Annotated in this window: 104 protein-coding genes and 2 pseudogenes (1 of these 106 running past the window's edge); 47 read left to right on the top strand and 59 right to left on the bottom strand. The window is 64.9% G+C overall.

The genetic code is table 11. The features are described 5' to 3' along the window. On the top strand, positions 1-1,037 hold the 3' portion of the coding sequence (locus J7024_RS08805; protein WP_124830378.1) for an aminotransferase-like domain-containing protein. 349 nt of this gene lie to the left of the window's left edge; the window shows 1,037 of its 1,386 coding nt (coding positions 350-1,386); the start codon falls outside the window, past its left edge; the stop codon is at positions 1,035-1,037. Between the two features lie 475 nt (positions 1,038-1,512). On the opposite strand, the gene J7024_RS08800 is transcribed toward J7024_RS08805, so the two are convergent. The 6 genes from J7024_RS08800 to J7024_RS08775 all read right to left on the bottom strand — a co-directional run bounded on the left by J7024_RS08800 (position 1,513) and on the right by J7024_RS08775 (position 6,671). Beyond that, positions 1,513-1,824 carry a (2Fe-2S) ferredoxin domain-containing protein gene (locus tag J7024_RS08800; protein WP_124830377.1) on the bottom strand — a complete coding sequence of 104 codons (312 nt, stop codon included), beginning with the start codon at positions 1,822-1,824 and terminating at the stop codon, positions 1,513-1,515. Between the two features lie 56 nt (positions 1,825-1,880). Then, the gene (locus J7024_RS08795) at positions 1,881-2,771 is read right to left on the bottom strand and encodes a DMT family transporter (RefSeq protein WP_233410075.1); all 891 of its coding nucleotides are present in this window, start codon (positions 2,769-2,771) and stop codon (positions 1,881-1,883) included. A 127-nt stretch (positions 2,772-2,898) separates the two neighbouring features. Continuing rightward, positions 2,899-3,330, bottom strand: coding sequence for a DUF2000 domain-containing protein (locus tag J7024_RS08790; RefSeq protein WP_124830375.1), 432 nt, complete (start codon positions 3,328-3,330; stop codon positions 2,899-2,901). 68 nt (positions 3,331-3,398) lie between these two features. Further along, positions 3,399-4,613 (bottom strand): stearoyl-CoA 9-desaturase, encoded by a 1,215-nt coding sequence (locus J7024_RS08785; protein WP_234744982.1) that lies wholly within the window; start codon positions 4,611-4,613, stop codon positions 3,399-3,401. Positions 4,614-4,761: 148 nt separating this feature from the next. Beyond that, positions 4,762-5,625, bottom strand: a complete 864-nt coding sequence (locus J7024_RS08780) for a phytanoyl-CoA dioxygenase family protein (RefSeq protein ID WP_175751931.1) — start codon at positions 5,623-5,625, stop codon at positions 4,762-4,764. A 173-nt stretch (positions 5,626-5,798) separates the two neighbouring features. Next, a complete protein-coding gene (locus J7024_RS08775; protein WP_124830372.1) occupies positions 5,799-6,671 on the bottom strand; it encodes a DUF6202 family protein in 873 nt (290 codons plus the stop codon). A 420-nt stretch (positions 6,672-7,091) separates the two neighbouring features. On the opposite strand from J7024_RS08775, the gene J7024_RS08770 reads away from it, so the two are divergent. Then, positions 7,092-7,700, top strand: a complete 609-nt coding sequence (locus J7024_RS08770) for a TetR/AcrR family transcriptional regulator (protein ID WP_124830371.1) — start codon at positions 7,092-7,094, stop codon at positions 7,698-7,700. A gap of 547 nt (positions 7,701-8,247) precedes the next feature. On the opposite strand, the pseudogene J7024_RS08765 reads toward J7024_RS08770, so the two are convergent. Then, positions 8,248-8,709, bottom strand: a pseudogene (locus J7024_RS08765) (pyridoxamine 5'-phosphate oxidase family protein); the annotation flags it as partial. A gap of 52 nt (positions 8,710-8,761) precedes the next feature. Between J7024_RS08765 and J7024_RS08760 the strand changes: the two are divergent. Continuing rightward, a protein-coding gene (locus J7024_RS08760) for an IS3 family transposase (protein WP_175752763.1) occupies positions 8,762-9,861 on the top strand; the annotation gives its coding sequence in 2 pieces (ribosomal slippage) (positions 8,762-9,014 and positions 9,014-9,861; 1,101 coding nt in all). Positions 9,862-9,968: 107 nt separating this feature from the next. On the opposite strand, the gene J7024_RS08755 is transcribed toward J7024_RS08760, so the two are convergent. The 3 genes from J7024_RS08755 to J7024_RS08745 all read right to left on the bottom strand — a co-directional run bounded on the left by J7024_RS08755 (position 9,969) and on the right by J7024_RS08745 (position 12,042). Then, the gene (locus tag J7024_RS08755; protein WP_175751933.1) at positions 9,969-10,157 is read right to left on the bottom strand and encodes a hypothetical protein; all 189 of its coding nucleotides are present in this window, start codon (positions 10,155-10,157) and stop codon (positions 9,969-9,971) included. A gap of 10 nt (positions 10,158-10,167) precedes the next feature. Then, positions 10,168-11,367 (bottom strand): aminotransferase-like domain-containing protein, encoded by a 1,200-nt coding sequence (locus J7024_RS08750; protein WP_124830368.1) that lies wholly within the window; start codon positions 11,365-11,367, stop codon positions 10,168-10,170. 261 nt (positions 11,368-11,628) lie between these two features. Continuing rightward, on the bottom strand, positions 11,629-12,042 hold the full coding sequence (locus tag J7024_RS08745; RefSeq protein ID WP_124830367.1) for a hypothetical protein: 414 nt from the start codon (positions 12,040-12,042) through the stop codon (positions 11,629-11,631). 152 nt (positions 12,043-12,194) lie between these two features. Between J7024_RS08745 and J7024_RS08740 the strand changes: the two genes are divergently transcribed. From J7024_RS08740 to J7024_RS08730, 3 genes are all read left to right on the top strand, one after another. Beyond that, the gene (locus J7024_RS08740) at positions 12,195-12,941 is read left to right on the top strand and encodes a glucose 1-dehydrogenase (RefSeq protein ID WP_124830366.1); all 747 of its coding nucleotides are present in this window, start codon (positions 12,195-12,197) and stop codon (positions 12,939-12,941) included. 156 nt (positions 12,942-13,097) lie between these two features. Beyond that, positions 13,098-13,952, top strand: coding sequence for a DJ-1/PfpI family protein (locus tag J7024_RS08735; protein ID WP_124830365.1), 855 nt, complete (start codon positions 13,098-13,100; stop codon positions 13,950-13,952). 127 nt (positions 13,953-14,079) lie between these two features. Continuing rightward, complete coding sequence (locus J7024_RS08730) at positions 14,080-14,562, top strand: YybH family protein (RefSeq protein WP_124830364.1); 483 nt, start codon at positions 14,080-14,082, stop codon at positions 14,560-14,562. 95 nt (positions 14,563-14,657) lie between these two features. On the opposite strand, the gene J7024_RS08725 is transcribed toward J7024_RS08730, so the two are convergent. The 3 genes from J7024_RS08725 to J7024_RS08715 all read right to left on the bottom strand — a co-directional run bounded on the left by J7024_RS08725 (position 14,658) and on the right by J7024_RS08715 (position 16,975). Beyond that, positions 14,658-15,605: a GlxA family transcriptional regulator gene (locus tag J7024_RS08725; RefSeq protein WP_124830363.1), complete on the bottom strand. Its 948-nt coding sequence runs from the start codon at positions 15,603-15,605 to the stop codon at positions 14,658-14,660. Between the two features lie 249 nt (positions 15,606-15,854). After that, positions 15,855-16,496: an alanyl-tRNA editing protein gene (locus tag J7024_RS08720; protein ID WP_234744981.1), complete on the bottom strand. Its 642-nt coding sequence runs from the start codon at positions 16,494-16,496 to the stop codon at positions 15,855-15,857. Positions 16,497-16,765: 269 nt separating this feature from the next. Next, entirely contained in the window at positions 16,766-16,975 is a 210-nt protein-coding gene (locus J7024_RS08715; protein WP_234744980.1) for a hypothetical protein, read from the bottom strand. A 358-nt stretch (positions 16,976-17,333) separates the two neighbouring features. Between J7024_RS08715 and J7024_RS08710 the strand changes: the two genes are divergently transcribed. Beyond that, a complete protein-coding gene (locus tag J7024_RS08710) occupies positions 17,334-18,515 on the top strand; it encodes a serine hydrolase domain-containing protein (protein ID WP_124830360.1) in 1,182 nt (393 codons plus the stop codon). Between the two features lie 95 nt (positions 18,516-18,610). Here J7024_RS08710 and J7024_RS08705 read toward each other — a convergent pair whose 3' ends face one another. Then, entirely contained in the window at positions 18,611-19,618 is a 1,008-nt protein-coding gene (locus tag J7024_RS08705; protein WP_234744979.1) for a hypothetical protein, read from the bottom strand. A 514-nt stretch (positions 19,619-20,132) separates the two neighbouring features. Between J7024_RS08705 and J7024_RS08700 the strand changes: the two genes are divergently transcribed. The 5 genes from J7024_RS08700 to J7024_RS08680 all read left to right on the top strand — a co-directional run bounded on the left by J7024_RS08700 (position 20,133) and on the right by J7024_RS08680 (position 25,094). Continuing rightward, positions 20,133-21,479: an MFS transporter gene (locus tag J7024_RS08700; protein ID WP_124830359.1), complete on the top strand. Its 1,347-nt coding sequence runs from the start codon at positions 20,133-20,135 to the stop codon at positions 21,477-21,479. 55 nt (positions 21,480-21,534) lie between these two features. Next, the gene (locus J7024_RS08695; protein WP_124830358.1) at positions 21,535-22,506 is read left to right on the top strand and encodes a dipeptidase; all 972 of its coding nucleotides are present in this window, start codon (positions 21,535-21,537) and stop codon (positions 22,504-22,506) included. A 25-nt stretch (positions 22,507-22,531) separates the two neighbouring features. Then, positions 22,532-23,104 carry a DUF5943 domain-containing protein gene (locus J7024_RS08690; RefSeq protein ID WP_124830357.1) on the top strand — a complete coding sequence of 191 codons (573 nt, stop codon included), beginning with the start codon at positions 22,532-22,534 and terminating at the stop codon, positions 23,102-23,104. 35 nt (positions 23,105-23,139) lie between these two features. Then, complete coding sequence (locus J7024_RS08685; protein WP_124830356.1) at positions 23,140-23,712, top strand: PAS and helix-turn-helix domain-containing protein; 573 nt, start codon at positions 23,140-23,142, stop codon at positions 23,710-23,712. A 461-nt stretch (positions 23,713-24,173) separates the two neighbouring features. Beyond that, on the top strand, positions 24,174-25,094 hold the full coding sequence (locus J7024_RS08680) for a hypothetical protein (protein ID WP_124830355.1): 921 nt from the start codon (positions 24,174-24,176) through the stop codon (positions 25,092-25,094). A 215-nt stretch (positions 25,095-25,309) separates the two neighbouring features. Here the strand turns inward: J7024_RS08680 and J7024_RS08675 are convergent, their stop codons facing one another. The 4 genes from J7024_RS08675 to J7024_RS08660 form a co-directional block, all read right to left on the bottom strand. Then, on the bottom strand, positions 25,310-26,482 hold the full coding sequence (locus J7024_RS08675; RefSeq protein ID WP_124830354.1) for an NAD(P)/FAD-dependent oxidoreductase: 1,173 nt from the start codon (positions 26,480-26,482) through the stop codon (positions 25,310-25,312). A 194-nt stretch (positions 26,483-26,676) separates the two neighbouring features. Next, positions 26,677-27,828, bottom strand: coding sequence for a branched-chain amino acid ABC transporter substrate-binding protein (locus tag J7024_RS08670; protein WP_124830353.1), 1,152 nt, complete (start codon positions 27,826-27,828; stop codon positions 26,677-26,679). A 382-nt stretch (positions 27,829-28,210) separates the two neighbouring features. Beyond that, on the bottom strand, positions 28,211-28,414 hold the full coding sequence (locus J7024_RS08665; RefSeq protein ID WP_234744978.1) for a CsbD family protein: 204 nt from the start codon (positions 28,412-28,414) through the stop codon (positions 28,211-28,213). Positions 28,415-28,586: 172 nt separating this feature from the next. Beyond that, entirely contained in the window at positions 28,587-30,119 is a 1,533-nt protein-coding gene (locus J7024_RS08660; protein ID WP_124830351.1) for a helix-turn-helix transcriptional regulator, read from the bottom strand. Between the two features lie 384 nt (positions 30,120-30,503). On the opposite strand from J7024_RS08660, the gene J7024_RS08655 reads away from it, so the two are divergent. The 4 genes from J7024_RS08655 (at position 30,504) to J7024_RS08640 (ending at position 33,080) form a co-directional block, all read left to right on the top strand. Beyond that, the gene (locus J7024_RS08655; protein ID WP_175751945.1) at positions 30,504-30,668 is read left to right on the top strand and encodes a hypothetical protein; all 165 of its coding nucleotides are present in this window, start codon (positions 30,504-30,506) and stop codon (positions 30,666-30,668) included. A gap of 73 nt (positions 30,669-30,741) precedes the next feature. Then, on the top strand, positions 30,742-31,092 hold the full coding sequence (locus J7024_RS08650) for a BON domain-containing protein (protein WP_124830350.1): 351 nt from the start codon (positions 30,742-30,744) through the stop codon (positions 31,090-31,092). Positions 31,093-31,148: 56 nt separating this feature from the next. Beyond that, a complete protein-coding gene (locus J7024_RS08645; protein ID WP_124830349.1) occupies positions 31,149-31,346 on the top strand; it encodes a CsbD family protein in 198 nt (65 codons plus the stop codon). A gap of 225 nt (positions 31,347-31,571) precedes the next feature. After that, positions 31,572-33,080: a DKNYY domain-containing protein gene (locus J7024_RS08640; protein WP_124830348.1), complete on the top strand. Its 1,509-nt coding sequence runs from the start codon at positions 31,572-31,574 to the stop codon at positions 33,078-33,080. A gap of 132 nt (positions 33,081-33,212) precedes the next feature. On the opposite strand, the gene J7024_RS08635 is transcribed toward J7024_RS08640, so the two are convergent. Continuing rightward, complete coding sequence (locus tag J7024_RS08635; protein ID WP_124830347.1) at positions 33,213-34,238, bottom strand: DUF1338 domain-containing protein; 1,026 nt, start codon at positions 34,236-34,238, stop codon at positions 33,213-33,215. 221 nt (positions 34,239-34,459) lie between these two features. Between J7024_RS08635 and J7024_RS08630 the strand changes: the two genes are divergently transcribed. Continuing rightward, on the top strand, positions 34,460-35,410 hold the full coding sequence (locus J7024_RS08630) for a LysR family transcriptional regulator (RefSeq protein WP_124830346.1): 951 nt from the start codon (positions 34,460-34,462) through the stop codon (positions 35,408-35,410). Positions 35,411-35,958: 548 nt separating this feature from the next. Then, entirely contained in the window at positions 35,959-37,587 is a 1,629-nt protein-coding gene (locus J7024_RS08625; RefSeq protein WP_124830345.1) for an NADP-dependent glyceraldehyde-3-phosphate dehydrogenase, read from the top strand. 75 nt (positions 37,588-37,662) lie between these two features. Here the strand turns inward: J7024_RS08625 and J7024_RS08620 are convergent, their stop codons facing one another. Then, on the bottom strand, positions 37,663-38,295 hold the full coding sequence (locus J7024_RS08620) for a LysE family translocator (protein WP_124830344.1): 633 nt from the start codon (positions 38,293-38,295) through the stop codon (positions 37,663-37,665). Positions 38,296-38,871: 576 nt separating this feature from the next. Here J7024_RS08620 and J7024_RS08615 point away from each other — a divergent pair. From J7024_RS08615 to J7024_RS08595, 5 genes are all read left to right on the top strand, one after another. Beyond that, positions 38,872-39,195 carry a DNA-binding protein gene (locus J7024_RS08615; RefSeq protein WP_124830343.1) on the top strand — a complete coding sequence of 108 codons (324 nt, stop codon included), beginning with the start codon at positions 38,872-38,874 and terminating at the stop codon, positions 39,193-39,195. Positions 39,196-39,265: 70 nt separating this feature from the next. Continuing rightward, positions 39,266-39,448: a hypothetical protein gene (locus J7024_RS08610; RefSeq protein ID WP_124830342.1), complete on the top strand. Its 183-nt coding sequence runs from the start codon at positions 39,266-39,268 to the stop codon at positions 39,446-39,448. An 84-nt stretch (positions 39,449-39,532) separates the two neighbouring features. After that, positions 39,533-40,021: a hypothetical protein gene (locus J7024_RS08605; protein WP_175751948.1), complete on the top strand. Its 489-nt coding sequence runs from the start codon at positions 39,533-39,535 to the stop codon at positions 40,019-40,021. Between the two features lie 248 nt (positions 40,022-40,269). Then, positions 40,270-41,748 (top strand): PepSY-associated TM helix domain-containing protein, encoded by a 1,479-nt coding sequence (locus tag J7024_RS08600; RefSeq protein ID WP_124830340.1) that lies wholly within the window; start codon positions 40,270-40,272, stop codon positions 41,746-41,748. Between the two features lie 35 nt (positions 41,749-41,783). Further along, positions 41,784-43,904, top strand: a complete 2,121-nt coding sequence (locus J7024_RS08595; RefSeq protein WP_124830339.1) for a TonB-dependent receptor — start codon at positions 41,784-41,786, stop codon at positions 43,902-43,904. 233 nt (positions 43,905-44,137) lie between these two features. Here J7024_RS08595 and J7024_RS08590 read toward each other — a convergent pair whose 3' ends face one another. Beyond that, positions 44,138-45,382, bottom strand: a complete 1,245-nt coding sequence (locus J7024_RS08590; RefSeq protein ID WP_124830338.1) for an NADH:flavin oxidoreductase/NADH oxidase family protein — start codon at positions 45,380-45,382, stop codon at positions 44,138-44,140. Between the two features lie 77 nt (positions 45,383-45,459). On the opposite strand from J7024_RS08590, the gene J7024_RS08585 reads away from it, so the two are divergent. Continuing rightward, positions 45,460-45,927, top strand: coding sequence for a MerR family transcriptional regulator (locus J7024_RS08585; protein WP_124830337.1), 468 nt, complete (start codon positions 45,460-45,462; stop codon positions 45,925-45,927). Between the two features lie 259 nt (positions 45,928-46,186). On the opposite strand, the gene J7024_RS08580 is transcribed toward J7024_RS08585, so the two are convergent. The 3 genes from J7024_RS08580 to J7024_RS08570 all read right to left on the bottom strand — a co-directional run bounded on the left by J7024_RS08580 (position 46,187) and on the right by J7024_RS08570 (position 50,347). After that, positions 46,187-47,629 (bottom strand): hypothetical protein, encoded by a 1,443-nt coding sequence (locus J7024_RS08580; RefSeq protein ID WP_124830336.1) that lies wholly within the window; start codon positions 47,627-47,629, stop codon positions 46,187-46,189. 337 nt (positions 47,630-47,966) lie between these two features. Beyond that, positions 47,967-48,617, bottom strand: coding sequence for a response regulator (locus J7024_RS08575; RefSeq protein WP_124830335.1), 651 nt, complete (start codon positions 48,615-48,617; stop codon positions 47,967-47,969). A 2-nt stretch (positions 48,618-48,619) separates the two neighbouring features. After that, complete coding sequence (locus tag J7024_RS08570; protein WP_124830334.1) at positions 48,620-50,347, bottom strand: sensor histidine kinase; 1,728 nt, start codon at positions 50,345-50,347, stop codon at positions 48,620-48,622. A 290-nt stretch (positions 50,348-50,637) separates the two neighbouring features. On the opposite strand from J7024_RS08570, the gene J7024_RS08565 reads away from it, so the two are divergent. Next, positions 50,638-50,958, top strand: a complete 321-nt coding sequence (locus J7024_RS08565; protein ID WP_124830333.1) for a DUF1330 domain-containing protein — start codon at positions 50,638-50,640, stop codon at positions 50,956-50,958. Between the two features lie 27 nt (positions 50,959-50,985). On the opposite strand, the gene J7024_RS08560 is transcribed toward J7024_RS08565, so the two are convergent. Beyond that, the gene (locus tag J7024_RS08560) at positions 50,986-51,822 is read right to left on the bottom strand and encodes an NAD-dependent epimerase/dehydratase family protein (protein ID WP_124830332.1); all 837 of its coding nucleotides are present in this window, start codon (positions 51,820-51,822) and stop codon (positions 50,986-50,988) included. Positions 51,823-51,909: 87 nt separating this feature from the next. Between J7024_RS08560 and J7024_RS08555 the strand changes: the two genes are divergently transcribed. Next, positions 51,910-53,013 (top strand): LacI family DNA-binding transcriptional regulator, encoded by a 1,104-nt coding sequence (locus J7024_RS08555; RefSeq protein WP_124830331.1) that lies wholly within the window; start codon positions 51,910-51,912, stop codon positions 53,011-53,013. A gap of 95 nt (positions 53,014-53,108) precedes the next feature. On the opposite strand, the gene J7024_RS08550 is transcribed toward J7024_RS08555, so the two are convergent. Continuing rightward, positions 53,109-54,401 (bottom strand): MFS transporter, encoded by a 1,293-nt coding sequence (locus J7024_RS08550; protein ID WP_124830330.1) that lies wholly within the window; start codon positions 54,399-54,401, stop codon positions 53,109-53,111. Positions 54,402-54,753: 352 nt separating this feature from the next. On the opposite strand from J7024_RS08550, the pseudogene J7024_RS08545 reads away from it, so the two are divergent. Together J7024_RS08545 and J7024_RS08540 are read left to right on the top strand one after the other, a co-directional pair. Further along, positions 54,754-56,218, top strand: a pseudogene (locus J7024_RS08545) (Ada metal-binding domain-containing protein). Further along, positions 56,215-56,754 (top strand): methylated-DNA--[protein]-cysteine S-methyltransferase, encoded by a 540-nt coding sequence (locus J7024_RS08540; RefSeq protein WP_124830328.1) that lies wholly within the window; start codon positions 56,215-56,217, stop codon positions 56,752-56,754. Before J7024_RS08545 ends, J7024_RS08540 begins: the two are co-directional and overlap by 4 nt. Positions 56,755-56,787: 33 nt before the next feature. On the opposite strand, the gene J7024_RS08535 is transcribed toward J7024_RS08540, so the two are convergent. Then, a complete protein-coding gene (locus J7024_RS08535) occupies positions 56,788-57,606 on the bottom strand; it encodes an AraC family transcriptional regulator (RefSeq protein WP_124830327.1) in 819 nt (272 codons plus the stop codon). 77 nt (positions 57,607-57,683) lie between these two features. Here J7024_RS08535 and panB point away from each other — a divergent pair, with 77 nt between their 5' ends. Then, a complete protein-coding gene (gene panB / locus J7024_RS08530) occupies positions 57,684-58,529 on the top strand; it encodes a 3-methyl-2-oxobutanoate hydroxymethyltransferase (RefSeq protein WP_124830326.1) in 846 nt (281 codons plus the stop codon). Between the two features lie 17 nt (positions 58,530-58,546). Here the strand turns inward: panB and J7024_RS08525 are convergent, their stop codons facing one another. Further along, positions 58,547-59,038, bottom strand: coding sequence for an Lrp/AsnC family transcriptional regulator (locus J7024_RS08525; RefSeq protein WP_175751957.1), 492 nt, complete (start codon positions 59,036-59,038; stop codon positions 58,547-58,549). A 156-nt stretch (positions 59,039-59,194) separates the two neighbouring features. Between J7024_RS08525 and glmS the strand changes: the two genes are divergently transcribed. Then, complete coding sequence (gene glmS / locus J7024_RS08520; RefSeq protein WP_124830324.1) at positions 59,195-61,024, top strand: glutamine--fructose-6-phosphate transaminase (isomerizing); 1,830 nt, start codon at positions 59,195-59,197, stop codon at positions 61,022-61,024. A 69-nt stretch (positions 61,025-61,093) separates the two neighbouring features. On the opposite strand, the gene J7024_RS08515 is transcribed toward glmS, so the two are convergent. The 4 genes from J7024_RS08515 to J7024_RS08500 all read right to left on the bottom strand — a co-directional run bounded on the left by J7024_RS08515 (position 61,094) and on the right by J7024_RS08500 (position 65,759). Continuing rightward, complete coding sequence (locus J7024_RS08515) at positions 61,094-62,353, bottom strand: IS256 family transposase (RefSeq protein WP_175762639.1); 1,260 nt, start codon at positions 62,351-62,353, stop codon at positions 61,094-61,096. Between the two features lie 528 nt (positions 62,354-62,881). After that, positions 62,882-63,643, bottom strand: coding sequence for an H-NS family nucleoid-associated regulatory protein (locus J7024_RS08510; RefSeq protein WP_124830951.1), 762 nt, complete (start codon positions 63,641-63,643; stop codon positions 62,882-62,884). 333 nt (positions 63,644-63,976) lie between these two features. Continuing rightward, positions 63,977-64,783, bottom strand: a complete 807-nt coding sequence (locus J7024_RS08505; RefSeq protein WP_175762541.1) for a hypothetical protein — start codon at positions 64,781-64,783, stop codon at positions 63,977-63,979. A 160-nt stretch (positions 64,784-64,943) separates the two neighbouring features. Continuing rightward, a complete protein-coding gene (locus tag J7024_RS08500) occupies positions 64,944-65,759 on the bottom strand; it encodes an AraC family transcriptional regulator (RefSeq protein ID WP_124830952.1) in 816 nt (271 codons plus the stop codon). A 122-nt stretch (positions 65,760-65,881) separates the two neighbouring features. On the opposite strand from J7024_RS08500, the gene J7024_RS08495 reads away from it, so the two are divergent. After that, entirely contained in the window at positions 65,882-66,544 is a 663-nt protein-coding gene (locus J7024_RS08495; protein ID WP_175796676.1) for a glutathione S-transferase family protein, read from the top strand. A gap of 27 nt (positions 66,545-66,571) precedes the next feature. Here the strand turns inward: J7024_RS08495 and J7024_RS08490 are convergent, their stop codons facing one another. From J7024_RS08490 to J7024_RS08445, 10 genes are all read right to left on the bottom strand, one after another. Next, positions 66,572-67,660 carry a porin gene (locus J7024_RS08490; RefSeq protein WP_124830954.1) on the bottom strand — a complete coding sequence of 363 codons (1,089 nt, stop codon included), beginning with the start codon at positions 67,658-67,660 and terminating at the stop codon, positions 66,572-66,574. Between the two features lie 214 nt (positions 67,661-67,874). Continuing rightward, on the bottom strand, positions 67,875-68,210 hold the full coding sequence (locus tag J7024_RS08485) for a Rieske (2Fe-2S) protein (RefSeq protein WP_124830955.1): 336 nt from the start codon (positions 68,208-68,210) through the stop codon (positions 67,875-67,877). Between the two features lie 3 nt (positions 68,211-68,213). Then, positions 68,214-68,525 (bottom strand): YciI family protein, encoded by a 312-nt coding sequence (locus J7024_RS08480; protein WP_124830956.1) that lies wholly within the window; start codon positions 68,523-68,525, stop codon positions 68,214-68,216. Positions 68,526-68,530: 5 nt separating this feature from the next. Next, on the bottom strand, positions 68,531-69,403 hold the full coding sequence (locus tag J7024_RS08475; protein WP_175751961.1) for an intradiol ring-cleavage dioxygenase: 873 nt from the start codon (positions 69,401-69,403) through the stop codon (positions 68,531-68,533). A gap of 28 nt (positions 69,404-69,431) precedes the next feature. Beyond that, a complete protein-coding gene (locus J7024_RS08470; protein WP_175751963.1) occupies positions 69,432-70,499 on the bottom strand; it encodes a maleylacetate reductase in 1,068 nt (355 codons plus the stop codon). Positions 70,500-70,506: 7 nt separating this feature from the next. Beyond that, positions 70,507-71,973, bottom strand: a complete 1,467-nt coding sequence (locus tag J7024_RS08465) for an aldehyde dehydrogenase family protein (protein ID WP_124830959.1) — start codon at positions 71,971-71,973, stop codon at positions 70,507-70,509. A 32-nt stretch (positions 71,974-72,005) separates the two neighbouring features. After that, on the bottom strand, positions 72,006-73,025 hold the full coding sequence (locus tag J7024_RS08460; RefSeq protein WP_124830960.1) for a hydroxyquinol 1,2-dioxygenase: 1,020 nt from the start codon (positions 73,023-73,025) through the stop codon (positions 72,006-72,008). Positions 73,026-73,066: 41 nt separating this feature from the next. Beyond that, entirely contained in the window at positions 73,067-73,561 is a 495-nt protein-coding gene (locus J7024_RS08455; protein ID WP_124830961.1) for a hydroxyquinol 1,2-dioxygenase, read from the bottom strand. Positions 73,562-73,675: 114 nt separating this feature from the next. After that, positions 73,676-74,605, bottom strand: a complete 930-nt coding sequence (locus J7024_RS08450) for a LysR family transcriptional regulator (RefSeq protein ID WP_124830962.1) — start codon at positions 74,603-74,605, stop codon at positions 73,676-73,678. A 143-nt stretch (positions 74,606-74,748) separates the two neighbouring features. After that, positions 74,749-75,999, bottom strand: a complete 1,251-nt coding sequence (locus J7024_RS08445) for an MFS transporter (RefSeq protein ID WP_124830963.1) — start codon at positions 75,997-75,999, stop codon at positions 74,749-74,751. Positions 76,000-76,977: 978 nt separating this feature from the next. On the opposite strand from J7024_RS08445, the gene J7024_RS08440 reads away from it, so the two are divergent. From J7024_RS08440 to J7024_RS08420, 5 genes are all read left to right on the top strand, one after another. After that, complete coding sequence (locus J7024_RS08440) at positions 76,978-79,155, top strand: T6SS effector phospholipase Tle3 domain-containing protein (RefSeq protein WP_442861899.1); 2,178 nt, start codon at positions 76,978-76,980, stop codon at positions 79,153-79,155. Positions 79,156-79,289: 134 nt separating this feature from the next. Next, positions 79,290-80,633 (top strand): virulence factor, encoded by a 1,344-nt coding sequence (locus tag J7024_RS08435; protein ID WP_199569068.1) that lies wholly within the window; start codon positions 79,290-79,292, stop codon positions 80,631-80,633. Positions 80,634-80,704: 71 nt separating this feature from the next. Continuing rightward, positions 80,705-80,962, top strand: coding sequence for a PAAR domain-containing protein (locus tag J7024_RS08430; protein WP_175752696.1), 258 nt, complete (start codon positions 80,705-80,707; stop codon positions 80,960-80,962). Positions 80,963-80,980: 18 nt separating this feature from the next. Then, positions 80,981-81,337, top strand: a complete 357-nt coding sequence (locus J7024_RS08425; RefSeq protein WP_124830992.1) for a TrfB-related DNA-binding protein — start codon at positions 80,981-80,983, stop codon at positions 81,335-81,337. Between the two features lie 172 nt (positions 81,338-81,509). Further along, positions 81,510-82,994, top strand: a complete 1,485-nt coding sequence (locus J7024_RS08420) for an aminotransferase class V-fold PLP-dependent enzyme (RefSeq protein ID WP_234744976.1) — start codon at positions 81,510-81,512, stop codon at positions 82,992-82,994. A 274-nt stretch (positions 82,995-83,268) separates the two neighbouring features. Here J7024_RS08420 and J7024_RS08415 read toward each other — a convergent pair whose 3' ends face one another. Further along, the gene (locus tag J7024_RS08415; protein ID WP_175752695.1) at positions 83,269-84,384 is read right to left on the bottom strand and encodes a DJ-1/PfpI family protein; all 1,116 of its coding nucleotides are present in this window, start codon (positions 84,382-84,384) and stop codon (positions 83,269-83,271) included. Positions 84,385-84,472: 88 nt separating this feature from the next. Between J7024_RS08415 and J7024_RS08410 the strand changes: the two genes are divergently transcribed. Next, positions 84,473-85,483 (top strand): GlxA family transcriptional regulator, encoded by a 1,011-nt coding sequence (locus J7024_RS08410; RefSeq protein ID WP_124830995.1) that lies wholly within the window; start codon positions 84,473-84,475, stop codon positions 85,481-85,483. A gap of 125 nt (positions 85,484-85,608) precedes the next feature. Here J7024_RS08410 and J7024_RS08405 read toward each other — a convergent pair whose 3' ends face one another. After that, positions 85,609-86,973, bottom strand: a complete 1,365-nt coding sequence (locus J7024_RS08405) for a purine-cytosine permease family protein (protein ID WP_124830996.1) — start codon at positions 86,971-86,973, stop codon at positions 85,609-85,611. Positions 86,974-87,351: 378 nt separating this feature from the next. On the opposite strand from J7024_RS08405, the gene J7024_RS08400 reads away from it, so the two are divergent. Then, entirely contained in the window at positions 87,352-88,884 is a 1,533-nt protein-coding gene (locus J7024_RS08400) for an amino acid permease (protein ID WP_124830997.1), read from the top strand. A 121-nt stretch (positions 88,885-89,005) separates the two neighbouring features. Here J7024_RS08400 and glyA read toward each other — a convergent pair whose 3' ends face one another. The 3 genes from glyA to J7024_RS08385 all read right to left on the bottom strand — a co-directional run bounded on the left by glyA (position 89,006) and on the right by J7024_RS08385 (position 92,635). Further along, a complete protein-coding gene (gene glyA, locus J7024_RS08395; RefSeq protein WP_199569016.1) occupies positions 89,006-90,253 on the bottom strand; it encodes a serine hydroxymethyltransferase in 1,248 nt (415 codons plus the stop codon). Positions 90,254-90,574: 321 nt separating this feature from the next. Next, positions 90,575-91,354 carry an SDR family NAD(P)-dependent oxidoreductase gene (locus J7024_RS08390; protein WP_124830680.1) on the bottom strand — a complete coding sequence of 260 codons (780 nt, stop codon included), beginning with the start codon at positions 91,352-91,354 and terminating at the stop codon, positions 90,575-90,577. Positions 91,355-91,387: 33 nt separating this feature from the next. After that, on the bottom strand, positions 91,388-92,635 hold the full coding sequence (locus tag J7024_RS08385) for a D-arabinono-1,4-lactone oxidase (RefSeq protein WP_124830679.1): 1,248 nt from the start codon (positions 92,633-92,635) through the stop codon (positions 91,388-91,390). Positions 92,636-92,899: 264 nt separating this feature from the next. Between J7024_RS08385 and J7024_RS08380 the strand changes: the two genes are divergently transcribed. Further along, positions 92,900-93,904 carry a helix-turn-helix domain-containing protein gene (locus J7024_RS08380; protein WP_124830678.1) on the top strand — a complete coding sequence of 335 codons (1,005 nt, stop codon included), beginning with the start codon at positions 92,900-92,902 and terminating at the stop codon, positions 93,902-93,904. A 186-nt stretch (positions 93,905-94,090) separates the two neighbouring features. On the opposite strand, the gene J7024_RS08375 is transcribed toward J7024_RS08380, so the two are convergent. The 4 genes from J7024_RS08375 to gstA form a co-directional block, all read right to left on the bottom strand. Continuing rightward, complete coding sequence (locus J7024_RS08375; protein ID WP_234744975.1) at positions 94,091-94,480, bottom strand: 2-oxoglutarate dehydrogenase; 390 nt, start codon at positions 94,478-94,480, stop codon at positions 94,091-94,093. 82 nt (positions 94,481-94,562) lie between these two features. After that, a complete protein-coding gene (locus J7024_RS08370; RefSeq protein WP_124830676.1) occupies positions 94,563-96,410 on the bottom strand; it encodes a S10 family serine carboxypeptidase-like protein in 1,848 nt (615 codons plus the stop codon). A 272-nt stretch (positions 96,411-96,682) separates the two neighbouring features. Then, entirely contained in the window at positions 96,683-96,964 is a 282-nt protein-coding gene (locus J7024_RS08365) for a hypothetical protein (RefSeq protein ID WP_175762328.1), read from the bottom strand. Between the two features lie 274 nt (positions 96,965-97,238). Then, positions 97,239-97,877 (bottom strand): glutathione transferase GstA, encoded by a 639-nt coding sequence (gene gstA / locus J7024_RS08360; protein ID WP_124830674.1) that lies wholly within the window; start codon positions 97,875-97,877, stop codon positions 97,239-97,241. Positions 97,878-98,012: 135 nt separating this feature from the next. Here gstA and J7024_RS08355 point away from each other — a divergent pair, with 135 nt between their 5' ends. The 5 genes from J7024_RS08355 to J7024_RS08335 all read left to right on the top strand — a co-directional run bounded on the left by J7024_RS08355 (position 98,013) and on the right by J7024_RS08335 (position 101,903). After that, complete coding sequence (locus tag J7024_RS08355) at positions 98,013-98,390, top strand: winged helix-turn-helix transcriptional regulator (RefSeq protein ID WP_124830673.1); 378 nt, start codon at positions 98,013-98,015, stop codon at positions 98,388-98,390. A gap of 22 nt (positions 98,391-98,412) precedes the next feature. Next, entirely contained in the window at positions 98,413-98,781 is a 369-nt protein-coding gene (locus tag J7024_RS08350; protein ID WP_124830672.1) for a hypothetical protein, read from the top strand. Between the two features lie 35 nt (positions 98,782-98,816). Next, entirely contained in the window at positions 98,817-99,674 is an 858-nt protein-coding gene (locus J7024_RS08345) for an XAC2610-related protein (protein ID WP_124830671.1), read from the top strand. Further along, a complete protein-coding gene (locus J7024_RS08340) occupies positions 99,644-100,315 on the top strand; it encodes a hypothetical protein (protein WP_124830670.1) in 672 nt (223 codons plus the stop codon). Before J7024_RS08345 ends, J7024_RS08340 begins: the two co-directional genes overlap by 31 nt. 199 nt (positions 100,316-100,514) lie before the next feature. Next, positions 100,515-101,903, top strand: coding sequence for an MFS transporter (locus J7024_RS08335; protein ID WP_124830669.1), 1,389 nt, complete (start codon positions 100,515-100,517; stop codon positions 101,901-101,903). Between the two features lie 54 nt (positions 101,904-101,957). On the opposite strand, the gene J7024_RS08330 is transcribed toward J7024_RS08335, so the two are convergent. From J7024_RS08330 to J7024_RS08315, 4 genes are all read right to left on the bottom strand, one after another. Then, positions 101,958-103,034 (bottom strand): C45 family autoproteolytic acyltransferase/hydolase, encoded by a 1,077-nt coding sequence (locus J7024_RS08330; RefSeq protein WP_124830668.1) that lies wholly within the window; start codon positions 103,032-103,034, stop codon positions 101,958-101,960. Between the two features lie 97 nt (positions 103,035-103,131). After that, a complete protein-coding gene (locus J7024_RS08325; RefSeq protein ID WP_124830667.1) occupies positions 103,132-104,709 on the bottom strand; it encodes a DUF3138 family protein in 1,578 nt (525 codons plus the stop codon). A gap of 90 nt (positions 104,710-104,799) precedes the next feature. Continuing rightward, complete coding sequence (locus tag J7024_RS08320; protein ID WP_124830666.1) at positions 104,800-105,915, bottom strand: polyamine ABC transporter substrate-binding protein; 1,116 nt, start codon at positions 105,913-105,915, stop codon at positions 104,800-104,802. Between the two features lie 195 nt (positions 105,916-106,110). After that, positions 106,111-107,835 (bottom strand): amidohydrolase, encoded by a 1,725-nt coding sequence (locus tag J7024_RS08315; RefSeq protein ID WP_124830665.1) that lies wholly within the window; start codon positions 107,833-107,835, stop codon positions 106,111-106,113. A 229-nt stretch (positions 107,836-108,064) separates the two neighbouring features. Between J7024_RS08315 and J7024_RS08310 the strand changes: the two genes are divergently transcribed. After that, positions 108,065-108,895 carry a helix-turn-helix transcriptional regulator gene (locus tag J7024_RS08310; RefSeq protein ID WP_124830664.1) on the top strand — a complete coding sequence of 277 codons (831 nt, stop codon included), beginning with the start codon at positions 108,065-108,067 and terminating at the stop codon, positions 108,893-108,895. A 27-nt stretch (positions 108,896-108,922) separates the two neighbouring features. Here the strand turns inward: J7024_RS08310 and J7024_RS08305 are convergent, their stop codons facing one another. From J7024_RS08305 to J7024_RS08290, 4 genes are all read right to left on the bottom strand, one after another. Then, positions 108,923-109,843 (bottom strand): LysR family transcriptional regulator, encoded by a 921-nt coding sequence (locus J7024_RS08305; RefSeq protein WP_124830663.1) that lies wholly within the window; start codon positions 109,841-109,843, stop codon positions 108,923-108,925. Between the two features lie 134 nt (positions 109,844-109,977). Continuing rightward, entirely contained in the window at positions 109,978-111,168 is a 1,191-nt protein-coding gene (locus J7024_RS08300) for an MFS transporter (protein WP_124830662.1), read from the bottom strand. An 87-nt stretch (positions 111,169-111,255) separates the two neighbouring features. Next, a complete protein-coding gene (locus tag J7024_RS08295; protein WP_124830661.1) occupies positions 111,256-112,716 on the bottom strand; it encodes an NAD(P)/FAD-dependent oxidoreductase in 1,461 nt (486 codons plus the stop codon). 246 nt (positions 112,717-112,962) lie between these two features. Further along, positions 112,963-113,307 (bottom strand): cupin domain-containing protein, encoded by a 345-nt coding sequence (locus J7024_RS08290; RefSeq protein ID WP_121858102.1) that lies wholly within the window; start codon positions 113,305-113,307, stop codon positions 112,963-112,965. Positions 113,308-113,506: 199 nt separating this feature from the next. Between J7024_RS08290 and J7024_RS08285 the strand changes: the two genes are divergently transcribed. After that, on the top strand, positions 113,507-114,403 hold the full coding sequence (locus tag J7024_RS08285; protein ID WP_124830660.1) for a helix-turn-helix transcriptional regulator: 897 nt from the start codon (positions 113,507-113,509) through the stop codon (positions 114,401-114,403). Positions 114,404-114,562: 159 nt separating this feature from the next. Continuing rightward, positions 114,563-115,343 (top strand): agmatinase (gene speB, locus J7024_RS08280; protein ID WP_234744974.1); only part of this gene is annotated, 781 nt, incomplete at its 3' end.

The following is a 115,343-nucleotide window of genomic DNA, read 5'->3' as shown; positions in this document are numbered from 1 at the left end:
CGATCGAATGGCTCGAGGAAACGCGGCTAAACCAGTATCAGCAGCGCATCGTGCGCACCGGTTCCGCGTCGCTGTTTCGTTACGGCAGCCGCTTCGGATATCTGCCGCTGCGCCAGTCGCTGCAGCAGAAGCTCGCCGGCTACGAGATCGAGGCACCGCCCGCGCAGATCGTGCTCACGCACGGCGCGAACCAGGCGATGGACCTCGTGCTGCGCTACTTCGTGCGCCCCGGCGATACCGTGCTAGTCGACGATCCCGGTTACTACCCGCTGTTCGGCAAGCTCAAGCTGAGCGGCGCAAACATCGTCGGCGTGCCGCGCGAGATCGACGGCCCCGATGTCGCGAAGCTCGCCGAGCATATCGCCGCCTACCGGCCGAAGCTGTTCTTCACGCAATCGGTCGGGCACAACCCGACAGCGACCGATACGAGCGCGGCGAAGGCACACCGGATCCTGCAACTCGCCGACGCGCACGACCTGATCATCGTCGAGGACGACGCGCTCGCGGACCTTCGCCCGCGCTCGCTCACGCGCATCTCGACGCTCGATCAACTGCGCCGGACGATCTATATCGGCAGCTTCTCGAAGTCCGTATCGGCGGCGTTGCGCGTGGGCTTTCTCGCATGCAACGCGGCGCTCGCGAGCGACCTCGCCGACGTGAAGATGCTGACTCACGTCAGCAGCTCGGAGTACTGCGAGCGCACGCTCGATGCGATCGTCAGCGACGGGCATTTCCTCCGGCATACGAATCATCTTCAGGAGAAACTGCGGCGCGCGACGGCCACCGCACTCGAAGCGCTCGATCGGCTCGGCGCGCAGGTCTATCGGCCGTGCGAGCAGAACCTGTATCTGTGGGCCGCGTTGCCGGGGTGGTCCGATTCGATGGAACTGGCGCAGGCGATGCTGGAGCGCGGTGTGATCCTCGCACCGGGGGCGGTGTTCTCGCCACAGGCCGACCAGCCGTCCGCGTATTGCAGGTTCAACGTCGCTTACCTGGCGGACAAGCGGTTCGCGCAGGCGTTGAAGGCGCTCACGTAGCCACGGACGCGAGCCGAGTCGGTGACACGACCAGCCGGGCGAGCACGCGGCGCAGACCTCGCAGAGGGCGTTCCACCGCGCACCTCCTGGTATCGTTCTGTCGCTTCACGACGCAGCGTCCGACTTGACTTCTCTTATTGCCGCCGCCGTCGACAAGCGGCCGGAATTTCATCGCACACCGGTCGAATCCATCACCTGGAGAATGCTGATCGAGGTCGAGAGAGAAGCGTTCACCGACGCTTCCTTCACGTCAGGAATACGCCGATTCCGTCGTCGATACCTTCTTCAAGGTAGCTGACGAATATCGCTCCATCGAGTCGATGGACGACCTTGTCGACCGCAAGGATCGTGACATCCGGAAGATGCCCTTTGTGCTTGCAATCGTATCGATGCTGCTGAAGCACCGCGCAGCAAAAAACTCGACTCGTAACCGTATCCGATACGGGACCGGCACCGGGCTCGCTGGCCTATCGTGTTACCGGTCGATTCGCAGGCGCTCGACGACTCGACCGTTGACCAGATGCTCGTCGACGATCTCATCGATATCGGTTTTATCGACGTAGGTATACCAGACAGCTTCCGGGTAGATCACGACGATCGGGCCATCACTGCACCGCGCGAGGCAACCGGCACGATTGATGCGAATTCCAGGGGCGTCCGGGGAAGCAGCATCTGCCAGCCGCTTCTTTGCATACCGGCAAATTTCCGACGCCCCGTGGTCATTGCACGCCTCCCCGTTCTCGCGTTCATTCGTGCAGACAAAGACATGACGGTCGTAAAAACTCATCGCGATTCCCCTTTTTGACACCCGGCTGACACTTACGCTCGCTCTTCGAAAATCGTTCACTCGACATGTCTCGGCACGGGCTTTCGCTCCACGGGTGCCCACTGAATGATCACGATCCCGCTCAACAGAATCACCGCCCCGACGATGCTGTACCAGGTCATCCGCTCGTGCAGCAGCAAAACGGCCAGTACCGTGGAAACCAGCGGCTCCAGCAGGCTCGCGATCGCACCACCGACGGCGCCCGTCCCCTTGATACCGCCCAGGAAAAGGGTTTGCGCAATCGCCGTCGGCACCGCGGCCACATAAAGCAACATCAGCCAGCCGTCCATCGTGTAATGGAGTTGCAGCCCGTCGTGAAGACCGAACGGCAACAGCGCCAATGCGCCAATGGCAAATCCAATCCCGCCCGCGTGCATGGGGCTACAGATCTTTCCTGAAGCCCGGGCGGCCAGTACATAAAAAGCCTGGCATACCGCACAGGCAACCGCGATCGCGACGCCAATCCAGAATTGCCGAACATCCTGAACGACGCCTGAGGGAAGACCGACCAGAAACACCGTGCCCACGATTGCGAGGACCAGCGCAATCATCGTTTGCACATTGAATCGTTCCCCCAGCCAGGCGACCGAGATCAGGGCAACGAAAATCGGTGCGCCGCAGATGCTGATCAACACCGAAATCGCCACGCCCACCCGCTCGATCGCAAGCACGTATGTAAGCTGGTAGAACGCCATGCCCAGACCGAGTCCCGCAAGCACAAGCAGACCTTTGGGCGTCAATTTGATGAACCATGTTCCCAAATGGATCCGCCCCATCAAGAACAGAAACGGTACCGACAATGCCAGTCGCAGGAAGCTGATCGAAACAGCATTAGCCCCGGCCGACGTTCCGAGCACATTGAAGATGATCCCGGTGGTTCCCCACAACGTAGCGGCGGCCAGGACCATCGCCCACCCTTTCCTTGTATCCAGGTCTGCTGCATATCCCGGCGCCGCCGGTACCGCTTTTATCGATCCCATGTCGTTCTCACTATGTGTAATCAAATGATCCGACGTGTGTCGGGACGCTTCATGGCTATTGCTTGAACAACGAGAATCGCTTCGTGAGTGCCTCCACCGCTTCGCGCGCGCCAAAGATCACCACCACCACGAAGTCCAGCGCCTCATCGAGCGCCGTGCGCGTTGCTTCCATCTGTGCTGCTGCTGACGCGCCGATCATTGAAGTCGTGAAAACGTTGTATGCGATGCTTGTGCTCGACGCTTCCTTCACGTTGGAAAGCAGCACACGAAGCTGGTTACTGTTCTTGGCCTCGAGAATGATGAACGGCGATTCATCGATCTTCGCTGCAAAATCACACGCGACGTTCTGGTACTCCAGGAGATTGCCGACACCCGCAATACCGGATAGACCAAATGCGGTGTGCGCCAGCGCATTCAGCACGACCGGAGCCGGATGCTTGCGGTTGATCACTGCCACGAACTTGCTTGCGTTGTCTGCGTATGCCATCTTTTTCGACCTGTCGTTTGAATCGGGTTGACACGAGAATTTCGATACCGGCCGGCGGCGTCGACTGCTCAAGAACCATTCGCGGGAGACGTGCCGGCTGCCAACTCCGATTCGGCGGGCAACTCCGACGCATGAGACATGTGGACAAACACATGCGCGATCATGTTTTCGATGCCCCACAGCTCGCGCTCTTCCATTCCGGCGGAATTGCCGCTATCGATCGCGCGTTGGCGTTCGAATATCGCGTCAGGCCAGCTTCTATGGCTATGACCTACGGCACTGGCCAGGTGATGCCAGTCGTGTGCCGGCAGGTCTCCGACCAGGACGCCGACACGCATGGGAATGTGCATGAACAATGTCCTGCACCACCACCGCAGCCACACCCGGGGCGAGGGGACATTGCCATCTGCGCCCGGAACGCATTCGCCGCAAAACCGCCCATGGCAGCGTTCCGCGTAGACGCCCTGCTGGACGCCTGGCGCCGCGCCCACAAGCCAGACGTGTTCCGTCGAAAACTGCAGCAGCGCGCTCATTTGATAGAGAGCAGTCAACGGAAGCCACAGTGCGATCGCGGTTGCATTCACGCCAAGGCATGCGGGCATGACCACGATGAGCACGACAAGCCACACGACCACGAGACACTGTTCGATCAGCGGTCGCCTCAGGTTCGACATGACACGAGACTTGAGGAACCAGAGATGGAAAACCGGCGAAAAAAGCGTGCTGAGCAGGTTGTGATTCAGTTCGGCGACGGAACGCCCCGGACGGATTCCGAAGTTGAACAGCAAGGACGCGTCCGCATCATCCCTCGTCGTGAAGACCGAACGCCGATGATGGTCGAGATGCTCCTGTTCGTACTCGATTTCGTTCTGCGCCAGGACGAAGATGGTGAGGCCTTTCGACACAAGGCCATTCATCCTGCTCCCACGCCTGAAAAGTGTCTCGTGTATTGCATGATGCCCATACACGACCTGAATCTTCCGGAGCAATCCGACCAGGAACACCATCGCCATCGGCGCAACGACGTAACCCAATATGCGAAGCCAGTCTCTGGAAGACGTCAAAAGATACAAATGCACCGCGCACGTCCCGATCGCCAACAGGACATCCATGCTGAGGGAAAGCGCCGGATGCGGCGTGAACCACGCCTGCTCATTCGGGAGAGGTTTGCCAGTCAAGCGCGTCCAGAGCGGTTGCGTCCATCTCGGGAAGCGCAGGTACGATGCTCGTACGGATATTCGAGGAAGCTCACTTTCGTTAGTTAGCGATTTAGGCAAAGTCATTTGTTTTCCTAAATATATTGCCTGGCATCCGATTCGCCGACGTGACGCGCCCTGCACCACTCCGGGACGCGTCACCCTATATTCAGCCTGACGTACGAGTCCGAGGCCCATCGGCTCATCGTCGGGCAATGGTTCAGCCCTCTCTATCTCAGCTAGCCACTTCCGCGCGCACACGACCGTCTTCCGGGCAGTCCCGGTTCGGCGACAGATCACCGAGCTCACGAGGCGTCAACGGCGAGTAATCACGCGCTGCAAGAAACTCCGGGCGCGGCGGACGCGTCTGAACCGGCAGGTTCTTCACGCTGTTATAGGAAATGAATGCGACGCGCCGGTCGAACGGAGAGATATTGACGCCCGATGCGTGGAACAGATTCGCGTGAAAGACGACGATGTCTCCCGCTTTCCCCTTCGGGGCGTCCATGCCATGCAGGCGCACCATCTCGCGCAGCACGTTTCGATCGACGGTGTAGCGAAGCTTGGCCGTCGTGTTGCTGAGCCAATCGCTCTGCTTGTCGTACGTGTCGATCGTATGCTTGATGCTCTCTTTGAAGCCGTCCACATGCGACCCGGGTATCACGGTCAGCGGCGCATTGAACTCGGTAACATCATCCAGAAACACGGCGACGGTCAGGAATTGCGGTTCCGGCAGTTCGTCCTCGCGATGGTAGAACGTCATGTCCTGATGCCATTCCCACACATCGCCGACGAACGCGGCCTTGATGTTGAGCTTGAACTGGTGGACGTATACGTCCTCGCCCAGGACGAACTTCGCCGCCCCGAGAAGGGTCGGGTGCCGACACAACGTTGCGAGCGCTTCGTTGCGAAGGTGGGCTCCGTGGAGTCCGCGAACCGTCTTGCCATCCACTTCAGTCACGCGCCCCGGATCCGTGGTGTCATTCATGCAGTCGTCAGCCGCCTTGCGGAGAATGTCCAGCCCGGCAGCGTCGATTACTTTTGGAACGGTAAAGTACCCTTTATCAAGAAACTGCTGCTTGAAGGTAGCGTTCTGCATCGTCATGCTCCAGTACTTGTTTTCGCATTGTGGTTGGGGCGGACATCAAAGTCCTGCGACCATGCCTTCTATCGACACGTCGTCGGTGAAACGTTCAGGTGTAGCGCACGGCCCGATTGCCATTCACATAACGGATACTTCGACTCCGCACCCCGTCGGCAGGAAGGCGATGGTCACGCGGCAGCCGCGACGGGCGCTCGTGCTCCGGACAGGTGGAGAAAATCGGCGAACTCGTTCAGTGCGATATTCCAGTACGCTGCATAAGTGCGGGTGAGATGCAACATGCGCGCCTGCTTCTCCGCGGTATCGGCGATTGCCGTCGTGCCCGTATCGTCGTCGCTCACTGCCTTGTGATGTTCGACCTCGGCGTGGATGTGGGAATCCATCCATTGGAAGTGTTCCGGCCGGGAGAACAGGCGACCGCCGTCGACGTCGACTCTGGAGAAGACACGCTTGAACGCCACCGTGATATCCAGCGCGATGGCCTCCACGACACGCAGTTGCACGGCAGCACCGAGCGGGTCATGCGCGAGCTGGCGCATATTTTCGATGAGTCGCTTCCCACCCGGTCCGAGCAGGTTCGACGTATCGTTCGCCCCATCGCCCAACGTCGCCTTGAGCGGATCGACGATGGCACTTTCCCACCATGCGTAGTGCATGCCGGCCGGCCCGGCCGGGGCAACTTCCTTGAACACCGACATGACGTTGGACAGGTCGTCACCAATGACCTGGAATACGGTCTGGATCGCCGTCAGGAGATTGGTGTTCGGGTGGGCCTCGGCATCGGCCTGGGACGCCATCAGGCCCAGACCTGCAAGAGACGTGAACATGAACGCCTTGGTGATCTCGCGCCAACCGTGCGCGATACCCAGTGCGGCCAACGGCTCGATCGACTTCACCGCCTTGGCTTCCACAAAGAAGCGGTTCGTTTCCGTCGTCAGATGCGATGCCTCGAGGCACGCAGCAATCTCGGCATCGAAGTCTGCCAACGGTGTGTGGTCACGTTTCGAGTCTGCGTTGACTGTCGATTCGACTGCGTTCGTCATAATATGCATTCCTTATGAATGTAACTAAAAAGAAGAACATCACGAAGCTGCGAGTTGCCCAATACGTGCCGACTGCCGAACTTCCATGCACACAGAACCGACTCTCGCCCAATCGACATTCACCGCTCACGTCCGTCACTCTTGATGAGGAACGGGTGGCAACGCGACCAGGAACGCCTGTTGACTCTCGAGAGTCTTCTCTGTTCACTACAAAGCTGAATTTGAGGATTGCTTATTTGTTGTCGTTCATTTGTTTCGTCGGTCGACCGTTGGTCAGACGTGCTGGTCTGCTCGACCTTCCAACTCAACACCGGGTTGTCCGCGAACTTGGCCTTTGACCTGTCGCGATTTGAACTATAATTGTCAGCATAGTCAACGTTGACACTCTGGTCAACGATTTTTTGAGGAGGCGACGGACCTATGGCAATGACTCGGCAATTCGATGAAGACGCAGTCCTCGAGAGGGTTCTGGAAATCTTCTGGATAAAGGGCTGGAAAGCGACCTCCATGGCTGACCTGGCAGAAGCAGCGAATGTTCAGCGAGGCTCGCTATACCACGCTTATGGCGGCAAGGAGCAGCTCTTCCAGCTTGCGTTCGATCGATATGCGACCCGGGTACTTGAAGAGACGCGCGCGGCACTGAATGCGCCATCTGCGCATACCGCACTGCAGCAGTTTTTCGAGAGTTCAATTGCCAGCATGACCGCGCATGTCCCGCCCCGCGGCTGCCTGACGACCAGGAGTGCGATCGAAGCGGACGCATCCGCCGACAATATTCAGGACAGTGTCCGCGGTCTGCTCAAGAATCTGGAAAATGCGATCGTCGAGGCGCTGTCGCGGGACGAGATCCGCGCATCGCTTGCCCAGTCCCCTGAAGCGACGGCTCAAATGATCATTACCTTCACGCGTGGACTCGCGGTGATGGAGCGAATCAACCACGATCCGGAGCAGTTGCGCGAGATGTGTGACCATCTCGTCAATTTGCTGTACTCGGACAACAGCCAGGCACTGGCGGCCGTCAATACCTGAGCCCCAGGCAACCCGGAGATTGGGCGGATTTTCGCCATGCAAGTCTCCCGTATCGTCAGCTTGCCGCGCATCGACGCGCGACAGTCACTGCTGATCGTCGCTTGTGCTCGCGAGTTCGCGGCCTGCAAGCGCACGATGTACGCACTCAAGATCGTCCGATTCCGGACACTTCGATGCATCCCCGTTCCAAACGGTCCATCCACACGCACCAGAACCCCATCATTCGTCACTGGCGACGCCGATTCCCGGGCGTGCCGCGAGCGACGTGGCTCCCGATCAGTCTGATCGTTGCTCACGGTGATGCACGAACGTTGCCCTGTTCAGAGCCCTTCTCGCGCGACTCGTCTTTGGAACCCGTCCGTGTCGTTGCAGGACGAGCAATCGGCAGTCGTCCGGACCGAAGATCGACTCGAATTGACGGGGAACAGCGCGCTTGCCCGGTTTCCTTCGGACACGCGCAGGTCACGTGGCGCCCCATTCGACAGCCCGATGTCTCCCGGATTTGCCTGGCATGTACGCGTTTGTCGCAGCGATACGGACGCCGTCGTCAGGGAGCGATCCAGCGGCCTTCGCAGCCGTCGTCGTTCAGGTCGAATACCGCGCGCCGATGGCCGTTGCGGGCGAGGTCGAGCCAGTCGATGCGCGTCACCTTGACGTGGAGCAGGCAGAAGTTCCGATAGCCGTCGTCGGTGGGCGTGGCGCCTTGGCCCGGAGCAACGTGTGCCTCTTCGGGCGACTCGATCGGCGTGCCCGGTCGCAACGGCGCGCGATACAACAGCAGCGTATGCGGACGGCTCGATTGCCAGATCGCACGACGTTGCGCTTCGTCGTCGCAGATCGATGCAACGCCTTCCGCACGAATCTGCACGAGCGCATCGAGATGGTTTGCAACGATCGCGATGCGCGGATCGCGGCGCAACTCCGCCACCTTCTCCGAACGCGCATCGGTATGGAACGCCAGCAGACGATCGGCGCGGCTCACTTGCCGCAATGACCTGAGACGTTTCTTGTAGCCATCCGGCAAGTGAGTTCTCTTTTATCCTATGGACAAGGAGGACTCGATGAAGAAGCGATTTACCGACGAGCAGATCATCCGCATTTTGCGCGAGGCCGAGAGCCGGGATGAGCCGGTGAAGGATCTATGCAAGCGCCACAACATTTCGGAACAGACGTTCTATCGTTGGCGCAACAAGTTCGGCGGGATGGACGTGGCTGACGCTCGTCGGCTCAAGGAGCTGGAATCGGAGAACGATCGGCTCAAGCGCCTGATCGCCGAGCAGATGCTGGTAATCGACGGCCTGAAGGAGTTCAGCCGAAAAAAATGATCACCCCGACGGGCCGGCGCGAAGCGCTGGAAGTCCTGACTCGGCGGGGGCTCTCGCAACGCAAGGCATGTCGCTACCTGGGACTGAGCCGCCGAGTGGCGACCTATACGCTCAAGCAACCGGAGAAGGATCGGAGTTTGGGCGAGAGGCTGATGGCGGCCGCGCAAGAGGTGCCGCGCTTCGGCTATCGCCGGATGTCGGCCTGGCTGGCGTTGAGCGAATCGCGCGTGCGGCGAATGTGGCGAGCCCTTCAGCTCAACATTCCGCGCCGACGTCCTCGCCGACGTCGTTGCGGCGACGACATACGCCTGCCAGGCGCCACACAGCCCAATTCGGTTTGGAGCTATGACTTCGTGCACGATCAACTAGTGGATGGCCGGGCCTTGAAGATGCTATGCGTGATCGATGAATACACCCGCGAGTGTCTGGCGATCGAGGTTGGCGCCAGCCTGCGGTCGCAGGACGTGATCTTGACGCTATCGCGACTCATGCGGCTGTACGGCAAGCCCGCGTTTGTTCGGTCGGACAACGGCGCCGAATTTACCGCTGCCAAGGTCATGCGTTGGCTGCGAGACGCTGCAATCGGTCCGGCCTTCGTTGCGCCTGGCAGTCCATGGCAAAACGGATTCGTCGAAAGCTTCAACGGCAAACTGCGAGACGAATTGCTAAACCGCGAATGGTTCCGCAGCCGCGCCGAGGCCAAGGTGCTCATCGAGCGCTGGCGGCAGTTCTATAACGAGCGCCGGCCCCACAGCGCTCATCGCTACCAACCTCCGGCCACGGTCCGTCGAGCCTGGCTGGATTCCGATAATATCGACGCGAGACTCACTGCCTGACTGGCTACAAAATTCCGCCGCAGGTCACGGCGCTCCTGCGTGATTCGATCGCGCCAGCTTAACCGTTTTGGCGGCGGCCCCTCGCCCGCTGCTCGCCGGCGCGCGGTTCAGTTGTAGCCGAGCACGACCGGCGCCGCGTCGTTCATGTCGGTCGAATCCGCGCCGAAGCGGCCGAGCACGTCTGCGATGTACTGCGGCCCCGCGTTGATCTGCGACGACTTGTGCTCGACGGGACGGATGTCGGCCATGCACGGCGCTTCGTCCATCCATACGGTGTCGTTGACGATGAAGTTCATGCGTGTCTCCTCAGGCGGCCAGCGCCGCACCGTACGCGCGCACGAGGCGCGCGACGCCTTCCCGGATCGCATCGACATCCGGTGCGGCGAACGACAGGCGCAGCGATGCGGCATCGACGTTGTCCGCGAAGAACGCCTTGCCCGGCACGAACACGATCTTGTTCGCGATCGCCTGCTGCAGCAGCACATCCGACGACACTGCGCCGATTCGCGCCCACACGAACATCCCGCCTTCGGGACGATGGAACGTGATCGCGTCGCCGAAGCCATCGCGCAGCGTGTCGCACATCGCGTCGCATTTGCGCTTGTAGGCCGCCGTGATGCGCGGCAGATGGCGCTCGAGTGCGCCGTCGGCGAGATATTCGGCGGCGGTGGCTTGCGTCCACGGCGTGCTGCACAGGTCGACCGTCTGCTTCGCGATCACGCAGCGTCGCGCGATCTCGGCCGGCGCGATCGTCCAGCCCACGCGCAGCCCGGGCGCGACGATCTTCGACAGGCTCGCGAAGTGCACGATCCAGTCGCGCGCGCCGTCGACTTCGCTCGCGAGCGCGAGCATCGACGGCACGGCAACCCCCGCGAAACGCAGGTCGCCGTAGGGATCGTCCTCGACGATCAGGAAACGGTATTGCACGGCCAGACGCAGCAGCTTCAAGCGGCGTTCGCGCGTGAGCGTCGCGCCGGTCGGGTTCGCGAAGGTCGGCACCGTGTACAGCAGCTTCGGCTGCGCGATCTCGCCCGACGCGAGTTGCGACGCGAGGCGGTCGACGTCGAGGCCTTCGCCGTCGACGGGAATCGTCACGATACGCGCCTGTTGCAGACGCATCGCCGACAGCGTCGCCGGGTACGCCGGTTGTTCGGTCAGCACGACGTCGCCCGGCGCAACCATCACGCGCAGCAGCAGGTCGAGGCCCTGCTGCGAACCGGTCGTGACGAGCAGTTCGGCCGGCGTGCAGGTTACGTTGCGGCGCGCCATCAACGCGATCAGTTGTTGCTTCAGTTCGGCGAGACCGTCGGTCGGACCGTACTGCAGGCAGCGGACCGGCTGCGCGTATGCGCGTTCGGCGGCCGCGTTCAGGCCGTCGACGTCGAACAGGTCGCTGGCCGGGTACCCGCCCGCGAAAGAAATCATCCCCGGTTCGGAGAGGTACTTGAACAGTTCGCGGATCGGCGAACCGGCAGGATTCTGGAATGAGGGCGTGAACGCGTACATGTCGTCGTGAGCTGGATGGCAGGGACGGCCGGGATAGCCGACAAGTGCCGGCCGCCGCGGCGCTTCTGCGCACAACGGCGGTGGATTCGAGCCACGATTGTCGATAGTCATTAACGCGGCGGCAAACGATATCTATGCACTAGGTCTTGCGGTTTGGTCATTAATTGGGGATGTGGGGCATGCATCCCGGCGGCGGGATCCGGGGCCGTTCGATGGTTTAGCCAAGCGCGCTGGAGCGCCACGGCGGTTGCGGTCGCGATATCAGGATCGGACGTGCGCGCGCACTGCGGCCTCGCACTTTTCCGCGCGCATGTCGATGGCGAAATCCGGCGAATTCACGATACCGGAACCCTGCAGCTCGTACGGCGCATACGGATCGTTGGACCCTTGTTGGCCGACGATCTTGTATTCGTACACGAAGACCGTTTTGCCGTGGCGCCACTGAACGACATCGGCGTCTTTCAGTACGATCGGGAAATGCCCCCGACCGTCGGAGATCGGAATCTCCGCGACGTCCGTGGGCGCGCCCTGGTCGAGAATCGGTCTTCCCTTGATGGCCGGGATGGCATTGCACGCATCGTCCGTCGGCTTCTCGCGACAGAACTGTTTGATCCGCTTTACGAATCCTGGATCGATCAGAGGGTGAGTTTTGCGGCAAACTTCACCCTGAATCATGATGACGCTTTTTGAGGGTTATACGACCTTTGCGCCATCAACCTCAAGTTCCATAATTTGCACCGGATATCAAGTCGAAGCACGGGCGCGAACGCAATCGCGCTTGCAGGCCTTCGGTTTGATCGATCTCAACGCAGAGAAAGGAACAGATGATGAGGCTCAAGAACAAGACGGCTTTGATTACGGGCGGCACCAGTGGCATCGGCCTTGCGACCGCCAGGCTCTTCATTGCGGAAGGCGCCCGGGTAGCCGTGACCGGTCGCGACGAAAGCGCGTTCGAACGCGTGAGGGCCGAGCTCGGAGAGCGTGCGCTCGTGCTCAAGGGCGATGTCCGTTCGATCAACGACATGCGCACAATCGTCGCCGAGGTGAAGGAGCGGTTCGGTGGCCTGGATATCGTGTTCGCCAACGCGGGTTGGGCTTTCCCGTCCGCAGTCGGCGACATCGACGAAGACCTCTATGACGGAATCATGGACATCAACGTCAAAGGCGTGGTGTTCACGCTCCAAGCGGTGCTGCCTCAGTTGCGCGATGGCGCGTCGGTCATCCTCAACACGTCGTTCGTCGCGCAGACCGGCAAGCATGGCATTTCGTTGACGGCGGCGGCAAAGGCCGCCGTGCGATCGCTTGCCCGCAGTTGGTCCTACGAGTTTCTCGACCGCAAGATCCGCTTCAACGCGATTGCGCCGGGCGCGATCGACACGCCGCTGCTCTCCAGGTGGGGCATGTCCGACGAGTGGGTCCGCGACCGCAAGGCCGAGTTTGCCCAGGCGATTCCGGTGGGCCGCATGGGTAAAGCCGAAGACATCGCCTACGCGGCACTTTATCTTGCCAGCGACGAATCGTCCTATGTCGTCGGCACCGAACTGGTTGTGGATGGCGGGGCTTCGCAGCTTTAAGCCTTCGCCCGTCGTTCGCGAAGCGGCACACGCCGGTTCCGCCCACCGCATCCACATCGTAATTACACGTCCGCCACGCGCTTCGTCGCGAGGTCTTTCAATCTGGCCGACCTGGTTGTACTTGAAGAGGAGGCCTAAGTGCAAGGAGAGATTAACTTGACCGATCACAAAAAGAACGACGCCTCCAGCGAGAAACTCACCCAGGCAGGCCACGCCCGCCGCGATGCCCTCAAGTTCGGGGGCGTCGCCACGCTCGGCGCCGTCCTGGGTGGCGGAGCCCTGCTTGGCCGCGCCACGCCAGCTTTCGCGCAGGCAGACAGCGCGGCAGAACTCGCGCCGAGCGAGCCGCTCAATATCCTGATCGTGAATTACGACGGCGGCACCCTTCTCGATTTCGCTGGCCCAAGCGAGATTTTTCATCGGCTGCCGAACACGAATGTTCGCTACGCGAGCCTCAACGGGGGCAACGTGACCCTCGAATTCGGCGTCGTCTATGGCAACACCGAACGATTGGCCGATATCGAGAAAACCGACCTGATCCTCGTTCCCGGCGGGTCCGATTTGTCGGCGCCGATGCGCCCGGCGTATCAAGCGCAGATCCGGCGTCTCGCCGAAAGCGCGAAGCACGTCACGTCGGTTTGCAACGGGTCGCTCGTGCTCGCCGCAACGGGCGTGCTCAAGGGCAAGCGAAGTGCCTGCCATTGGGCGTTCGTCAACAAGCTGTCCGAATATGGCGCCATCCCCGTTCCGGATCGCTTCGTGGAAGACGACCACGGCCGCTTCATGAGCGGCGGTGGCGTGACGGCGGGCATCGACTTCGCGCTGCGCGTTGCCGCCAGGCTACGCGGTCGGCAGGCCGCCGAATTCACGCAACTCGTGATCGAATACGATCCCGCTCCGCCGTTCCATTCCGGCCACCCGCGAGATGCGCGGCCGGAGGTCATCGCGATGGTCGACAAGGAACTGCCCGGCGCATCAAGCGGTCTCGCGCGTATCCCGGGCGTTCGCTGAACAGCCTTGCAGGCAAGGTTTGCGAAAGTCCGCACAGGCCGCGACGAAGAACGCAATCGACCTTGCCTGCTCCACCTGCACGACGCTGCAGCCCTCTTCAATTCAAGCCACGACTGGAAATCATCGAATGCATCCGATCCGTTTTTGTACTGCCGCTCTTGCAGTCTGCCTCTCCTTTTCGGCATTTGCGGCGCCGGCCGTCGCCGGCGGTTCGCCACATCCGCCCGGCGCGGCGATCAAGGCCGAGAACGCGCGCTGGGCTGAAGCCTTCGCGCGCGGAGACTACGAGGCGATCGGCCGCCTCTATACGAACGATGGCACGCTCTTGCCGCCGGGCGGCGACAAAATAACCGGGAGCCGCGCAATCACCGAGTACTTCACCAAAGGGTACGCCGGATCGAAGCCGGCTACCGTGACGTTCAGCAATTACGAGTTCTACGGGAATGACCGGGTCGTGACGGAGGTGTCGGATGCGGAAATCCACGACCACGACGGAAAGCTCCAATACCGCGGCAAGCAGACCCTCGTCTTCCTGAAACAGGGCGGCACCTGGAAGCTGCATCGCGACATGTGGAACGACTACGGTCCGCTGAAACCCGCAAGCAATTGAGCGCCCGACGCAACGCGGACAATCGCGTACCGGAAATGCCGGCACGCCATCAGGCTCGCGCTGGCCGAGCGGCGCGCTGATGAACTGTCGATCGATCAGCGCTCACCGTTCAATCGGCTCTGACGCCGGATCGATTGCGGCGGGTGTCCGTGCAATTTGACGAATGCCCGCCGCATCCGCTCGGGATCCGTGAATCCCACCGCTAGCGCAATCTGTTCGATCGGCTCGCTACCATCCTGCAGGCGCAGCCGAGCGGCTTCGACGCGCAAACGCTCGACCGCCCTGGCCGGCGTCTCGCCGGTTTCCCGACGAAACGCGCGTCCGAATTGCCGCGGGCTCAATCTCGCCGCATCGGCAAGCCGCTCGACGGGTAGCGCCTCGGCCAAATGTTCGCGGGCAAAATTCAGCGCGATGCGGATACGGTCCGACTCCGGCTCCATTTGCGACATCGCGGAAAACTGCGACTGCCCGCCCGGCCGCCGATACGGAACGACCAGCAGCCTCGAGACAGCGCGCGCAACGTCGGGCCCCATGTCCCTTTCAATCATGGCGAGCGCCAGGTCGATGCCGGAGGCGATGCCCGCCGACGTCCAGATGTGGCCATCCGCGATATAGATGCTGTCGCCCTCGACCCGGGTGAGCGGAAAACGCGACTGCAATTGCGCCGTGTATCGCCAGTGCGTCGTGGCTCTGCGACCATCCAGCAAGCCGGTTTCCGCCAGCAGAAATGCGCCCGTGCACACGCTTGCGACCCGCGACGCTTTCGCACCCAATTTCCTGGCAGCCGCGACGTTCTCCGACGTCTGCATCGGATCGATGTCGCCGCCTACGAAAACGACGGTGTCGAACGTTCGTCTCCCGGCCGGCTTCGTCTCGATCGGAACGCCCGAATTGCCGAGAACCGAGCCGCCCGGCTGCGAGATGACGTGAAGATCGTACGGGGTATGGCCGGTAACCGTGGCCACCTGATTGAACGCGGATAGGGGGCCGCCGAGATCGAGAACATCGTACCCACGGCAGACGAAGAATCCAATTCGATGCATGCGGACGAGTCACTGGGAATGTCGATAAAGGCGTATTTTACGGAAAAACCTCAAACCCGGACATATGGCTTCAAATGAGGGAAAAACGTCCTTTTGGCCTTCGTCGGTCGGTCGTATAGTCGATTGTTCGAACGCTGCGAGGGATGTCGTTCGCGTTGAAGAAAATATCCTCGAACGGCGGTGGTTGGGCCGACGTCGTGTCGCTTCCGGCACCACACAGGATGCTCGAACGGCTACGCAAAGACACCGCTATTCGACCAGCGCGATCTCGATTCGCTCTTTTCCCTTGCCGGTATTTTTGCGTTTGAGTCTCAACGCGCCGATTTCGCCCGTCGATTTCGGATGCGTCCCGCCGCACGCCATCGTCGCAAAACCGTCGACCTTCCAGAATCTGCGCTGCGTTTGGACATCGCTGAAATCCGTCAAGATGGGCAGATCGCGCGCGGTCAGGTCCGTCACCGCCGATTCGATCTCTGCAAACAACGGCGACAGACTGACATCACTTGCAAAGTCGACGCGTGCCTTTTCCTGCGCGATGTGCGCGCCGATACGTTCGATACCCGGACGAAGTCGATATACCAGTTGCAACACCATTTCCGCCGCGAAATGCAGACGCATCAGCCGGTATCGCCGTTCCCAGTCGATTTTCCATGTAACGGAATCCCCGACCTTCAGGGCATGCTCAAGCGGCAGCGTGTACACGATGTCGAGACCGCGCTTTTCCGCGCCGAGAACCGGATAGCCGCCCAGTGACCCGGCGTCGCTTTCCTGGCCGCCCGAGAATGCAAAATAGATCGTCGAATCGACTTGCACCTGATCGTCGTTCACCAGAGTAACGACCGTTTCCAGCACAGTTCGATAAGGGTCGTCCCAGAACACCTTGCGGGTCATCGTCAATCCTGTTTTCCCAGGGGGAAGAACAGGATAGGCGGACCGAATTCGTCACGCTTGTACGATCTTGCGATCAGGTGCCCGTCATGAGGGCCCCAAGGATCGCATCGAAAGAAACGCCGCTACTGCCGCCCACGCCCCATCCGTCGGTATATCAGCAGCGGCACGGCCGCTTGCTGTCGCCTGCCACCCGGTGCTGGTCAGCGAAGCCTTCGCCCGTTGCCCTGATGCCCGCTGACAGCAAAATAATCGTGGTTCACTCACCATCGTCACCAGCGGATGCGATGTACCGAAAGTTCCTTGATCGCACTGTTGCCCGTGTCGTACGGCTGGTGCACGAATACGCTGCTGGTAACGGGCGCGCTGTCTTGCGCGAACGCTGTCGGCATGCAGGCCAGCGCGGCGGTTGCCGTCGCCGCGCCCGACACGATGATGCGCATGAGCGAACCTGCATCGCGGGCTGTGAAGTGGGTGGTCACTCGGTGTGTCTCCAACGTGCATCCGGTCGGCGATCGTCGTATCGTCGATGGCGGCGGCCAAAAAAGAGGCCTGCGCCGAAAGGCGCAGGCCAAGCGAAGCTAAGACAACACCTTGGGGGGGCAAGGCAAGGCCAGTCTAGCCCGTTACGGCCCAAAGAAGATTTCAGCCCGGATTACAGCTATTACTCCATATGACGAAGTGCCGGTCGCCGTCGCGCTCGCCCAAGTGGTGACATATCGCTCGCGCACGCACGCCGTCACGCCCGGCATTCGTAGCCCTTCTTCACGTACGGGTTAACGCCGCTTCCGGCGAACGCCCCCTAACATGTCGTGCAGACCCACCACGACGGAGTCCCGGATGACCGCCACGCCCTCATCGTCACCGCAACCGCAAGCCGATCCGGCGCTTGTCGAGCGCATCGACGCGGTTCTGTCTCGCCAGCTCGACACACAGCGCCTCGTCGGCGCGGTCGTGCTGGTCGCGCACCACGGCGAGCTCGTCTATCGCCGCGCCGCCGGATTCGCCGACCGCGAGTCGCGCACGCCGATGCGCGAGGACACGCTGTTCAGGCTCGCGTCGGTGACGAAGCCGATCGTCTCGACGGCAGCGATGGTGCTCATCGCACAACACAAGCTGTCGCTCGACGAAGACGTCACGCGCTGGCTGCCCGATTTCCGCCCGGCGCTGCCTGACGGTCGCGTGCCGACGATCACCGTGCGCCAGTTGCTCACGCATACGGCCGGCCTCGGCTATCGCTTCGCGGAGGCCGACGCGAATGGCGTCTATGCACGCGCGGGCATCTCCGACGGCCTGGATGGCGCAACGATCACGCTCGGCGAAAACGTGCGCAGGATCGCGAGCGTGCCGTTGCTGTACGCGCCCGGAACGAACTGGAACTATTCGGTCGCGATCGACGTCGTCGGCGCGCTGATCGAGGCTGTTTGCGGCGTACCGCTCGGTGACGCGATCGATGCGCTCGTGCTGCATCCGCTCGGTGCGCGCGACACATCCTTCGTCGCGCGCGATGCCGCACGGCTCGCGACTCCTTACGTCAACGACGCGCCGCAGCCGCATCGGCTCGCGGAAAACGAGACGGTTCCCATCGTCGAAGGGTTCGTCGGCGTGACCTACTCCCCGTCGCGCGCGCTCGACGCGCATGCGTTCCCGTCCGGCGGTGCCGGCATGGTCGGCACCGCCGGCGAAGTGCTGAAGGTGCTCGACACGCTGCGCGCGGGCGGCGGTGCACTGCTGCCTGCCGCGCTGGTCGACGAGATGGGCCGCGTACAGACCGGCGATGTCGAGTTGCCAGACCGGCCCGGCGTGGGCTTCGGGATCGGCTTTTCCGTGTTGCGCGACCCGCGGGCGGCAGCGTCGCCGGAATCGGCTGGCACCTGGCGCTGGGGCGGCGTGTACGGCCACTCGTGGTTCGTCGACCGCGCTCGCGGGCTCACCGTCGTGTCGCTATCGAACACGCTGTATGAGGGCATGAACGGGCAGTACACGGTCGATCTGCGCGATGCAGTCTACGGCGTGCGGTAACGCGTGGAATGGCACAGGCCCGGCGAAGCCGGGCCGAGCGCGGTAGCGACCCGGTGCCGATCCGGCGACGCGTCGCGCTTTCGCGCGGAAACCGTTCACGCGGGGCGCGCGGCCGGCGCGCCGCAATCATCGCGTTGAATCAGGACGCGAACTGCACGCAGCAGGTGACGGTTGATCGTCGGAATCACCGATGCCGGAATCTCGTAAGGCCCGCTCGCCCCGAAATCGGCCGCATGCATGATGTGACTCAACCCGACGTTGAACTGAACGAACGCTTCAATGGTCGGATCCTCCTGCATCGCCGCCTTCATCGCGTCATCATCGAGACCGTGTGCCGAATAGAGCGTGAACGTCGGTGCATCGACTGGCGGCAGTGCCCGGAATCCCGCATGAACGAGCCAATCGTATTGTGCGCGGTCGACCTTGACGATACTCGAAGCCCCGTACAGGTTGATACCGCTACTCGCGAGGTGGTCGATCCACCAATCGTTCTGCCATCTCTCGTAGCCCAGCAACGCGCCTTCGAGCCGCTCCATGTTCTCGCGGCCGTCCCCTTGCAGGTTGATGTGCTGCCGAATGAGCTCCAGCGCCGTGATGCGCCACTCTTCGCCCTTGAGCGTATAGAGAACTTGCCCGATGCGGCGTGCCGGATGGTTTGGGCGAGACGCATCAAGAATGATTTCCTGCGAATGGAAAACACCCTGATCGACATACGCGTCGAAGCGCGCCTTCAGTTCGACCGAAGGCTGCCATTCGCTGTTGTATTCGATGAACCCGAATGGCTTTCGCCCTTGCACCATCAGCGCCAGCTCATAGCCGGTATGGACGAGGTAAGGGACGCGAACGCCGGTATCGACGTGCTTGCAGAGAAAACCTTCGCGCGAGCCATGGTCGAACGCGATCCCGAAGGCGTCGCACACGGCCGCGACCTGTGCCGACGACAGAAGATAGGCTTCGTCGAGTGCTGCATCGCCGGACGCATCGGGATCGACCAGCCGACGCAGCATATCGAGGTCGTCCGTTTCGAACCGGACGTCGAGGCACGGGTTCCGTAAATCCGGATCGACGACGGACAGAATGAAAGACGTCTGCGGATGCGCCATGGCAGTTTTCCGGTAACCCGATTCGAATTTTTCGACAAACGGCAGACCGGTCGGACGGCACGCGAAATGACGGGGCACGCTGCTCAACCGCATACCGATTGTCGGCGATCCGTCTGACGATGTCGAATATCTGGTCCCGGTCAATTTTCGCTGCCCCGCACTACATTGGGGCGCAATGGCATTCGAGTCCGGCTAACGCGTCCCACGGGTTGTCGACATGGGAACCCTACCCTGGCAGACCGGAACAGCTTCGGTCGTTGATTTTCTCCAACTGACGGAAGAAGCCGGTGGCGAGCCGCAATGCCGCAATGCCGCGACGCAGCGCGAACGCAAGAATGTCAAAGTCTGCCGGAATGGCAGAGCCCGGCGCTCCCGATAAACGGCTACGCATCCCGGCTACGGCCCGACAGCCGCCCCCGATTACCTAGGTAATTGACACGTATAGACCTAGGTAATTGGCGTCCCTAGTATGGTTTCGACGCGAAACGAGCGCGCATCTGAAAAGGACACGACCATGAGTACCCAAAACGTCGACACCAAAACGTTACGGCGCGTGATTGCCGCGGCGTCGATCGGCAACTTCGTTGAGTGGTTCGACTTCGCCGCATACGGCTTTCTCGCCACGATCCTGACGCGCGAGTTCTTTCCGAGCGGCGATCCGACCATCGGACTCCTGAAGACTTTCGCCGTCTTCGCGGTTGCATTCGCATTCCGCCCGCTGGGCGGCCTGATCTTCGGCGTCATCGGCGACCGCATCGGGCGCAAGCGCACGCTCGCGCTGACGATCCTGATGATGGCCGGTTCGACGACGTTGATCGGCCTGTTGCCGACGTACGCAAGCATCGGCTACTGGGCGCCCGTGCTGCTCACGATCATTCGCTGCGTCCAGGGCTTCTCCGCAGGCGGCGAATACGCGGGGGCATGCGCCTACGTGATGGAACACGCGCCGCGCCGCCGCCGCGCCTTTTTCGGCAGCTTCGTGCCGGTGTCGACGTTCTCGTCGTTCGCTTGCGCGGCCGTGGTCGCCTATCTGCTCGAGTCGTCGCTGTCGTCGCAGGCGATGATCGACTGGGGCTGGCGCGTGCCGTTCCTGATCGCAGCGCCGGTCGGCCTCATCGGCGTCTACCTCCGAGTCAACCTGAATGAAACGCCGGCATTCCAGGCGCTCGAGGGCAAGCACGACCTCGCACACGCACCGCTGATGGAAACGCTGCACTCGCAGTCTTGGAATATCCTGAAGCTCGGCGCATTCGTGTCCGTGACCGCGCTGTCCTTCTACACGTTCACGACGTATTTCGCGACGTACCTGCAAGTGGCCGGCCACCTGTCGCGTGGCACGTCGCTCCTCGTGACGGTCCTCGCCCTTCTGTTCGCCGCGGCGTTGTGTCCGGTCGCCGGCCTCTTCTCCGACCTCGTCGGCCGCCGCGCAACAATCGCAAGTACCTGCATCTTCATCATCGTGTCGGTCTACCCTGCCTTTTCTCTGGGCAGCTCGGGCGTGTTGTCGCACTCGCTGGCCGGCGTCGCGCTGCTGGCCATCGGCGCGGTGTTCTCGGGCGTGGTGACGGCACCGCTGATGTCGGAAGTGTTCGCGACGAAAACCCGCTACACGGCCTCCGCGATCACGTACAACCTCGCCTACACGATCTTCGGCGGCACCGCGCCGCTCGTCGCCACGTGGCTGATTTCCGCGACGGGCACCAACCTGTCGCCGGCGTACTACCTGATCGCCGTGTCGATCCTCGCGATGATCGGCGGCCTGGCGCTGCCGGAAACGTCGAAGACCGCGCTCGAAGATGCCGGTCCGGCGACGGGGAGATCCGCCCAGTCCGCGAAGCGCGGCGTCGAACGCGCCGTTTGAACCCACGTCCGGCTCATCGAGCCGGCCTGCAAAAATCAACGCATGGAGAGACACCATGACGAGCCTTCACGACTCCAGCATCATCATCGACGGCCTGAACATTTCCAGATTCGAACGATCGGTGTTCGAAGACATGCGCAAGGGCGGCGTCACGGCCGTCAACTGCACGGTCTCGGTGTGGGAAGACTTCCAGAAGACGATCGACAACATCGCGGAAATGAAGCAGCAGATCCGCGAATACAGCGAGATTCTCACGCTGGTACGCACGACGGACGACATCCTGCGCGCGAAGCAGGAGAACAAGACCGGCATCATCTTCGGCTTCCAGAACGCGTATGCGTTCGAGGACAACCTCGGCTATATCGAAGTGTTCAAGGAGCTCGGCGTGAATGTCGTGCAGCTCTGCTACAACACGCAGAACCTGGTCGGCACGGGCTCCTACGAACCGGATGGCGGCTTGTCCGGATATGGCCGCGAAGTGATCCAGGAGATGAACCGCGTCGGCATCATGGTCGATCTGTCGCACGTCGGCGCGAAGACCTCGTCCGATGCGATCGCGTGCTCGAAGAAACCGGTCACCTACTCGCACTGCTGCCCGTCCGGGCTGAAAGAGCATCCGCGCAACAAGACGGACGATCAACTGCGCGAGATCGCGGAAGCCAACGGCTTCGTGGGCGTCACGATGTTCATGCCGTTCCTGCGACGCGGCGCCGACGCCACCATCGACGACTATCTCGAAGCGATCGAATACGTGATCGACGTGATCGGCGAAGACAAGGTCGGCATCGGCACGGACTTCACGCAGGGCTATAGCACGGAATTCTTCGACTGGATCACGCACGACAAGGGCCGTTATCGCCGCCTGACGGATTTCGGCAAGGTGATCAATCCGGAAGGCATCCGCACGATCGGCGAATTCCCGAACCTGACCGCCGCCATGCAGCGCGCCGGCTGGAGCGAGTCGCGCATCAGGAAGGTGATGGGCGAGAACTGGCTGCGGGTCTTCGGCGAAGTCTGGAACGTCTGAGCCGCACCACGCACACGTCGCCCCCATGCAGCCACAATTGCCCATCGACGTCGATCCGGACACCGGCATCTGGACCACCGACGCATTGCCGATGCTGTACGTCCCGCGCCACTTCTTCACGAACAATCATGTGGCGGTCGAAGCAGCGCTGGGACGCGAAGCCTACGCGTCGATCCTCTACCCGGCCGGCTACAAGTCGGCCTATCACTGGTGCGACAAGGAGGCGAAACAGCACGGCATCGGCGGCATGGCGGTGTTCGAGCACTACCTGAAACGGCTGTCGCAGCGCGGCTGGGGAGTGTTCAGCATCGCCGAAGCCGATCCGGCGACGTCGCACGCGCGCATCCATCTGCACCACTCGTCCTTCGTGCTGGCCCGGCCCGATGCGCACGGCAAGCTCTGCTACATGTTCGCCGGCTGGTTCGCCGGCGCGATGGACTGGGTCAACGACACCGTGGCCGACGCGGCGAGCAAAGGCCCGCGCGCGTTTTCATCCGAAATGCAATGCGCGGGCGAGGGGCATGCTTGCTGCATCTTTCATGTCGAGCCGCTCGCCCGGCAAGCGCTACAATCGGACCGGAGTGAACCTGCCCGATAGCCAGGGTCCGAATCCGGTCCGGGCCCGTCGACACGATGCCGAACATGACCGACACGATGCCCAGCCTCGACTACGAAGATCTCTTCCGGCATCTGCCGGTCGCAGCCATCGTGGCGAAGGAACGCATCATGGTCGACTGCAACGACCGCGCATTGCACCTGTTCAGGGCGACCCGCGACGACATCATCGACCAGTCGTTCGCGAAGCTGTATCCGGAGCAGAAGGACTTCGCGACGACCGGCCGTCGCCTCGCCCCGCTGCTCGCGAAACACGCGGGCTTCAGCGACGACCGCATCATGCGGCGCATCGACGGCAGCCATTTCTGGGTCACCGTCTGCGGCTTCGGATACAACCCGAAGCGCCCGTTCGAGCTGGCCATCTGGACCTTCACCGACCTGTCGGGCGGCACGAAGCATCCCGACGTCACCAGCACGCTGACCGAGCGCGAGCGCGACGTTGCCGCGTTTCTGGTGCACGGCCTGACGAGCAAGGAAATCGGCAAGGAGCTGAACATCAGCCCGCGCACCGTCGACATCCATCGCGCGAGCCTGTTGCGGAAGTATGAAGTCCGGACGACACACGATCTCATCGCCCGCCTGCTGGCCTGAGTCTCGCGCCGGCCGCACGCTTGAGTGAGGTCGAAAAAAGTTCACCGGGGAATTCCGGGGAGAAACGTCGGTGTTCGGCCGGGAACGGACGCTCGACCATAAGGGCTGAATCGCAGACGATCTTGAGCACACGCTTGCCTTTGGTCAATAACGATGAAAGTTTCGAGAGATTTCGGGATCGTTGTCCGACGGGCTGCGCTAGCGGCCAAGAATGTCGACCTATCCGCGCTTATGGTCGAGTTCAATTTTCGGAAATATTTTGACGAATCCGACAGCCTTATATCACTTGGCCCGTTCTTTGGGGGCGATGCGGCCGACGAGTGTACGAGGTCATTGGAGCGGCTTGGGCTGACATACATCGACGACTTTTTTGTCTTCGAGGGGTTTGTGCCCGACTGGTGTTCGTTCGAAGTATTTTGACGTGCGTGCCGATATCGAGCTTCCGAAAACTGCTGTCGGCCATGAGCCGACCTTCGCCAACGGCCGCCTTGCGGTCGGAAAATCACAAGGGCACTTACGACCTCATCACTATGACACCCGATCAGATTAACGCCGTCTACCAGAATCTCTGCCAGAGGACGCTGAATCCTGCAGAACTTCAGCGGCGACTGGACAGCGCCGTAAACAATTTCACTGCTGTCGACGCTGTCCTCTACTTGCCGATGTATTCGATGGGAATGGGCCAAGCCAGCATAACTCGACGCATTGACGCGCTCCGAGAGCTGCCATTCGCGATAGAGGATGCCGTCAGTGGTAGACAGACGGTTGCCGACATTGAGCAGATCGCCGTAGCCGGTGGAAAAGAATTCGGGATGCGCAGGCGCGTCGAGGAACTCTTCATGCGGGCGAAAGAGATTTCCGCTTATGGAACGGACCGGCTCGCGACGGTTCTTCAACCGAAGAAGAATTGGTCACTCGACGATATCGTAGATCCGTTCACGGTCCTCTATACCTTTACAGGTGTCGCAGACAAGGCGGCGCTTCATATCCTGATGGACCTGGGATGGGGAGTAGTAAAACCGGATCGGCATATTTGTCGGTTCGTCAGCAGGCTAGGTGGCCAATGGAAACGATACTTTCCTGACGGCGCTACGGATGATCTCCGCCCAGCGCTCACGCTTCCGTTCGTGAGAGCATGGCAGGACGCTTGCGCACCCTTCTCTTCGAGTGCGCTGGCGCCACCGCCATCGCGCAACGGTGTGATGTTCCCAAGTGTCTCTGAGCTCAGCTCTCGCCAAGTCGATCGCTTGGTTATGTGGTACGCGCAGGACCGAGCGAAGGAGGAGCACGGGTGGCGCCCAAAGCCTGTTTGCGGCAAACAACCGGACTGCCAAAGTTGTTCGGTTCAGGATTGTGACGCGCGCGAGCAAGACTCGGCATGACACAACACTCGACGTACGGAAGTGACATCAGCCCATAGTTTTCGGGAGTCTGCTTTTCGGCTTCGAATCCTGACCGCGGAAGTTCCGGATTGGGTCGGCAAGCGACGTCCACGGAAATCCGCGATGAACCGAAAAAAAAGCCCGGCAAAGCCGGGCCAGTCAGATTGAGACACAAGGAGAATCCCGCCCACCCCGCACCGGGCGGTCACGCCGCGCTACACGACGTTCTTTTCGACGATCGGCCGGTTTTCCAGCACGCGCGCCCAGCCGAGCGACGACAGGTCGAGCGAGTCATACCGCCCGCCCAGAATCAGTTCACTCACCCCGCGTCCGGTCGCGGGCCCTTGCTGCAACCCGTGGCCGCTATACCCGTTCGCGAACACGACGTTGTCGAGCTCCGGGTGATAGCCGATGATCGCGTTGTGATCGAATACGTTGTACTCGTAGTACCCGGACCAGCAATTCTCCACGCGCAGCGCTTCGAACTCCGGCACGCGATTCGCGAGCGTCGGCCAGATCACTTCGTCGAACAGGTCGTGATCGACCTCGTCGAGCGGCAGATCGTCCGGGTCGCGGTCCGGGCTCGGCGACGTCCCGCAGATATACGTGCGCCCTTCCGGCCGGAAATACACGCCGGTCGGGTCGATCAGCAGCGGGCAATCCGTGAGCTTCGCCGGCGACGACACGTTGAAGATGCTGCGGCGCCGCGCATACACGGGAATATCGATGCCCATCATCGACGACAGCGCGCGCGTCCACGCGCCTGCCGCATTGACGACCGTGTCGCACGCATAACGCTCGCCGTCGCCCGTCACGACATGCGTGACCTTGCGGCCATCGCGCACGACCGACTTCACGTCGGCCGGTACGTAGCGTGCGCCGAGCGCCTGCGCCTTCTTGCGCAGCGCCTGCACGAGCCCGTAGCCGTCGAACCATCCTTCGCCGCTCACGCCGTACGCGCCCGACACGAGATCGTCGACGTTCAGCCACGGGAACTTCGCGCGCAGCGCATCGCGGTCCATCAGGCGAATATCGGCGCCGAGCTTCGTCTGTAGCGCGTGGTTCTCGCGCAGCGTCGCGTCGCCTGCGGGCGTCGCGAGAAACAGATACCCGCCTTCATGCAGATCGATCGACGGCCGGTTGCCGTCGACCTCGAGCCGCTCGCCGATATTGCGCAGGAAGTCGATCCCGAACAGCGACATCTCGATCGACAACGGCGTCGAGAACTGCTGGCGAATCGACGCGGCCGACAGCGCCGACGACGACTTCGCATAGGTGGGATCGCGTTCGATGACGGTCACGGAAACCGTCGGATCGGTAGCACGCAGGAAATAGGCGATCGAGCTGCCGATCACACCACCGCCAACGATGACGACTTGAGAACTCACGACTCACTCCAGTTGCACGTAAAAGGCACGGCCAGCCGGCCGCGCCCGAAGGTTGTTCGTGCCGCGTCGCACGCGGCGCATGTCCGGGCGGCCCCCCGGCGAACCGCCCGGACATGCGCCGCGATCGCATGCGATCGCTCCTGGTATTTCAGCACGTCCGGGCGCGCCGCGAAAGTCCGCGCGCGTTCGGGTGTTCAGTTCGCCGTTTGCGTGGTGACCGGCTGCCACGCGGCGTTCTTCACTTCATACAGCGTCGAGCTCGGGTTCTTCAGGTCGCCCGTGTTCGTGAACGCGATCGTGCCCGTGATGCCGTCGTAGCGCGTGCTCTTCAGTGCGCCGTTGAAATCGGCCGGCTTCGTCGAGTTCGCCTTCCGCATCGCGTTGATCGCGATCCACGTCGCATCGTACGCAAACGGTGCGTACGCAAGCATGTCGACGCCGTACTTCTGCTTGAATTGGGCTTCGAACTGCTTGCCCTTCGCGAGACGCGCGAGCGGTTGCCCGTATTCCCACACGGCCGCGCCTTCCGCCGCGTTGCCGGCGAGCTTGATGAAATTCGCGTTCATCACGCCGCCGCCGGCCAGGAACTGCGCGCGGATGCCGAGCTGGCGCATGCGCTTGACGAGCATCGCCGATTGCGCGTCGAGGCCGCCGAAGAACACCAGGTCGGCGTTCGTGCTCTTGATCTTGGTGAGCTGCGCGCTGAAGTCGACAGCCTTGTCGTTCGTGAACTCGCGCGCGACGATCGTGCCGCCGTTGGCCTTCACGGCCTTCTCGAATTCGTCGGCTTCGCCCTGGCCGAACGCGGTGCGGTCGTCGATGATCGCGATGCGCTTCGCCTTGGTCACACCGGCCGCATACGCACCGGCGTTGCCAGCGTTCTGCGTGTCGGTCGCGATCACGCGATACACGGTGCCGAGCCCGGCGCGCGTGATGTCGGGATTGGTCGCCGACGGCGTGATCATCGGAATGCCGGCCTTCGCGTAGATCTTCGACGCGGGTAGCGTCGTGCCCGAGTTGAAATGGCCTATCACGACGGCCACCTGCGCGTCGGTCAGCTGCTGCGCGGCCTGCACGCCGATGCGCGGATCGCTCTGGTCGTCCTGCGACGTGACGACGAACTTCACCGGCTTGCCGCCGATCGTCGTGTGCGCGGCGTTCGCCTCGTCGACGGCCATGCGCACGCCGTTCTCGATGTCCTTGCCGTAGGCGGCGCCGCTGCCGGTCAACGGCACGGCCACGCCAACCTTGACGACCGTCTCCTGAGCGTGGGCCATGCCCGTCTGGAACGCGAACATCGCGGTGGTCAACGCAATGCCGGAAAGCGAACGAATGCGAAACGTCATCGGCCAATCCTTCTTCTGTATGTCGGGATGCGACGCGCGACTGCCGCGCGCCGGCGATCTTTCGCGCGCCGGCGGATCACCGCGGTTCCGTCTCCGGGGAACCTGTCGGCGCGAAAGAGGTGAACCGATTGTGGGTAGCCAATACGCGTGCAGCAAACGAAATATCGGAACTATGTTGTGAGGAATTGTCATCAAGTACTGTCGCATCGGACGGCGGACGGCCCGCGCGACGGCGGGCCGGGAGGGAAAACGTCAGGCGGGATGCGCGCAGATGCCTTTGCACCGAGGCTGTGCCGGGTAATGCCGATGGAGAATTACCACTGCTTCGGGCCACCTCGGCACGTCACGCGTCGCGCGATCCGCGCCGATGACACCCGCGGCGTCAGTGCCGGTCGATGTGCGAGTCGGTGCCCGTATGCTTGCGCACCGCATCGGCCGCCTCGCCGGCCTTCTCCTGGAGCTTGCCGGCCTGCTGCTCCGCCACGCCTTCCGCTTCCGTCTCACGATCGCCCGTCACCTTGCCGAGTGCTTCCTTGACCGAACCCTTCACTTGCTTGAGCTTGCCTTCGATGCGATTCCTGTCCATGGTCGTCTCCTGCGATGATTTGGGGAGACGGCAATGCGGCCACTCGCGGGGCCCCCGCGCCGCACCGCCGAGTGGACAGGATCGCAGCCGCGCGCCGCGCGGGGCAGATACGGATGCACCAGCCTGCATGGTGCATTCGCACCGATGACGCCGATGGCGGGAACGATCGGTATCAGCTCTTGCCGTTCGCGCCGCCCTTCTCGCCCCGCGCGCCGCTCGTCTCCGCCGAGCCGACGATGCCGCGCTCGCGCGCCCACACGATGGCCTCGCCGCGGCTATGCACGTCGAGCTTCGCGTAGATCGTCGCGACGTGGTTGCGGACCGTATTCGGCGCAAGACCGAGGCGCCCGGCGATCTCTTTATCAGCGAGACCGCGACACAGCAGGTCGAACACGTCGCGCTCGCGCGCAGTGAGATCCGACAGTTGCGCGCCCGCATCCGGCGCATTCGCGCGCCGCACGTTCGCGAGCTTCTCGATCAGCGTGCGGCTGAACCACGACGCATCCTGCATCGCCGTCTCGATCGCATAGACGAGTTCCATCTCGGTGCGCTTGCGGTCGCTGATGTCGAGCAGCGCGATCAGCAGGCAATCCTGCCCGTGAATCGCCACCGGGTCGGCCGACACGACGCAATCGCGCACGTCGCCGTCCTGCGTGCGGATCTGCACGTCGGCGTTGCGCACGTTGCCGTCGCGCGCGAGCTGGCTGTCGAGGTGCTGCCGCGCGCCGCGTTCGGCCCACAACCCGATCTCGTCGGCGGACTTGCCGAGCAGGTCGTCGCGCGTATGGCCGGTCATCCCGACGAAGGCATCGTTGACATCGAGCAGCTCGAACCGATCGGCCGTGACGATCGCGGTCGCAACCGGGGCCATCCGGAACGCCTTCGCGAACCGTTCCTCGCTCTGCCGCAGCGCGAGCTCGGCCTGCTTGCGCGGCTCGAGATCCATGAACGTGAACAACATGCACGCCTCGTCGCTCATGTCGATCGGCTGCCCGGCGACGACGACCGCCTTGGTGCTGCCGTCCGCGCACTTCAGCACGGCCTCCATCTGCGGAATCGTCGCGCCCTCGCCGAGCCGCTCGATCGCGAGCTCGCGCCGCTCGGCCTGCTCCAGCACGTCGACCTCGTAGACGGAGCGGCCGAGCACGTCGTCGCGCACGTAGCCCGTCATGTCGAGGAAGCCCTGATTGACCTTCACGTAGCGCAAATCGTCGAGCCGGCAGATCACGGCCGGTGCGGGATTCGCGCTGAACGTGCGCTCGAAGCGCTCCTCCGCGCTCGCCCATTCGGTCGCGTCGTGCAGCACGAGCGCGAGACAGTCCGGCTCGCCGGCGGCGTTCGTCAGCACGAGGCTGCGGATCCGGTGAACCCAGCTCACGTTCTCGTCGGCGGCCGATTCGACTTCGACCGTCACGTCGCTGAACTCCTCGCCCGCGATCACGCGATCCATCGGATAGTGGCCGTCGCGCACCGGATGGTTGTTCCGGTAACGCAGGCGGAAACGCTCGCGATACTCGGTGACGTTCGCGCCCAGCGCCTCGAGCCCGGTGACGCCGTGCATCGCGAGCGCGGCCTCGTTCGCCCACACGATGCGCTGGTCGGGCTCGATCAGGATCACGCCCTCGGTGAGCCCCGCGATGATCTGGTGCAGCTGGCGCCGGTCGGTATGCGACTTCAGCGCCTGTTCGTTTACTTGTTCGTCCATTGAATCGTGGCCCACGTCGTCAACATGATTGCCGGTCCGGCCGCATCGTGGCCGGCACGCGCCGGCTGGCGCATGCGGCGATGATCGCGTGCCGCCGATTCAGGCGACAGGCGCGGATGCACTATGCCCAATAGTACATTCGCACGCCGCTTCGGCATCGTGCGATACCCCGCCGAGCGGCGCAACACCTCCCCCGCGTCCGTCGTCGCGCGTTGCACGTGCAACGGGCGCATTCCCCGTTCCCGCGCACCGTTCCGTCCCCCGTGCAAACGCACTAGCGAACCCGGTGAATTTGCGCGATGTCCGCGTGCGTTCGCACCGGTACGCTGGTACTGCATCGGCGCTCCCGCGCTGCCCTTCCACACCGCAGAGGAGGTTCCCCTGATGAAGCTGCATCAGACACCCGATCCGACGCGGCCCGAACCGGCCCCGGACAATCCGCCCGAACCGCCGCCCGGCACCGATCCGCCGGTGCCGCTGCCGCCCGACGTGCCGCGCCCGGACATGCCGCCGCGCGAGCCCGGCTACGACACGCCGATCGTGCGGTAAGCGGCGCACGCCACGCGATCCGCCGGCACGAGCCGACTCGCTCATTCACCAAGCCAATCGAAGGAGAACATCGATGAACAAGACCTCGCACCTTTCGACGCTGCTCGCCGTCAGCGCGGCCTTTCTGCTTTCCGCCGCGCCGCTCACGAACGCACAGGCCCAGGCTTCGTCGGCCGACACCGGCATGACGGCCGAATCGAACCAGCCCGTCACCGACACGTGGATCACGACCAAGGTGAAGAGCGAACTCGCCACCACCGACGGCGTGAAGAGCACCGACATCAGCGTGAAGACGGTGGACGGCGTCGTCACGCTCACCGGCGTGCTGCCGACGAAGATCGCCGTGAAGAAGGCCGTCGCCGTGACGCGCGCGATCAAGGGCGTAACGCACGTCGACGCATCCGGGCTGAAGGCGAAGGCCTGAGCTATCCAGCGGCCGAGCGCCGCTCTTTTCTCCCCCAACTCGATGAGGAGCACACGATGAACGAGGACAAGATCAAGGGCCAGTGGAAGCAGCTCACCGGCAAGCTGAAGGCCAAGTGGGGCAAGCTGACCGACGACGACCTGACGGTCGCCGAAGGCAACCGCGACTATCTGGTCGGCAAGATCCAGGAGCGTTACGGAATCGCGCGCGACGAAGCCGAGAAGCAATTGCGCGATTTCGATCGCGAGCTGTAACGCGCAAGTCGTCTCACCCCGCCGCGACGCACCGCGCGTCGCGGCACCGAGGAGAACATCGACATGGGCAAGTATCTGATCGCATGGCTGCTCGGCGTACCGATCGGGTTGCTGGTGCTGTTCTTTCTGGTCACGCACATTTTCTGATCGCGCGGCGCCGCCACGCGCCGCCGCCATTCCACGGCATACTACGGCGACCGCCACGACACCCGCGGGCCCTTCGCCATGCCCCAGCCGCTTCTGCAGGACACCAACCATCCCGACTATGCTATCGCCGGCGACACCGTGATCCGCCGCGCGGACGGCCTGCCGCTGTGGGGCAAGGACGGCAAGCCGCTGCCGATCGAGCGGCCGCAAGCATTTCGCTGCATCGGCGGCCGCTGGTTCACCGACGGCGTGCACGTGATCGTGCAGGCGCAACTCGGCAGCGCGATGGTGTCGCTGTATTACTACCGGATCGAGGACGCCGATCTCGACACGTTCGAGATCCTGAACCAGCGCTACGCACGCGATGCGCGGCAGGCGTACTACATCACCGGCCGCACGATCCGCACGCGCAGCCCGCACGCATTCCGGCCGCTCGTCTACGAAACCTGGAACAGGCCGGACGACGCACACGGCGTCACGTTCGAGATGCGCGAGCACGCGTACCTGGCGACCGACGACGAATCGATCTACATGAACGGCCGGCGCATCAACGGCTCGCATGGCGCGAGCGCGATCGGCTTCCCGGGCGGCTATTTCGCCGATGCGAATCGCGTGTATTACTACGGCCGGCCGAAGGACATCGATCGCGAGAGCTTCCTGTGCGGGCCCGACGCGGCCGGCTACCTGCGCTGCACCGACCGGATCGGCCCGATCGAATCCGGCGAGCGGCAGACGGTGCAGGAAACGCGCCTCTTCGACGAATGGCACAGCTTCTTCACGATGCGCCCGGCGCTGCACGACTACTGGTGGCACCGGCGGCGGCAGCCGGCCGCGGCGGCAACGGTCCGGTTCCGGGACGCGACGCTGACCGGCTTCGATCCCGCGACCTTCGCGGCGCGCGAAACGCTGTTCGATTTCGGTGCGATCGACTGGCTGTGCGGCGATGCGCACGGCATTCACTGGGCGCACCGGACCTGCGCGGAGATGCCGGTCGAGCTGACCCGCTTCTCGGACCAGCCGATCGATGCGGTCCGCGTGCTCGGCAAGCATTACTTCACCGACGGCGCCACGGTGTTCTACGCGTTCTCGCCGTCACAGCCGCAGCCGCTACGCGGCGCCGATCCGGCTGCGTTCCGCGTGCTGTCCGGCGGCTGGGCGCGCGACGCGACGCGTGCGTTTCATCTCGGCGTCGTCAAGAAGGGCATCGACCCGGATCGGCTGCATGTCGAAGGCAGCTACGCGTGGGACGGCGAGCGCCTGTTCTGCGACGGCAAGCCGCTGCAGGTCGACGTGCCGGCCAGCGAGTTCCGGGTGCTCCACCCGACGTTCCTGCGCGCCGGCGACAAGCTGTTCTTCGGCCGCCGGCCGGTATCGACGAAGCGCGTGCATCTGCCGACGCTCGAATTCATCGACGACGATTTCGCACGCGACCGCAAGCACGCGTATATCGTCGGCCATGTGAGCCTCGTCGAAATCGACGGCGCCGATCCGGCGAGCTTCCGCGTCGTCGAGCCCGGGACCGCGCGAGACGATACCCGCCGTTATGACGCGCGCACGCTGCGCGACGCCACGGCCCCGCGCGACTGACACACGCCGCCCAACGCAAACGGGCAGGACGCTGCCGCGCCCTGCCCGATCGGTTGATTCCTCTGGCCGCGGCTCGCCGATGCCGGCGCGAGATTCACGCCGCCGCCCGCACCGCCGTCCGCTTCGCGTCCGCTATTTCGCGTTCGCCGTCATCTTGAAGATGCCTTGCGCGTTACCCGCATCGAAGCGCAGGTCCGTCACCCAGCGGCGCGCCGCCTGGTCGAACGTGCGACGGCGCGTGATGAATTCGTAGAACGATCCCGGCACGTTGCGCTTGACCGTGCCGCCGTCGCGGGTGCGGAATTCGCGCTCGACGATGTCCGCGCGATAGGCCGTCTGGAACACGCGGCCCGAGCGCGAGCGTTCGACTTCCGGCTTCATCGGCCGGCCCTTCGCCTTCTCGTCGTCGGACAGCTTGAATACATCGGCCACACGATCCGTCGCGTGGTTGAACGCGTTGCCTTCGGTCGCGATCCAGGCCATCTCGGCCGATTCGAGCAGCAGCGTCTCGTAGTCGAGTTCGTTCGGCAGATCGTGCTGGCGGGCGAATGCGCCGACGATTTCGGGCAGCAGCGCGTGCGCGGCGTCGAGCGACAGCCAGCCTTCGCGCTCGATCTCCCACAGGAGCGCGACGGCCGCCGGCGACAGCGGGTCGCGCGACGAGCTCACGACGTTCGTCACGGCCTGCTGGAATTCCTTCGAGAAGCGCTCCGGATGCAGTTCGCTGACGAAGAACTGCGCGATCTCGTCCGGTGCGTCTTCATGCGCGTATGCGCGGCCGGTCATGCCGAGCTTGTCGAGCGGATAACGGCCGTTCAGGCGGAAGCCGAGCGGACGCAGGATGCGCGTGAACGCGGCTTCGCCCGGCGGCAGCGCGCCGGTATGGGGCCAGCGCACCGTGCGCAGCGCGCCGTGATCGAAGTACACCGAACCGCCGCTTTCGATCGCGTCGGCCGTATAGGCGCGACCGTTCGCCGAACGTTCGAGCAGCCCCTCGAACAGCGCCATGTTCATCGCCTGCGCGATTTCCGCGCGCGTGACGACGTCGGCTTCCCACTCTTCGAGGATGGCCGGCATGTTCAGGGTCGCGAACAGGGCGTCGGTCTTCGCCTGTCCCAGCAGCTTCGTCAGCAAGCTCTCGATATTCGGATTGCGCATCAGGATTCTCGTGTCGGGGGACCGCCGGCAAACGTGCCGGCAACTCGGTGGCCGGCCGCCCGGCGGGCGCCTGACCTTGCACGGGAAGCATTATTCAAAGGGTTGCAGCGGGGCGTAAAGCGAGATTAAATTGACACGTGATGAGTTTTTGGAATTATTCACGCCCTCCGCACGCGTCCGCCGGCCCGCCTCGGGCGGGTCCGTTCGTCAGACAAAACATCATGCGCAAATTCAAGATCCCCAACATGGGTGCGCTCGTGGCTTTCGAAGCCGCGGCGCGCCACGAGAGCTTCACGCACGCGGCAAAGGAGCTGTTCCTGACCGAGAGCGCGGTGTCGCGGCAAATCGCGACGCTCGAAGCAAGCCTCGGCGTGCGGCTGTTCGCGCGCGTGAAGCAGCGCGTCGTGCTGACGCGCGCCGGCAAGCTGTACGGCACGCAGGTGCGGCGCGCGCTGGAGGCGCTCGACCGCGACACGCTGTCGATCATCGCGCACGGCAGCGGCGGCGGCTATCTGGAGCTCGCGGTGCTGCCGACCTTCGCGTCGCACTGGCTGATCCCGCGCATCAAGAGCTTCTACGACCGCACGCCGGACGTACGCGTGAACATGGGCAGCCGCACCGATCTGTTCTCGTTCGAGGACACGCACTTCGAAGCCGCGATCCACTACGGCAAGCCGACCTGGCCCGGCACGTCGTCGGACTACCTGTTCGGCGAGGAAGTCGTGCCGATCTGCTCGCCGTCGCTGCTCCACAGGCCGGTCGAACGCGTGGAGGATCTGCTCGCGTATCCGCTGCTGCACTCCACCACGCGTCCCGGCGCGTGGGCGCAATGGTTCGAGACGCACGGCATCGAGGACATCCGCACGATGCAGGGCGTGCGCTACGAGCTGCATACGATGCTGATCAGCGCGGCCGCGGCCGGGCTCGGAATCGCGCTGGTGCCGAAGTTCTTCGTCGAGGAACAGTTGCAGCAGCTCGGTCTCGTCGTGCCGTGCGACGCGGCGACGGTCGGCGATTCGGCGTACTACCTCGTGTATCCGACGGAGTTCAGCCACAGCAAGCCGCTGGAATCGTTCCGCGCATGGCTGCTGGAACAGGCGAGCGCGTATGCGGCGCCGGGGCAGGAGGAACGCGACGAGGAGGATGACGAAGACGACGAGGACATCGAATAGCGCCACGTGCGTCAGGCGTTCAGCGGCTGCTTCGCGGCGGGGGAAACCGGGGGAGGGGAAATCGCGGCGACGAAATCGCCGGAAGGAAGGACCGAGCGAACGACGGGCCCTGTGTCCGGTGCGCGTCGGGCCGGGGCAGCCCCGACCCGACGCTCCGGGCAGCCGACCTCGTATCGGCGGCGCGGCGGACTTTCTTCTTCACTGCGTAGGTTCTCTCAGGTTCCCTGCATTTTTTTGCTTTGCCGCGCCGGTCATTATCCACTCAAACCGGCCGAAGTAAAACGTTTGCGCACGCACTGAGCGGCATATCCCTCATAACCGGACACAATCCTTCGAATTCCTTTCGGATTGAACGATGGCGGTCGGCAATTCTTGCAATCGGCACGGCGTTGCTTTTTAATGGAACTGGTTCCATTCCGTATTTCGGCCATGCCGCCGCGTGACGCGACGTCGTGCGCGCGTCATGATGCCGATTCAGGATCGAGGATCATTCAGCTCAGGATTCCGTGTCGCCCGTCCTTTCCGGCCACCCGTCAAACGAGACCGTCATGCCCGATTCCGCCTCTCTGCAGCAGCTGTTTCCCGCCTATCAGGACATCCCCGCCGAATACCGGCTCGCTTCGCCGATCCACCAGCGCGTGTCGCTGGTCGACGGCGAATTGCGCCCGTGGGACGGCACGACCAAGACCGTGCTGTCGCCCGTGTGCGTGCGGCAGCCGGACGGCAGCGTCGCGCAGATGGAGATCGGCAGCTACCCGGTGATGGGCGAAACGGAAAGCGACGCGGCGCTCGACGCCGCGGTGCGCGCGTACGACTCGGGCCGCGGCGAGTGGCCGACGATGAAGGTCGAGCAACGCATCGCGTGCATGCAGGACTTCATCAAGCGGATGGTCGCGCAGCGTGAGCTGGTGGTGAACCTGATCATGTGGGAAATCGGCAAGAGCCTCGCCGATTCGCAGAAGGAGTTCGACCGCACCGTCACGTACATGACGCAGACGATCGATGCGCTGAAGGAGCTCGACAACGCGAACTCGCGCTTCGTGATCGCCGAAGGCACGATCGGCCAGATCCGCCGCACGCCGCTCGGCGTCGTGCTGTGCATGGGGCCGTACAACTATCCGCTTAACGAGACCTTCGCGACGCTGATCCCCGCGCTGCTGATGGGCAACACCGTGGTGTTCAAGCCGCCGCAGTACGGCACGCTGCTGTTCGAACCGCTGCTCGAGGCGTTCCGCGACGCATTCCCGAAAGGCGTGATCAACACGATCTACGCGCCGGGCGCCGTGGTCGTGCCGCACATGCTCGCGTCGGGCAAGATCAACGTGCTCGCGCTGATCGGTTCGAGCAAGGTCGCCGATTATCTGAAGAAGCAGCATCCGAAGTCGCACCGGCTGCGCGCGATCCTCGGCCTCGACGCGAAGAACGCGGCGATCGTGCTGCCCGACGCCGATCTCGACCTCACCGTGAAAGAGTGCCTGCTCGGCGCGCTGTCGTTCAACGGCCAGCGCTGTACCGCACTGAAGATGCTGCTCGTGCATCGCTCGATCGTCGACGAATTCCTGAAGCGCTTTACCGCCGCGCTCGAGCAGTTGAAGATCGGGATGCCCTGGGAGAAAGGCGTCAGCATCACGCCGCTGCCGGGCATGCATCGCACCGCGTACATGACCGACGCGATCGACGACGCGAAGGCCAGGGGCGCGCAGGTCGTCAACCAGTCGGGCGGCGAGTTCAGCAAGACGCTGTTCTATCCGGCCGTCGTGTATCCGGTCGCCGAAGGGATGAAGCTGTATCGCGAGGAACAGTTCGGGCCGATCATCCCGGTCGCGCCGTTCGACGACGTCGAAACCGCGCTCGACTACGTGACCACGTCGGAGCACGGCCAGCAGGTCAGCATCTTCGGTTCCGATCCGGCGCAGATCGGCGCGCTCGTCGATCCGCTCGTGAATCAGGTGTGCCGCGTGAACATCAACTGTCAGTGCCAGCGCGGGCCCGACGTGTTCCCGTTCGCGGGGCGCAAGGATTCGGCCGAGGGCACGTTGTCGGTGACCGACGCGTTGCGCGCGTTCTCGATCCGCTCGATGGTTGCGGCGAAGCAGACCGACGGCAGCAAGCAACTGCTCGACTCGATCGTGTCGGATCACTACTCGAAGTTCATCAATACGGGCTTCATTTTCTGAAGCGCGGCGCGAGGCGACGGACGATCCGCCGTGCGTTCGTGCGGCGGATCGTCCGGACGGGCACGCGTCGTCCGTTCAGACGTTCGACGCGAGCAGCCGGATCCCCGCCAGACCGAACACCACCGCCAGGCACGCTTCCATCGCCCGCCGGCCACGGACGTACAACCGGCGCGCACCATCGGTCGAGAACACCAGCGCATAACCGCCGAACACCATGCAGCCGATCGCGATGCAGCCCGGCACGACCGCGCCGTGCGACGCGCCCGAACCGTTCGACGACAGCGCGACGATCGACACCCACACCAGGATGGCTTTCGGATTCGTCAGGTGCAGCATCGCACCGCGCGCGTAGAAGCGTGACAGCCGCTGCCCGGGCGTCGTCTTCAGCGTCGCCGCCGCGTTGGGCGACCATGCCGTGCGGCCCGACTTGAACGCGAGCCACAGCAGGTACACGCCGCCGAACAGCTTGATCGCGACCAGCAGCTTCGACCACGCGAGCAGCGCCGCCGACACGCCGAGCGCGGCCACCATCGCCCAGCACATCGATCCCGAAATCACGCCGAGCGCGAATACGAGCGCCGCCTTGCGGCCATGGTTCGCGGCGACCGACATGATCGCGAGATTGCTCGGGCCGGGGCTGGCCGTGCCGACGAAATAAGCCGTGTAAGCCAGCAGCAGGTTGGCGGAGAAAAAGGCGTGGACGCTCATGTCGAACCTCGCGGGGGATGATCGATCGATTGTTCGCAAATGCGCGGCATCTGCCCATGGACAGTTGGCCGGCAATTCGCTGGGCCAGTTGCGCGAAGCGCATGCCTGCGCATGACGTTGCATCCGTGTCGGGGCCGGCGCGCTCGGACTGTTTCGGTTATGAAACATCCGGCGCGTGGGCATTGCGGCATTCCTCGGTCAGGGTCGGGCGTCGCGGGTCGCCGTGCCCGGCGCCGCGCGGATGCCGCGCGAACCGCCCGACCACGGCCTTCCCGCTCGTCGCCGACAGGAACACGAAGCCCGTTTTGAACCTGCGTTACGTTACATCGTTGAAGCATTTCATTCGTTCGACCGCCGCCGCACCCGCGTGCGCCACGTCGCGACGCGTATGGACGGCCGCCTCGATTTTTCGCGCGAGCCAGTCTCGGCGGGACGCAACGACCGACGCCGCGACGCGCGTCAACATTGCGCAACAATTGGATCGCGGCGCTGGTACGGAACCTGCATCCCGTTTGTCATGCAAGCCGCGCCGCCGATCGGCGCGGCCACGAACACCGCGAAGCAACGAGGCTTTCCATGGATGCGCTGCCCAACTCGTCCGACACGTCGTTCCAGCTCTTTCTCGCGAAGCTGCTCGAGCAGCCGCTGCCCGACTGGACCGAAAAGCAGCAGATGGAACTGGACATGGCGCGCACGCTGTCCGGCCAGATGGTCCGTCTCGCCGAAGACATGCGCAGTGGCACCGCCGATCTCACGCGCTGCCTCGTGCTGCTGCGCTACGCGAAGGTGCTCGACTTCATGCTGACGTCGCTCGCCGCGCGCCGCGACATCCATCCGCAGACGCTGCGCACGCTGTTCCGGCTCGCGAACCTGAAGGTCGACGATGCGTATCCGGTCTGAACCGGCGCGCCGCGTCGATCTCGATGACGAACCGCGACCGATACGCGCGCATGCCCGATGACCGCACCGGATGAGCATCAGGAACCGGAAGGCCCGGCAGAATCCCGACCCGAACGATCGCCGCTACGATCACGACGTCGAACGGGCGATGCGGCGCCTGTCGGCCGCCGACCTCTCCGATCGGCTGGCCGATAAGGGCAAGGACCAAGACGAAGACGAAAACGACGCCGCCGACCCGCGCCGCGTCCGCTGAACGCCCCTCCGCGGCACACCGGCACACCCCGCCTCCCGGCACCGCAACCGGGCCGCCAGCCAATCGGATGTACAATCGCGCGCCATGAACGCACTTCGCCGCTTCCTGTTCCGGCAAGGCGTCGCGCGACAGCTTCTGTGGGGTGTCCTCCTCGTCACGCTGCTGTCCCGCGCGCTGATGTCGGGCGCCGTGATGCTCGATCCGGACGGTCCGGATGCGGGCTCGGTGGTGCTGTGTTCGGGGCGCGGCCCGCTGATCGTCGACGTGGCAGCACGCGCCGCCCGTTTCGACGCGGGTGCGCCGATCACACCGGCCAACGATGCGTTCGCGCTCGCCGACGCACTGAAGCATGACGCACACGCCGGCAATGCAGCGTCGTCCGCCGGCAGCGACGACGGCCTCTGCGCATTCGGCGCGGCGCTGTTCACGGCGCTGACATCGTTCGCGGCGCTGGTGCTGTTGTTTCCCGCCGCGGTGCCGCGGCGGTTCCGGATTCGCTTCGGCATCCCTCGCGTCGTGCGGTCGATATTCGACGACCGCCCGCCCTCCCGCGCGCCTCCCCTGTTCTGCTGATCGTTTCGCCTGATGGTCCGCGCACGTCGACGTGCGCGGACCGTCACGCCGTTCGTTTCACACCACCCGATTCAAGCGATCACCCGACTGCGCCCGCCGCCCGGGCGACGTCGCCATGCGCGCCATGACCGGCCGCGCATGACGTGCCGTCGTCCGTTTCGCCGCCGCGCGCACGCGGGTGTGCCGCGCGTCGACGGCGGCCGGCCCATTCCGGCCCGACCGATCGACGAACCCGAGGAGCTGACACCATGTCGACCACCGTCGAGCGGGCCCTGTCGCCCGCCCGTTCCGCCAGCGCCGGTTACCGGACGCTCTGGCGCTGGCATTTCTATGCCGGCCTGTTCGTGATGCCGTTTCTCGTGATCCTCGCGATCACGGGAACGCTCTACTGCTTCCAGCCGCAAATCGAGCCGCTGCTGTATCCGCACCGGCTGATCGTCGAACCGCGCGCGACGCCGCGACTCGATCCGGACACGCTGCTCGCGAAGGCGCGCACCGCGATGCCGGCCGGCGCGACGCCGGTTTCGGCGCAGGTTTCCACCGCGCCCGAGCGCAGCGCCGAATACGTGTTCCGGCTGCGCGACGGCAGCCGCGAAAGCGTGTACGTGAACCCGTACGACGGCAGCGTGCTCGGCACGCTGAGCGTCGAGCAACGCTTCATGCAGGTCGACCGGATGCTGCATCGCAAGCTGCTGCTCGGCAAGACCGGCGAGCTGCTGATGGAGCTCGCCGCATGCTGGACGTTCGTGATGATCGGCACAGGTATCGCGCTGTGGTGGCCGCGCGGCGCCACGCGCGTGGGCCGCGCACTGCGGCCCGACCTGTCGCTGCGCGGCAGGCCGTTGTGGAAGAGCATCCACGCGACAGCCGGCATCTGGCTCGCGGCCGGTACGGTCGCATTCATCCTGACCGGGTTGCCGTGGTCGGGTTCGTGGGGCAAGAACTTCAAGGCGCTGGCCGCGACCGTGAACCTCGGCGCGCCGCCGGGCGCATGGGGCGGCGGGTCGATGCGTTCGACGCGCCCGGGCGCGGCGGCGTCGGCTGCCTCGGCCGCACCGGCACGGGCCGCGGCGCCGGCCGGCCATCACCATCACGAAGCCGGCGAATCGATGCCGGGCATGGTGATGGACGACCTGCCGCTGCCGCAAACGCCTTGGGCGGTGGGCAACGTACCGGTTCCCGATTCGCCATCGGCGCCGGCATCGTCCGCGCCGCTGCCGCTCGCACGCGCGATCGCGATCGTCGCCGGGCTCGGCGTGACGAGCGGCTACACGCTCGCTCTGCCGTCGGGCCCCGACGGCGTATTCACCGCGTCGTACTTCCCGGCCGACCCGAAAGCGGAGCGCACCATCTCCATCGACCAGTACAGCGGCGCGGTGCTGCAGGACATCCACTACGCGGACTACGGCGCGGTATCGCAAGCCGTGTCGTACGGCACGTCGCTGCACATGGGCCGCTACTTCGGGCTCGCGAACCAGATCGTCTGCGCGGCGCTGTCGCTCGGGCTGGCCGCGATGGCCGTCACGGGCGCGGTGATGTGGTGGAAGCGTCGTCCGGCGGGAACGCTGGGCGCACCGTCGCGCGAACGCGGCGCGCCGCCGATGCGCGGCTGGATCGCGGGGCTCGTGCTGCTCGGCATCGTGTTCCCGCTGACGGGGTTGACGATCGTCGCAGTGTGGTCGATCGACCGCCTGCTGTTCGGCCGCGCGACGCGCGCGGCAGCCTGATCGTCGAACGACGCCCCCTTCAAGGAACCCGAAACATGAAGTTCAGATTGATGCTGCCCGCCGCCGCGCTCGCGGCCTTTGCACCGCTCGGGCAGGCACAGGAAAGCGGCGGCGGCGACGGTGCCGGTACGATGCTCGAGCCGATCCGCGTCGATGCACGCAAAGTCGCGCCGCTGCGGCAGCCGCTCGATATCGGCAGCCGCCTCGACCTGACGCCGCTCGAAACGCCCGCGAGCGTCGAACGGATCGACCGCGCGACGCTCGACACGCGCGGCGACAGTTCGATCGTCGATGCGGTGAGCCGCGCCGCCGGCATCAGCGCATCGCCGCATCCCGGCAACGGCGACTCGGAGCTGAGCGCGCGCGGCTTCGTCGGCGCGTCGTCGGTCACGCAGCTCTACGACGGCGTACGCCCGTATGGCGCCATCGGCATCACCTTTCCGTTCGACACGTGGTCGGTCGACCACATCGACGTGCTGCGCGGCCCCGCTTCGGTGATCTACGGCGAAGGCGCGATCGGCGGCGTCGTGAACATCGTCCCGAAGAAGCCGACCCGCACACCGATCCGCAACGAACTGCAGGTCGGCGGCGGCACCGAACGCACGGCGCGCGTCGCGTTCGGCAGCGGTGGCGCGATCAACGACGCGCTGTCGTACCGCTTCGACATCAGCGGCAACCGCTCGGCGAACTGGGTCGATCGCGGCGATTCGCGCAACCTGTCGATCTCGGGTGCGCTGCGCTACGACGTGACGCCGGACCTGTACGTGACGGCGTCGTACGCGCAAGGCTTCCAGCATCCGATGCAATATTTCGGCGTACCGCTCGTGAACGGCGCGCGCGATCGCGCGCTCGACAGGAAGAACTACAACGTCGGCGACAGCGACATCGCGTTCCGCGACAGCTGGGCGACGGTGTCGGCTAACTGGCAGCCGAGCGACGGCCTGAACGTGACGAGCACGCTGTACCGGATGCAGAGCAATCGCCACTGGAAGGATGCCGAGTACTACACGTACCTGCCGTCGAGCGCGCAGGTCCGGCGCAGCAGCTACACGGAAATTTTCCACGACCAGCAGCAGTACGGCAACGTGACGACGGCCACCGCGACCGGCATGCTGCTCGGGATGCGCAACACGTTCTCGGCGGGCGCGGAGTTCAACCACACGACATTCCAGCACGACAACAATTCGCCGTATTCGGGCACGTCGACGGTCGATCCGTTCAGCTTCGATCCGGGCAGCTTCGTCAACGTGGCCGGCACGTATCCGAAGTACCGCAGCCAGGCGAACCAGTACGCGCTGTTCGCGGAGAACCGGCTCGAAATCACGCCGCGCTGGTCGGTGATCGGCGGGTTGCGCTACGACCATGCAAGCGTGAACCGCGACGATCTCGTGAACGGCGGTGCGTTCACGAAAGTGTTCGCGAACACGGGCTGGCGCCTTGGCACCGTGTACGACGTGCGCCCCGGTCTCGCCGTGTACGGGCAGTATTCGGTCGCGGCCGATCCGATCACCTCGCTGCTGTCGCTGAATGCGTCGAAGGCGAATTTCACGCTCGCGACCGGCCGGCAGATCGAGATCGGCGTGAAGCAGTCGCTCCTCGACGGCAAGGCCGAATGGACGCTGGCCGCATACCGGATCGTGAAGGACAACCTCCTGACGGCCGATCCGCTCAACCCGAACCAGTCGATCCAGGTCGGCCGGCAATCGTCGCGCGGGCTGGAAGCGACGGTCGGCGCGGAGATCGCGAGAGACTGGCGCGTCGACGCGAACGTGTCGATCCTGCGCGCGAAATACGACGACTTCCAGCAGGCGTCCGGCGGCACGACGGTCTCGCGTGCGGGCAACGTGCCGGTGTCGGTGCCGCAGCGGCTCGCGAACCTGTGGGTGAGCTGGCGCTTCGCGCCGGACTGGACCGGCATCGCCGGCATCAAGTATGTCGGCAAGCGCTTTGCCGACACGGCCAACACGCTCGTGATGCCGTCGTACACGAACGTCGACCTCGGGCTCGCGTGGAAGCCGCGCAAGGACACGACGATCACCGCGCGCGCCTACAACGTGTTCAACCGGCGCTACGTGCAGTCCGCGTACTACAACGAGACGCAGTATCTGATCGGCAACGACCGCCGGTTCGAAGTGCTCGCGAACTACCGGTTCTGACGCCGCGCGGCGCGGCGGCGCCTTGGTATGGCGGCCCGTCGACGGCCATCGTCGCCGGAAAGACGCGGTCGCCGACCACGGCGTGTGCGTGCGCGAAAGCGGCATGGGACAGGCCGGCAGCGGCGGCCGGCAGCGCGGCGCATCACACGGCAATCCGAAAGAATCGACCCGGCACACGGCGGCCCGGGCCATCCGTCATCCGGCCCGATAATGCGGCCGGACACGCATGCGCGTCACGCGCGCGGGGCGGCCGCGCGGCGTGCCATCCACTTCCGGTAGCGCCGCGTCTGGCACTGCGCGGCAAGCTGCTGCGACACCAGCGCGCGCAGCGGCGACACGTCCGGATGCGTGCGTCGCCCGACGCTCAACCGCGCGAGCTGGAACTTGACCACCGCCATGTTGGCCAGCGCGCCCAGCGCCTTGTTCTTCCAGCGGATCGGCTGCAGCACCGGCGCGCTGTCCTTGCCGGCCTGCCAGTCGCGCGGCAGGTTCGGCTCGATCGACAGCGCGGTCGCGATGCCGACCATCGCCACGCCGCTGTCGACAACCTTTTCGGCCACCGCGCGGCGGCGAATGCCGCCGGTGACCATCAGCGGCATGCGTGCGACGGCCGTGATGTCCCGCGCGAACTCGAGAAAATACGCTTCGCGGGCCAGCGTGCGCCCGTCGCGCGCCTCGCCCTGCATCGCCGGCACTTCGTAGCTCCCGCCCGACAGTTCGACGAGATCGACGCCGAGCGGATTCAGCAGTTCGACCACACGCCTGGCATCGTCCGCACTGAAACCGCCGCGCTGGAAATCGGCCGAATTCAGCTTCACCGCCACGGCGAACGCCGGCGACACCGTCGCACGCACCTCCCGCACGATGTCGAGCAGCAGCCGCGCGCGATGCTCGATGCTGCCGCCCCACGCGTCCTGCCGGCGGTTGGTCAGCGGCGACAGGAACTGGCTCAGCAGGTAGCCGTGCGCCGCGTGGATCTGCACGCCGGTGAAGCCGCTTTGCTCGGCGAGCTGCGCGGCGCGCACGAAGCGCCGCTGCACGTCGGCGATGTCGGCCTCCGTCATTTCCTTCGGCACCGGGAACTGCTTCGACAGCGCGCCCAGCGCGAGCGGCACGGCCGACGGCGCGAGCGTCGTCTGGCCGAGCGCCGCCTGCATCTGGCGCCCCGGATGGTTGATCTGCATCCACACCTGCGCGCCGCCGGAGCGCGACACCTGTGCCCATCGCCGGAAGCGGTCGAGGTGCGCGTCACTGTCGAGCACGACGCCGTTCGGGCCGGTCATCGCGCGACCGTCCACCATCACGTTGCCGGTCAGGATCAGGCCGACCCGGCCGTCGGCCCACGCCTGGTACAGGCGCAGCAACGCGTCCGACGGCGCGTGATCCGTATCGGCCATGTTCTCTTCCATCGCGGCCTTGGCGAGCCGGTTCGGAATCACCGCGCCATTGGGCAGTGTCAGGGGCGCAAACAGGTTCAAGGTGGATCTCCTCGATTGACGATGCCCAACCATAACTTTAAAGTCAGCTTCAAGGTCAAGCCTCTTTGGAGCCCAACATGAAAATCGGTGAACTGGCACGGGCCAGCGGCCTCGCGGCGTCGCGCATCCGCTTCTACGAAGCGAGCGGCCTGCTCGAACCGGCACGCCGGCAGGCGAATGGCTATCGGGAATACGGGTCGGATGCGCTGACGCGGCTCGCGATCATCGACCGCGCGCAACGCGCGGGCTTCGCGCTCGACGAGATCCGGGCGCTGCTGCCGCCCGATCTCGGCGCATGGCCGCACGACGAGCTGCTGCACGCGCTGCGGCACAAGGTCGATGAAATCGCGCTGCTCGAGCAGCGTCTCGCGCAGAACCGGCGCAACCTGCAGGCGCTGATCGACGAGATCGCGAACAAGCCGGCGGGCGAGGATTGCGCGGCCGCCGCACAGCGCATGCTCGACAAGCTGTGCAAGGAGGCGGCGGAGCCGGAGCCCGCGCCCGTGCCGGCATCGCCGCCACGGCTGCTACGAAAGCGCGCGTAAGTGCACCGGCACCGGCACCGGCAACCGCGATCTGTCCGCCGTGCTGTCGACGCATGATCGGGTGATGCGCAGAGTCGCACGCATGCCGCATCGGCAACGCATTGCCGGCATGCACGATAAAAAATCCGGACGATGGCGCTCGCGCGCCGACCTCGTCCGGATCGCGCGGGCACGTGCAGCGAAGCCGCCCACGCCCGCCGCCGACGCATCGACGGCCGGCGCGGTACAGCCCCCGCACCGCGCCGTTCGATGCAGCCGGTTACTGCAGCCAGATGCCGACGTACCCCGACGACGCATCCGCGCTGCCGCGCTCGACCAGCACGTAGCGCGTGAGCCCGTACGCGGTCTGATAGCGATACGCCGACAGCACGGTGCTGCCCGGCTGGCCGCCGAGCGACACGAGCGGCGTGCCCGTGAGCGCGCCCGTCACCTGCGCGGCGGGCACCGTGATCGTCTGCGACGCCGAGCCGCCGTTCGCGACGACGAAGGTCGCGCCGCCCTGCCCGTCGAACGACAGATAGTTGCCGGTCGTCGTCGCGGGGCTCGTGCCGCCCTGCAGGCAGTCCTCGTAGTAACGCGTGAACGACACGCCGACGAGATCGGACGCCTGCGTCACCGGAACCGCGTTCGCCGGCACCAGCACATCGGTCGACTTCAGGCTCGACGGGCCCGTGCCGCCCGACAGCGACTGGCACACCATCGCGGCGGCCGGCAGGTTGAAGTCGCTCGCGTTCGAGTCGAAGCCGTTGCCGGCCGCGATCTTCGCGCCCCACGTGTAGTTGCCGTCGACGCTCGTGAACGGCGACGACACCTGCGGGCTGCCGAACGACACCGTGCCGGCGATGCCGTTGCCCGACGCACCCGCATCGAGAATCGAGCCGGTCAGGCTGGTCGTCGATGCCAGCGGCTGCCGGTAGTTGAAGTCGAGATAGTTGACCGTCGTGTTCGCCGGCGCAACCGACGACGCGAGCGGCGTCTGCGTCGTCACGCTGCCGACCGTCGCCGCGCCGCCGTTGTCGGACGCGGTCGTCGAGAACTGCTGGTTGGTGGCGGTGTTCACGTACGTGACGGACGGGTTGTCGGCCGTCGGACGAATCAGCCCGAGATGGTCGAGCACCGCGTCGACGAGCTGGTGATTCGCCTGGAACGGCGTGGTCACCGGATCGATGCTCGACCAGTCGACCCCGTACGCGGACGGCGGGAACATCGTCTGCAGATCGGCGGTGACGTTCACGTAGTAGCCCTGGAGCGTCGCCGCGTCGAGCGTCTGCAGCGAATCGGTCAGCGTGCGCGTGATGCCGCTCTTCGCGATCGTGCCGAAGAAGATACCGGTCGTGATCGGCGTGAGGTTCATGTTCGACACGATGCCCGAACCGACGTACGGCGACACCAGCAGCCCGTCGGCCGTCTGCGCCTCGATCAGGAACGGCGACGCGCAATGGATGTTCTTCATCACGTACGTGCCGTCGGCCGCGCTGACGGCGGAGCCGCACTGGTTGCCGTTCGCCTCGTAGGCCGTGATGGTCACGTTGCCGAGCGGTGCGCCGGTCGCGACCGTGCCGCTCAACGACGTCGTCACGTTGCCGCTGTTGCTGCTGCCGTTGTTCGACGACGAAGCGCCGTCGCCACCGCCGCCGCATCCGGACAGCGCGCCGAGCACGGTCGCGCCGGCAAGCAGGCCAGCCAGGGTCTGTTGTTTCATATGGTCTCTCTCTTGTGGTTCGAAAGTCGCGAACGACGAATGGCCGCGCGGCGCCGCATCGGGTCGCGACACCGGCGCCGGGATGCGCTTCACGAACAACTGCGCGCGCGACGGCAGGCACTTGCCGTTCGCGCGATGGTCGTTCAGCGAGTCAGGCCGCGTGGATCCGACGGGCCGGCGCTGCCGGGCCGGTCGGGCAAGAATCGGAATGGCATGGAGACCCCGCGGCGTTGTTGTCGTATTGATCGGGATCGTAGGGCCGGCGCACGGGCCGGACAATCGCTCGACGGATCGGCGCGGGCCTCAACCGGTGAGCGAGGGGCACTCGCTTCACGGTTTATCGCCCGGGTGCCGACAACAGGTTCAGGGCGGAAAAACGGATCAGCTCGGCGTTGTTGTCGAGGCCGAGCTTGCGCTTGATGTTGGTGCGGTGCGCTTCGACCGTGTTCGCGCTGCGGCCGATCCGCTCGGCGATCTGCTGCTTCGTCAGCCCTTCGCCGATCATCCGCAGGATCTCGATCTCGCGCGGCGACAATGCGGCGAGCGGCGTCGTCGGTTTCGCCGCCTGACCGCGCGCGCGGCGCAGCAGGTTCTGCTGCACTGCCGGCGGGAAATACGGTACGCCGCGCAACACCGAGTCGATCGCGTCGAGGATCGTGCGGCTCACGTTCGCCTTGTTCACGTAGCCTAGCGCGCCGGCCAGCGCGGCCGGCTCCGCATACGCCACGTCCGAATGCATCGAGATGCACACGACGGCCGTGTCGGGGCAGCTCTGCGCGATTTCCTCGATGAGCCGCAGCGCGAGCGTGTCGCCGAGCATCAGGTCGACGACCGCGATGGCGGGCCGGTGCGCGCGCACGGCGTCGAGGCCGTCATGCGCGTTGCCGGCCTGCGCGACGACCCGGTAGCCGGGCACCGCATGCAGCAGTGTCGCGAGCCCTTCACGAACGATCGGGTGATCGTCGACGAGCACGATGGTCGGGTTCATGGTCAGTCCACTTCGACGGTCGTGCCGCCGGTTTCGTTGGTCAGGAAGCGTGCGTGCAGGCCGAGCAGCTGGGCGCGCGAGCGGATGCTGCGCAGCCCGAGACGCGACGCCGGCTGCGCGGCCGGATCGATGCCCGCCGCGAAGCCCGTGCCGTTGTCGCGAATCGCCAGCGCGACGCGGCCGTCGATGTCGCGCAACACGACGTCGATCCGCGTGGCGTGCCCGTGCCGCAGCGCATTCGACACCGACTCCTGCACGATCCGGTACAGGTGCAGCGACGTATCCGGCGACAGCAGCTCGGTATCGTACTCGACGCTCAGGAGGCAACCGTCGGCGACGAGCCGGTCGACGTCGCCGCACAGCTCGCGCAGCGCGGCCGCGAGATCGTGCGGCGAACCGTCGAACGGCGACAGCCCGCGCGACAGCGTGCGGATCGTCTGGATGCCATCCTCGACGATCGCCGAAATCCTGTCGATCACCTGCCGATGATCGTCCGCCGCGTCGCGGGGCGACTGCGCGAGCGTGCTCAGCATCAGCGACGCACCGGTCAGCTTCTGGCCGAGATCGTCGTGCAGCTCGCGACCAATCTGCTGGCGCTCGCGCTCGCCTTGCCGCGTAAGCTCGCGCTCGGCGTGCAACTGCGCATCGAGCAGCGTCGACACCTGGTGCCGCGTGCTCGCGAGCGATGCCGACTGCTGCGTGACGGTGTCGGCGAGCCGGCGCTGCGCGGCCAGCAGCAGATAGATGATGCAGGCCGCCGCGAGGCTGATCGCGCCGCCGAGCGCATAGCCGATCGCGCGGATATGGCGGCCGATCGCGTCCTGGAAGTGGTCGGCCGGCACCGCGATGTCGAGCACGAACTGCCGGCCGGCGACGGTGAAGGTCCGGCGTTCGGCCATCGTCGCCGCGCCGGCCAGCGCGTCGTTGTCGTACGCGAACAGCACGCGGCGCTGCACGTCGGCGAATTCGCCGGGCTTCGCGACCGTATGCAGCCGCAGCGACACGAACCGCCAGTCGTCGTCGGGCATGGCCTCGCGAATCAGCGAACGCACGTCGACGAAGATGCCCGCCGATCCCATCGCGCGCGACTCGCGCTCGGCGGGCGGCGGAACTTCGCCGCCGCGATACACCGTGAGGCGGATGCCGAGGCCGGGGCCGACGTGCCCGTCGAGCTGCGCGACACCGACGCCGGACGTATAGGGCTCCCCCATCCGGTTCGTGTCTTTTCCAACGTTCCAGCCAAAGTTCGCGGCAATGTCGCGCCCGACGTAGATCGCGTTGAAAGGCACGTTGTAGCGCAGCACCATCCGGTACGCGTGCGGCGTAGCAGCCGGAAACACCGTGAAATCGGCCTTGTGCAACCGCAAGCGCATCGCCTGCTCGTATGCCTGCGTATCCGCGGTCGCAATGTAGTCGCAGTAGTTGATCGTTTCGAGCGCGGGAAAACGCCGCGCCACGTGCAGCGACGCGACGTAATCGCGGAACTGCCGCTGCGTCGGTTCGCCGACGACCGACCACAGCCCGCGCACGCCGGACAGCACGTCCACGTAGCGCAGCAGTTGAACCTGGATCTTGTTGCTCGTGTCGGTGACGAATTCGCCGAACTTCAGGTCGGCCGCGGCCCGGGTGCGCGCGTCGAGCTCGACGACGACCAGATGCGTGACGCCGAGCAGCAGCGTCAGGACGATCGCGGCGATCGCGAGCGGATGGCGGGAAGCGCGCCGGATCATGGCGGATAGCGTGTTGGTTTCGGGCGAACGCCTGGAGCGGCCGCCGTGTTCGTTCGATTGCGTTCACGCGTATCGGCTGGCGCCGTCGGCATGCGGCTTCGTCGCCCGGTCGCGTGTGGTCTGGCCGCATTCTTACCGACGCGCGGCCGGCTGGCAAGCTGCGCCGTGCGCGCGGGATGGCGCGAGGCCCGGGGGGATTCGCTTACGTCGCAGGTAATCGACGCGCGCAGCAAGCGCGCCGATCATGGCTTGACCGATCAACCCGTCGGATCGACACCACGGAGCCCGCCATGACCGCCTACGCCATCGCCCACCTGCACGACGTCCGGATGTGCGACGACATCGTCGCATACCTCCAGCGCATCGACGGCACGCTCGCGCCGTTCGACGGCCATTTCGTCATTCACGGCGCGCGGCCGGAGGTGCGCGAAGGGGAATGGCGCGGCGACCTGATCGCGATCGCGTTCCCCGATCTCGACACGGCGCGCGCATGGTACGAATCGGAGGCGTACCGGCAGATTCAGCCGCTGCGTGCGCGACACGCGAGCGGCCCGTTGATCCTGATCGACGGCGTGGACGAGCGGCACAAGGCAACGGACATCCTGCGCTGAGCCACGCCGCATCGGGTGCTGCCGCGATTACGTCGCCTTGCGCTCCATCGGCTCGCCGACGACGAACCCGCCGCCCTGATACCGCTGCGTGGCGTCGTCGTACTCGGCGGTCGGGGCGGTTACCGGGAACAGCCCGGCGAACTGCTCGGAGCTGTCCTGCGGCCGGAAACCGAGGAAGCCGGCCTTCGTGTTGTCCCACCACTTCACCGGGTTGTCCGACACGCCGTAGACGATCGCGTGGCCGACGCGGTTCGTCAGCAGCGAGCAGCGCACGAGTTCGATGAAGTCGCGGTAGCTGAGGTACGTCACGAGCATGCGCGGGTTCTTCGGCACCTCGAACGACGAGCCGATCCGCAGGCATACCGTCTCGATGCCGAAGCGGTCGAAGTAGTACCGCGACAGCGACTCGCCGAAGCATTTCGTCACGCCGTACAGGCTGTCCGGACGCAGCGGCGAATCGGCGTCGAGCACTTCCGTGACCGGATGGAAACCGATTGCATGGTTCGAGCTCGCGAACACGACCCGCTTCACACCGTGCTTGCGCGCGGCTTCGTACAGGTTGTACGTGCCGGTGATGTTCGCATCGACGAGATCGTCGAACGGCGCGTCGATCGAAATGCCGCCGAGGTGGACGATCGCGTCGACGCCGGCGACCAGATCCATCACCGCCGGGCGGTCGGCCAGGTCGACGACCCGGGTTTCTTCGTGCGGGGCCGCGTCGTCCAGCGCCGCGATGTCGCTCACGCGCACGACGTCGGCCCAGTTCGCCAGCGCGCCGCGCACCTGGCGGCCGAGATTGCCGGCCGCGCCGGTCAGCAGCAGGCGCCCGAACGGCTTGCGCGCACCGGTGGATGAGGCGTTCATCGAATGTGTCTCCTTGAATCTGTCCTGGGGTGTACCGAAAATCGGAAAACGTTTTCCAACTATACGCGGCCAAAAAGCCGAACGTCAATGGTCGAACACGCTCCCGGCTATCCGCACTTTCCCGATATGGCCCGGCGGCCGGGCGCCGGCTTTTTCTGCCACAATCCGGGGCAAGCCAACGAAAACGTTACCCTTCCGATGAAAAAAGTTTCCCCGACGATCCGCGACGTGGCCGCGGAAGCCGGCGTGTCAGTCGCGACGGTGTCCAAGTACGTGAACGGCACGCAGCGCTTTTCGCCGAACGTCGAAGCGCGGCTCAAGGAAGCGATCGAGCGGCTAGGCTACCGTTCGAACCCGCTCGCGCGCTCGATGATTACCGGGCGCACCCGCACCATCGGCGTCGTGATCCTCGACATCAGCAACCCGTACTTCACGAACGTCGTCAAAGGCGCGAACCGCGTCGCGCTCCAGCACGACTACACGCTGCTGCTCGTCGACACCGAAGAGAGCCAGGCGCGCGAACGCTCGCTGATCGAGGCGCTCGCGCAGCGCGTCGACGGGCTGATCGTCAGCACGCGGATGCCCGACGAGGAAGCCGGCTGGATGCTCGATCTTCACAAGCCGCTCGTGCTGCTGCGGCGCAGCCCCGGCCTGCCGATTCCGAGCGTCGGCATCGACAACCGGCTCGCCACCTACATGCTCGCGCGCCACCTGCTCAATCTCGGCCACACGCGCATCGCGTACCTCGGCTTCGGGCAGGCCCGCCCGAACGACGAACGGATCCAGGGCGCGCGCGACTGTCTCGCCGAAGCGGGGCTCACGCTCGACGTGCACGACGCGCATGCGCCGACCGCCGAAGCCGGCGAGCGCGCGTGCTCGCGCGTGATGCTCGGGCCGCAGCGCCCGCAGGCCGTGATCTGCTACAACGACCTGATCGCGCTCGGCTTCATGAAGGAAGCCGCATCGCTCGGGTTCCGGCTGCCGCAGGACGTGTCGGTGGCCGGCATCGACAACGTGCCGTACGGCCAGTACGCCGCGCCCGCGCTGACCACCATCGACATCCAGAGCGAGAACATGGGCGAGCTCGCGATGCAGAAGCTGATCGACGCGCTCGCCGGCCGCACCGACGCGAGCTATTCGACGTTCGAGCCGCGGCTCATCGTGCGCGCATCGACGGCCGAGGCCGGTTGAAGCGCATCACGCTCGCATCGCACCGCGCCCTTGCTTCGCTTCAGAGCAAACGCGCCGCCCGCGAGGCGGCGCGTTCATTTGCCCGCCCGCCGCGATTACGCGTCGAGCTTCGCAGGCTTCATCTTCGGCGTGAGCACGTGCATGACGGCCAGCGCGAGCAGGTAGGCCAGCGCGCCGATCGCGAACAGCACCCAGTAGTGGCCCGTGCGTTGCAGCACCTGGCCGATCACTTCCGAGAACAGCACGCCGCCGATCGAACCGGCCATCCCGCCGATGCCGACCACCGACGCGACCGCGCGGCGCGGAAACAGGTCGGACGCGGTCGTGAACAGGTTCGCCGACCAGCCCTGGTGCGCGGCCGCGGCGAGGCCGACAATCAGCACCGCGATCCACAGGCTCTGCACCTGCGACACGAACGCGATCGGCAGCACGCAGCACGCGCAGATCAGCATCGCCGTCTTGCGCGCGCCGTTCACGCTCCAGCCCGCGCGCAGCAGCACCGACGACAGCCAGCCGCCGCCGATGCTGCCCACCGTCGTCAGCGCATAGATGCACACGAGCGGCAGGCCGATATGCTGCATGTCCATCCCGCGCGACTCGTTGAGCCACTTCGGCAGCCAGAACAGGTAGAACCACCACACCGGATCGGTCAGGAACTTGCCGATCAGGAACGCCCACGTCTCGCGCTTGCGGATCAGTTCGCTCCAGCGCGGCGCGCCGGCATCCGCGTTTGCCGCGTCGAGCGCTTCGGCTTCGTCGCGCGGCTCGTCGTATTCGGCGGCGAGCGCACGCGTGTCGGCCGGGCGGTACATCACCAGCCACACCGCGAGCCACACGATGCCGATCGCGCCGATGATCACGAACGCCGCGCGCCAGCCGTAGGCCACCGCGATCGCCGGGATGATCGCCGGCGCGAACACCGCGCCGATGTTCGCGCCCGAGTTGAAGATGCCGGTTGCCAGCGCGCGTTCGCGGCGCGGAAACCATTCGGCCGTCGTCTTGATCGCGGCCGGGAAGTTGCCGCCCTCGCCGATCCCGAGCAGCGCGCGCACCGCGGCGAAGCCCATCACCGAGCCGACCGCCGCGTGCAGCACCGCGGCAATACTCCACACCAGCATCGCGACCGCGTACGAGATGCGCGTACCGAGCCAGTCGACGATGCGGCCGAAGCCGAGCAGCCCGATCGCGTAGAACGCGGAAAACGCCATCACGATGCGGCCGTACTGCACCTGGCTCCAGCCGATGTCGTGCTGGAGCATCGGCGCGAGCAGGCCGAGGATCTGCCGATCCATGTAGTTGATGACGGTCGCGAAGAACAGCAGCGCGCAGACGGTCCAGCGGTAGCGGCTGGCCGCGGCGCGCACGGCGCCGACGACGGCAGATTGCATGAGTGTCTCCGATGCGCGGCCGCGCCCGTCGCGCCGCTGGATGATGCGTGTCCGTGACCGGCGACGGGCGCCGGGGCGGGCGGCGGTGTGCCACGTTCGTGGCACGGCCGGTCGCCTGTCGATGTCTGGAAAACGTTTTTCAAAGCATAGGACGGGCGCTGGTGGCATGTCAGTCGGGGATTTCGATGAGTCATCTCAAATCGGGCCGCGCAAAAAGAGACGACTGTTTCGCAGATTGGCATTAATCGTTTTTCCGCGATTTTCCTGCGCGGAAACGGGGTGCGAACGAGGCCATGACGCGGAAGCGCCAGCCGATACACATGTCCGATTCCAGCCAGAATCGGCGGCGCGGATGGTTTACAGTCGCCGCATGCGCCTCGATCCCGACATCTGCTACGACGCCCTGCTCTCGCGGAACCGCCGCTTCGACGGCTGGTTCTTCGTCGGCGTGTCGACGACGGGCGTGTATTGCCGCCCCGTTTGCCCGGTGAAGCCGCCGAAGGCGCAGAACTGCAGTTACTATCCGACCGCCGCGGCGGCCGAGAAGGCCGGCTTCCGGCCGTGCATGCGCTGCCGGCCCGAGCTCGCGCCCGGTCACGGGCTGCTCGACCTGTCCGGCAATCTCGCCGATGCGGCCGCCGCGCTGATCGAGGACGGTTTTCTGAACGAGCATGCGGTCGATGCGCTCGCGCGGCGGGTCGGCGTGACCGAGCGCCATCTGCGCCGGATCTTCGCCGCGCAGTTCGGCGTGTCGCCGGTCGAATTCGCGCAGACGCACCGGCTGCTGATGGCCAAGCGCCTTCCTGACCGACACCGTGCTGCCGGTGGCCGTCGTCGCCTCGACCGCCGGATTCGGCAGCGTGCGGCGCTTCAACGACTTGTTCCGGCAACGCTACGGCCTCAATCCGCTGCGCCTGCGCAAGGGCGCCAGCGCAGCGGCCGGCGGCGACATGACGTTCCTGCTGCCGTACCGGCCGCCGTTCGCGTGGGCCGAGCTGATGCAGCTTCGCGCAGCGGCAGATCGACGGCGTCGAGCGGATCGACGCGAACGGTTATGCGCGTCGTCGCGCTGCCGAATTGACATGGCGGCGGCGATGTCGCCGGCTGGTTGTCCGTGACGCACGTGCCGCAGCGGTTCGCGCTCGCCGTCACCGTATCGCCCGCGCTGACGCCCGTCGTGCCGGCCGTGCTCGCGCGCGTGCGGCGGCTGTTCGACCACAGCCGGCCCGACGTGATCGACGCGCACCTCGGCGAACTCGCACGGCTCGCCCGGCCTGCGCGTGCCCGGTGCATTCGACGGGCTCGAGATTGCGATCCGCGCGATCGCGGGCGAGCAGCTGGCACGCACGCCGCCGCTACTCGCGCGCGTTGCCGAACGCTTCGGCTCGCCGGTGGACCACGCGTCGCCCGGGCTTACGCATACCCTGCCCTGCGCCGCGACGCTCGCTTGCGCGCCGCCGACAGCCTTCGAAGCGATCGGCATCGCGCGCGATGCGGCGCGCGCTATCGTGTCGCTGGCACGCGCGGTCGCCGACGGCACGCTCGCGCTCGAACCGATGGCGCCGCTCGACGCGACGCTCGCCGCGTTGCGCGCGATGCCCGGTTTCGACGAACGCGCGGTGCAGTACGTCGCGATGCGCGCAATGGGCTGGCCGAACGCATTCCCCGCCGACGATACATGGCTTGCACAGCGCGCCGCCGATCGTCCGCGCATTGCATCATCTGCATCCAGCGCGCCGCATGCGGCGCGCTGGGCGCCATGGCGCGCGTATGCCGCACTGCATGTGTGGCGCCTTCATGGAGAAGCTTCGCGTTGACTCCCGCTCATCTGATTCCGAGCCCGCTGGGCGACATCGCCATCCGCATCGAGGACGATGCGCTGACGGGCCTTTTTTTCGTCGGCCAGAAATACTATCCGTCGCTCGCGATCGCGTCGGATGCGAATGCGGACGCACGCAACGCATCGCCGCTCGCACGCAAGATCGCAGAAGAAGTCGCCGAGTATTTCACCGGCACGCGCGAGACCTTCTCGGTGCCGATTCACCTGCGCGGCACCGCGTTTCAGCGCAGCGTGTGGAAGCAACTGCTCGCGATTCCGTTCGGGGAGCTCGTGTCGTACGGCGACATCACCGAACGCGTCGGGCTGCCGATGAGCGCCGCGCGCGCCGTCGGGGGCGCGGTCGGCCGCAATCCGGTGTCGATCATGGTGCCGTGCCATCGCGTGATCGGCGCGTCGGGCAGCCTGACCGGATATGCGGGCGGGATCGAACGGAAGCGAGCGTTGTTGTCGCTCGAAGGGGCGGGGTTTCAGCGCGGGGAGCGCCATGCGATGCAGCAGTCGCTTGCATTCTGATTGAACGCCGACGTCCGGCGCGCCCGGGGCGCGTCAGTCGGCCAGCACCGGCCGCCGTGCCTCGCGTTTCGCATACGCACCAGGCGTCATGCGGAACTTCGCCTGGAACAGCGCGATGAACGACGACGTCGAGTCGTAGCCGAGTAGCGCGGCCACCGTCCCAATCGGCTCGCCCGCGTCGAGCAGCGGCAACGCTGCCAGCAGCCGCACGGCCTGCCGCCATTCGGTAAACGACAGCCCGGTGTCCTGCCGGAACAGACGCGACAGCGTGCGCCGCGTCGCGCCGACCTGATGTCCCCATTCGTCGAGACTGCGCGTATCGCCCGGCGATGCATGCAATGCGCGTGCGATCTTCATCAGTCGCGCATCGCGAGGCAGCGGCACCGTCAGCGGCGCCGGCCGCATGCGTGCGATCCGGTCCGCGATCACGCACACCAGCGCACCGTCCGGCCCCGTCTCGTCGTAGTTCACCGGCAACTCGCCGGTGGCGATCACCAGCTCGCGCAGAAGCGGTGTCATGCAGAGAATCGTGCAGTCGTCGCGGGGATCGTCGCGCGCGATCGCTGCATCGAGATACAGGCTGTGGAACGCAACGCAATCGCGCGTCGTTACCGCATGAGGGACGTCCGGCGGAATCCACATCGCGTAGTGCGGCGGCAGCAGATGCTGACCAAACGGCGTCGACACCTCGAGCACGCCGCGCGTCGCATACATGAGCTGCGCCCACGGATGACTGTGCGCGCCAACACTCACGTTGCCGGGAATCTCGAACGCACGCACGAACAGCGGCCTCGGCAGGCGCGCCATCGGCGGCACCGCGTAAGGGTCGGCCGGTTGTCCCGCCAGCAACATAAGACGTCCTCCGAAGGTCATTGCACGAACGAGTGCGATGCTACCGTGACGGCTCCTCTTTCACACGGCTTCCGTTCATGAGCGCTCATACCCGCACCACCCGCAAGACCATCACCGCGATCCGTTCGACCAAAGGCATCGGCAGCCTCGTATCGCTGACCGCCTACTCCGCGCCGATGGCGCAGCTGGTCGACGAGGTGGCCGACATGATCATCGTCGGCGACTCCGTCGGCATGGTGCTGTACGGGATGCCCGATACGCTGCGCGTCACGCTCGACATGATGATTGCACACGGTGCGGCCGTCGTTCGTGGCGCCGCGCACGCGTGCGTCGTCGTCGACCTGCCGTTCTCGACGTATCAGGAATCGCCCGCGCAGGCGTATCGCTCCGCCGCGCGCCTGATCGCCGAAACCGGTGCGCAGGCCGTGAAGCTCGAAGGTGGCAGCGAGATGGCCGACACGATCCGCTTCCTCACCGATCGCGGCATTCCAGTGATGGCGCATGTCGGCCTCATGCCGCAGCAAGCGAACGCGACCGGCGGCTTCCGCGCGCAGGGGATGGATCCGCGTTCGGCTGCGCAGGTGTTCGATGCCGCGTGTGCCGCCGAGCGGGCCGGCGCGTTCGGCGTCGTCATCGAGGGCACCGCCGAAGCGCTCGCGCGGCACGTAACGGAAACGCTGTCGATTCCGACGATCGGCATCGGCGCGTCGCCGGCTTGCGACGGGCAGGTGCTCGTGACCGAGGACATGGTCGGCGCGTTCGATGCGTACACGCCGCGCTTCGTGAAGCGTTACGCCGACGCGAATGCGGTGATGCGCGATGCGATCCGCCAGTACGCGCAGGACGTACGGCAATCCGCGTTTCCCGAGCCCGCACATTGCTTCGGGTATGGCAAGCCGCTGCAACTGACGGACGCCGCGTGAGAACGGATTCGAGGCAATTACACGCGCTTGCGCATCGCATGCGCGACCCGTGCGTTCGCCTCGAACTTCGCGCGATGCGTCGAGAAGAACGTCCGCACGTTGCGCACGTTCGATGCGCCGGTGAACAGCCGCCGCGCGAATTCGTCGTATTCGGCGACGTCGGCCAGATCGGCCACCACCACGAAATCCGGCCCCGGCGATACGCGATAGCACTGCGTGACCGCCGGCTCCGCGCAGACGTAGGCTTCGAACGCGTCGTAGTCTTCGGCCGTCTGCCGGTCGAGGCTGATCTCGATCAATGCCGTGACCGCCGTGCCGATCGCGACCGGATCGAGCACCGCGACCTGCCGGCGGATCACGCCCGCTTCCGTCAGCCGCCGCACGCGGCGCATGCAGGTCGGCGGCGACGACAAGGCGCGCTCGGCCAGCTCCAGGTTCGATACCGACGCGTCGTCCTGCAGGATCGCGAGAATGCGCAGGTCGAGATCGTCGAGCGTGATGCCGGCCATCGGCGGCTCCTTCCCGTCAAGACGTGAAATTTAATTTCAACATGATAACTGATCGCCTGTTCGTTTCATTTATAGATGTATTTTGAAATTTAATTCCATTAGCCCGCCTCTACCATCGCTGTCACAGGTCCAGACAGGACATTTACGGAGCGCGATATGTGTGGAATTGTCGGAGCGGTTGCCCAGCGGGACATCCTGCCGAACCTCGTCGACGGGCTGAAGCGGCTCGAATACCGCGGCTACGACTCGTGCGGCGTCGTGGTCTACCGCGACCGCGCGTTGGCCCGCGCGCGCAGCGTCGAGCGCGTCGCCAACCTGCAGCGCGAGATCGCCGCGCATGCGCTGTCCGGGTACACCGGCATCGCGCATACGCGCTGGGCGACGCACGGCGCGCCCGTCACGCTCAACGCGCATCCGCACTTCTCGCCGAGCGACGACAACGCACGCATCGCGCTGTCGCACAACGGGATCATCGAGAACTGCGATCAACTGCGCGCGGAGCTTCAGGCGCACGGCTACGTGTTCGCGAGCCAGACCGACAGCGAAGCGATCGCGCACCTGATCGACCATCTGTACGACGGCGACCTGTTCGACGCGGTGCGCCGCGCCGTCGCGCGACTGCACGGCAGCTACGCGATCGCGGTGATGTGCCGCGACGAGCCGCACCGGATCGTCGGTGCGCGCGACGGAATGCCGCTCGTCGTCGGTGTCGGCGACGGCGAGAATTTCCTGGCGTCGGATGCCATCGCGTTGTCGGGCATCACCGATCGCATCGCTTATCTCGAGAACGGCGATGTCGCCGATATTCAGCTCCATCGCTACTGGATCGTCGATGCGGCCGGCCAGCGTGTCGAACGTGCGGTGCAGCGCGTGGCCGCGCATAGCGGTGCGGCCGACCTCGGGTCGTATCGCTATTACATGCAGAAGGAAATCTTCGAGCAGCCGCAGGCGGTGGCCGATACGTTGCTCGATGTCGGGTCGATCATGCCGGAGCTGTTCGGCGACGGTGCGTGGCGCGTGTTCAACGATGCCGATTCGGTGTTGCTGCTCGCGTGCGGCGGCAGTTATCACGCGGCGCTGACCGCCAAGTACTGGATCGAGCGCATCGCGAAGCTGCCCGCGAGCGTGGAGATTGCGAGCGAGTTTCGGTATCGCGACAGCGTGCCGAATCCGCGCACGCTCGTCGTCGCGGTGTCGCAAAGCGGCGAGACGGCCGACGTGCTCGGGGCCGTGCATGTCGCGAAGCGCAACGGGATGATGCATACGCTCGCGATCTGCAACGTCGCGACGAGCGCGCTGATGCGCGAATGCGCGCTGCAGTTCGTCACGCGGGCGGGGATCGAGATCGGGGTGGCGTCGACGAAGGCTTTTACGACGCAGCTCGTCGCATTGTTCTTGCTGACCTTGTCGCTGGCGCAGGTGCGCGGGCGGTTGAGCGACGACGAGGAGAAGGCGCATCTGCGTGCGCTGCGGCATCTGCCCGATGCGATGTCGAAGGTGCTCGCGCTGGAGCCGCAGATCATGGGCTGGTCGGAACTGCTCGCGCGGCGCGACAACATGCTGTTTCTCGGACGCGGGATGCATTATCCGATCGCGCTGGAAGGCGCGCTGAAGATGAAGGAGATTTCGTACATCCACGCGGAGGCTTATCCCGCGGGGGAATTGAAGCATGGGCCGCTGGCGTTGGTCAGTAACGAGATGCCGGTGATTGCGGTGGCGCCGAACGATGCGCTTCTGGAAAAGCTTCGATCGAACATGCATGAGGTCAGCGCGCGCAATGGCAGGCTTTTCGTGTTCGCGGATGTGGACTGCGGGCTGGTGCCGAGCGACGGAATCGAGGTGATTCGGCTCAACGAATACTACGGGCCGCTGTCGCCGATTCTGCATACGGTGCCGATGCAATTGCTGGCTTATCACGCGGCGCTGGCAAGGGGGACGGATATTGACAAGCCCAGGAATCTGGCGAAGTCGGTGACGGTGGAGTAAAGGACATTCGGCGGGGGCCGCGATGTAGCAGGAGGTATCCGGAATTTAGTGTGTGAGGCGGGTTGAGATTCAGACTCCAATGTTGAATCGTTCCGGGTAAAGCAGCGCAAACTGGGTCATCGCGCTCTTCCAATCGTGCCGGGAACCGGTCCACTTGGCCACGACGTTGCGCAGCGCCAGCCAGATCAGTTTGAGCGCGGCCTCGTCCGACGGGAAGTGGCCGCGCGCCTTGATGATCTTCCGAAGCTGCATGTGCAGCGACTCGATCGCGTTGGTCGTGTATACAATTTTCCGGATGTCAGGTGCGAAGGCGTAGAACGGAATCACCTGATCCCAGGCCCGGCGCCAGAGGGCGGCAATCGGGGGGTATTTCGTACCCCACGGGCTCGCGTCGAACGCATCCAGCGCCACGGTGGCCGCTTCGGCCGACGGTGCCCGATAGACCTCCTTGAGCGCCGCTGCAACCGATTTCCTGTCTTTCCAGCTGGCGAAGTCCAGCGAGTTCCGGATCAGATGCACGATGCAGGTCTGGACCGTCGTTTCCGGGAACACCGTGTTGATCGCTTCCGGGAAGCCCTTCAAGCCATCGACCACGGCGATCAGGATGTCCTGCACGCCGCGCAGCTTCAGGTCGTTCACCACCCGCAGCCAGAACTTGGCCCCCTCGGTCTGCTCGATCCAAAGGCCCAGCACGTCACGCGTGCCGTCGCGGCGCACGCCCAGCGCCAGGTAGATCGCCTTGTTGCGCACAACGCCTTCGTCGCGGATCTTGACGCGCAAGGCGTCGAAGAACACGACCGGATACATCGGCTCGAGCGGCCGCTGCTGCCACTCACGCACTTCGTCGATCACCGCGTCAGTGACGGTGCTGATGAAGTCCGGCGACACTTCGATGCCGTACATCTCCTGCAGGAAGCCCTGAATCTCCCGCACGCTCATGCCGCGGGCGTACATCGCGATGATCTTGTCGTCGAAGCCGGTAAAGCGCCGTTCGCCCTTGGCGATCAGCACCGGATCGAAGGTGCCTTCGCGGTCGCGCGGAATCTCGACGTCGAGCAGGTCGTCATCGGTCGCGATGCGCTTGCGGCTGGTGCCGTTGCGATGGTTCGTGCTGCCGGCCGGCTTGGCTTCGCCCTTCTCGTAGCCGAGGTGGTGGGCCAACTCGCCGCCCAGTGCGCGCTCGAAGATCGCCTTCTTGAGCGCCGCGAGCTGCTCGTTGATCGTCGCCCGGTCCAGCGTTCCGGGCACCAGTTGCTTGATCAGTTCCGGGTCCAGGTTCAAGCCCTTGCCCGGTTCTATCGTCACTTCTTCCTTGCGTTTGCGTGGCATAAAAGTGGCTCCTTGGCCGTCAGTTTATGCATCACACACAAAAGACCGGATAGGCTCATGTAGCAACTTCGAATAGTTTCACTTAAAGCCATTCGTGAAGTTTCACTTACCCGCATAGTCTCGATGCCCGTCTTGCCGAGGTTGCGTATCTTCTGCAACTTGACGACAGTTCTTTCCGCGGACATCTGCTGTATTCGAAGGACCTCGCTGACTTCGCCCGCAGCTTCGACGCAGCGAAATACATGTCACGGAGCGAATGTGGTCGATGTCGAGGCAATGTTCCTGTTACGGCACTGCCTCTCATCGCACAACAAGACGCTGCGATTCCACAAAGCTGGCGCTCGCGTGCACACGAACCGAGTCAAACGCGCGCGTAATCGGTGGACAGCGATTACGCCTGCCGGAGACTGTATCGGTTGCTTCTTCCTGCCGGTCGACCAGGTATTTTTCCGAGAAGTCGAAAGCGAGTAAACCGAGGCAAATACCGGGCAGAGGGGAATGTCATCCAACGCCCGGACTGCAACCATCTCAGGCGCGGGCCGGCATGCTCGCAACTTGAGTCGTTCCTTCGGCTACGCCAGCATCGGCAGAGCCTGCGGGGCCCTTCTGCACACGTGCTTTTCGGGCAGCAGGCGCCTTTGCGGCCGCACTCCCTTTCGGAGCAACTTTTCGAGCCGCCGCTTTCCTGGTAACGGTCTTCTTCGTTGCCGCCACCTTCTTCGCGGCAGTTTTCTTAGCCGCTGGCTTGACCGGCTTTGCCTTCGGCGCGGTAGCCACTTCACCCGCACCGGCAATCAAAAACTTCGACCGGTCTTTCACACTCGCGAGCCAAGCCGGCGCACGGCCGCGACCGCTCCATGTAGCACCCGACTTGGGGTCACGATAAAGCGCCGGTTGCGGGGCCTTCACCTGGTTTCCCGCCTTCACCGCTTTTGCCGGCGCTTTAGCAACTGCCGCGGCGCTCGACGAAGGTCCGTCAACGAGGAACCTGGAGCGGTCCTTTGCGTTCGCAATCCAGGCCGGTGCACGACCGCGCCCCGTCCAGGTCGCCCCGGTCTTTGGGTCTGCGTATTTCGCGGTAGAGCCGCTCTTCCTTGCCGTGGCTTCCGCTTGAGATTTGCGACCACGACGTTTGCCGACAAACGCCTCGATTTCGGCAACCGATACGCCGTACTTCTCCATAAGGTCATGAATCTTCCCGAGCACTGCAGTTGATTTCGCTGCCACAAGTTCTTCCGCCTGCGCCTGAAGCTTCTGGATTTTTGCCTGGATGGATTGAAGCGTTGCCATTATTTTCCCTTCACTAGAACGATGACCGCACTATGCTACACCGGAAGCCACAAGAGCGAGGCACGCATCGGAACTCATTTCTTTCGTCCTGGAACCGGGTTGCCACGACTACTTGTTTGAGCCGACGCATAGTTCGCGGGCACGAGTGTTCACTGATTCGGGCCCGTCGGTAACGACAGGGAAATCATGCCGTAAACGCCTGAATCAGCTCCACCACTCAGGGGAAAGGAAACGGTTTCCTTTCTGCAAGGCATCTGTCTAGGAATCCATACAGGAATAAATCCATCAAGCGAGCATCCCGTCTCGTGAGATCACTCGCCCATCCGCCAGCAACTACTTCGACAACCGCAACCTCTTAGACAACACAACACCACTCGACGGACTCACCAGCGAGATGGCACGGAGATCCATATGCAACGTGGAAATTCTGGTCGTGATGTCCGTCGGCTCATCAATACTCGGATCGGCATGCTCGCTTTGTTCAGTCAGATAAGGCCGAACCAGGCGCCCGGAAAAAACGAATGCGAAGTCGCCATGCGCTTGAGCATACAAAGCAGGCGAAAGCCGCATGCGGCTACGAACCGAGGTCTTCTGACCTTGCCCGGAATCGATTTCGATGATGTCGACCTGCTGGATATACCCTTTCGCCTTCGCTTCGGGTGCAATCACAAGCCCTCGCCCGCGTGGCCCCGTCGTGACCTTTCTGAGCAGGATGCCCTTCCGGTCGTCGCGCTCTGCATCGAACAGGTCGACGTCCAGCGTCAACAGGTGCCGCCGTGTCGAGTACCTCAGCCCGTACCGCACCGGCACCACGAACGTCACGTCACGATCCAGATCGACGGCCGCCAGGTCAGGATTCGGGCCATGCCGGTCGGCAACGCTGGAGACCAAGCCGCGAACCCGGTCGCTCAACGACGGCTGGACGGTGCTGACGTGCAGCTTCTTCAGCGCGTCCCGAATGGCAACCGGGTCGTCGCCGACGATCGGTCGTGCGGATGCTGTGCCGTGATTGACAGCGTGCGCGACGCGCGTCGTGCCGGCGACAGCCTCGGCATGCGCCGCGACCGGCGCCAGCATCATCGTCAGCGCGACGACGCACACGAAGTTCGAACGACCCAACCTGGATTTCCGGTGAAACACGACGAACTCCTGATTCTCTTGCAGATCGGTCAACGACGAGCACTATAGGCGGGACTGATCGGCAACGCACCTGCTGCCTGAAATTCACCGCCAGCCGGCGCCCTCGTTGCAGGTTCATTATCGGCCTGCGGCAGGTCAATGATCACACCAATCCGCCCCCTCATTCCCGCCGATCGTCCCGCCTGTACTCCGCCGGCGCCTTCCCCACCAGCTTGCGGAAATCGCGCGTGAAATGCGCCTGATCGAAGTACCCCAACGAATGCGCCAGCTCCGCGAGATCGACCGGCTCGCCGCCCGCGAGCTTATCCGCGGCCTCATGCAGCCGGTAACGACAGATCACCCACTTCGGCGTCACGCCCACGTAGCTGGAAAAGAGCTGCTGCAGCGTGCGCTCGCCCAGGCCCGCACGCTCGGCCAGATCCCGCACCTGCGTCAGCCCGATATCCTGCTGCAGCATCTGCAAAATGGCATGAATGCGCTCGACCTGCGGATCGACCGGCGGCAGCACCCGCAACAGCAACGCCTCCGCCGCCGCGACCATTCCCGCATCATCCCCGGCACCGAGCACGGCGTCCTCGGCTTCCGCATCGCCACAGTCGAGCAGCGTCGACACCGGCAGCACCTTGTCGGTCAGCACATGCACCGGCTTGCCGAGGAACGCCCGAAACGCCCCCGGCCGAAAGCGCAAACCCATCACCCTCCCCGCCCCGGCCAACGTCGTCTCGAACGCGCCCGACACGACACCGAAAACGCCCGTCCGCCGGCGATCGAACACCAGATTCACACACGGATACGGCAGCGTGCGCTGCACATACGGCGGCTGGTCGCGCAGATCCCATTCGACGATCCAGTGGTGATCCAGCACACCGGCCAGTTCGGCACACGGGTGATAGCGATTCAGGCGAAACCGCTGATTGAAGGCTTTCGGGCCGACGACGCCCTTGGGCGTGTCGGTCACGTGACGCAAGTCGGCCATGGTGACGAACCAGGAAGAGGATTGCGTGATGATGCACCGCGGCAGCGGATTTTTCCAAGACGGCGATCCGCGAGCGTCCTACATTTGAATTCCCGCCGACGACCGCACACCGGAGCCCGCAAATGCAGCAAGACCGTCACCTGACCCTGTACCACTCGCCGCGCAGCCGATCGGCAGGCGCCCGCATGCTGCTCGAGGAACTGGGCGCCGACTACGCAGTGCATGCGTTCGATCTCTCGACCGGAAAACATCGTGAGCCCGACTACCTCGCGGTCAATCCGCTGGGCAAGGTTCCCGCCTTGCGCCACGGCGACGTAATCGTCACCGAGCAGGCGGCCGTCTACCTGTACGCGGCCGAGCTGTATCCGGAAGCCGGCCTGTCGCCCGCGCCGGGCGATGCACTGCGCGGCCCCTATCTGCGCTGGATGACGTTTTACGGTTCATGCTTCGAGCCGGCGCTCGTCGATCGCTCGATGAACCGTCCGCCGGCCGCATACTCGACGTCGCCCTATGGCGACTTCGATGCCGTCGTCAACGCGATCGCCACGCAACTGGCCAACGGCCCCTATCTGCTGGGCGAGCGTTTTACGGCGGCGGACGTGCTGTGGGCCTCCGCATTGAACTGGACCACGATGCTCAAGCTGGTACCCGAGACGCCGCTCATTCGCGCCTATATCGATCGCGTCCTTGCACGCCCGGCCATCCAGCGCGCGCAGGCGGCCGATGCAGCACTGGCGGCAGAGCAGGACAAGGCCAGGGAAGCGGCCGCAACGGCTGGGTCGTAATTCGAACGACGGCAAAGCAGCACCCCGTCAGAACATCGTATGCAACCCGACACGCGCGACCGCCTGGCTCGCCGAACTCGACGCCCCGTCCGGATCGAGCACGCCGTTGATCTGCGCGTTCGCGCCGTTGTTCGCGCGTTGATAATCCGCTGACACATAAACCATCGTTCGCTTGGTCAACAGGTATTGAAGCGCGACGCTGACCTGATGCGCGTGGTTGTCGTTCACGGCTTCGTTGCCCTTCATGTACATGTACTTCGCGCCAAGGAAAACGTCCGGCCTGATGCGCCAGACGCCACCGGCTTCAGCCATCCACACCCCGGCGTCGTTGAACGAGTTGTGCACGGTGGTCAGCAACGCCTTCGCGGTCACGGCCCCGAAGTCGTAGTGCATCCCGACGCCCCAGTTGCGCACGCTGGTCGACGGCGTGCCCGGCGCAGGCCCGTACTTCTCGTTCGTATAGGCCGCGCCGATACCGAACGCGCCACGCTCGTAGTTCAACCCGGCGCTTACGGTATTGTCCGCGCCGACGGAGCCGGCCACGCCGCCGAACGCATACATCACGCCGCCCGAAAACCCCGCAATCGTCGGCAAGCTGTATTTGACCGAATTCGCGACCGGCTTGCTGCCTGCCGTGCGGTCCCAGTCGAACGCGCCGGTCGGGTTGTCCGGAAGCGCGAGGCGCTGGAACGGGCCGTTGCGAAAGCCGTACAGCCCCGACAGATCCATCGCGATTTCATTGTCCTTCGCAAAGAGGGAATCCACCATGAAGTCGTACTGGTTGCCGAGCCGGATGCTGCCGAACCGGTCGCTTTCGATACCCACGTAGGCGTTACGCCCGAAGAGGCCGGTGCCGACGATGCTGCCGTTCGCCATCGAGAACTGGTTCACGAGCGCGAACGTCGCGCGATATCCGCCGCCGAGATCTTCCGTGCCGCGAAGGCCGAACAGGTTCGGCGTGAAAATGCCGTCGTCGAACTTGACGTTCTTCCCTCCGCCCTCGTTGCTGACATATGAAATGCCGCTGTCGATCAGGCCGAACATGGTCACGCTGCTTTGCGCGTACGCACCCTGCGCGATGGCAAGCATCGCCAATACTCCAAACCTCAGTTTCATTTTGTCTCCGTCTTTTTGAAAATCGAGCGAGTGCCCGCTACGTCGCGGGCGCTCGCCCGGTGCTTCGAGAAACAACGCCTTCCCCTGCCCGGATCAGGCTTGCATCCGGGCAGGCATACCGATATTTATTTAGTGATACTTATTCAAATGGATGGATATAATCCCGCGGATTCCGGATTTCACCCAACCTGAGACGATCGTCCCATCCACCGACTCAAGCGCGTCGACAAACCACCCACGCCGCGGCATCCACCTCGACGGCCACGGCTTCCAGCCCGGCACCCGAGCACGGCCCGTCGATGCACACGCCATCGTCGAACCGGAACAACGCGCTGTGATGCGCGCACATCAGCACCTGCGACCGATAACAGGACACGTTTCCCGGAATGAAATCGAGCGGCACCGAGAAATGCGGGCAACGATTCACGTACGCCCACACCTGCTCACCGCGCCGCACGACGATGACGGGACGTCCGATGCACGCTTCGTCGACGACCCGTGCACCACCATCGGGCACGTCGGAGAAGCGACAGAGTTGCGGAGCGCCCATGACTCACACTCTCCGCTCGGGGTTGCCGAGGCTCCAGTCCCACGGACGCACCTCGACTCGCGAGAACAACCCTTCCTTCACGTACGGATCGTTGCCGACGAACTGCATCACGGCATCGATGTCGTCCGCCTCGATGACGAGCAACGTGCCGTTCATCGCATCGCCCTGTGGATCGAGCGTCGGGCCGCCGAGCCGCACATACACGCCGTGCTGCGCGGCGGAACGCAGGTAGGTCCGGTGCGTGGGCCGCACGCGGTCGCGTACCTCGCGCATGCCGGGCTGGTCAGTGGCGAACACCGCAAAAAAACGCGCCATGTCGATCAACTCCGGTCGAGCACGAAATCGTACGTCGCTTCGCGATACGGGCCGTTCAGTCCGACGTGGCGAGCGATCCCCTCATCTGCGGCGCGCGGGCGATACGCGACCATCAGCGACGGCTTCACGCCGAAGACGGCATCCGATTTCAGATATTTGTCGTCTTCATCGAAAAGATGCGTGACGAGCGTGCGATAGCCGGGCGCGTCGATCATGAAATGCAGATGCGCGGGCCGCCAGGGATGGCGGCCGGTGGCGTCGAGCATCTTCCCGACCGGGCCGTCGGTCGGAATCGGATAGCTGACCGGCAGAATCGTCGTGATCGCATAACGGCCTTCGGCATCGGTCCGATAGCGCCCGCGCAGATTGCCGTGAGGCTGTTCGGTGTCCTGCCCGGAATACATGCCGTTGTCCGCGGTCTGCCACACGTCGAGCACGGCGTCCACCACGGGCGTGCCGCCGGTGCTGAGCACGCGCCCGTGCACGACGACCGGCGTGCCCGGCGTGAACGCCATGTTCTCGCCATACGCGCGATCGGGCATGCCCTTGATGTAGAACGGGCCGAATACGGTGGTTTCCGTCGCGCCGGTGGCGAAGCGATGGTTGATCGCATCGACCAGCATCGACACGCCGAGCGTGTCGGACAACAGAATGAATTCCTGTCGCACGGCGTCGTCGCACATCTGCCCGGTTTCGGTCAGGAAGCGAATCGCCGCCATCCACTCGGCTTCCGTCAGCGCCGTCTCGCGAACGAACGCATGAAGATGCCGCACGAGGCTCTGCATCAGCACGCGCAGGCGCGGGTTCGGCGTACCGTCGAAGCTGGCGACGACCTGCTCGGTCAGCCGGGTGTCGCCGTCTTGATGATCATTCGTCACGTTCGTCTCCTTGGATCCAGCCGGCCGCTCAATGCGGCTCGCGCCCTTCCCACGCATGCTGAAGCAATTCGCGAATCGCTGCACGCTCGATCGGCCGCGGATTCGCGTACGGGTTCCGGCACGCGAGGTCGGCGGCTTCGTCGAGGCCCGCTTCCGGCATCCCGAGGTCGGCAAGCGCCGGCGCAATGCCAAGCTGCCGATTCAGCCCGAACAGCAGCGGGCCGGCGTCGGCCGCGTCGGTGCCGCCCAGCGCCCGCGCGACGCGACGCAGCGCATCGGGCGCCGCGGCATGGTTGTAGTGCGCGGTATGCGGCAACATCGCGGCGTGCGTCTGCGCATGCGGCAGGTTGAAGGTGCCGCCGAGCGTATGGCAGAGCTTGTGGTGCAGCGCCATGCCGACCGCGCCGAGGCAGGTGCCCGCAAGCCATGCGCCGTACAGCGCACGGCTGCGCATTTCCCGGTCCGCCGGCTCGCGAACCACGCCCGGAAGCGCTTCGCCGAGCGCGCGAATCGATTCCTCGGCCATCAGGCCGATCACCGGGTTTGCATCTTCCGCATAAAGCGCTTCGACCGCGTGCGCCATCGCATTGACGCCGGAAGGGGCCGAGATCGCCGGCGGCAGCGACAACGTCAGCGACGGGTCGTAGAGCACGGTGCGCGGCAGCACGCGCGCATCGCGCCCGGTGCGCTTGAGCCGTCCCTCCGTGATCCCGAAGATCGGTGTCATCTCCGAGCCCGCATACGTCGTCGGCACGGCGAGGATCGGCAACGACGACTCGAGCGCGATCGCCTTGCCGAGCCCGATCGTCGAACCGCCGCCGATCGCGATGCAGCAGTCCGCGCCCAGTTCGGCGGCCATCTCGCGCGCGGCGCGTGCGACCTCGACCGGCACGTGCATCACGGCCTGCGCACACACACCGGCGGCCCGCTCGCCGAGCACGTCCCTGACGCGTTCGGCGAGCGCCTGCTGCTCGGGCGTCGCCAGGATCAGCGCCCGCTGCGCGCCGAGCGTGGACAGCTCGTCCGGCAAGCGTTCGAGTGCGCCCCACTCGAATACGACGCGCGAAGGCGTTCCCTGATAGACGAAGCGCTCCATCTTGGCCTCAGCGCTTGAAGTGCGGCGGCACCTTGCCGTCGACGTTGACCCATACCGAACGCGCTTCCGTGTAGTCGTGCATCGCCTCGAAGCCCATCTCGCGGCCGTAGCCCGACTTCCCGATGCCGCCGAACGGGCTACCCGGATTCACGCGCTTGTAGCAGTTGATCCAGCACATGCCCGCGTCGATCCGCGACGCCATCCGGTGCGCGCGGGAAAGATCGTTGGTCCACAAGCCGCTGCCGAGCCCGTATTCGGTCGCATTGGCGATCGACAGCGCTTCCTCGTCGCTGCCGAAGCGCAGCACGGTGACGAACGGCCCGAACACTTCCTCCTGCGCGACGCGGTCGGCGGCATGCTTCGCTTCGATCACGGTCGGGCGCACGTAGTAGCCGTTGGCGAGCGCCGCGTCCTGCGGCGCGCTGCCGCCGGCAAGCACACGGCCGCCCTGCTCGCGCGCGACGTCGACGAACGACAGCACGCGGTCGAGGTGCTGCTTCGACGTCAGCGGGCCCATCTCGGTGTCCGGGTCCAGCGGGTTGCCGACGCGGATCGACGCAGCCAGCGACACGAAGCGCTCGAGGAATGCGTCGGCGATGCGCTCGTGCAGCACGAGACGCGAGCCCGCGATGCACGCCTGCCCCTGGTTGTGGAAGATCGCCCATGCGGCGCCGTTGACGGCCGCTTCGAGGTTCGCATCGTCGAACACAATGTTGGCGCCCTTGCCGCCGAGCTCCAGCTGCACGCGCTTCAGGTTGCCCTGCGACGCCTCGACGATCCGGCGGCCCGTCGCGGTCGAACCCGTGAACGCAATCTTGCCGACGCCGGGGTGTTCGGCGAGCCGCTGACCGGCCGTATGCCCGTAACCGGGGACGATATTGACGACGCCGGCCGGAAAGCCGACCTCGGCCATCAGCTCGACGATGCGCAACGTCGACAGCGGCGTGATTTCCGACGGCTTGAGCACCACGGTGTTGCCTGCCGCCAGCGCCGGACCCATCTTCCAGCTCGTGAACATCAGCGGGAAGTTCCACGGCACGATCTGGCCGACGACGCCGATCGGCGCACGCTGCACATAGTTCAGGAAGCCGGTTTCGACGGGAATCACCGAGCCCTGCAGCTTGTCGGCCATCCCGCCGAAGTAGCGGAAGCAGCCAGCCGTGCGCGGCACGTCGAGCGAACGCGAATCGCGGATCGGATGACCGGTGTCCAGCGATTCGAGCTGCGCGAGCTCCTCGGCATTGGCTTCGATCGCGTCGGCGAGGCGCAGCAGCAGCCGGCCGCGCTCGGCCGCCGGCATGGCCGACCATTTCGGGAACGCACGGGTGGCGGCTTCGACGGCCAGGTCCACGTCCGCCGCGGTGGCGGCGGCGATTTTCGTGATCAGCGAGCCGTCGTGCGGATTGAGCACGTCGATCGTGCCGCGGTCGATGGCGTCAACGAAGCGCCCGTCGATGAAGAGTTGGGTTTGCATGAATCGTCCTCGAGGTTTTGCCGAAGCGCTGCTTAGAACGCGATCGGATACGGCGCAAGCTGGCCGCTCTCGTATCGCTGCGGAAGGTCAGGCGTCGCGTTTTCCCAGACCAGCAGCATCGACCGCTTCGTCGAATAGCCCTGATGCCGGATGTCGGCTGGCATCGCGCAGATGTCGCCGGCCCGCATCGTGATGCGCGCACGCGGCGCGCCGGTGTTCTTGTCGCCGATGTCCCACACGATTTCGTCGGACAGTTGCAGGAACCATTCGACACGGTCGTTGCCATGGAACACCGGCAGGATGAATTCCTCGGTGGTCGGGCAAAACAGGCTGCGTCCGCACACGGAGGTGACCGACGGATTCCACGTCACGTCCGAACGCGACAGGTACTTGAACAGGTTGAACGCATGCAGCTCGCCTTCGAAACCCGGCGCGGCATGCACTTCCGGCTCGTCCTGCGCGACATCGAGGAAGGCGCGGTTGACCGGCAGGTCGTCGCGCAACGGCGAGTCGCCTTCGAGGCCCGGCATGCGGCGCGTCGCGATGCGCGTGCGCTCGATCGCCGAGCCGTTCTCGCCATGCTTGCGCCCGAATGCCGAGCCCGTTTCCTCGGGCGCCGCGAACGGATCGAAGCCTTCGTTGGTCCAGTCGTGCAGCATGGCCTTGAAGGTCGCCATGATGGCGGGCGTTTCGAACGTCTCGGTGTAGTCGACGCCGGCTTCCTTCAGGATGCCGTTGAACGTGCCGGCATACATGTCCACCTTGCCGTAGTGATTGCGCGTGCCGAACACGTGATCGAAATTCACCCAGCCGTAGAAGAAGCCCCATGCCACGTCGCGCATCATCGCGCGCAGGAAGGCATCGGCGGGTATCGCATGCGTGCGGGTCTGGCCTTTCGCCGGCCAGCTGATTTTCACGAAATACTCGTCGCGCTGAAATTCGAACGCGCCGAGCTGGAAGCGGCAGTAACCGGTCACGGCGTCGGGCTGCGAGACTTGCACGAGATCGGCTGCGAAGCTCGCGGGATGATCGAGGGTGTCGAGGGTGGCCATGTCTTGTCTCCTGGAATATTCGAATGGGGCGATCGAAACGATCAGTGCAGGCAGATATCGGCCCACTTCTCGACGGACAGCTCGCCGAGCACGGTCTGCACGAGCGCGACGCCCGGCTTGCCGGCAGCGAAGCGATACGCGCAGCCGGCCGGCAGCAGCGCCTGGTGCCCCTTGCGCAGCACGACGTGGCCCATCTCGCGGCCGGCCGGCTGCGTGCCGGCGCTCACGGTGCCGCGGCCGGTGGTCGGCGGGTTGTCGAGCTTGATGAAGTCGATGCGGACTTCGCCATCCATCTGGATCGCGAACTCGTCGTGCGCGCAGGCAAACCATGGCGACTGGCCGTCGGTGCGCAGCACTTCGATCACGTATTCGAGGTTCTTGCCGGCAACGACTTTTTCGTAGGGGGCCGACTTCGACGCCACCTCGAAGACGTTCGAGAACGCGTAGTGCTGTGCGCTGCCGCTGGTGATTTCGATCTCGCCCTTCGTGTAGCCGTCGAGCGAGCCAAAGACGGTGTGGAATGCCGTGTCGGTCATTGCTTGTCTCCTGAGTTGAACCGCTTGTCGGATTCAACTTTAGGGGCGAGGGCGCCCCTCAACAAGGTAACGGACCGCGACTACGGCATTTGCGTTTCGCGAATAATCGCCCGGTCAGCGAACCCAGCCGCGCTCCAGCAGCGGACGATCCCACGGCGACTCGTCGCCGATGTATTCGACGAGGAATTCGACCAGCGCCTTCACCTTCAGAGCCTGTCGCTGCGTTGCGGGATAAACGGCGGCAAAGCTCAGCGGTGCGATCTCGAAGCCGGTGAGGATGGGCACGAGCCTACCCGAGACGAGCGCGTCGCTCGCGACCAGCGTGGGCAGGCACACGACGCCGCCGCCCGTCAGCGCATACTCGCGCAGCAGGTGCACGGAGTTCGAGCGGATCATGCCCGGCAACTCCATCTCGACGACCTCGTCGCCGCGCGTCATCGTCCAGCGGTTGCGCGACGGATAGCCCGAATACAGCGCCGTGGTGTGCTGCAGCAATTCGCGCGGATGTTGTGGCGCACCATGCGCCTCGATGTACGCGGGTGCCGCGCAGAAGAGGCGGCGCACGACGAACAGGCGCCGCTCGATCAACGACTCGGAGATCGGCGGAAAGATCTGGAACGCGATGTCGAACCCTTCTTCGACAGGGTCCACCACGCGGTCATTGACGATGATGTCGAGCTGGATGCCCGGGTAGCGGCGATGGAATTCGGCGAGCGGCACGCCGAAGTGATCGAGCGCGAAGCCGGGCAGCATCTGGATGCGCAGCCGCCCGGTGGGTGTCGCGCGCAGCTCGCGCATCTGGTCCGTCAGCTCGTTGACGCGCCCCACCACCTCGGCGCATTCGCGGTAGAAGGTCTCGCCCACTTCGGACAGCCGCACGTGGCGCGTACTGCGATGGAACAGCGGCGCGTTGACGAACTTCTCCAGTTGCTGGATGCGGTTCGTCACCACCGAACTGGTCACGCCGAGCTGTCGCGCGGCTTCCGCGAAACTGCTCGTCTCCGCGACCCTGACGAACGCCTCGATGCTCAGAAACCGGTCCATGCCGCGCCCTTCCCGAAAGCGAAACTGGCAGTCTAACCGCACCGGCCAGCCGGTTGGGTCATGCGAAAAGCGTCACTGTGTCACCTGACGGGTGTCAATCTTGCAGGGCGCCGGGCGCGGGTACGGCCGCGCAGCACAGCGCATTACGGCTGCTTGCCCGCCGTCAGCTCCGGTTGCACGGCCACGCGGCGCTGCAGCACGGCGGGTGCGGTTTCGCGCAGCAGCATGCTGACCACGATGCCGAGCATCACCGCGCACATCGGCAGCCACAGGATGTTCTGGATCCCGAAATGCGCGGCGACGTAGCCGCCCATCGCCGGCGCGATGCCGCCGCCGAAGATTTCGCCGACACCGACCACCGCGCCGATCGACGTCGACACGAGGCCGACGGGCGCGGCTTCGGTGGCCACCGGGCCCGACAGCAGCGATACCAGGCCGAGCGTGAAGAACGACGCAACGAACAGGACAGCGAACAGCACGACCGGTTGCGGGCCGAGCCCGCGGAAAATGTAGAGCATCACCGCCGTGCCGGCGAAACCGACGATGCTCGCGATGCGGCGCCCGACCAGATCGGACAGGCCCGGCAACCCGAACTGCCCGAGAAAGCCGCCGAATCCGATCGCCGATACCACGAGGCCCATCTTCTGCGTGCCGAGCGCGAGGTAGTCGGTCAGGTACAGCGGCAGCAGTGCGCCCAGCACGAACACGCCCGTCATCGCGCAGCACAGCGCCGCCATCGCGACGAGGATGTTGCGGCTCCTGAGCACGTGGCCGAGCGAGGCCGGCGCGTGTTCCGACACGACCTCCTTCGTGCGCTTCGGCTCGCGGATGACGAAGAACATGATCGCGCCGAGGATCAGGCCGGGAACGGCGACGAGCGCGAACACCCAGCGCCACGACACGAAGTTGAGCAGTTGCGTCGCGATGATCGGCGACAGCGCGAGCCCGAACAGCGCGAAGCCGCTTTGCTGCAGCCCGAGGTTCAGCCCGCGCCGCCGCGGATGCGACGCGTCGGCCGTCGCCGCGAAGCTCGTCGGGCAGAACGAGCCCTCCGCGACGCCCATCAGCCCACGGATCGCGATCAGGCCGAGCAGGCCGCCCGCGAGCCCCGAGAAGCCCGACAGCAGCGAGAACGCGACGATCGCCGGGATCAGTACCTTGCGGCGGCCGATCTTGTCGGAGATGCCGCCCATCAGGGCCGCGAAAATTCCCCACGACAGGCCGAGCACGCCGATGCAGTTGCCGACGTCCTGCGCGGTCAGGTTCAGATCCTTCATGATCGAAGGGAACAGCGGCGCGATGAGCCAGCGGTCGAGGCCGACCAGGCCGAAGCCGAGCGCCAGCAGCGTCACCGCTTTCCACTCGTAGGCGGTATCCCACTCGTTTGATTTCATGTCTGTCTCCGTGGATTGGCCCCCCTGCGCGCGCCGGAGCGTCCGTGCATGAGCCAGTTCCGATGTCTTTTGTGTGCGACGCGGCGTGAGCCGCGAGGAAGTGACGGCCGCCTTTCCGGTTGCAGGCGTCGAATTCAATCAGCCGACGCCCGAACGATAGGTGCATGGATGCAGATCCGGTATGGAACAACCGGCGAACGCGCCATTCGCGAAATGCAAATAATCGGGACGGGCACGCGGGGAATGTGGGTGGAGAAGCGCTGCACGGATGAGTGCCGCGTCGGACCGACGCTCATTCTCGGGTTACGGGGGAATCCCTCATAGACATCGTGGAGGCTCGTGCCGGTGCCTGGCCGCGCCGGATGCTCGATCCGGATGGATGGCGCGGCTCGGCCGGTACTCGGCCGGTACTCGGTCGGCTGGACGACCGGGGGACGAATCCATGTGCCCGGAGCGGGTCCGAGCGCGCGATCCTGCTCGTATTCCTTCCGATGCGGCAACGGGAGATCGTTCGTTTCGATGTGGGACGGATCTTATTTTTAAAATTTCCGACCAAATTCATCTTAATCAAAAATCGCCGCCATACCCCGTAAATCCGGACAACAACAATCGGCCTTCAAAAAGGCCCATACGTATATACGTTTTTTTAAAATACAACATTAAAACAAATTACATCATCCCAAAATAAAAAACCATTTATACCGACAGACAAGTTTGATATTCTTCGCCGCACATTTTCCACCATTACCTCTTTACCAAGACATAATTTAATATCAAAAAATCCTGATTCTGAAAAATGCGATGAGTCTCAATAAGCATATCTAAGCACAAGAAGGAGCCCGGATGCCCGATTCATTTCCCGATCCGCGACCGGTAGCGGACACACCCACCGACGAACCAGCCACTGAGGCCGGGTTGCCTGACGCACCTGCGTCGCGCCCTGAACCGCCATCGATCATCGTCGGCCGTGTCGAAGGGATGACGATGTTCGCGAAGAACACACCGCTTATCTGCATCAGGCAGATGCCCTTGCCCGGCGTCGTGATCTTCGTGCATGGCGTGAACTCGGAGGGCGAATGGTTCGATGCGACGGAGGATGGGCTGTGCAAAGGACTCAATCGACGGATCGGGCGGCTCGACGATCAATTGATGTATCACGGCATCGAAGCCGGGCAATTGACGCCGGCGAAGTACACCGAGAGCGTGACGCCGGATGGGTTTCTGAATCCAAAGCTTTGGGCCGGCAACTACGTCAAGCCCGATCCGTCGTTCTCGCCCGTCATTCACTTCCGGTGGGGTTATCGGGCCTCGGGTGAAGAACTCAAAGAGTACGGCGACAAGATTTTCTTGAACGAGAAGGACTATTGGGGCGGCGGTCCATTCACGAACGGCTGTTCGAGCCTGCCCGATCTTTGGCGCGGCGGCCTGGACGATCGAACGATGGGATGGATGACGGTGCAAGACATCAATCCGACCAATCGGCCTTTGTATCGTGCGCCGCCGCGCGCGTATGGCGTGCTCGCGGCCTTGCGGTTGGCCAAATTGATCGAGTCGATCCGCCAGATGCAAGCCGGCGTACCCATTACCGTCGTATGCCACAGCCAGGGCAACATCGTCGGCCTCACGGCGGCGTTCTTCGGCGACGCATTCCCCGATGTCGAAGATCCGTGGGGCCGCACGGGGCACTGCGTGGCGGACGCTTACGTGCTGGCGAACGCACCATACAGCCTCGCGAATGCAGACGGTCCGTACAAATCCGACACGTTCATGGATACGTGGTCGCAACGCGCGACGAAAGACGCGAACGGGCAGCGCGGACGGCAGACCTACGCCGCGCGCACCCAAACCTTCGGCAAGTTCCTGTCGATCGTCGGCGCCCGAAAAGCCTTCGAACAGTCGGTCGACAAGGTCGATGAAGACATGGAGAACAAGCGGGTCTCGCCGACGAGCAACCGGTCTTATGCCGCGCAAGCCGACCGCGACCGGCACGGCTTGAACGGGGCGACCTATGGCCGCGTCACCGCGTATTGCTGCCCGCACGATCAGGTGATTTCAGCAGTGACGGTTCAGGGCATCGGCTGGCGCGGGATCAGCAAGCACGAACTCGATGACATCGGCGCAGCGGGCATCCTGACGCAGCGGGTGTTTGCATCCGGCTTCCCGGTCGGCGTACAGAAACCCTACCGCTATTGGGAAGACGATTGGCGGCATGGCAAGCCGGGAACGAAGTCGGGCTTCTGGTATCCGCCGTCGCCACCGGCCAAATTCAATCTGATCGGCGCAGTCAAGGGGAATGAAAGCGTGTTGGGGGTAGCCGCGACGCTTGTGTCTGCACCGCTCATGTTCGTCGTGACCGGCATCAGTTCGGCGTTGAACATGCTCCGTGTGAATGCCGATCCGCCGAAAGGCTGGACGGTGGTAGCGGACGCGCCAGCGCTCGATGATCCATTCCCGCCGAAGGCGTTGCGGTTCGGCAAGCCCGTCGAAACGCAGGACGGCGACGCGGTGAGCGACTTCAACGAAGGTAACGATCCGCCGGCCGCATGGCGCGACGCGAACAAGGCCGATGCGGACAAGCGGGCTGACGATCCCTACGACCAATACAAGGCAAGGAACGATGACAGCGTTGCGCAGGGCACGGCAGCAACCGAAGCCGGACAGCGCTACGAGGATCGCGCGTTGATGCGGATGGAGGCGCGTCGCACGCTGAACACCGAATGGTTCGATCGCGACGGCCACGTCATTGGCGAGGACGGCAAGAGCGCAATACCCGAAGGCTACAAGGAATGGCGCGACAAGCAGATTGTCGACTGGCTCGATCGTAGTGCGACCAATAGCCCGACGAACCACTCTACGACGATGACCAATCCCGAGCATGCCGAAAAGGCGCTTGCGTATGACGTTGCTGTCGGTCGGTGCTATCTGACAGAGGCGCAACTCAAATCGTTGCGCATTGAGGCGGATTGGCGGATGGGGGAAGGTATCCCCGATGACAACCCGAACAAGAAGTACTTCGAATATTTCGCGCGCGGGAAATTTGACGATCTACCGATGCACGAATGGGTACACGTCAAGAACAGCGAAGGCACGATTCCCGACGCGATCAAGGATGAACGCGAAGGCGAGCTCTATCTGAAGGTCGGGGGTGTGATTTGAAAACGCTGATCGCTACGTGGCCGCGACGTGCAGCCATTGCCGCGTCGACATGGATGCTTGTCACCGTGCTCATGGCCACGTTGATGGCACATGTTGAACAACCCGACCCGGCATATTTGGAAATAGGGGATTGGATGAAACGATTCGTTGTCTTGCCTGCCTTGGCCGCCCTTGCGGTGTTTATGTTCACCACGGCCATGATGCGTCCTGCACAGGCCACGCCCACCCCGGAGCTTGCAGGCAACGCCGCGCGAGCAGTAGAAGAACCGGCGATGCCGTTCGTCGCGCAGGTTGTCGGCCTGATGTGGTTGAATCCTTTGCAGCGTATGGACTATCCAACCGAATGGCAATTGTTGTGGACGCAAGGGCTTACCACACCGAACAAGAATGACGACATGGTTCGCACGGATCCGAAGTCCTTTACGACACTGCAATCGGTTGCGGGTATCGCATACGGCAACGAAGGCGAAGAAACCTTCAAGGGCTTCTACCACAAGTACATGTTCAAGTTCCCCCTGCTGCTTAGCTCGCGCTATTCCGCCAACCCAAAATATTTCTACACAGTGGCCCCCGCCGATAAGAAACACTGGCGCGAACTGGCGGGAATTCGTGTCGAGCTTGCGATTCCGGATCGACTCGAACCCGACGACTCGCGAAGCTACTTGAGCGATTCGATTCGAAAGACGTTTTCGATCGGAAACACGTACTTCCCGAAGATGTGGAGCAACCCCACGCCTCCCGATGTGCACATCACCCAAGGCGGTGCGAACGCCGGCTTCACGTCGCTGAACAACGCGCTGGACTACTTGCAGGCGAACCCGGACAAGACCGTCTGGGCAATCAACTGGGACGCACCGAACTTCCCGCCTACCGACGCGCAGATCAACGAGAATCTCGTCGTCCTGTTCCTCGCCGGCCCGAACTTCAACACCGAGCGCGAACCGCTCGCGTGGATCAGCAGGGCCGCAACCGGCAATACACAGGCGTTTGAGCGGAAGGTCGGCACGACGCGCGCCGTACAGGCATGGAAGGCAACCATCGATGAAGCAGCGCGCAATGCCGGTGTGGCGGTTCCGGACCTCGAATACATCTTCCACGACGCCGGCAAAGGCAGCGACGCATCGTCGTCCCGTCTTGCCGCGCTCTCGCAAACGTTGACCGAAACGCTTCCGGAATACGACTACATGAAGCAGACCTTCAACACGACCGGGCTGCTTGGCGACATGGGAACCGGCAGCGCATTGACCAACGTGGCGCTCGCGATCGGCCGGATCAATCACTTCGGCGGCAACGCGCTCGTCGCCGGCACGACCGACCCTGAGCATCCCGTCGCGGTTGTCGTCAGGCCGCCGTCGAAGCTCACGCCGATCGATCCGACGAAGGACTGGTTCCGCGCACGCGGCGGGAACAACGCCTACCTGCCGTGGTGGGGCCGTCGACACGACACCGATTACGGCATGCAGGGCTACTCGTGGTGAGGCAAACCAGTGCGGCGATCGCGTTGCACGCGCATGCCACCGCGGCGCAAATCATTCGGAAGACGGGCCCTATGCGATTAATCATCCGGGTAGACGACCTGCATGTCCACGGCGGCCGGGTCGAATCCGTCGCGGCAACAAGCAAGGTGATGAGGCGCGCAGTTGCCCGTGTCAGCGACACGTGCTCGTATCCGATCCATGGCACGTGCCCCATCGCCGACGGTGATCCGCAATTCAACGTCGAAGGCCGGGCCGCCGCGTTCGACGCTCACGAAACGTCATGCGGCGCGGCGCTGATTTCGTCACTCCCGCATTCGGGGCGTACCTGAATGCTCGAGACCCGACGCATGACGGCCGAACAGTTCCGGCGGTTGCGGATGCAGGATACCCGGATCAAACCCTTGAACCAGTGGGCCTTGCACGAGATTTTCGTGAAGGGCCGGTCACAACGGGCGCTGGCCGCCGAACTGGGCATGACGCGTTCCGCGATGTCGCAGCTCGTGCGCAAGGCCTGGCAACGGCATCTCGATCGATCGGGCGCCGACACGCGCGTCGTCACACTCACGATCACGATCCCGGCGAAGTACGAGCACGCGCTGCACGCCTGGGTGCGGGACGCATATCGATCGTCGAATCTGCTTGATCGAGACAGCATGGAACGCCGCGCTGACGAACGTGTGGCGGTCATGCGGCCACCCGCATGACCGGTCCGTCACCCTGACCCGCCAGGCCGCACAAAAATAAATTCCACATACCCAATCAGAAATAAAACTTTATTCCACATCAGACTGAATCACCAGCCAAATTTGGATCCTTTTTCCCCGTGCACCCTCGTATCATTTCTCCCATTCGAAAGAGAAAGATCAAGAGAAGGACATGAGCGATACGACCCCGCTGCACTACCTCGACTATGCAGCCACCACCCCTGCGGATCCCCGCGTGATCGAAGCGATGACGGCCTGCCTCGGCGCCGACGGCGTCTTCGGCAATCCTGCGTCGAGCTCGCACGCGGCCGGCCGGCTGGCGAAGGAGAAAGTCGAGCGCGCACGCGAGCAGGTCGCCGCGCTGATCGGTGCGGATGCCGACGAAATCGTGTGGACGTCGGGGGCGACCGAGTCGAACAACCTCGCGCTGAAGGGCTATGCAGAGAATGCGACCGACAAGCGCCACATGATCACGAGCCGCGTCGAACACAAGGCGATCCTCGACACGATGGCGAACCTGTCGAAGCGCGGGATGACGGCGACTTACCTGTCGCCCACCGCCGACGGCGAGATCACCGCCGACGCGGTCGCCGCCGCGATCGGCCCCGATACGGGCCTCGTGTCGCTGATGCTCGTGAACAACGAGCTCGGCACGCTGACCGACATCGAAGCGATCTCGCGCATCGTGCACGCCGCCGGCGCGCTGCTGCACGTCGACGCCGCGCAGGCGCTCGGCAAGACGCCGATCGACGTGCGCGCGTTCGGTATCGACCTGATGTCGATGTCCGCGCACAAGGTTTACGGCCCCAAGGGCATCGGCGCGCTGTTCGTGCGCCGCGACATCGCCGCCCGGATCGCGCCGCAGATCCACGGCGGCGGACACGAACGCGGCCTGCGCTCGGGCACGCTGGCAACCCATCAGATCGTCGGCATGGGCGTCGCGTGCGAGGTCGCCGCCGAGAAGCTCGAGCGCGAAGCCGCGCGAATCGCGGCACTCGGCACGCGGCTGACGGACGCGCTGTTCGCGCTCGGCGACGTCACGCACAACGCCGCAGCGGCACGACGCATTCCGCACACGTTGAGCCTGACGGTGAACGCGCCGGGCTTCTTTCCGTTCATGCTCGGCGATTCGCTGGCCGTGTCGTCGACGTCCGCCTGCAACTCGATGAGCGGCGCCCCGTCCCACGTGCTGACCGCGATCGGTCTCGATGCGAGCGCCGCGAGCCGCACCGTGCGCGTGAGCTTCGGGCGCTTCACGACGGAGCAGGACGTCGACTTCGCGATCGCGTGCTTCCAGCGCGCGATCGAGCAATACCGGGTCGCGGCATTGACCGGGTTCACCGCGTCGCGCCAGATCTGCCCGGCAGACCTGAAGGCGATCCACAATGCCGGATTCCGCGCGGTGGTCTGCAACCGCCCGGACGGCGAGGACGCCGATCAACCGGCATTCGAGGAAATCGCGGCCGCTGCCCGCGAACTCGGGCTCGATGCACACTATCTGCCGGTCGAACGCGATCTCATCGGCGACGCGGAAGTCGACGCGTTCGGCGCGCTGGTCGATGCGCTGCCGAAGCCGGTGCTTGCGTATTGCCGAAGCGGGAGCCGGGCGGGAATGCTGTGGAACCGGCTGATGGCCCGCCGCACGGCGACGGCCTGAACGCGCTCCGCGGGTAACGAAACGCTACCCGCCAAAGCAGCGCCCCGCTCGTCACGCGCCTTACGCAGCGCGGTACTCAGGCCGTCACATGCGGTCAGGATCGCCCGGATGCAGCGATCATTACCGAATGCGAGCCGGCAGACAGCGCGCGGGAGGCGCTCCACGAGTTTCCGCCGGCGAAGGCCGGCTCATCGACAGGAAAATCATTCCGCCCGGGCCGCTTCCGGGTCGGGAAGCGCCGTTCGAATCGGGTGACGCGTAAATCCTGCGACAGCTACTTCGGATACTCCAGTTGCAGCGCAACCCAGTCGGACGTCGCGTCGCCATAGCGTGCCGCGATGTCCGCGAGCACGCGAGGCAGCACCGCATCGCCGCGCCGCCCGTCCGGAATCGTCACGCGCGCGTGCCCGGGATCGGCCGGTTGCACCAGCAAGCGCAGCCCGTGCTTCGATTCGATCACGCGCGCATCCGCCGTCGCGGCAATGTCGCTGCGCCACGTGCGCGCCCATGCATCGGCGGTCAACGCAACCGGCAGTTCGTCGAAACCGTTCTCCACCGGAAGATCGAAAGTCTGATGCCGCCAGAACGCAACGCGATTCGTCAGCGCGGTGGCCAGCGCTCGCGCGCTCAACCCGAACCGGTTGCCGTCGTGAACATCGCTCCACGCTTGCGCACCTATGTTCCGAGCAGTCTCGCGCGCGGCCGCCGACCCTGCTAGCGCACTCACCAACGCAAGCGATGCGGGAATCGACGCCGATACACCGGTCGTCGTCATCACGTTACCGTCCATCACGTAGCGGCGATCGGCGACCCACGCGGTATCGGTAAAGCGCCGACGCAGCCCGTCGCGCGAATACCAGTGCGACGTTGCGGTGCGCTGCCGCAGCAGCCCGGCGTTCGCGAGTACCTCCGCGCCATCGCAGATCGCGACCATCGTTGCGCCCGCAACGGCCTGCCTGCGCAGCCACGCAAGCACCTCGGGGCGGTCGGCCCGATGCAGCGCGGGCACGATCACGACGTCGGCCCCCGACGGAACGCTCGCGTCGAACCGGTCGAACGTCGTATCGGCCAGCATCCGCAGCGCGGGCATCAGGTCGACGGCACCCGCTTCGCTGGATACGGCGACCACGTCGGCCGAACCGGACGTCTTCAGAATCGCGTACGGGACGATGAAATCGGTCGTCTCCGTGCCCGCGTTGTCCGCCACGATCGCCACGAGCGGCCGCTTGCGACCGTCCTTCGGTACGCCGATCGTCAGCGTTTGCGCGACGGGGCGCGCGCCGTCCGCGACGGCCTGTCCGGATCGCCCCGGCACCCACGCGCCCAGCGCCGCACACACGCACAGCGCCGCCGCCGCACGCATGACCCCGCCTCTCTTCCGTTCCCGCATCGCTCACCCGCGTCGCTCGATTGCACGTCCGGAAAATTACAAGGATCATGCACGCGGTCACAAGGACAATTCCACCGCACTTTCAGCCATGCCCCAGTCAATCCGCCCGGCACGCGACATCGTGGTCGTCGGCTTCGAAGGCGTCCAGTCGCTCGACATCACCGGCCCGATGGAGGTGTTCGCGGTCGCCAACCGCCATCTTCCCGGCCACGTCGCGCCGTATCGGCTGACGCTCGCGTCGCAGCACGGCCACGACATCGTCACGCATGCGGGCCTGCGCCTCGCCGGTCCGACAGCGCTTGCGGACTTGCCCGAGCGCGTCGACACGATCATCGTCGCCGGCGGCGGCGAAGCGGCGCTGCGGCACGCGGCGTCGGATGCCGGCGTGCTGCCGTGGCTGCGCACGCGAATCGCCGACACGCGGCGAATCGCGAGCATCTGCACGGGCGCGTTCGTCCTCGCGGCAGGGGGATGGCTGGACGGCAAGCGCGCTACCACGCACTGGAACCAGTGTTCGACACTGCAGGCGCTATGCCCGAACGTGCGGATCGAGCCGGACGCGATCTACGTGAGCGACCCACCATTCCATACGTCGGCCGGTGTGACGGCCGGCATCGACCTGTGCCTCGCCCTCGTCGAGGCGGACTGCGGTGCGGCGACCGCGCTGGCAGTCGCACGCGAACTCGTGCTCTTCATGCACCGCCCCGGCGGGCAGGCGCAGTTCAGCGTCGGACTCGACGTCCATGCGAACGCGACGCCGCGGATGCGCATACTCCTCACCGACATCGCGGACGATCCGACCGGCGACCTCGGCGTCGCAGCGCTGGCCGCGCGCCTGCACATGAGCGAGCGGACGTTCACGCGCAATTTCCTCGAGGAGACGGGGCTGTCGCCCGCGCAGTTCGTGCTGGCCGCGCGGGTCGAGCGCGCGAAGGCATTGCTGGAGCGGGCCGACTGGCCGCTCGAACGGGTCGCCGATCGCGCGGGGTTCGGCAGCGTGGATGCCTTGCAGCGTGCGTTCGCGAAGCGGGTCGGGATATCGCCGCGGGATTATCGGGCGCGTTTCGGACAAGGACACGGCAAGCAGAAGGCGGGGTAGGCCTTTTCGCGTTTCAGCGCCGGAACCGGTGCCGCGATAGCGGCTCAGCGCACGGCCGACTGCGAAATGCGAGTGCGGGTCATGTTGCCCGTCAAACATCGATCGACATGACCCGTACCCACCCGTCAATTCGCCATCGCCCGCGCATCCATCGACATGCCGCGATTCGCGAAGTAATACAGAATCCCCGGCACGAGCAGGCTCGGAATCCAGCTGACGTCCGCGCCGATCAGGCGCGCAAAGTAGCTGTGATAGAACGACAGATCCATGAACGGCAGCGTGCTCGCGATCCCGAGGCTGTAGATCAGCAGCGTCGACACGTTGAACTTCCCGTACTGGCCGCGCGCATCATACATCTCCGTCACCGAGTACTCGCCCTTCCGGATCAGGTAGTAATCGACCAGGTTGATCGAGCTCCACGGCACCAGCACGTAAATCTGCGCGTTGAGGATATCGGCGAAATAGTCGTTGAAATGATACTGCGTCGCGATGCCGATCAGCGTCGCGATCACCGCGGTCACGGCCAGCACCGCGAACTTCGTGAGCCGGCCGATCCGCACCATCTTGCGAAAGCCGCTGAAGATGGTCACCGACGACATGTACGCGCTGTACAGGCTCAGCACGTTGAATTCCAGCACGCCGAGCACGATCACGACGAGCGCCGGACGCGACCAGTTGCCGAACATCGTCGCGATGCCCGTGCCCGGGTCGGTCGTGACCGACGACGTGACCGTCGCGAGCAGCGCGCCGAGCATCATCACCAGCAGCGAACCGAGCAGGCCGCCGAGATACGTGTACCAGAACGTATGCCGCGTCTTGACGTTGACCGGCAGGTAGCGCGAATAATCCGCGACGTACGGCCCGAAGCCGAGCGTCCACGACGCCGCCTGCGCGACGACCAGATTGAACGCGCCGGCGGAGAAGCCATGCCGGCCATGATGAACGGCCGTCAGGGTCTGCGGATCGAGCAGCACGATGATCGCCGACGCGAAGAAGATCACACACGACGTCAGCGTCATGAACGCGCCCATCTTGTGGATCAGCTCGTAGCCGATGTAGCTGATCCAGAACGTCAGAACACCGAACAGAATGATCGCCGCGTCGTCGCTCATCGGATAGATGGCCTTGATCGAGTCGCGCATTACCACGCCGCCGGCCGCGACGAACAGGATGTACGCGAGCACCACGATCAGCAGCGGCACGGCCGCGCCGTACACGCCGAACTGCGCGCGGCTCTGGATCATCTGCGGGATGCCGAGGTGCGGCCCCTGCGCCGAGTGGGCCGCCATGAAGATGGTGCCGATCACATTGCCGATCACGAGGCCGACAATGGTCCAGAACAGGCTCAGGCCAGCCACGATGCCGAGCGTGCCGACGACTAGCGCCGTCACCTGCATGTTCGCGCTGAACCAGATCGTGAAGAGCCGCTTGGGCGTCCCGTACCGTTCGTTGATCGGGATGAACTCGATACTGCGCTGTTCCACATCCATCTGTCTGTCTCCTGGAGTCGGTCTGTTCGGCATCGCGCGTCGCCACGCGGGTTGACGTCACTCTAGAAGCGCGTTTTTTCGCCGGCTATCGCATTTCGGCAAGTACGGGTCATCCCTGATCCGTCTGAATTTCTTACGAAAATACAAGCCGGCGTGGGATGCACCTGAACGGTGGAAGGCTGAGGAGTTTCACGGCATTGCCGAAATCCGATAGCGCCGCGAGATTTGGCTTCATACCGTTTCCGCATCGGACCGGAAAGCGCCTGCCATCCCGCACGACAGCGCGCGCCGCCGACGAATTCCCAGGAGCGGGCCGCAGCGCGAGGCCCGAGCAGCGATGACGGTCCTGCCTCGCAGGACATTCGTGACGGAGCAAATATGGATGCGAAAATCCAGCCTGATTCAGGCACCGACAGTGACGTAAGCCTCCTCCACAAGATGGGATACGCGCAGGAGCTGTCGAGACGCATGAGCGGTTTCTCGAACTTCGCCGTGTCGTTTTCGGTAATCTGCATCCTGTCGGGCGGCATCACCGCGTTTCAGCTGGCGTTTTCCGCGGCCGGCGGCGCATCGATCGGCCTCGGCTGGCCGCTCGGCTCGTTGTTCGCGCTGATCGTCGCGGTGTCGATGTCGCAGATCGCATCGGCATTCCCGACCGCCGGCGGCCTCTATCACTGGGGCGCCATCCTCGGCGGGAAGAAGTGGGGGTGGATGACGGCGTGGCTCAACCTGATCGGCCTGATCTTCGTGATCGCCGCGATCAACTTCGGCACCTACGATCCGTTCTTCAAGACATTGATCGCCCCGATGTTCGGCGTCAACCCGGACAGCCTGACCTGGTGGCACCAGACCGCGTTCATCACGTTCATCACCCTGTCGCAGGCAATCCTGAACGCACGCGGCATCAAGATCGCGAGCAAGATCACCGACCTGTCCGGCTATCTGATCTTCGTCGTGACGATCGCGCTGGTCGTGTCGCTGCTGGTCTACTCGCCGGTTACGTTCGACCTGCACCGGCTCGTCACCTTCACCAACTTCACGGGCGCCGACGGCGGCGCATGGCCGAAGCAGAGCATGCCGCTCGCGTTCCTGTCCGGCCTGCTGCTGGTGACCTACACGATCACCGGCTTCGACGCGTCCGCGCACACGTCGGAAGAGACGCACGACGCCGCGAAGAACGTGCCGCGCGGCATCATCGGCTCGGTGTTCTGGTCCGCGGTGTTCGGCTACGTGATGGTGTGCGCGTTCGTGCTGGTCATGCCCGACCTGACCGCCGCGATGAAACAGGGCACCGGCTTCTTCGAGGCCATCCTCGCGCCGATCCCGAAGACGTTGCGCGTCTGCCTCGAACTCGCGATGTTCTTCATCAACTACGTGTGCGGGCTCGCCGCAATCATGTCGACGTCGCGGATGATGTACGCGTTCGCGCGCGACGGCGGGCTGCCGGCGTCGAAGCTGCTGCGCAGCGTGAATCAGAATCACCGGACGCCCGGCCCCGCGATCTGGACGTGCGCGGTGCTCGCGATCGTCGTCACGCTGTACGGCGACGCGTTCTCGGTGCTGAGCGCAGGCAGCGCCGTGTTCCTGTTCATCTCGTATGCAATGCCGATCGGCTCCGGGATGTTCGCCGAAGGGCGCACGTGGACCGAAAAGGGTCCGTTCCAGCTGGGCATCTGGTCGAAGCCGTGCGCGTTGCTCGCACTGGTAGGCGCCTGCGTGCTCGCCTACGTCGGCATCCAGGCGCCGAACGAAAAGGTGCTCTACGTGCTCGTCGCGTTCGTGGTCGTGCTGATGGTCATCTGGTACGGCTTCGGCGTGCGCAAGTCCTTCGCGGGGCCGCCTGTGCTCAAGGACACGCGCAACGACGAGCGTATCCGTGAACTCGAGGCGAACGTCGATCCGACGGTGTGACGCAACGCCGGTTCGCTCACAGCGCAAAAATCCGGCTCGCACATTGCGAGCCGGATTTTTTTCATCGCGTCGGACTTCACACGGTTCAACCCCGTCGGCAGTTGAACCCGAAGGCCGCGTCTTAGCCGTAGACCGGGAAACGCCGGGTCAGCTCGGCGACCAGACCGCGCACACGCTCGATCGTCGCCGCATCTTCCGGCGCTTCCAGCACGTCGGCGATCAGGTTGCCGACCGTCTCGGCTTCCGCCGGGCCGAAGCCGCGCGTCGTCATCGCCGGCGAGCCCAGACGGATGCCGCTGGTGACGAACGGCTTTTCCGGATCGTTCGGGATCGCGTTCTTGTTCACCGTGATGTGCGCTGCGCCGAGCGCCGCTTCCGCGGCCTTGCCCGTGATGTTCTTCGCGCGCAGGTCCACCAGCATCACGTGGCTTTCGGTGCGGCCCGACACGATCCGCAGGCCGCGCTTGACCAGCGTTTCCGCCAGCACGCGTGCGTTCTCGACCACCTTCTGCTGGTATTCCTTGAATTCCGGCGACAGCGCTTCCTTGAACGCCACGGCCTTCGCCGCGATCACGTGCATCAGCGGGCCGCCTTGAATGCCCGGGAAGATTGCCGAATTGATCTGCTTCTCGTATTCCGACTTCATCAGGATCACGCCGCCGCGCGGGCCGCGCAGGCTCTTGTGCGTGGTGGTCGTCACGAAGTCCGCGTGCGGCACCGGGTTCGGATACACGCCCGCTGCGATCAGACCGGCGTAGTGCGCCATGTCGACCATCAGGTAGGCCCCGACCGACTTCGCGATCTTCGCCAGACGCTCGAAGTCGATCTTCAGCGCGAACGCCGATGCGCCCGCGACGATCAGCTTCGGCTTGTGCTCCTGCGCGAGCTTTTCCGCGGCTTCGTAGTCGATGTCTTCGTTTTCGTTCAGGCCGTAGCTGACGACGTTGAACCACTTGCCCGACATGTTCACCGGCGAGCCGTGCGTCAGGTGACCGCCGTGCGCGAGGCTCATGCCCATGATCGTGTCGCCCGGCTTGAGCATCGCGAAAAACACGCCCTGGTTCGCCTGCGAACCCGAGTTCGGCTGCACGTTCGCGGCTTCCGCGCCGAACAGCTGCTTCACGCGATCGATCGCCAGTTGCTCGACGATGTCCACGTACTCGCAGCCGCCGTAGTAGCGCTTGCCCGGATAACCTTCCGCGTACTTGTTCGTGAGCTGCGAGCCCTGCGCGGCCATCACGGCCGGGCTCGTGTAGTTTTCCGACGCGATCAGCTCGATGTGATCTTCCTGCCGGCGGTTCTCGTCCTGAATGGCAGTCCAGAGTTCCGGATCGACGTTGGCGACGGTGCTGGTAGTGCGATTGAACATGATGATTGATCAAAAGAGAGTGATGGATTGACCCTGGTAGGCCGGGCTTGCCCGGCCCCGCGAAGTCGAGCGCCGGACCGGCGCCCGATGGCATCGACAACCACGCCGCCCCGCGATGCCGGCTGAACGGTTATTCGGCATTGCCATTCCAACAGACGCAAATTCGTTCAGATAGAAGGATTGCGACATTCCGCTAGGACGCATCGCGCGGCGCACCGGCCAAGAAAAATCGAAGGTCCGCATCGCTGCGGAACCTTCGACAGAACCGGTCGTTCCTGGAGAGGCCGTGCCCGACCGGCGGCTTCTTGCGAATATCGGGGCCTAAACAGCGGAGAAACAGTTGTCGACGAACAGTTGAGTGCCGTTGACGAAGCTCGATTCGTCGGAGGCCAGGAACAGCGCGGCGGCGGCCACCTCCGACGGCTCACACAGCCGGCCTTGCTGCACCGCGATAGCTGCTTCGGTTGCGTCCACGCCCATCGCCTGCAGGTCCTTCAGCTCGCGCATCCCGTGCGGCGTGCGGATGAAACCGGGTGCGAGCGCGTTGCAGCGGATGCCGCGGTCGCGGTATTCGACGGCGATCGCCCGCGCGAACATGTGGCATGCCCCCTTGGTCGCGTCGTACAGCACTTCGCCGGGTGTCGCGCAGACGGCCGAGATCGACGACGTGCAGACGATGCTGCCGCGCCCTTGTTCCAGCATCTGCGGCAGCACCGCCTTCGTCATCAGGAACATGCTCTTCACGTTCACGCCCATCAGCCAGTCCCATTCCGACTCCTCGATATCGAGGAACGGTTTGACGATCAGCGTGCCCGCATGATTGAACAGGATGTCCGCATTGCCGTACTGCCGGCGCGCCGCATCGACCGCCATCCGCACGTCCGCCTGCTTCGACACGTCGGCGCCGAGGCCGATCGCCTGCAGGCCGGTATCGCGCAGCCGCGACGCAAGCGCTTCGGCCGCATCACCGTCGCGGTCGACGATCGCCACCTTCGCGCCCTGCGCGGCGAACAGTTCCGACGCGGCGCCGCCGCATCCGCCCGCGCCACCACTCACGATGGCGACCTTGCCGGCCAGGCGACCGTCAATCTTGGCATTCATACTTCGTTCTCCAGTCTGGTTCGTCCGGACCGCTCAGCTGAACAGCGTCCGAAGATGATCGTTGAGAAAATGGCCTTCGGGGTCGATGCTGCGGCGCAGTTCGCGGAACGCTTCGGCTTTCGGGAACCAGCGGTCCACGTCGTCGCGGTTCGTGAAGTGCAGCTTGCCCCAGTGCGGTCGCGAGCCATAGTCGCGCAGGATGTCGTCGACATCCTTCAGGAACGGCCAGTAGTCGACGCCGTTCGGACCGCCCGAGCACGAGATGGTCACGCTGTCCTGGTTGTGGAACGGGCTGATCCACGCCGGGTCGCCCTTCGTGAAGCGATACTCGACCGGGAAGATGCAGTCGCGATGCTTCGTGAGGATCAGGTCGCGCACGCGGCGCAGCGCTTCCTTGCCGTGTTCGGCGGGCACCGCGTATTCGAGTTCGTGGAAGTTCGCGACGTAGTGGATCGCATAGACTTCCGAGCTGTATGCGATCTTCTCGTGCTCGCCTTCGTAGAACGTGCGCTCCTCGGTGAAGTCCATCACCTTGATTTCGCACACGTCGTAGTCCTTCTTCGAGTTCGACACCTTCGTGGTGTCGGGCAGGCAGTACAGGTCGCGGCTTTCGGACGTCGGGCACCAGAAGAACCCGAAATGCCGGTGCTTCGCCGCGAGGTCGTCGTACTTTTCCATCAGTGCCTCGAAGTCCTCGCGCCACACGCGGTCGTGCAGCCAGAACGCGTCGGTCACCTGCAGCGTGAGTTCCGAGACCACGCCGAACATGCCGATGTTCACCTGCGTCGCGTGCAGCAGGTCGAGGTCCTGCTTGTCGCTCACTTCCATGATCGAGCCGTCGGGGCGAACGATCCGCATCCCGACGACCTGCGACGACAGGTTGCTCAATGTCGTCCCCGTGCCGTGCGTGCCGGTTGCGAGCGCACCGGCGATGGCCTGCGAATCGATGTCGCCCTGGTTGACGAGCGAGAAGCCGATTTCCTTCAGATGACGCGTCACCGCGTTGAGCCGCGTGCCGGCCTTCACCGTGACGCGCTTCTGCCGCTCGTCGACCGCGACGATGCCCTGATAGTCCTGCAGCGACAGCAGCAGGCCGCTTGTCGCGACGACCGGGGTGAACGAATGTCCCGATCCCGAGCATCGGACGTGCTTGCCCTGGCTCGTCGCGGCGTGCACCAGCCCGGCAATCTCGGCCTCGCTGGCCGGCGACGCCATGTGCGCGGCGACGCACGACTGATTGCCCACCCAGTTCCGCCAGAATCCACCACGTGGAAGCTCCATCAATTTCTCTCCAGAAGTGTGCTGCCGGTACTGCACCGGCAGGCGGGTTCGGTTCGTCCGGCAGCGAAGCCGAGATGCTCGCTGGCCGGCGCGATGCGTTGCGTTACGTTGTGTCGCGTTCGTACCAAAGGTATTTCGCCGGCCGCCTTTTCACTATCGGATTTCGGCAAGCGAGGGTTTCCACGGGGAATCGGGCCGCCAGGCTTTTTGACCGGCGCGCCGAGCGGCTACAATGAATCGACCCGGCCCGCCCCTTCCTCCCCGATGACGCCGTCTGCCGATCCGAGCGATTTCTCCGACACCCCGTTGTTCGCACGAACGGTGGCGTTCTGCGCGTTCACCGACGTGGAGGAACAGGCGCGGATCTTCGACGGCTGGGATCTCAACTACACGCAGATCTCGGGCGGCCTGTTTCATGGCTCGTCGTCGATCGTGTCGCTCGGCGGCATCCGGCTGCTGGTCGAGGATCTCGACAAGGCGATCCTGCAGCAGGGCGCGGTGCCATCGGACCGTATCGCGGTGGCCGTGCCGCTGGAACTCGAAGGCCATGCGCGGATGTGCGGCGCGAAGAGCGGCCGCGACAGCCTGCACGTGTTCTCGTGCCAGCCCGAATTCGAGTTCTATTCGCCCGACCTGCACGTGCTCGTGAACGTCGAGATCGAACCCGACAAGCTGTCGACGGAGGCGATGCGCACGCTCGCCGCGTCGCTGCGCGCACGCACCTTCGCACCGCTGATCCCGATGACGCAGCAGGTTGCGGACCGCCTGCGCGACCTGCTGCGTCACACGATGGCCGCCGCCGCGAAAAGCACGCCGGTCGAGGATGTGACGACGCAGGACCGGATCGAGCTGCTCGAGCGGACGGTGCTGTATGCGATCTCCGAAGCAATGACGATACCCGCATCGGACGCGGATGCCCTCGCGACGCGACCGACGAAATACTGGTCGCTCGTCAACGCGGTGCAGGAGCGCTTGCAGGATGCGTCGACGTGCCCGCTGTCGATCGCCGAGCTATGCGTGCAGCTCGGCATCAGCCGCCGTACCGCGCAATACGCGTTCAACGACACGCTCAACCTGAACCCGATCGCGTACCTGCGCGCCGTTCGGCTGAATCACGTGCGCCGCGAACTGCGGCTCGGCGGGTCCGTGACGTCAGCTGCGACGAAGTGGGGCTTCTGGCACCTGGGCAGTTTCGCGCAGGACTATCGCGCGATGTTCGGAGAATTGCCGTCGGCGACGGCGCGGCGCTATGCGCACCGGGAAGCCTGAACCTCGATCGTGCGATGCGCGACGCATGACGCGGCGTCGCGTTGACAGTGCGCGTACTCGATAGCTTCCATGAAGAGAGCCGCGGCCGAACGCGCGCCGCGGCAAGTTGAAAACAGGTCGCCGCAGTCGGGCGGCCGGCGCCCAACCGGCACGCGCCACCCGCCCGCGCACGACCGCGCTACCCCGTCACTCCTGCTGCTCCTGCTGCGCCGCCGCCTGCCGCTGCTGGATGAACTGCTTCACATCGCTCATCGTCACGCGACCGGTGTGTTTCGTATCGATCTCGTCGAAGTGCTTCGCGACGAAACCCAGCCCGTCGCTCTGCGCCTGCGCCTTCGTCACGGCCGCGCCGTTGCTCAACACCGTATTGCCGCCGAGCCTGGCGTCGACACGCCTTTGGGCCTGCTGCTGCAACGTCGCGCCGGTCGACGGCAACACCGGGGCCACGCGGGTCGAAGGGAAGAACGGACCGTCGACGCCGCGCCCGCCGTGGGGCAGCTTCACGGGCGCCACCGCCTGCGGCGGCAACGCATAGGCGCTGCTCGTCACGGCGCCGACGACGATCAACGGAGACATACGCCGCATCAATTGGATTAGGGACATGATCGCTCGCATTCAATGGATGAATAGAGGGTTCCTTTGACAAGGAGTCCGTCGCTTACGGTGCCGTCGCCAGCGTCGTCGCGGCCGTCGCGCCCGGCATGCTGCCGGTGGGCGTGCCGGCCGGGTTCTCGTCCGGCCACGGCGGCGGCAGCGTGCGCAGCGTCAGCGCGGTCGGAATCCGGCGGCCCTGGTAGAACGTCTTCAGGTCGCGCTTCATCTGCGGACGTGCCACATCATCCAGATAAATCATATGCCCGCCCTGGAAGAAGTTCACTTGCAGCTTCGGGTTCAGGCCCTTCACCGTCTGCAGCCGCGCGAGTTGCTTCTCCGTGTTGAAGAACGGCGTCGCCAGATCGTGGAAGCCGTTTTCCGCGAGCACCTGCAGCTTCGGATTCAACTGCAGCGCGCCGAGCAGATCGGGGATCGTGTCGGGCATCGGCTGGCCGTCATGCGAGAAGTCCCACAGGCCGATGATGTTGTCGTTCAACGGCACGTAGGTCGCGTTCGGCGCGGTGTAGCCCAGGTAATCGGGCATCTGCGTCGCGAGCGCGTTCGTGAACGGCTGCGAGATCAGGATGTCCGACGGATCGCCGTCCGTTTGCAGCCGCGGATCGGCGTTCGGCAACGACACGCGTCCGTCGTACCGGCCGATCGTCGTGCCGGGCAGCAGGCTCGAGCCGAACGGATTCGCGTTGAAGTAGCCGCGCAGCGCCTGCAGCGTCATGCTCGACGGCAACGACCAGAGCTTCAGCGTCGCATCGCTCGGGAAGACCGGCGTTCCGAGCGCATCCGGAATGCCGAGCTGGCTCAACACCCACGACTGCGAGTACTTCTGCAACTGGTTGTAGATCAGCGTCGTGAACAACTCGGTCTGTAGTGCATACAGATCCTGGTTGACCGGCGCCGGCGACACCTGGTTGAAGTATGCCGCGACCGCCGCATAGCCGGGCAGATAGCCGGCCACGGTATCGGTATCGAGCAGCAGCCCTTCGGTCGACTGCGTGATCGCCACCGCCTCCGTTGCGTCCGCGAAGTAGTTCAGGATCGACGATTGCAGCACGATCCCCGTCAGGTGCACGCCGGCCGATTCGAGCGCCAGTGCGAGCATGTCGGTACGCGGCGTGCCGTACGACTCGCCGTACAGGTAGATCGGCGACGCACCGCGGCTGTTGACGTTCAGGTAGCGCTGGATGAAGTCGCGCATGATGTTGACGTCCGCATCCGAACCCCAGTACTTCTGGTTGGTGTTCGGCGCTACCGCTTCCGACAGCCCGGTTCCCGGCGGGTCGATGAACACGAGGTCGGTCGTGTCGATCAGGCTTTCGGCGTTGTCGACGAGCGGATAGTTCGGCCAGTTGTTGCCGAACAGCGGATCGGGCGTGGCGACGCGCGTCGGCGCGAACGAGCCAAGCCGCAGCCAGATCGACGACGAGCCGGGGCCGCCGTTATAGACGAACGTGACGGGGCGCGGCTTGCCGTTCGTGCTCGGCGCGGTGTACGCGACGTACGACATCGACGCTTCCGCATTGCCGCTCGCGTCCTGCGCGGTCAGGTGGCCGGTGGTCGTCGTGTAGTTGACCGTCGTGCCGCCGGACTTCCACTGGTAATGCATCACGGCCGCCTTCTCCGAAACCTGCGCGGCCGTGAGACTGTCGGTCGCGTTCATCGAATAGGCGACAGGGTCGACGTAAGGCTGATTGGCCGACGGCGTCTGGCTGCCGGCCGCCTGCGCGCTCGCCTGCTGGCTGGCGGCGGTCTGCGCGAGACTCGACGCGCCGACGGACGACGAATCGTCTCCGCCGCAGCCCGCGAGTGCCAGCGTGATGACGGTCAATGCGCCTAGCCCGGCCAGCCGGCCGCGACGTTCGCGGCGACTGCCGGTCCTGCTCCTGTCTGGTTTCATGCCTCTATCCTTGTGTTGGGTCGGATACCGCTTCACACAGGCCGCCATCGCCGGCGCGAAACACGCAGGCGTACCCGCCACTCGCGTTGCACGGTCGGCAGACGGCGGTTGGGGATGGGACTTCTTCGAGAGACCGAACTTGATACAGACACAGCAAACTGCTGGCGGAGAATGATGCGTGGACGCCGCCCCCTTGCAGTTCTGACGACTTTTTTATTACCAAAATTTACGACATGACAAAAATAGGCGGTGCTGCGCCGCGTTGTCAAAGATCATTCCGACATTAAAAATTCTCTTATGATGCAAACGGCGGCCAGTGTATTGAATTTGAAAGAAAAACGATTGTTCGAATCAGATACGTCATATCCGAGCCATTCGCCGGGATTCACGTGCTTTCCTGCCCGCTGCGCGATGCGTTGCGAGCCTTGACGCCACATGGACATGTGCATCGAATCGCACCGTCTTTCTTTCATTTTAATTATCGCAATTCGATTGGCGCGGCACGGCGAATAAAATTCATCGCCATCCACAAAATACCGATTCGAATAATTCACCGAATCGAAATGCGGAATTATTTACATGTAATCCGAATAAATCGGCCGTCCGGTCCGGACGGCACCGATATGCAATGCGCGCGGTATTGCAATGGAAAAGCCGTCATTCGTTCCGCGCATTCCGGATCGCACTCGGGCAATCGCGCGTCGGACACGTGAAGCGTGGGGAGAGGCGCCGCGCGAGCGGCAGTGCGCGGCGCCGGCCATGCCGGCTATCTGCTCGTGACGGCGACACGCCGAATGTGCTGAATTCCGCCGAGCGTCTATGGACGCATCAGGACGCGCTCGATCGCGCGTCGGCCTGCAGCACCTGCTGCACGGCCGGCCGTGCCCTCACCCGCTCGTACCACCCGCGCAGGTTCGCATGCCGGCTCAGGTCGATGTCCGCGTTGTACACCGAGCGCATCCAGTCGGCCTTGCCCCAGCCCGTCAGCGCGAACAGATACGCATCGGCGATCGTAAACGTCTCGCCCGTGAGGTACGGGCTGCCGTCGAGTTGCCGGTCGATCCACGCGAAGCGGCCGTCGAGTTTCTGCCGCGCCGGCTCGACGTATTGCCCTGCCTGCACGGCATACAGCAGCGGAATGAAACCCTTGTGGATTTCGGTGCCGAGGAAGTTCAGCCATTCCATCAGCCGGTAGCGGGCGAGCGTGCCGTACGCGGGCGCGAGCCCTGCTTCCGGGCGTCGATCCGCGAGATACTGCGCAATCACCGGGCCTTCGCGCAGCATCGTGCCGTCGTCGAGTTCGAGCAACGGCACGTAGCCGAGTGCGTTGACGTCGTAGTAGTCGCGGCCGTCGTCGATCCGATGCTTGCGCGCATCGACCGTGACGATCCGCGCATCGAGATCCGCTTCGCGCAGCACGATGCGAATCGCCTGCGAACAGCTGCCGGGAGCGTGGTAGAGCTTCATGCGTTTCCTTCGTTGGAGGTTCGTATCTCGATTCGCCGCGACGCGGGCGCTAATATCTCGCATCGACGCAGCAATGAGAAGACGGCAGTCGTTTGTGCCGTAGTCACAAAAAAGTTACCGACCAGGGTCAGCAGCATGAAAACGAGTGCGACAGGATGTTCCGTGGAAGAAGCGATGCGCATGCTCGGCGGTCGCTGGCGGCTGCTGCTCGTGTCGTACCTGCTCGACGGGCCGAAGCGCTTCAGCGACCTGCGCCGCGACATGCCGGGCATCTCGCAGCGGATGCTGACGCTCGATCTGCGCGCGCTCGAAGACGCCGGCTTCGTGCGGCGCACCGTGTATCCGGAAGTGCCGGTGCGCGTCGAGTACGATCTGACCGCGGGCGGCGACCGGCTGCGGCCCGTCGTCGAAGTCATGCGCGAATTCGGGCTGTGGCTGAAGGCGCGCGATGCGCAATGCGATGCGCGCGCGACGCCCGACGCGATCGAAGCCGAAGCCGGCCAGTCCCGATAACCCCCACGCCTGGAGACACATCATGGAACTACACGCCACCGTCGGCGCGGCCACGTCCGACATCGACGACGATGAAAGCTGCGCGAACATCTATTGCCACGACGCGCGGCAAGACTATTGCTTCTCGTTGCTACGCTTTCCGGAGGAGGCATCGATCGAGGTGATGGTGCACGACCAGCTCACCGCGCACGTGAAGGATCTGGCGGTACGCCTGACGGGCGACACGATCGAAGTCGAGCTCGACGAACGCACCGCCGCGCGTCTGGACGGCAATACCCGTTACGTGATCCATCTCGCGCCGGGCGAGCACGACCCCGTCGTGCTGCGTGCCGCGCTGAAGGAAATCTTCGACGGCAAGAGCGGGTATCGCGACGACAGCGCAAGCGCGTAAGCCCGCCATTCCCTCCACGCGTCGGCACGCCGTTCATGACACCCATCTCGCGAATCCAACCGTTTCTCCGCCGCTGCGCGCTGCTGGTCGCGTGCTGCGCGTCGATTGCCGCCGCGCATGCGGCCAAACCGCTGCTCACGTTCAAGGTCGACGACATCGTCACGGCCCGCGTCGAACGTGCGGATGGCACACGCGTCACGATCCGCTTCCTGCCGAGCGGGAAAACACAGACGCTCGACGTCGGCGTAACCGACGAGGAAGGCCATTACCGGCTCGCGTCGGACGACTACAACTTCGACGGCCACCGCGATCTCGCCGCGCACGCGCTGCTCGGGATGGTCAACGAGAGCTACGGCATCTTTCTGTACGACGCCGCACGCCAGCAGTTCGAGCCGCTGAAAATGCCGGCGGCCGACATGCCGCACGGCAACTGCGACGATCTGATCAACATCCAGGCGAAACCGAAGGAGCGCACGCTGTACAGCTCATGCCGCGGCGGCCCGATCTGGTACACCGATGCGTATCGTTTCGACGGCAATGGCCGGATGTATCTCTATCAGGCAAGCGAAGCGATTCCCGACGACCTTCGCGACCTGCTCGACGGCGACTCGGGCCCGTCGTCAATGCTGCTGACCTACGACGAGCACGGCAAGCGCGTCTCGCGCCGCCCCGAAGCGTACGGCGGCGGCAAGATCACGTTCAAGGTGCGCCCGGCGCGCCTGCCGCTGCACGACGTGATGAACGATGCGCCGACGCGCCGCTACGTCGTCGCGGGCGATACGCTGGAACTGGTCGATGCGAGTGCCGATTTCCAGTGGCTGAAGGTGCTGTACCGCAATCCGCGCGGCGGCACGACGCAGGGGTGGGTCGCGGCGAAGGAAGCGACCCGCTAGTTTTCCGGACAGGTCCGGACGAGGCCATCGCCAAAGGTATTCAGGGATCTTCCATGTGGGCTGCATCTTCGCCAACGAAGTGGTGCGTCTGCGTCGCCACCATCGCAATTGCTGCGAGCGCATTCGCCGGCACCGACGCGCCTGCGTCGGTCAGGCTATCCAGCGGGCACGAACTGCAACAGGACGGAAAACGCCTGGTGGAGATCGATGCCGCGCATCACCGCACGACCATCGTTCGCTTGCCAGCGGCACTGCGTCGGGCCGTCGCGTCGGCGTCGAGCATCGGCTTCCCGTCGGCGAGCTCGAAAGTCGTCGACGGCAAGGAGTTCGTCCTGATCGTCGTCAATCAATCGTCGAGCGACAACCCGACGGGTTACTGCGGCGCCGGCGAGGAAGGCACGCTGTACACGCTTCAGGTCAGCGGTAACGTCGCGACCTCGCGCTACGCGATGCCGGTGCAAAGCTGCCTGCACGACATATCGCTCGACACCGACGTGAACAACCGGTCGCCCTATCGCGCGATCGAGTGGCGCGACGATCCGCCGGGTTTCAGAATTGCGTGGACCTACATCGGCCACGCGGGCCCCGTGACCCGCGAATACCGCTACGACGGCACCACGTTCGTCGAACGCGGCAAGTAGCGCGCGGCAGTCCGGATCGCAAAATCCGGCGCTTTCGCACAGCTTTCCCACATATTGAGCGCGATGAATCCCATTAATAGGGATACCTGTTCAAATGTTGACGCACCTCGCTCCACGGCTCTAACGTTCGCCCCAATGCCATTGGATACGGCCGCCCCGCCGCGCGGGTGCAGGCCGACACAGAACAGAGGAGACGACCGTGGCCCAATCCGCGTCACGCACCCACGCCAACCCGCCGGAGCAGCCGCGCACGCGCGGCGACACCGCCCGCGATTCCGCCGCCCGCACGGCCGCGGCCGCTTCTACCGTGCCGCCGAGCCGCAAGCGCCTGCTGATCCTGATCCTGCTGTTCGTCACGGTCGTGATCAACTATCTCGACCGCAGCAACCTGTCGATCGCCGCGCCCGCACTGTTCAAGGAACTGAACATCGATCCGGTTCGCGCGGGCCTCGTGTTCTCCGCGTTCGGCTGGACCTATGCATTGATGCAGATCCCCGGCGGCTGGCTCGTCGACAAGGTGTCGCCGCGCGTGCTGTATGCCGGCGCGCTCGCCCTGTGGTCGGCCGCGACGCTGTTGCTCGGCTTCGCCGGTTCGTTCGTCGGACTGATCGTGTTGCGTCTCGCGGTGGGCGCGCTCGAAGCGCCGGCCTACCCGATCAACAACCGCGTGGTGACGACGTGGTTCCCGACCCGCGAGCGCGCCAGCGCGATCGGCGGCTATACGTCCGGGCAGTTCGTCGGCCTCGCATTCCTCACGCCCGTGCTCGCGTGGCTGCAGGTGCATCTCGGCTGGCACATGGTGTTCGTCGCGACGGGCGTCGCGGGCATCGTGTGGGCCGCGATCTGGTATGCGGTGTATCGCGAGCCGCGCGCGTTTCGCGGCGTCAACGCAGCCGAGATCGCACTAATCCGCGACGGCGGCGGCCTCGTCGATCTCGAGGACCGCATCGCCGCGCGCAGCGAACGCACGCCGTCGACGTGGCGCGACCTCGGCGTCGTGCTCGGGCGTCGCAAGCTGTGGGGCATCTATCTCGGACAGTTCGCGCTGAACTCGACGCTGTGGTTCTTCCTCACGTGGTTCCCGACCTACCTCGTGAAGTATCGCGGGATGGACTTCATCAAGTCGGGCTTTCTCGCGTCGCTGCCGTTTCTCGCCGCGTTCGTCGGCGTGCTGTGCTCGGGCCTGCTGTCGGACTGGCTGATGCGCCGCGGCGCATCGCAGGGCTTCGCGCGCAAGCTGCCGATCATCTCGGGGCTGCTGATCTCGACCTGCATCATCGGTGCGAACTACGTGAGCTCGACCGGCTGGGTAATCGCGTTCATGACGATCGCGTTCTTCGGCAACGGCTTCGCGTCGATCACATGGTCGCTCGTGTCGGGGCTCGCGCCCGCGCGGCTGCTCGGCCTCACGGGCGGCATGTTCAACCTGATCGGCAACCTGTCCGCGATCGCGACGCCGATCGTGATCGGGCTGCTCGTCGACGGCGCCGACTTCTCGCGCGCGATCACCTACATCGCCGCGATGGCGCTCGCCGGCAGCCTGTCGTACGGGCTGCTGGTCGGCAAGGTCGAGCGCATCGACGCCTGAGTGCAAACCGGCGCGGCACGCGCGTGCCGCACCGGTTTGCCCGCCATCCTCGAATCAGAACCGCAGGAACCCGTCGCGCGCAAGGTCGTGCGGATTGCCCGCCGCGTAGTCGAGCGCGCATGCGTCGGTATCGATGCCGACCGTCAGCAGCGTTTCCCAGCGTTCGGTGTCCGGCATCGACAGGTCCGGATGGAAGCACACCACCGCCTGGTCGCCGGCCGCGCCGCACATCGCCGACGCACGCTCGCGCACGTCGGCGCTCGTCATCCCCGTCACGACGTCGTTCAGGTGCGCGAAACGCTCGCGCGTCGTCGAGCTGTCCGGCATGCATTCGCCGCCGCTCAACGCACGATCGAGAAAGTGGTTCGTATGCAGCAGCCAGCCGTCCGGACGCGGCACGACCACACCGACGCCCGACGGGCTCAGCTCGATGCTCGCCGCACGCGGATGCCCGTCCTGTCGCGTGAACACCGTCAGCACCGTCGACGCGCTCACGTGCGCGCTGCGGGCGAGGTCGATCGCGTCCCGTACCGTCGTCGCTTCTTCGAGCATGCGCCGCGCGATCGCGTGCACCGGCACGCCCGCACTGTCGTTATCGCTCGCGTGGTGCAGGATGTTGAAGTGCAGCCCCAGCCCCGCGCTGTTCACGCCGAGCTTCGCGAGCATCCCGAATTCGGAGAACAGCTTCACGGTGCGGCCGTGCTGCGTGCCGAACTGCATCAGCAAACCTTGCGGCGCGAGGCTGTCGTGCCAGTCCCATGTCTGCAGCGTACGCGGCGCGTCGGGGCCGGCCGGTGCGTAGACGGTCGTCGAGCATTCGCCTTCGGCCGATGCAGGCGCCGTGGCGAGAATCTCGGTGCGCGCGTTCAGGCACGCGAGTTGCCAGCGCGGCAGGTCGACGCCGTCCGCGATCGCATCGATCTCGTCGGCCAGCGCGGGGCACCATGCCCGGAGCGACGCGAGGCTCGCCTCGCCGATCGCCCGCGCGCGCCGCGGCTCGATGCCGAGCTTCGGAAAGAACGCGAGGTAGCGCGCGACCGTCTCGCGAATCTCCGCCGCGAACTGCTCGCCGATGCGGCGGCCGCGCTCGCGCGGATCGGTGAGGTCGGTCGCGAAAGTGTGCAGCTTCAAGATGAATTCTCCTGGGTTGAATGGGATCCGGGCACATCCGGCCCGGACCGGGTTGCCTCGCGCGGCGACGGCAAGCGATGGCAGGCGATGGCCGCGATCAGAACGCGTAGATGAACTGCATCCCGGCCAGGTCGTTGCTGCGCCCGTAGGTGCCGTTGCTCCTCAGGAACACCGGATGGTTCGCCGCGTCGTGGCGATACTCGACCTTCACGGTGATTTGCTGCGTCGGATAGAACAGCAGGTCGGCCGTGATCGCATAGCGCTGCGCGCCCTTGCACTCGGTGCCGTTCGTCGCCGAGCCCTGGAAGCACGACGGATCGATGCCGAAGCCGCTCGACCCATTCACCGACGGATTGCCGCCCGCGAGCCCGTACTGGATATTCGTGCCGCCGCCGCCGTTTGCCGTGTTGTTCAGGTAGTCGAAGCGCAGCGTCGCGCCCATCCGGCCGACCCACGCCGATGTCCACTTCGTATGGCCGAGCAGCGACATCCCGTACCAGCGCGCGGTGCCGCCGTTCCAGGCGCCCTTCTGCAGCTCGCCGTAGTCGACCTGCGCGTTGATCTGCGTCTTGTCGTGCGTATAGGTCATGTCGGCTTCCACGTACTTGTAGAAACCCGTCGGCGACGATCCGTTGCACTGGTAGCCGTAGCCGCCCGCATCCGCGCACGGCGAGAACAGCGACTGCCGTCCGAGCATGCCGGAAATCCCGAAGTCGAATGCGGTCGACGTCGCGTTGTCGAAGCGCGCGGTGAGGGTCGGCGTCCAGTTGGTCTTGGTCGTGTTGTTCGCCGCGTTCGCGATCGCGCCGGCCGTGCGCAGCACCTCGTTGCCGACGATCACCTGCCAGAAGCGCGTCATCGCGTCGTTCGAGCCCTTCAGCCCGATGCCGACCAGGTTGCCCGGTTCGCTGAAGTCGTACAGCAAACCATGCGTGAGCGTGAGCATCTGGTTCGACGGCTGCACTTCGTAGCCGGCGAGGCTCGTCATCATCCCGGCCTCGAAGGTCTTCGTCGTGCCGAGCGGCACGTTGACCTGCGCCTGCGTGACGATGTTGTTGCCGATGCCGCCGTGCGCGTTGCTGAACACGTTGCCGAAGCCGCGGTTCGGCTGGATCACGATCTCCGCCGACGGCGCCATCGGGCCGACGCCAAAGGTCTTCTTGATGTCGAGGTAGACGTCGCCGATCGTGCTGTTGAAGTAGTCGTACGCGCCCGGATCGTGGTTCAGGAACTGGAACCCGGACGTGCGCTGCGCGCGGTTGAACAGGTACACCGGATCGACGTAGCCGGTGACGCTCAGGCCCGCGAGCGGGCCGGTCGTCGCGGCCTCCTGCAGCGAGTCGACCTTCAGCGACGCGTTCGCGATCTGCTCGCGCATCTGCTGCAGGTCGTCGTTCGTGAACGCGGGCGCGGAATCCGCTGCCGGGGTGGCGGCCGCTGCCGTGTCGATCGTGCCGATCGGCGCGCCGCCTGCCGATGCCGACCCTGCGGTTGCCGGCGCCTTCGACGCGAGCATGCTCGCGCGCAGCTCGCTCACCTGCTGCTGCAGCGCGGCGACCTGCGCCTGCAGCGCCTTCATCTTGCCGGAGTCGGTCGCGTCGCGCGGCGTGTGTGCAAATGCCGATGCCGCTTCGAACGCGAGCAGGCACAGCACCGTCATGTGTTTGATTTTCATGTCGTGTGGGAATCGTCGGGACGAGCGCGCCCCCGCCCGCCGCGAAGGGCGGCGGGACGCGCGCAAACGAAAACGGGGAACGGGGCCGGCTTACTCGGTCTTCAGCTTGGTCCAGAGCCGGTTCTGCAGGCGCATCAGCTCGGGTGGAACCGGCTTGCTGAGGCTCAGCTTGCGGATCACGTCGGCCGGCGGGAACACGGCCGGATCGCTCGTCACTTCCGCGCGCACGAGATGCTTCGACGACGGTACCGCGGACGGATACGACGTGTCGTTGGTCAGGTTCGCGCTCTCCTTCTCCGACAGCACGAAGTTGACGAACTTCTGCGCGGCGTCCGGGTGCGGTGCGTCCTTCGGGATCGCCATCATGTCGAACCACATCGCGCTGCCTTCGCTCGGGATCACGTACTTGATGTGATACGGCTTCTTCGCGGCCGCCGCGGCGATGCGCGCGGAGTTCACGTCGCCCGACCAGCCGAGCGCGAGACAGATGTCGCCGCCCGCGAGATCGTTGATGTAGCTCGTCGAGTTGAACTGGGTGATGTACGGCCGCACCGTCTTGAGCAGCTCGTACGCGGCCTGGTAGTCGGCCGGGTTCGTCGTGTTCGGATCCTTCTTCAGATAGACGAACGCCATCCCGAACGCGTCGACCGGCGAATCGATCACCGACACGCCGCAGCTTTTCAGCTTGCTCGCGTACTTCGGATCGAACAGCAGCGACCAGCTGTCGAGCGGCGCGTCGTTGCCGAGCACGGCCTTCACCTTCTCGACGTTCATCCCGAGCCCGTCGGTGCCCCACGTCCACGGAATGCCGTACTGGTTGCCCGGATCGTCCTTCGACAGCACCTTCATGATTTCGGGATCGAGCAGCCCGTAGTTCGGCACCTGGGCCTTGTCGATCTTCCGATAGATGCCGGCCTGCAACTGCCGCGCCCAGAAGATGTCGGACGGCACGACGACGTCGTAGCCCGACGTGCCCGACAGCAGCTTCGCCTGCAGCGTCTCGTTCGAATCGAACTCCTGGTAGACGACCTTGATGCCGGTCGCCTTCTCGAAGTTCGCGACCGTCTGCTTGCCGATCGAGTTGCCCCAGTTGTACACGTTGACGACATCCGCCGCGTGCGCGGACGGCGCCCCGAACCACGCAAGCCCGCCGAGCGCGAGCGCCGCGCATGCCGTTCGCAGCGTGTTGTTCCAGTCTCCTGCCATGTTTTCCTCCGTCGATATCGTGGTCCGTTCGTCGCGAACGGTGTTTCGTTCGGTCAGGAAAATGTAGCCAGAGGAAATTGGCCGGTCTGCCCTGCCAACAGGGGGACACGCTACACAATCGGCATGCGGCGCAAGCGGTTTGAAAGCGATTCCGTCACCGCTTCGCCGCCACCTCGCCGCCGCTTCCGCCCCCGCTCAGTGAGCGACGATGCCCGTGCGCGCGCCGAAATCCTCGCCCACGTGCGTCACGCCGCCGCCCATCATCGTCAGCGCGACGTCGATGCGACCGATGTCGTACTGGCCGACCTCGAACAGGTCGCTCTCGAGCACGACCAGATCCGCGCGCTTGCCGGGCGTCAGCGAACCGACCTCGTGCTCCATCCCGAGCTGGTACGCGCCGTGGATCGTGTACGCGGCGATCAGTTGCGGAATGCTCAGGCGCTCGGCAATGTCCGGGAACACCGGCGCATCGGGCTCGCCCGCGAGCTGGCGCGTGTGGCCCGATTCGATGTGTTCGAGCGGCTTGTGCTGGCAGCGGCACTGGCACGCGAGGCCGTCCATCCCGATCGACACCGTCACGCCCGCCTCGACGAACGTGCGGAACTTGTACATGTTGCTCCAGCGCTCGTGGCCGTAGTGATCGCGCAACTGCTCGGTGTATGCGTCGACCACGCCCCATTGCAGCTGCGTATTCGCCATCACGCCCGCGCGGCGGAAGCGCGGAATGTCGTCCGGATGCGTGAGGAACGCGTGCGTGATCACGTGGCGGCGATCGCGCGGCGGGTTGTCCCGGTTGACCGTTTCGAAGCCCTCCAGCGCCATCCGCACGGCCGCGTCGCCCACGCAGTGGACCATCACGTTCGCGTTCGCGCGATCGGCTTCGACGAGGTAGCGGTTGAACGTGTCGGCCGGCATCGTCGGCGCACCGCAGGTGTCGGGACGGTCCGCGTACGGCTCCAGCAGATACGCGGTGTGGTTCGCCTCGGTGCCGTCGAGGAACAACTTCAGCGCGCGCGCCTTCACGAGCGGCGAATCGTATTGCTCGCGATATTTCACCAACGTGCCGACCGGATCGTCGATCTCGCCGATCACCGCGACGCTGCCGACCACGCGCAGCTTCAGGTCGCCCGCGCGCTCCATCGTCTGCAGCGTCTCGTACAGCAGCGACTGGTCGCCGCTCGCATCGAAGAAGCCCGCATCGAACACGGTCGTCACACCGGCCGCGCACAGCTTCTTCTGCCACGGCGGAATCGACTTCAGGTACAGGTCGATGCCGGTCGGCAGCAGCCCGGCCGCACTGATCCGCTGCATCAGGATCGAATACGCGGCGCCGTCGACCACCAGCCCGGTCGGCTCGCCCGTCACCGCGTCCTTCTCGAACCAGCTCGCACCTTCCTGCACCGGTGGCGTCGACGCGTCGATGCCCGCGATCTCCAGCGCCTTCGAGTTCACCCACATCGAATGGAAGTCGGTCGACAGCAGGCACACCGGGCGATCCGCGCAGATCGCATCGAGCGTTTCCTTGCGCAGCAGTTCGGGCGAAATCGTCGCCTGCACCCAGCCCATCCCGGTGATCGCCGGCTCGTCCGGATGCGCTTCCACGTATGCGCGCAGCGCGCCGAGCACCTTCTGCGGATCCTCGTAGTTGACGAACGCCTGGAACGCGAACGCGGTCGTCTCGAAGTGCCAGTGCGATTCGACGAAGCCCGGCAGCACGAGCCGGCCGCCCGCATCGACGACTCGAGTCGTCGCGCCGACATGCGCCTGCACACCCGCGGTATCGCCGACGTAGACGATCCGGCCGTCACGCACCGCGACGGCCTGCGCCCACGGGCGGTGCGGATCGACGGTGTAGACCTTCGCGTGCGTCAGCACGAAATCCGCCGGCGCCGCGGCCGGGTGCATCGATTGATTCTGCATTGCCTGTCCTTTCCGGTTTTCGAAGTGCTTTCACTATAGGCAGACGATACGCACGGGTCTGCCCCCCCGGCGCCGGGGCTTGCGCGGAATCGGGCTGTGCGCGGCGGGTTGCTTGTCGTCAATGTGAGGACAACGCGCGACACGGGCCGCAAAATCCGGTGAATTCCCGGCAGACGCGCACGCGGGCTTCGCGTAACGTCGCGCTGTCATCCGCTCGACTCCGCCCACCATGCGACTTCTCCATCCCGATCCCGCCGCGCCAGGCCACTATCTGATCGGCGTGCGGCCCGGCTCGCTCGGCGCGACGCTGCGCGCGGTCGGCACACCCGATTTCATCGGCGCGATCACCGCGTTCGTGAACGACAGCATCGCGGCGGACGCCGTGCATCTCGAACGCTGGCGCGCCGACGCGGGCAGTGCGTCCGGTCACGTGGTCGAGTGGCTGGGCAGCGGCAGCACGCGCTATGCGGCGGACACGCTGCGCGTGATGGATGCGTACTACCAGGACTACTGCCACGTCGATCCGCTGTTCGCGCCGCTGCGCGGCAAGGCCGGCACGCTGCTCGTGCAGCGTCATATCGACGGGCTCGCGCAGGGCGACTTCCGCCGCCGGATCTTCGACGAGCCGCGCATCGCACAGGAATGCGTGCTGGTGCACGGCACCGCGCACATGCAGTACGCGCTCGGGCTCGCGCGCACCGACGGGCAGGCTGCGTTCACGACCGACGAACTGTTCCACTTCCGGCAGATGGTCGACCTGCTGTTCCCGATGTTCGAATTGCATGCGCGCTCATGCGCCGCGCGGCGGGTCGCGTCGATGTCGGCGAATGCGGTGTCGTATGCGGGTTTCGATGCGCGTCTCGAGCGGCAACAGGTGCAGCTGTCGCGCCGCGAGCACGAGATCTGCAAGCTGCTGCTGTGCGGACGTTCGGTGCCCGAGGCCGCGCAGCAGATCGACGTGAAGCTGTCGACCGCCGAGTCGTACGTGAAGCGCGCGTTCGCGAAGCTCGGCGTGCGCACGCGCCGCGAGCTGTTCGACTGGGTGATGGTGGACTGCTGACGCGAAGCGGCGCGAACGCCGCTCGCGCTAGGCGGCCAGCGCGACTGCCTTGATGTTGAACGCGCGCAGCAGGTCGTCGCAGAACGCATCGACGATCGGCTTGTCGCTCGCGCTGCGCTTCATCGCGAGATGCAGCGGCACGTCGAAGCTGAACGTCGAGCGGCCCACCGCCTTCACGAGCCCGCGCTGCTCGAACGGCTCCGCGTAATGCGCGGGCAGGTAGCCGAGGTGCCCACCCGACAGGATCAGGATCGTCGCGGCCTCGATGCTGTCCGCGCTCGCGGTCACGCGCCTCTCCGGCAGCGGATACTGCTCCTCCGGCACCGGATAGGTGCGCCATACCCAGTCGTGCGCCTGCAGATCGTCGGCCGACACCGGCCGCGACGCATGAAACAGCGGATGCCCGCGCCCGCAGTAGACCACCTGTTCCTCGGTAAACAGCGGCGTGTAGTCGAGCCCCGGCACGCGATGCCAGAAATACCCGATCGCAAGATCGAGCTGGTTGTTGACCAGACTTTCCTCGAGCTCCTGCGGCGACGCGACCTTCATCGCGAACGTGACGGCCTGGTCGCGCTTGCGGAACGCGCCGATCGCGTCGGCGAGGCGCGCATTCTCGACGAGCGGCGCCTGGCCGATCAGCCCGATCGACAGCGTGCCGACCAGCTTGCGGTCGATGTCGCGCACGCGCGCGACGAACTCGGAGGTCGCCGCGACCAGCGTACGCGCGGTCGCCGCGAAGCGCTCGCCCTTCGACGTCAGGCGAAAGCCGCCACGGCCGCGATCGCACAGCTTGAAGCCGACGCGCGCTTCGAGCGCGGACAGCTGCGTGCTGATGGTCGACTGCCGCACGCCGAGCGACGCCTCGGCAGCCGTGATGCCGCGTGCGTCGACGACGGCCAGAAAGACCCGGATGAGCCGGAGATCGAGATCGGTGGTATTCGAAAACATGCTTCAAGCCGCTGCGCATGCGCGCGTTGCCGGGCCGGCACGGCACGACGCGCATCGCGCGCCCCGCCGGCCGCCTTCGCCGATGAACCGAATCGGTCGCGCGCCGCCATCGGCAGCGACGCGCGCCGCGTCCGTCACTCGGGTGTCGCCGCGAGTGCGCGCTCCATGCCGAACACCGCGGGCCGCAGCCGCACGTAGCAGAGGAACGCCACCGCGCACAACACGATCGCCGCGATCAGCGCCGACTGCGTGCCGACGCGCTCGATCAGCGAGCCGCCCGCGACCGAGCCGACGCCGTAGCCGAGCGCGACACAGCCCGGCGACAACGCGGCCGACTTGCCGATCAGGTCGTACTGCGGGATCGTCGCGTAGATCAGCAGCGCGCCGCCCGTCCAGCAGCCGATGAACACGATCGCACCGAGCGTGAAGGTCGCAACCGACGCCGGCATTGCGAGCAGCACGGCGGCGACCGCGCAGCCGCCGAGATTCGCGAGCGTCCAGCGGCGCAGCCCCGCGCCGGCGCCGAGCTTCGGCATCGCCGCGCAGATCACGAGGCTCGCGACGTTCGCGACGCCGAGCACGAGCGAGACCGCCTTGCCGCTCAGGCCCGCATCGGTGCCGATCTTCTCGAGGAAGGTCCACACGACGCCCACGCCGCCGTACAGCGCGAGCTGCGCGCACAGCACCAGCATCGCGCCCTTGCGGTCGATGCCGCCGCTCGCGCCGTCCGGCATCGGCGCCGCCAGCGTCTCGCCGCGACGAAACAGCGGCGTCGCGAGCACGAACGCGCCGAGCACCGTCGCGACGAAACCGAACACGCCGTGCGCGCCCCACGTGTCGCTCAGCATCGGGAAGATGGTCGCAAGCAGCACCATGCTCCACAGCACCTGCCCCATCAGCATCATCCCGAGATTGCGCTCCGGCGCACGCGAATACGACAGGTAGCGCAGCGCGATGCCGTTCAGCCCGCCCGAGCCGACGCCCGCGACGAACTGCAGCGCCGAATACGCGACGAGCCCGTGCGTCGCGAGCGTGCCGAGGTTCGCGCCGGCCGCGAGCGCGACCGCCGCCGCGAGCACGAGCCGCACCGGCTGGCGGCCGAGCACGAACGCGACGAGCAGCGTGCCGGTCGATTCGCCGAGCACCTCGACGAAGCTCGACAGCCCGAGCGCCGCTTCACCGAAGCCCCAATGACGTTCGACCTGCCCGACGATCGCGGGCAGGCCGAGAAATACCGTCGGCCCGAGAATGCCGAGCAGCAGCATCACGACGACGAACAGCGCGCTTTCCTGTCGCGCTTCACCCTGCAGATTCACACCAGTCATTCCGTGTCTCTCTCCGTGTCCGCGGTGCGGACCGTCCCCTCGAGGGGTTGTTGTCGTGCGGCGGCCGGACCCGCGCCGCCGCGGCGCTTACATCGGGAAGCCCATCGCCTTGATGCCGTTGATCCACGCGCGCTTCCAGCCGCCCTCTTCATCTGCGCCGTCGAACGCATGAAACGTGATCTTCGCGGCGACCCAGCGCATCGGTTCGGGCGGGATGTAGCTCGGGCTCTGGTTCGCGATGTCGAGCTTGCGCTCGGGACTGTCGCGATCGAACAGGATGTTCAGGCCCATGAACGCGCCGAACCGGCTTGCCGCGACGCCGAAGCCCGTATAGCCGGCAACGAACACGGCCTTGTCGCCAAGATAGCGCTTCGCGAACACCGAGCCACGCGAGCAGTAGTCGATCGGGCCGCCCCACGCGTGCGAGAAACGCACGTCGCTCAGTTGCGGGAACGTGCGATAGAACGCTTCCGCGAGCCGGATGTAGGTTTCGCGCTGGCCGTCCTGATGCGGTTCGGGATCGCCGTCGAAGTGATAGCTGACCAGCCCGCCGAAAATGATGTTGTTGTGCTTCGTCAGCCGGAAATAGTTGAGCTGCGTGCGCGTGTCGTACACGCCCTGGCGATTCTTCCAGCCGATCCGCGCAAGCTGTTCGTCGGTGAGCGGCTCGGTCGCGAGCACGTGGTCGCGCACCTGCATCACGCGGCGGTTGATGTCGGGAATGCCGACCTTCGCGGTGCCGCTGCCGAACACGACGCGCGGTGCGCGCACGCTGCCCTTCGGCGTCTTCACGAATACCGTGCTGCCTTCGTCGGTCACGGTCGTGAGCGGCGTGTGCTCGTACAGCTTCACGCCGAGCGACAGCGCCGCGCGCTTGAGCCCCCACGCGAGCTTCGCCGGGTGCACGATGCCGCTGCGATTGCGCGACCACAGCGCGCCCGCGAACAGCGGCGAGTTCAGTTGCTCGAGCGTTTCCTCGCGGTTGAGCAGCACGACGTTGTGCCCGTACTCGCGATGCAGGTCGTAGTCGCCCTTCAGGTGCGCGATGTGCTCGGGGTCGACCGCCACGGTCATTTCGCCGTTCCACTCGATGTCGGCGTCGATGTCGTAGCGCTTCAGCGTTTCCTCGAAACCGTCGAGGTTGCGATGGCCGAATTCCTCGAGCTGCGCGATGTCGTTCGGGAACACCCGCACCGCGTTCGGCAGCCCGTGCATCACCGACGTCGAGATGATCCCGCCCGCGCGGCCCGATGCGCCGTGCGCGACCTTGCCGGCCTCGATCAGCACGACGTTCAGGTGCGGCATCTGTTCCTTCGCCTGCACGGCCGTCCACAGCCCGGTGAAGCCGCCGCCGACGATCAGCAGGTCGGCCGTCACGTCGCCGACGAGCGCCGGCTCGGTGGCCGGCGCGGCCGGGTTGTCGAGCCAGTACGGGAACAGCTTCGTATTCGCGAGCGCGTCGGCGGCGCTCAGTGCGACCGGTGCGCCGCCCGTGGCGTGCGCGTGAGCCGGTGCGGCTTGCGTTGCTTCGTTGACTTCCATTTCCATGATCCCAGGCATCCCACGTGAACGCGGCCCGCGCCTGTCATGCATGCGCGGCGTGCCGATTTCGCCGATTTCGCCGATTTCGCCGATTTCGCCGATTTCGCCGATAGCGACGATCGGCGCAGCGCCGTGCCGCGACGCGTTCCGCCGGAACGCGCGCAACGGACGTCGCTTGCGGTCGATCGAAAACACAACCGCCGCCGGACCCGCGTCAACCTGACGACGACGCCGCGGCGGCAGTTGCTCACATCACGACTTCTCGAGCAGCACGTAGAACTTCTTCGCGTCCTCGATCGTCTCCCAGCGTCCTGCGAAACCGGCCGGCAGCAGGTAGCCCTGGCCCGGCGTGAATTCCTTGCGGTTGCCTTCGACGTCGGTCAGCGCGATCCGGCCCTCGACCAGCCACACGGCTTCGTCGGCGGCGGTTTCCGGGAACTCCACCGAGCCGGCCTTGCCTTCCCACCAGCCGATCAGGTAGTTGCCGCTCTTGCCTTCGGCCGCGCGCCAGTCGCTTTCGTCCATCCCGAAGTCGAGCTTCGTGAATTCGCCAATGCCTGCGCCGAGCGGCAGGATGTCCTTGATCAATTTGGTCATCTGAATCTTTCGTCTCTTGATTGAAAAAAGCAGAGACAAAGTTACGCATTTACACTGCCCCGGTATGCCCCCCTTCGGGGGGGACAAGCCGCGTTTTCCGGGGCAGGCAAGGTCGCAGGACTCCGTACCGTATTTCTCCCTAATGACGTTTTCGTCGCCGAACGCTAAAATCGCCCCCGCTTTTCACCCGGGGAACCGCATGCTGCTCAACGTGAACCCCTTCCACCGCGACACCGACCGCTTCGACGTGTCGTTCAAGGCGCTGGGCGAGCTGATCGAGACGGTCGGCACCCCGCACTTCGTGCCGCGCCTCACGCAATTGCTGAACGAAGTGGTGCCGCTCGACGTCGCGCACGTCGAACGTTCGCGCGTCGACGGCTCGATGCCCACCGGCTACCGCTGCGAATGGATCGGCAGCAGCGGCATCGGCACCGAGGCCGCCGAAATCTCCGACGTGATGACGCTCTACTACGATCGTTTTCTCGACAGCGATCCGTTGTTCGCGGGGCTGCGCGGCAAGACGGGCACGATGCTGGTCGTGCGCGACATCGCGGCGATCCCGCCGGGCGAATTCCGCCAGCGGATCTATGACGACGTGCATATCGGCCACGAATGCGTGCTCGCGCGCGGCACCCGCTATGCGCAGCATTCGATCGCGCTGGAGCGCGGCCGCGACCGTCCGCCGTTCACGCTCGCCGAGATGAACCGCTTTCGCAGCATCAGCGACGTGCTGTTCCCGCTGCTCGAACTGCACGCGTCCACCACCGCCGCGCGGCGGGTCGCGCATCCGACGCCCGAAGTGCATCCGCTCGCGCAGTTCGATGCGCGGATCGCGGCCGACGACGTAAGGCTGTCCAAGCGCGAATACGAAACCTGCAAGCACCTGATCTCCGGCAAGACCGTGCCGGAAACCGCCGACATCCTCGGCGTGCGCGTCGCGACGGCCGAGTCGTACGTGAAGCGCGCGTTCCAGAAGCTCGGCGTGCGCACCAAGCGCGAGCTCGCCGCATGGGGCTCGGCCGTGCCGGCGTTCCCTCCCTCTGCTTCGCACCACGCCGCCACCGACGACGACGCGCCGCCCGCGATCGCCGGCTGATCGCTCGCGCCCCGTCGCTTACGGTTGCGCCGGGTCGATGCGGCAGCGCCGCTCGCATCGAGACCCGTCGATGTAAACGTTGCGACTTCAAAATCTTCGGGCCCGCGTTCTCCTCTACCATCGGCCGATCGTTTTTCACCGGAAAGAGGAGACGGCCCCATGCACCGCGAACTGAACCAACCGATGGGCGGCAACGAGATGCCGCGTTTTGGCGGCATCGCCACGATGATGCGCCTGCCACAGGCCGACACGACCGACGGCCTCGACGTGTGCTTCGTCGGCGTGCCGCTCGATCTCGGCACGTCGAACCGCTCGGGCTCGCGCTTCGGCCCGCGCCAGATCCGTACCGAATCCGTGCTGCTGCGCCCGTACAACATGGCCACCCGTGCCGCGCCGTTCGATTCGCTGCAGGTCGCCGACATCGGCGACGTCGCGACCAACCCGTACGACCTGAAGGATTCGGTGCGCCGCATCGAAGAGGCATACGACGAGATCGTCGCGAACGGCTGCCGGCCGATCACGCTCGGCGGCGACCACACGATCGCGTGGCCGATCCTGCGCGCGCTGCACCGGAAATACGGCAAGGTCGCCGTGGTGCACGTCGACGCGCACGCGGACGTCAACGACACGATGTTCGGCGAGAAGATCGCGCACGGCACGCCGTTCCGCCGCGCGGTGGAAGATGGCCTGCTGCAATGCGACAAGGTCACGCAGATCGGCCTGCGCGGCACCGGTTACCACGCGGAAGACTTCGACTGGTGCCGCCAGCAGGGCTTCACCGTCGTGCAGGCGGAGGAGTGCTGGAACCAGTCGCTCGCACCGCTGATGGCGCACGTGCGCGAACGCGTCGGCGACACGCCGGTGTATCTCAGCTTCGACATCGACGGCCTCGACCCGTCGTTCGCGCCCGGCACCGGCACGCCGGAAATCGCGGGCCTCA

Origin of the sequence: Burkholderia sp. WTPI3 (assembly GCF_021483755.1) — a bacterium.
Taxonomy (GTDB): domain Bacteria; phylum Pseudomonadota; class Gammaproteobacteria; order Burkholderiales; family Burkholderiaceae; genus Burkholderia.
The sequence above is the reverse complement of the archived record's forward strand: the minus strand, read 5'-3'. Positions and strand labels throughout refer to the sequence as shown.

Bases quoted from the DNA above. Each gene is read 5' to 3' on its own strand.
- J7024_RS08800 (WP_124830377.1), bottom strand. From the start codon at position 1,824: ATGAGTTTTTACGACCGTCATGTCTTTGTCTGCACGAATGAACGCGAG.
- J7024_RS08795 (WP_233410075.1), bottom strand. From the start codon at position 2,771: ATGGTCCTGGCCGCCGCTACGTTGTGGGGAACCACCGGGATCATCTTC.
- J7024_RS08790 (WP_124830375.1), bottom strand. From the start codon at position 3,330: ATGGCATACGCAGACAACGCAAGCAAGTTCGTGGCAGTGATCAACCGC.
- J7024_RS08785 (WP_234744982.1), bottom strand. From the start codon at position 4,613: ATGACTTTGCCTAAATCGCTAACTAACGAAAGTGAGCTTCCTCGAATA.
- J7024_RS08780 (WP_175751931.1), bottom strand. From the start codon at position 5,625: ATGCAGAACGCTACCTTCAAGCAGCAGTTTCTTGATAAAGGGTACTTT.
- J7024_RS08775 (WP_124830372.1), bottom strand. From the start codon at position 6,671: ATGACGAACGCAGTCGAATCGACAGTCAACGCAGACTCGAAACGTGAC.
- J7024_RS08770 (WP_124830371.1), top strand. From the start codon at position 7,092: ATGGCAATGACTCGGCAATTCGATGAAGACGCAGTCCTCGAGAGGGTT.
- J7024_RS08755 (WP_175751933.1), bottom strand. From the start codon at position 10,157: ATGAACTTCATCGTCAACGACACCGTATGGATGGACGAAGCGCCGTGC.
- J7024_RS08750 (WP_124830368.1), bottom strand. From the start codon at position 11,367: ATGTACGCGTTCACGCCCTCATTCCAGAATCCTGCCGGTTCGCCGATC.
- J7024_RS08745 (WP_124830367.1), bottom strand. From the start codon at position 12,042: ATGATTCAGGGTGAAGTTTGCCGCAAAACTCACCCTCTGATCGATCCA.
- J7024_RS08740 (WP_124830366.1), top strand. From the start codon at position 12,195: ATGAGGCTCAAGAACAAGACGGCTTTGATTACGGGCGGCACCAGTGGC.
- J7024_RS08730 (WP_124830364.1), top strand. From the start codon at position 14,080: ATGCATCCGATCCGTTTTTGTACTGCCGCTCTTGCAGTCTGCCTCTCC.
- J7024_RS08725 (WP_124830363.1), bottom strand. From the start codon at position 15,605: ATGCATCGAATTGGATTCTTCGTCTGCCGTGGGTACGATGTTCTCGAT.
- J7024_RS08720 (WP_234744981.1), bottom strand. From the start codon at position 16,496: ATGACCCGCAAGGTGTTCTGGGACGACCCTTATCGAACTGTGCTGGAA.
- J7024_RS08710 (WP_124830360.1), top strand. From the start codon at position 17,334: ATGACCGCCACGCCCTCATCGTCACCGCAACCGCAAGCCGATCCGGCG.
- J7024_RS08705 (WP_234744979.1), bottom strand. From the start codon at position 19,618: ATGGCGCATCCGCAGACGTCTTTCATTCTGTCCGTCGTCGATCCGGAT.
- J7024_RS08700 (WP_124830359.1), top strand. From the start codon at position 20,133: ATGAGTACCCAAAACGTCGACACCAAAACGTTACGGCGCGTGATTGCC.
- J7024_RS08695 (WP_124830358.1), top strand. From the start codon at position 21,535: ATGACGAGCCTTCACGACTCCAGCATCATCATCGACGGCCTGAACATT.
- J7024_RS08690 (WP_124830357.1), top strand. From the start codon at position 22,532: ATGCAGCCACAATTGCCCATCGACGTCGATCCGGACACCGGCATCTGG.
- J7024_RS08685 (WP_124830356.1), top strand. From the start codon at position 23,140: ATGCCGAACATGACCGACACGATGCCCAGCCTCGACTACGAAGATCTC.
- J7024_RS08680 (WP_124830355.1), top strand. From the start codon at position 24,174: ATGAGCCGACCTTCGCCAACGGCCGCCTTGCGGTCGGAAAATCACAAG.
- J7024_RS08670 (WP_124830353.1), bottom strand. From the start codon at position 27,828: ATGACGTTTCGCATTCGTTCGCTTTCCGGCATTGCGTTGACCACCGCG.
- J7024_RS08665 (WP_234744978.1), bottom strand. From the start codon at position 28,414: ATGGACAGGAATCGCATCGAAGGCAAGCTCAAGCAAGTGAAGGGTTCG.
- J7024_RS08660 (WP_124830351.1), bottom strand. From the start codon at position 30,119: ATGGACGAACAAGTAAACGAACAGGCGCTGAAGTCGCATACCGACCGG.
- J7024_RS08655 (WP_175751945.1), top strand. From the start codon at position 30,504: ATGAAGCTGCATCAGACACCCGATCCGACGCGGCCCGAACCGGCCCCG.
- J7024_RS08650 (WP_124830350.1), top strand. From the start codon at position 30,742: ATGAACAAGACCTCGCACCTTTCGACGCTGCTCGCCGTCAGCGCGGCC.
- J7024_RS08645 (WP_124830349.1), top strand. From the start codon at position 31,149: ATGAACGAGGACAAGATCAAGGGCCAGTGGAAGCAGCTCACCGGCAAG.
- J7024_RS08640 (WP_124830348.1), top strand. From the start codon at position 31,572: ATGCCCCAGCCGCTTCTGCAGGACACCAACCATCCCGACTATGCTATC.
- J7024_RS08635 (WP_124830347.1), bottom strand. From the start codon at position 34,238: ATGCGCAATCCGAATATCGAGAGCTTGCTGACGAAGCTGCTGGGACAG.
- J7024_RS08630 (WP_124830346.1), top strand. From the start codon at position 34,460: ATGCGCAAATTCAAGATCCCCAACATGGGTGCGCTCGTGGCTTTCGAA.
- J7024_RS08625 (WP_124830345.1), top strand. From the start codon at position 35,959: ATGCCCGATTCCGCCTCTCTGCAGCAGCTGTTTCCCGCCTATCAGGAC.
- J7024_RS08620 (WP_124830344.1), bottom strand. From the start codon at position 38,295: ATGAGCGTCCACGCCTTTTTCTCCGCCAACCTGCTGCTGGCTTACACG.
- J7024_RS08615 (WP_124830343.1), top strand. From the start codon at position 38,872: ATGGATGCGCTGCCCAACTCGTCCGACACGTCGTTCCAGCTCTTTCTC.
- J7024_RS08610 (WP_124830342.1), top strand. From the start codon at position 39,266: ATGAGCATCAGGAACCGGAAGGCCCGGCAGAATCCCGACCCGAACGAT.
- J7024_RS08605 (WP_175751948.1), top strand. From the start codon at position 39,533: ATGAACGCACTTCGCCGCTTCCTGTTCCGGCAAGGCGTCGCGCGACAG.
- J7024_RS08600 (WP_124830340.1), top strand. From the start codon at position 40,270: ATGTCGACCACCGTCGAGCGGGCCCTGTCGCCCGCCCGTTCCGCCAGC.
- J7024_RS08595 (WP_124830339.1), top strand. From the start codon at position 41,784: ATGAAGTTCAGATTGATGCTGCCCGCCGCCGCGCTCGCGGCCTTTGCA.
- J7024_RS08585 (WP_124830337.1), top strand. From the start codon at position 45,460: ATGAAAATCGGTGAACTGGCACGGGCCAGCGGCCTCGCGGCGTCGCGC.
- J7024_RS08580 (WP_124830336.1), bottom strand. From the start codon at position 47,629: ATGAAACAACAGACCCTGGCTGGCCTGCTTGCCGGCGCGACCGTGCTC.
- J7024_RS08575 (WP_124830335.1), bottom strand. From the start codon at position 48,617: ATGAACCCGACCATCGTGCTCGTCGACGATCACCCGATCGTTCGTGAA.
- J7024_RS08570 (WP_124830334.1), bottom strand. From the start codon at position 50,347: ATGATCCGGCGCGCTTCCCGCCATCCGCTCGCGATCGCCGCGATCGTC.
- J7024_RS08565 (WP_124830333.1), top strand. From the start codon at position 50,638: ATGACCGCCTACGCCATCGCCCACCTGCACGACGTCCGGATGTGCGAC.
- J7024_RS08560 (WP_124830332.1), bottom strand. From the start codon at position 51,822: ATGAACGCCTCATCCACCGGTGCGCGCAAGCCGTTCGGGCGCCTGCTG.
- J7024_RS08555 (WP_124830331.1), top strand. From the start codon at position 51,910: ATGGTCGAACACGCTCCCGGCTATCCGCACTTTCCCGATATGGCCCGG.
- J7024_RS08550 (WP_124830330.1), bottom strand. From the start codon at position 54,401: ATGCAATCTGCCGTCGTCGGCGCCGTGCGCGCCGCGGCCAGCCGCTAC.
- J7024_RS08535 (WP_124830327.1), bottom strand. From the start codon at position 57,606: ATGTTGCTGGCGGGACAACCGGCCGACCCTTACGCGGTGCCGCCGATG.
- panB (WP_124830326.1), top strand. From the start codon at position 57,684: ATGAGCGCTCATACCCGCACCACCCGCAAGACCATCACCGCGATCCGT.
- J7024_RS08525 (WP_175751957.1), bottom strand. From the start codon at position 59,038: ATGGCCGGCATCACGCTCGACGATCTCGACCTGCGCATTCTCGCGATC.
- glmS (WP_124830324.1), top strand. From the start codon at position 59,195: ATGTGTGGAATTGTCGGAGCGGTTGCCCAGCGGGACATCCTGCCGAAC.
- J7024_RS08515 (WP_175762639.1), bottom strand. From the start codon at position 62,353: ATGCCACGCAAACGCAAGGAAGAAGTGACGATAGAACCGGGCAAGGGC.
- J7024_RS08510 (WP_124830951.1), bottom strand. From the start codon at position 63,643: ATGGCAACGCTTCAATCCATCCAGGCAAAAATCCAGAAGCTTCAGGCG.
- J7024_RS08500 (WP_124830952.1), bottom strand. From the start codon at position 65,759: ATGGCCGACTTGCGTCACGTGACCGACACGCCCAAGGGCGTCGTCGGC.
- J7024_RS08495 (WP_175796676.1), top strand. From the start codon at position 65,882: ATGCAGCAAGACCGTCACCTGACCCTGTACCACTCGCCGCGCAGCCGA.
- J7024_RS08490 (WP_124830954.1), bottom strand. From the start codon at position 67,660: ATGAAACTGAGGTTTGGAGTATTGGCGATGCTTGCCATCGCGCAGGGT.
- J7024_RS08485 (WP_124830955.1), bottom strand. From the start codon at position 68,210: ATGGGCGCTCCGCAACTCTGTCGCTTCTCCGACGTGCCCGATGGTGGT.
- J7024_RS08480 (WP_124830956.1), bottom strand. From the start codon at position 68,525: ATGGCGCGTTTTTTTGCGGTGTTCGCCACTGACCAGCCCGGCATGCGC.
- J7024_RS08470 (WP_175751963.1), bottom strand. From the start codon at position 70,499: ATGGAGCGCTTCGTCTATCAGGGAACGCCTTCGCGCGTCGTATTCGAG.
- J7024_RS08465 (WP_124830959.1), bottom strand. From the start codon at position 71,973: ATGCAAACCCAACTCTTCATCGACGGGCGCTTCGTTGACGCCATCGAC.
- J7024_RS08460 (WP_124830960.1), bottom strand. From the start codon at position 73,025: ATGGCCACCCTCGACACCCTCGATCATCCCGCGAGCTTCGCAGCCGAT.
- J7024_RS08455 (WP_124830961.1), bottom strand. From the start codon at position 73,561: ATGACCGACACGGCATTCCACACCGTCTTTGGCTCGCTCGACGGCTAC.
- J7024_RS08450 (WP_124830962.1), bottom strand. From the start codon at position 74,605: ATGGACCGGTTTCTGAGCATCGAGGCGTTCGTCAGGGTCGCGGAGACG.
- J7024_RS08445 (WP_124830963.1), bottom strand. From the start codon at position 75,999: ATGAAATCAAACGAGTGGGATACCGCCTACGAGTGGAAAGCGGTGACG.
- J7024_RS08440 (WP_442861899.1), top strand. From the start codon at position 76,978: ATGACGATGTTCGCGAAGAACACACCGCTTATCTGCATCAGGCAGATG.
- J7024_RS08435 (WP_199569068.1), top strand. From the start codon at position 79,290: ATGAAACGATTCGTTGTCTTGCCTGCCTTGGCCGCCCTTGCGGTGTTT.
- J7024_RS08430 (WP_175752696.1), top strand. From the start codon at position 80,705: ATGCGATTAATCATCCGGGTAGACGACCTGCATGTCCACGGCGGCCGG.
- J7024_RS08425 (WP_124830992.1), top strand. From the start codon at position 80,981: ATGACGGCCGAACAGTTCCGGCGGTTGCGGATGCAGGATACCCGGATC.
- J7024_RS08420 (WP_234744976.1), top strand. From the start codon at position 81,510: ATGAGCGATACGACCCCGCTGCACTACCTCGACTATGCAGCCACCACC.
- J7024_RS08415 (WP_175752695.1), bottom strand. From the start codon at position 84,384: ATGCGGGAACGGAAGAGAGGCGGGGTCATGCGTGCGGCGGCGGCGCTG.
- J7024_RS08410 (WP_124830995.1), top strand. From the start codon at position 84,473: ATGCCCCAGTCAATCCGCCCGGCACGCGACATCGTGGTCGTCGGCTTC.
- J7024_RS08405 (WP_124830996.1), bottom strand. From the start codon at position 86,973: ATGGATGTGGAACAGCGCAGTATCGAGTTCATCCCGATCAACGAACGG.
- J7024_RS08400 (WP_124830997.1), top strand. From the start codon at position 87,352: ATGGATGCGAAAATCCAGCCTGATTCAGGCACCGACAGTGACGTAAGC.
- glyA (WP_199569016.1), bottom strand. From the start codon at position 90,253: ATGTTCAATCGCACTACCAGCACCGTCGCCAACGTCGATCCGGAACTC.
- J7024_RS08390 (WP_124830680.1), bottom strand. From the start codon at position 91,354: ATGAATGCCAAGATTGACGGTCGCCTGGCCGGCAAGGTCGCCATCGTG.
- J7024_RS08385 (WP_124830679.1), bottom strand. From the start codon at position 92,635: ATGGAGCTTCCACGTGGTGGATTCTGGCGGAACTGGGTGGGCAATCAG.
- J7024_RS08380 (WP_124830678.1), top strand. From the start codon at position 92,900: ATGACGCCGTCTGCCGATCCGAGCGATTTCTCCGACACCCCGTTGTTC.
- J7024_RS08375 (WP_234744975.1), bottom strand. From the start codon at position 94,480: ATGTCTCCGTTGATCGTCGTCGGCGCCGTGACGAGCAGCGCCTATGCG.
- J7024_RS08370 (WP_124830676.1), bottom strand. From the start codon at position 96,410: ATGAAACCAGACAGGAGCAGGACCGGCAGTCGCCGCGAACGTCGCGGC.
- gstA (WP_124830674.1), bottom strand. From the start codon at position 97,877: ATGAAGCTCTACCACGCTCCCGGCAGCTGTTCGCAGGCGATTCGCATC.
- J7024_RS08355 (WP_124830673.1), top strand. From the start codon at position 98,013: ATGAAAACGAGTGCGACAGGATGTTCCGTGGAAGAAGCGATGCGCATG.
- J7024_RS08350 (WP_124830672.1), top strand. From the start codon at position 98,413: ATGGAACTACACGCCACCGTCGGCGCGGCCACGTCCGACATCGACGAC.
- J7024_RS08345 (WP_124830671.1), top strand. From the start codon at position 98,817: ATGACACCCATCTCGCGAATCCAACCGTTTCTCCGCCGCTGCGCGCTG.
- J7024_RS08325 (WP_124830667.1), bottom strand. From the start codon at position 104,709: ATGAAAATCAAACACATGACGGTGCTGTGCCTGCTCGCGTTCGAAGCG.
- J7024_RS08320 (WP_124830666.1), bottom strand. From the start codon at position 105,915: ATGGCAGGAGACTGGAACAACACGCTGCGAACGGCATGCGCGGCGCTC.
- J7024_RS08315 (WP_124830665.1), bottom strand. From the start codon at position 107,835: ATGCAGAATCAATCGATGCACCCGGCCGCGGCGCCGGCGGATTTCGTG.
- J7024_RS08310 (WP_124830664.1), top strand. From the start codon at position 108,065: ATGCGACTTCTCCATCCCGATCCCGCCGCGCCAGGCCACTATCTGATC.
- J7024_RS08305 (WP_124830663.1), bottom strand. From the start codon at position 109,843: ATGTTTTCGAATACCACCGATCTCGATCTCCGGCTCATCCGGGTCTTT.
- J7024_RS08300 (WP_124830662.1), bottom strand. From the start codon at position 111,168: ATGACTGGTGTGAATCTGCAGGGTGAAGCGCGACAGGAAAGCGCGCTG.
- J7024_RS08295 (WP_124830661.1), bottom strand. From the start codon at position 112,716: ATGGAAATGGAAGTCAACGAAGCAACGCAAGCCGCACCGGCTCACGCG.
- J7024_RS08290 (WP_121858102.1), bottom strand. From the start codon at position 113,307: ATGACCAAATTGATCAAGGACATCCTGCCGCTCGGCGCAGGCATTGGC.
- J7024_RS08285 (WP_124830660.1), top strand. From the start codon at position 113,507: ATGCTGCTCAACGTGAACCCCTTCCACCGCGACACCGACCGCTTCGAC.